75 protein-coding genes and 1 other RNA gene (1 of these 76 only partly in view) are annotated in these 101,408 nt (G+C 59.2%); 48 read left to right on the forward strand and 28 right to left on the reverse strand.

Annotated elements, in window-relative coordinates; genetic code table 11:
• Positions 1–503, reverse strand: the 5' portion of a protein-coding gene (locus LHF31_RS08115; protein WP_298008678.1) for a FumA C-terminus/TtdB family hydratase beta subunit. It extends 127 nt beyond the left edge of the window; only the first 503 of its 630 coding nucleotides appear in the window; its start codon is at positions 501–503; its stop codon lies off the left edge, out of view.
• A gap of 14 nt (positions 504–517) precedes the next feature.
• A complete protein-coding gene (locus LHF31_RS08120; protein WP_298008675.1) occupies positions 518–1,399 on the reverse strand; it encodes a fumarate hydratase in 882 nt (293 codons plus the stop codon).
• A gap of 282 nt (positions 1,400–1,681) precedes the next feature.
• Here LHF31_RS08120 and LHF31_RS08125 point away from each other — a divergent pair, with 282 nt between their 5' ends.
• Both LHF31_RS08125 and LHF31_RS08130 read left to right on the forward strand, forming a co-directional pair.
• Positions 1,682–4,177 carry an ATP-binding protein gene (locus LHF31_RS08125; RefSeq protein ID WP_298008672.1) on the forward strand — a complete coding sequence of 832 codons (2,496 nt, stop codon included), beginning with the start codon at positions 1,682–1,684 and terminating at the stop codon, positions 4,175–4,177.
• Between the two features lies 1 nt (position 4,178).
• Entirely contained in the window at positions 4,179–5,738 is a 1,560-nt protein-coding gene (locus LHF31_RS08130; RefSeq protein WP_298008670.1) for a hypothetical protein, read from the forward strand.
• On the opposite strand, the gene LHF31_RS08135 is transcribed toward LHF31_RS08130, so the two are convergent.
• Complete coding sequence (locus tag LHF31_RS08135; RefSeq protein ID WP_298008668.1) at positions 5,729–6,148, reverse strand: MGMT family protein; 420 nt, start codon at positions 6,146–6,148, stop codon at positions 5,729–5,731. The genes LHF31_RS08130 and LHF31_RS08135 overlap by 10 nt on opposite strands.
• 330 nt (positions 6,149–6,478) lie before the next feature.
• On the opposite strand from LHF31_RS08135, the gene LHF31_RS08140 reads away from it, so the two are divergent.
• The 9 genes from LHF31_RS08140 (at position 6,479) to LHF31_RS08180 (ending at position 15,872) form a co-directional block, all read left to right on the forward strand.
• On the forward strand, positions 6,479–8,206 hold the full coding sequence (locus tag LHF31_RS08140) for an ABC transporter substrate-binding protein (protein ID WP_303774080.1): 1,728 nt from the start codon (positions 6,479–6,481) through the stop codon (positions 8,204–8,206).
• Positions 8,207–8,311: 105 nt separating this feature from the next.
• Positions 8,312–9,388: an ABC transporter permease gene (locus LHF31_RS08145; protein WP_298010791.1), complete on the forward strand. Its 1,077-nt coding sequence runs from the start codon at positions 8,312–8,314 to the stop codon at positions 9,386–9,388.
• A 12-nt stretch (positions 9,389–9,400) separates the two neighbouring features.
• Positions 9,401–10,327, forward strand: coding sequence for an ABC transporter permease (locus LHF31_RS08150; protein WP_298010788.1), 927 nt, complete (start codon positions 9,401–9,403; stop codon positions 10,325–10,327).
• Positions 10,328–10,609: 282 nt separating this feature from the next.
• Positions 10,610–11,812 carry a peptidylprolyl isomerase gene (locus LHF31_RS08155; RefSeq protein ID WP_298010785.1) on the forward strand — a complete coding sequence of 401 codons (1,203 nt, stop codon included), beginning with the start codon at positions 10,610–10,612 and terminating at the stop codon, positions 11,810–11,812.
• A 7-nt stretch (positions 11,813–11,819) separates the two neighbouring features.
• Complete coding sequence (locus LHF31_RS08160; RefSeq protein ID WP_298010781.1) at positions 11,820–13,067, forward strand: PrsW family glutamic-type intramembrane protease; 1,248 nt, start codon at positions 11,820–11,822, stop codon at positions 13,065–13,067.
• 6 nt (positions 13,068–13,073) lie between these two features.
• Positions 13,074–13,742 (forward strand): DedA family protein, encoded by a 669-nt coding sequence (locus tag LHF31_RS08165; protein WP_298010778.1) that lies wholly within the window; start codon positions 13,074–13,076, stop codon positions 13,740–13,742.
• A gap of 37 nt (positions 13,743–13,779) precedes the next feature.
• Positions 13,780–14,505 carry a 1-acyl-sn-glycerol-3-phosphate acyltransferase gene (locus LHF31_RS08170; protein ID WP_298010775.1) on the forward strand — a complete coding sequence of 242 codons (726 nt, stop codon included), beginning with the start codon at positions 13,780–13,782 and terminating at the stop codon, positions 14,503–14,505.
• Between the two features lie 167 nt (positions 14,506–14,672).
• A complete protein-coding gene (locus LHF31_RS08175; RefSeq protein ID WP_298010772.1) occupies positions 14,673–15,380 on the forward strand; it encodes a Mut7-C RNAse domain-containing protein in 708 nt (235 codons plus the stop codon).
• A 27-nt stretch (positions 15,381–15,407) separates the two neighbouring features.
• Positions 15,408–15,872, forward strand: a complete 465-nt coding sequence (locus LHF31_RS08180) for a GyrI-like domain-containing protein (RefSeq protein WP_298010769.1) — start codon at positions 15,408–15,410, stop codon at positions 15,870–15,872.
• Positions 15,873–15,945: 73 nt separating this feature from the next.
• On the opposite strand, the gene LHF31_RS08185 is transcribed toward LHF31_RS08180, so the two are convergent.
• From LHF31_RS08185 to LHF31_RS08205, 5 genes are all read right to left on the reverse strand, one after another.
• Positions 15,946–19,935, reverse strand: a complete 3,990-nt coding sequence (locus LHF31_RS08185) for a pre-peptidase C-terminal domain-containing protein (RefSeq protein WP_298010766.1) — start codon at positions 19,933–19,935, stop codon at positions 15,946–15,948.
• 67 nt (positions 19,936–20,002) lie between these two features.
• Positions 20,003–21,001 (reverse strand): DNA polymerase III subunit delta, encoded by a 999-nt coding sequence (gene holA / locus LHF31_RS08190; protein ID WP_298010763.1) that lies wholly within the window; start codon positions 20,999–21,001, stop codon positions 20,003–20,005.
• A gap of 3 nt (positions 21,002–21,004) precedes the next feature.
• Positions 21,005–21,508, reverse strand: a complete 504-nt coding sequence (locus tag LHF31_RS08195; RefSeq protein ID WP_298010760.1) for a DUF6391 domain-containing protein — start codon at positions 21,506–21,508, stop codon at positions 21,005–21,007.
• Positions 21,509–21,537: 29 nt separating this feature from the next.
• Positions 21,538–22,152: a hypothetical protein gene (locus tag LHF31_RS08200; RefSeq protein ID WP_298010757.1), complete on the reverse strand. Its 615-nt coding sequence runs from the start codon at positions 22,150–22,152 to the stop codon at positions 21,538–21,540.
• 6 nt (positions 22,153–22,158) lie between these two features.
• Entirely contained in the window at positions 22,159–23,337 is a 1,179-nt protein-coding gene (locus LHF31_RS08205; RefSeq protein ID WP_298010755.1) for a DNA double-strand break repair nuclease NurA, read from the reverse strand.
• A gap of 110 nt (positions 23,338–23,447) precedes the next feature.
• Here LHF31_RS08205 and LHF31_RS08210 point away from each other — a divergent pair, with 110 nt between their 5' ends.
• Entirely contained in the window at positions 23,448–24,167 is a 720-nt protein-coding gene (locus tag LHF31_RS08210; protein WP_298010753.1) for an SIMPL domain-containing protein, read from the forward strand.
• Between the two features lie 66 nt (positions 24,168–24,233).
• Here LHF31_RS08210 and surE read toward each other — a convergent pair whose 3' ends face one another.
• Positions 24,234–25,031: a 5'/3'-nucleotidase SurE gene (gene surE / locus LHF31_RS08215; RefSeq protein ID WP_298010750.1), complete on the reverse strand. Its 798-nt coding sequence runs from the start codon at positions 25,029–25,031 to the stop codon at positions 24,234–24,236.
• Between the two features lie 222 nt (positions 25,032–25,253).
• Between surE and LHF31_RS08220 the strand changes: the two genes are divergently transcribed.
• Together LHF31_RS08220 and LHF31_RS08225 are read left to right on the forward strand one after the other, a co-directional pair.
• A complete protein-coding gene (locus tag LHF31_RS08220; protein ID WP_303774087.1) occupies positions 25,254–26,528 on the forward strand; it encodes a glucose-1-phosphate adenylyltransferase in 1,275 nt (424 codons plus the stop codon).
• A 25-nt stretch (positions 26,529–26,553) separates the two neighbouring features.
• Positions 26,554–26,988 (forward strand): dUTP diphosphatase, encoded by a 435-nt coding sequence (locus LHF31_RS08225; protein ID WP_303774089.1) that lies wholly within the window; start codon positions 26,554–26,556, stop codon positions 26,986–26,988.
• A 17-nt stretch (positions 26,989–27,005) separates the two neighbouring features.
• On the opposite strand, the gene LHF31_RS08230 is transcribed toward LHF31_RS08225, so the two are convergent.
• Positions 27,006–28,292: a hypothetical protein gene (locus LHF31_RS08230; protein WP_298010688.1), complete on the reverse strand. Its 1,287-nt coding sequence runs from the start codon at positions 28,290–28,292 to the stop codon at positions 27,006–27,008.
• Positions 28,293–28,576: 284 nt separating this feature from the next.
• On the opposite strand from LHF31_RS08230, the gene LHF31_RS08235 reads away from it, so the two are divergent.
• From LHF31_RS08235 to LHF31_RS08280, 10 genes are all read left to right on the forward strand, one after another.
• Positions 28,577–33,712 carry an alpha amylase N-terminal ig-like domain-containing protein gene (locus LHF31_RS08235; RefSeq protein WP_298010687.1) on the forward strand — a complete coding sequence of 1,712 codons (5,136 nt, stop codon included), beginning with the start codon at positions 28,577–28,579 and terminating at the stop codon, positions 33,710–33,712.
• 148 nt (positions 33,713–33,860) lie between these two features.
• The gene (gene trxA, locus LHF31_RS08240) at positions 33,861–34,697 is read left to right on the forward strand and encodes a thioredoxin (protein WP_298010686.1); all 837 of its coding nucleotides are present in this window, start codon (positions 33,861–33,863) and stop codon (positions 34,695–34,697) included.
• A 153-nt stretch (positions 34,698–34,850) separates the two neighbouring features.
• On the forward strand, positions 34,851–35,399 hold the full coding sequence (locus LHF31_RS08245; protein ID WP_298010685.1) for an RNA polymerase sigma factor: 549 nt from the start codon (positions 34,851–34,853) through the stop codon (positions 35,397–35,399).
• Positions 35,396–36,418: a DUF5667 domain-containing protein gene (locus LHF31_RS08250; RefSeq protein WP_298010683.1), complete on the forward strand. Its 1,023-nt coding sequence runs from the start codon at positions 35,396–35,398 to the stop codon at positions 36,416–36,418. The genes LHF31_RS08245 and LHF31_RS08250 overlap by 4 nt, the downstream gene beginning before the upstream one ends.
• A gap of 154 nt (positions 36,419–36,572) precedes the next feature.
• Positions 36,573–38,792, forward strand: a complete 2,220-nt coding sequence (locus LHF31_RS08255; RefSeq protein ID WP_303774093.1) for an SH3 domain-containing protein — start codon at positions 36,573–36,575, stop codon at positions 38,790–38,792.
• 45 nt (positions 38,793–38,837) lie between these two features.
• Positions 38,838–39,214, forward strand: an RNA gene (gene rnpB, locus LHF31_RS08260) — RNase P RNA component class A.
• 277 nt (positions 39,215–39,491) lie between these two features.
• Positions 39,492–40,328, forward strand: a complete 837-nt coding sequence (locus LHF31_RS08265; RefSeq protein WP_298009558.1) for a site-specific DNA-methyltransferase — start codon at positions 39,492–39,494, stop codon at positions 40,326–40,328.
• A 2-nt stretch (positions 40,329–40,330) separates the two neighbouring features.
• Positions 40,331–41,389, forward strand: coding sequence for a hypothetical protein (locus tag LHF31_RS08270; protein ID WP_298009555.1), 1,059 nt, complete (start codon positions 40,331–40,333; stop codon positions 41,387–41,389).
• 3 nt (positions 41,390–41,392) lie between these two features.
• Positions 41,393–41,809: an arsenate reductase ArsC gene (locus LHF31_RS08275; RefSeq protein WP_298009552.1), complete on the forward strand. Its 417-nt coding sequence runs from the start codon at positions 41,393–41,395 to the stop codon at positions 41,807–41,809.
• Positions 41,810–41,910: 101 nt separating this feature from the next.
• Positions 41,911–42,669, forward strand: coding sequence for a class I SAM-dependent methyltransferase (locus LHF31_RS08280; protein ID WP_303774097.1), 759 nt, complete (start codon positions 41,911–41,913; stop codon positions 42,667–42,669).
• Positions 42,670–42,709: 40 nt separating this feature from the next.
• Here LHF31_RS08280 and LHF31_RS08285 read toward each other — a convergent pair whose 3' ends face one another.
• Positions 42,710–43,576, reverse strand: coding sequence for a bifunctional 2-polyprenyl-6-hydroxyphenol methylase/3-demethylubiquinol 3-O-methyltransferase UbiG (locus tag LHF31_RS08285; protein WP_298005812.1), 867 nt, complete (start codon positions 43,574–43,576; stop codon positions 42,710–42,712).
• An 89-nt stretch (positions 43,577–43,665) separates the two neighbouring features.
• On the opposite strand from LHF31_RS08285, the gene LHF31_RS08290 reads away from it, so the two are divergent.
• From LHF31_RS08290 to LHF31_RS08315, 6 genes are all read left to right on the forward strand, one after another.
• The gene (locus tag LHF31_RS08290) at positions 43,666–44,286 is read left to right on the forward strand and encodes an NfeD family protein (RefSeq protein WP_298005810.1); all 621 of its coding nucleotides are present in this window, start codon (positions 43,666–43,668) and stop codon (positions 44,284–44,286) included.
• 4 nt (positions 44,287–44,290) lie between these two features.
• Positions 44,291–45,196 carry an SPFH domain-containing protein gene (locus LHF31_RS08295; RefSeq protein WP_303774100.1) on the forward strand — a complete coding sequence of 302 codons (906 nt, stop codon included), beginning with the start codon at positions 44,291–44,293 and terminating at the stop codon, positions 45,194–45,196.
• A gap of 45 nt (positions 45,197–45,241) precedes the next feature.
• On the forward strand, positions 45,242–45,673 hold the full coding sequence (locus LHF31_RS08300; protein WP_298005804.1) for a GNAT family N-acetyltransferase: 432 nt from the start codon (positions 45,242–45,244) through the stop codon (positions 45,671–45,673).
• Positions 45,674–45,809: 136 nt separating this feature from the next.
• Positions 45,810–46,037 carry an SWIM zinc finger family protein gene (locus LHF31_RS08305; RefSeq protein ID WP_298005800.1) on the forward strand — a complete coding sequence of 76 codons (228 nt, stop codon included), beginning with the start codon at positions 45,810–45,812 and terminating at the stop codon, positions 46,035–46,037.
• Positions 46,038–46,186: 149 nt separating this feature from the next.
• Positions 46,187–46,657: a cytochrome c nitrite reductase small subunit gene (nrfH, locus tag LHF31_RS08310; RefSeq protein WP_298005797.1), complete on the forward strand. Its 471-nt coding sequence runs from the start codon at positions 46,187–46,189 to the stop codon at positions 46,655–46,657.
• Between the two features lie 21 nt (positions 46,658–46,678).
• Positions 46,679–47,968 (forward strand): ammonia-forming cytochrome c nitrite reductase subunit c552, encoded by a 1,290-nt coding sequence (locus LHF31_RS08315; protein ID WP_298005795.1) that lies wholly within the window; start codon positions 46,679–46,681, stop codon positions 47,966–47,968.
• 68 nt (positions 47,969–48,036) lie between these two features.
• On the opposite strand, the gene LHF31_RS08320 is transcribed toward LHF31_RS08315, so the two are convergent.
• Positions 48,037–48,495, reverse strand: a complete 459-nt coding sequence (locus tag LHF31_RS08320; RefSeq protein WP_303774105.1) for a rhodanese-like domain-containing protein — start codon at positions 48,493–48,495, stop codon at positions 48,037–48,039.
• A 94-nt stretch (positions 48,496–48,589) separates the two neighbouring features.
• On the opposite strand from LHF31_RS08320, the gene LHF31_RS08325 reads away from it, so the two are divergent.
• Together LHF31_RS08325 and LHF31_RS08330 are read left to right on the forward strand one after the other, a co-directional pair.
• Positions 48,590–49,297: a hypothetical protein gene (locus LHF31_RS08325; protein WP_298007849.1), complete on the forward strand. Its 708-nt coding sequence runs from the start codon at positions 48,590–48,592 to the stop codon at positions 49,295–49,297.
• A 107-nt stretch (positions 49,298–49,404) separates the two neighbouring features.
• A complete protein-coding gene (locus LHF31_RS08330; RefSeq protein ID WP_298007851.1) occupies positions 49,405–54,372 on the forward strand; it encodes an MG2 domain-containing protein in 4,968 nt (1,655 codons plus the stop codon).
• A gap of 3 nt (positions 54,373–54,375) precedes the next feature.
• Here LHF31_RS08330 and LHF31_RS08335 read toward each other — a convergent pair whose 3' ends face one another.
• Positions 54,376–57,774 (reverse strand): glycoside hydrolase family 2 TIM barrel-domain containing protein, encoded by a 3,399-nt coding sequence (locus tag LHF31_RS08335; RefSeq protein WP_298007853.1) that lies wholly within the window; start codon positions 57,772–57,774, stop codon positions 54,376–54,378.
• Between the two features lie 233 nt (positions 57,775–58,007).
• On the opposite strand from LHF31_RS08335, the gene LHF31_RS08340 reads away from it, so the two are divergent.
• From LHF31_RS08340 to LHF31_RS08350, 3 genes are all read left to right on the forward strand, one after another.
• Complete coding sequence (locus LHF31_RS08340; RefSeq protein WP_298007856.1) at positions 58,008–58,622, forward strand: glycerol-3-phosphate acyltransferase; 615 nt, start codon at positions 58,008–58,010, stop codon at positions 58,620–58,622.
• Entirely contained in the window at positions 58,619–59,791 is a 1,173-nt protein-coding gene (locus LHF31_RS08345) for a glycosyltransferase (RefSeq protein ID WP_298007858.1), read from the forward strand. The genes LHF31_RS08340 and LHF31_RS08345 overlap by 4 nt, the downstream gene beginning before the upstream one ends.
• 184 nt (positions 59,792–59,975) lie before the next feature.
• Complete coding sequence (locus tag LHF31_RS08350; protein WP_303774108.1) at positions 59,976–63,146, forward strand: two-component regulator propeller domain-containing protein; 3,171 nt, start codon at positions 59,976–59,978, stop codon at positions 63,144–63,146.
• Between the two features lie 6 nt (positions 63,147–63,152).
• Here the strand turns inward: LHF31_RS08350 and LHF31_RS08355 are convergent, their stop codons facing one another.
• The 3 genes from LHF31_RS08355 to LHF31_RS08365 all read right to left on the reverse strand — a co-directional run bounded on the left by LHF31_RS08355 (position 63,153) and on the right by LHF31_RS08365 (position 66,632).
• The gene (locus LHF31_RS08355) at positions 63,153–63,998 is read right to left on the reverse strand and encodes an energy-coupling factor transporter transmembrane protein EcfT (RefSeq protein ID WP_298007861.1); all 846 of its coding nucleotides are present in this window, start codon (positions 63,996–63,998) and stop codon (positions 63,153–63,155) included.
• Positions 63,995–65,725 carry an ABC transporter ATP-binding protein gene (locus LHF31_RS08360; RefSeq protein WP_298007863.1) on the reverse strand — a complete coding sequence of 577 codons (1,731 nt, stop codon included), beginning with the start codon at positions 65,723–65,725 and terminating at the stop codon, positions 63,995–63,997. Before LHF31_RS08360 ends, LHF31_RS08355 begins: the two co-directional genes overlap by 4 nt.
• A 124-nt stretch (positions 65,726–65,849) precedes the next feature.
• On the reverse strand, positions 65,850–66,632 hold the full coding sequence (locus tag LHF31_RS08365; RefSeq protein WP_298007865.1) for a hypothetical protein: 783 nt from the start codon (positions 66,630–66,632) through the stop codon (positions 65,850–65,852).
• Positions 66,633–66,832: 200 nt separating this feature from the next.
• On the opposite strand from LHF31_RS08365, the gene LHF31_RS08370 reads away from it, so the two are divergent.
• Positions 66,833–68,179 (forward strand): alpha-glucosidase, encoded by a 1,347-nt coding sequence (locus tag LHF31_RS08370; RefSeq protein WP_303774111.1) that lies wholly within the window; start codon positions 66,833–66,835, stop codon positions 68,177–68,179.
• A 63-nt stretch (positions 68,180–68,242) separates the two neighbouring features.
• On the opposite strand, the gene LHF31_RS08375 is transcribed toward LHF31_RS08370, so the two are convergent.
• The 6 genes from LHF31_RS08375 to LHF31_RS08400 form a co-directional block, all read right to left on the reverse strand.
• Positions 68,243–69,496: a radical SAM protein gene (locus LHF31_RS08375; RefSeq protein WP_298009307.1), complete on the reverse strand. Its 1,254-nt coding sequence runs from the start codon at positions 69,494–69,496 to the stop codon at positions 68,243–68,245.
• 228 nt (positions 69,497–69,724) lie between these two features.
• Complete coding sequence (locus tag LHF31_RS08380) at positions 69,725–70,801, reverse strand: L,D-transpeptidase (protein WP_303774114.1); 1,077 nt, start codon at positions 70,799–70,801, stop codon at positions 69,725–69,727.
• Positions 70,802–70,804: 3 nt separating this feature from the next.
• A complete protein-coding gene (locus LHF31_RS08385; protein ID WP_298004496.1) occupies positions 70,805–71,869 on the reverse strand; it encodes a L,D-transpeptidase in 1,065 nt (354 codons plus the stop codon).
• A gap of 1 nt (position 71,870) precedes the next feature.
• Entirely contained in the window at positions 71,871–72,668 is a 798-nt protein-coding gene (locus LHF31_RS08390) for an N-acetylmuramoyl-L-alanine amidase (protein ID WP_298004499.1), read from the reverse strand.
• A gap of 100 nt (positions 72,669–72,768) precedes the next feature.
• Positions 72,769–74,406 (reverse strand): cyclic nucleotide-binding domain-containing protein, encoded by a 1,638-nt coding sequence (locus LHF31_RS08395; protein WP_298004502.1) that lies wholly within the window; start codon positions 74,404–74,406, stop codon positions 72,769–72,771.
• Positions 74,407–74,494: 88 nt separating this feature from the next.
• Positions 74,495–75,484 carry an MBL fold metallo-hydrolase gene (locus LHF31_RS08400; RefSeq protein WP_298004505.1) on the reverse strand — a complete coding sequence of 330 codons (990 nt, stop codon included), beginning with the start codon at positions 75,482–75,484 and terminating at the stop codon, positions 74,495–74,497.
• A gap of 198 nt (positions 75,485–75,682) precedes the next feature.
• On the opposite strand from LHF31_RS08400, the gene LHF31_RS08405 reads away from it, so the two are divergent.
• Both LHF31_RS08405 and rsmG read left to right on the forward strand, forming a co-directional pair.
• Positions 75,683–76,801, forward strand: a complete 1,119-nt coding sequence (locus LHF31_RS08405; protein ID WP_298004509.1) for a glycosyltransferase family 87 protein — start codon at positions 75,683–75,685, stop codon at positions 76,799–76,801.
• Positions 76,802–76,897: 96 nt separating this feature from the next.
• Positions 76,898–77,626 carry a 16S rRNA (guanine(527)-N(7))-methyltransferase RsmG gene (gene rsmG, locus LHF31_RS08410; protein WP_298004514.1) on the forward strand — a complete coding sequence of 243 codons (729 nt, stop codon included), beginning with the start codon at positions 76,898–76,900 and terminating at the stop codon, positions 77,624–77,626.
• A gap of 65 nt (positions 77,627–77,691) precedes the next feature.
• On the opposite strand, the gene LHF31_RS08415 is transcribed toward rsmG, so the two are convergent.
• Entirely contained in the window at positions 77,692–79,053 is a 1,362-nt protein-coding gene (locus LHF31_RS08415; RefSeq protein ID WP_303774117.1) for a hypothetical protein, read from the reverse strand.
• 133 nt (positions 79,054–79,186) lie between these two features.
• The gene (locus tag LHF31_RS08420) at positions 79,187–80,032 is read right to left on the reverse strand and encodes a maleylpyruvate isomerase family mycothiol-dependent enzyme (protein WP_298003738.1); all 846 of its coding nucleotides are present in this window, start codon (positions 80,030–80,032) and stop codon (positions 79,187–79,189) included.
• Between the two features lie 178 nt (positions 80,033–80,210).
• Between LHF31_RS08420 and LHF31_RS08425 the strand changes: the two genes are divergently transcribed.
• A complete protein-coding gene (locus LHF31_RS08425; RefSeq protein ID WP_298003735.1) occupies positions 80,211–80,594 on the forward strand; it encodes a response regulator in 384 nt (127 codons plus the stop codon).
• Between the two features lie 79 nt (positions 80,595–80,673).
• Here the strand turns inward: LHF31_RS08425 and LHF31_RS08430 are convergent, their stop codons facing one another.
• Positions 80,674–83,100 carry an endonuclease MutS2 gene (locus tag LHF31_RS08430; protein ID WP_303774119.1) on the reverse strand — a complete coding sequence of 809 codons (2,427 nt, stop codon included), beginning with the start codon at positions 83,098–83,100 and terminating at the stop codon, positions 80,674–80,676.
• A gap of 658 nt (positions 83,101–83,758) precedes the next feature.
• Between LHF31_RS08430 and LHF31_RS08435 the strand changes: the two genes are divergently transcribed.
• The 9 genes from LHF31_RS08435 to LHF31_RS08475 all read left to right on the forward strand — a co-directional run bounded on the left by LHF31_RS08435 (position 83,759) and on the right by LHF31_RS08475 (position 98,811).
• Entirely contained in the window at positions 83,759–85,792 is a 2,034-nt protein-coding gene (locus tag LHF31_RS08435) for a hypothetical protein (RefSeq protein WP_298005560.1), read from the forward strand.
• Positions 85,789–87,138, forward strand: a complete 1,350-nt coding sequence (locus LHF31_RS08440; RefSeq protein ID WP_298005563.1) for a hypothetical protein — start codon at positions 85,789–85,791, stop codon at positions 87,136–87,138. Before LHF31_RS08435 ends, LHF31_RS08440 begins: the two co-directional genes overlap by 4 nt.
• 155 nt (positions 87,139–87,293) lie before the next feature.
• Positions 87,294–88,532 carry a hypothetical protein gene (locus LHF31_RS08445; protein ID WP_298005567.1) on the forward strand — a complete coding sequence of 413 codons (1,239 nt, stop codon included), beginning with the start codon at positions 87,294–87,296 and terminating at the stop codon, positions 88,530–88,532.
• A complete protein-coding gene (locus tag LHF31_RS08450) occupies positions 88,529–89,752 on the forward strand; it encodes a hypothetical protein (protein WP_298005570.1) in 1,224 nt (407 codons plus the stop codon). Before LHF31_RS08445 ends, LHF31_RS08450 begins: the two co-directional genes overlap by 4 nt.
• A 35-nt stretch (positions 89,753–89,787) precedes the next feature.
• Positions 89,788–92,838, forward strand: coding sequence for a tetratricopeptide repeat protein (locus LHF31_RS08455; protein WP_303774120.1), 3,051 nt, complete (start codon positions 89,788–89,790; stop codon positions 92,836–92,838).
• A 296-nt stretch (positions 92,839–93,134) separates the two neighbouring features.
• Entirely contained in the window at positions 93,135–94,007 is an 873-nt protein-coding gene (focA, locus tag LHF31_RS08460) for a formate transporter FocA (protein WP_298005576.1), read from the forward strand.
• Positions 94,008–94,035: 28 nt separating this feature from the next.
• Entirely contained in the window at positions 94,036–96,816 is a 2,781-nt protein-coding gene (gene fdhF, locus LHF31_RS08465) for a formate dehydrogenase subunit alpha (protein ID WP_303774121.1), read from the forward strand.
• A 66-nt stretch (positions 96,817–96,882) separates the two neighbouring features.
• Positions 96,883–97,521 carry a molybdenum cofactor guanylyltransferase gene (locus LHF31_RS08470; RefSeq protein ID WP_303774122.1) on the forward strand — a complete coding sequence of 213 codons (639 nt, stop codon included), beginning with the start codon at positions 96,883–96,885 and terminating at the stop codon, positions 97,519–97,521.
• A gap of 153 nt (positions 97,522–97,674) precedes the next feature.
• Entirely contained in the window at positions 97,675–98,811 is a 1,137-nt protein-coding gene (locus LHF31_RS08475) for a DUF1786 domain-containing protein (RefSeq protein ID WP_298006709.1), read from the forward strand.
• Positions 98,812–98,922: 111 nt separating this feature from the next.
• On the opposite strand, the gene lysS is transcribed toward LHF31_RS08475, so the two are convergent.
• The 3 genes from lysS to LHF31_RS08490 all read right to left on the reverse strand — a co-directional run.
• A complete protein-coding gene (lysS, locus tag LHF31_RS08480) occupies positions 98,923–100,458 on the reverse strand; it encodes a lysine--tRNA ligase (RefSeq protein WP_298006706.1) in 1,536 nt (511 codons plus the stop codon).
• A gap of 105 nt (positions 100,459–100,563) precedes the next feature.
• Positions 100,564–101,031 carry a transcription elongation factor GreA gene (greA, locus tag LHF31_RS08485; protein WP_303774123.1) on the reverse strand — a complete coding sequence of 156 codons (468 nt, stop codon included), beginning with the start codon at positions 101,029–101,031 and terminating at the stop codon, positions 100,564–100,566.
• Positions 101,032–101,223: 192 nt separating this feature from the next.
• The coding region (locus LHF31_RS08490; protein ID WP_303774124.1) for a hypothetical protein at positions 101,224–101,408 on the reverse strand (185 nt) is incomplete at its 5' end.

The raw sequence follows: 101,408 nt of genomic DNA on the forward strand, positions 1-101,408 counted from the left end.
CAGAAGGCTTCGGGGGCGCCGAATTCCAGTTTGTACACGCCCAGCACGCGCTTCACCGTCTGCGCCAGCCACGAGGCGGCGCCGCCCACTGCGTGCAGGTACAACCCCGGCACTTCCTGGCAGGCTTGCAGGGTTTTGGCACCCATTCCGCCCTTGCCGATGACGCCCTTGACGTTGAAATGGCGCATGATGTCGCCCTGATAGGGTTCCTCGCGGATGCTGGTGGTTGGACCCGCCGCCACGAAGCGGTACTCGCCGGTTTCCGTCTGGCTCACCACCGGACCACAGTGGTAAATCACCCCGCCGTTGAGCAGTTTCTTGAGGGCTTCGTACACTTCCAGATCATCGCCCTGCGGTTCGCGTTTATGGGTGATGAAGGTGTCCATCAGCCATTTGTGAGCCGCATCGCGGGCAGTGACCATGACCCCCGAAAGGGTGATAGGGTCGCCGACTTCCAGCGAGCGCACCACGTCATCTGAGATGGGAATCTGCACTTTGCGCATGGCAACCTCCATTCTTATTCGTACGTCACCTGACCGTCTTTCCAGATCATTCTGCGGCGGCGGTACGCCCAGCACATGTACGAGATGGTGACGAAATAACTGGCGGGCAGGCGGTGCAAACCGGTGATCTTCGTCCCCAGCACGGTGGTATTGCCGCCAAACCCCATGGGACCGATGCCCAGCTGGTTGGCTTCTTCGGTGATGCGTTCTTCCATCTCCGCCAGTTGCGGATCGGGGTTGGGTTCGTCCATCTTTCGGAAGAGCACCTCTTTTGAAGCATAGTAGGCAGAGCCGCGGTCACCGCCGATGGCAACCCCGAGGATGCCCGGCGAACAGCCCTGTCCCTGGGCTTTCTGAACGGCATCCAGCACCGCCCGGCGCACACCTTCCAGATCGCGCCCGGCAGGCACGCCGCCGCCCACGCGGGCAGGCAGGGAGTACTGCGCGCCGACGTTCTCACACCCGCCGCCTTTGAGCATCAGGTCCACGGTGAGGGTATCGCCGTCCACCTCTTCAAAGTGAATGGTGGGGAAGTGGTCATCGCCGAGGTTGTTGCCAGTGTTTTTGTCGGTCAGCGAATCCACCGAATTGGGACGCAGGTAAGACCGGCGGGTGGCTTCTGCCACCGCTTCCTGAATCACCTGGCGCAGTTTGCGGGTGGACCAGCCTTCGGGGTGGTACACGTAAAAGATGGGCGTGCCGGTATCCTGACAGATGGGGGTGGAGCGCCTGCGGGAGAGTTCCACGTTTTTCAGGATGGTTTCCAGTGCGCCGTATGCCGCCGAGCCGGGTTCCTCGCGCTCCAGCGCCTGCCGGAGCGATTTTTCCACATCGGGGGGCAGGTTGGTTGCCGCCAGCCGAATCAACTCAATTAAAGGTTCTTTCAGATGTTCCATCTTCCGCCTCCGGGGAAAATACAACCGTGTACCTTTATTTTACACTTATTTTATTAGATTTCTCCGGATTTTTCACCCTATTGCAGAAACTTGCGGGGATTTTCTCAGAGGTGAACCAGAACCCTTACCCCGGCATCTCCCCTTTGTCCTCTACTGCAAGGGCTGGGGATGAGGAAATCATCGGGGGGTATGCGCGCCGCGGGGCAGTTGCGCCAAAAGCCGATTTGATTTATCATTTTTTCAAACCTTTGTGGTATTCTGGCTGGCAGGAGAGGAACCCGCATGAAACCTTCCCCTTTTTTCCTTGGGCGTACGCTTGCCGCTGAAGGGGGTGAACCCCAACCCGTCACCTACGATCCCGATGACCTGACCACTCACGGCGTGATTGTCGGGATGACCGGTTCCGGCAAGACCGGTTTGATGATCGGCATTCTGGAAGAAGCCGCCCTGCACGGCATTCCTGCCATCGTCATTGACCCCAAGGGCGACCTGACCAACCTGCTCCTGCACTTCCCCGATCTGCGCCCGGAAGACTTTGAGCCGTGGATTGACCCGGAAACCGCCCGCCGGCAGAATCAGAGCGTTGCCGAACTGGCGGCGGCGACGGCGGCAAAGTGGCGCGAGGGCTTGAGCGGCTGGGGGCTGGGGCGCGATCACCTGCTGGCACTTCAGCAAGCCGTGGATTACGTGGTGTACTCCCCCGGTTCCACCGTCGCCGAACCGGTCAATCTGCTCTCGTCGTTTGCGCCCCCCGCCGGGCTGACCTTTGAGGAACACGGCGAGGTTCTGCGCGAGCGCATTGCCGCCACCGTTACCGCCCTGCTGGGGCTGGTGGGTTTGAAAGACCTCGACCCCCTGCGTTCGCGGGAGCACATTCTGCTCTCCAATCTGATCGAATCGGCGTGGAGCAAAGGCGTTGCCCTGGATTTGAGCGAATTGATTATGCAGGTGCAGACGCCGCCTTTCGAGCGCCTGGGCGCTTTTCCGGTGGACCGCTTTTTCCCGGAGAAGGACCGTTTCGATCTGGCGGTGCTGTTAAACAACTTCCTTGCCGCGCCCTCTTTCCAGGCATGGACGCGCGGACAGTCCATTGATCCGCAGTCCTTCCTGTACACCCCCGAGGGACGCCCGCGCATGAGCATTTTCTATCTGGCGCACCTCAGCGAAGCCGAGCGCATGTTCTTTGTCACCCTCCTGCTGGCAAATGTGGAGTCGTGGATGCGCTCCCAGCGCGGCAGCAGTGGACTGCGCGCCCTGCTGGCGTTCGATGAAATCTTCGGCTACCTGCCGCCCATTGCCAATCCGCCCTCGCGCCCGGTGCTGTTGCGCCTGCTTAAACAGGCGCGCGCCTTCGGGCTGGGGCTGTTGCTGGCAACCCAGAATCCGGTGGATGTGGACTACAAGGGGCTTTCGAACGCCGGTACGTGGTTCATCGGGCGCCTGCAAACCGAGCAGGACAGGGAACGCCTGCTGGACGGCTTGCAAGCCATCGAGGGCGGGGTGGACCGCGCCGGGTATGCCCGCCTGATTTCGGCGCTGAAGCCGCGCACGTTCCTGCTTCACAATGTGCATCACCGCGGCGGGGCGCAGATTTTCTCCACCCGCTGGTGTCTTAACTACCTTGCCGGTCCGCTCACCCGCGCGCAGTTAAGCGGGTTGAAGGCGCTGGGTTCTGCGCCGGAAGGCGCCGCGGTGAACGTCACCACCACCGCGCCTGCCGCTGTCCCTGCGGCAGGCTCCGCGCCGGTTGCCGCGGCAGGGGCGCCTTCAGCGGGCGCCTTCAGTACGCTGACCCGTACTCCGCCGCCTCCGCCGGCAGGCGTGCCGGTGGTATTCCTGCCCACCGAACTCACCCTGAGCCAGGCGCTGGCACAGCGCGGCGGCGCTTTCAGCGGTCCTGCCCGTCCCGAAGGGTTGTTCTACCGCCCCGCTCTGCTTTTCCAGGCAGAGGTGCGCTACCTCAACCGCCGGTACAGCGTGGATACCGTCCAGCAGGTAGCCTGTCTGGTGCAGGATGCCGCCAACGGGCGCATTGACTGGGAAGCCTGCCTGCGTACGCCTTTTGACCCGCGGAAACTGGATCCTCAACCCCTGCCCGATGCGCGCTTTGAGCCGCTACCCGCGGCGTTTGCCAACCCCCGCACCCTTGCGGCGGCGCAAAAGGATTTTCTGGACTGGCTCTACCGGCGCAGCAGTCTGCGCCTGTTGGCGAATGAAACCCTGAAACTGTACGGCGATGCCGACGATACCATGGCGACCTTTCGCTCCAAATGCGACGAAGCCGCAAGGCGGGCGCTGAAAGAGGAAACCCAGAAAATTGAGAGCACCTTCCGCAGCAAACTGGAAAATCTGGCGCGGCGGGTGGAGCGTCAGCAGACCATTGTCAAAAAGTACGAAGATGAGGTGGGCAGACGACGCATAGAAGAACTGGGAAGCGGCGCCGAACTGGTGCTGGGATTGTTTGGCGGGCGCAAGCGCAGTATCTCCAGCGCGCTTTCCAAAGGGCGCATGACCGCCAAAGCCAAAGCCGAACTGGAAGCCGCCGAGAAAGCCCTGGACACCCTGCAGGATGAGTACGAAGACCTGCAAAAGCAGAAAGAAGAAGCCCTGCGCGAGGCGCAGGAACGCTGGGCGAAAGCCGCCGCCGAAATCACCGAAATCACCCTGACTCCCCAGCGCAAGGACATCTTCCTCGACATTGCCGCTCTGGCATGGATTCCGGTGTATCTGGTTCAGGCGCAGGGAATGACGCTGGAAGCCCTCGCCATATCGCGTTGAGATGAACGCCCGCCTGTCAATCCGTCTGGCGCTGACCGTTTTCTTCCTGTTTGCCCTGCCCGCGCTGGCGTGCAACCTGCCCACCGCGCCGCAGGAGACTTCCGCTCCGGCCGCGGATTTACCTCCTCCTGCGGAGGGCGCACAGCCGCCAGATGCCCCTGTCAGCACCCCTCTGCCGGCGCAGGCTTTCCGCGGACTGCGGATCCCGCAGCATTTCACCCCGCCGCTTCCGCTGGATACCTACTCAGGCAACGGCGAGAACTTCCCGTACTTCACCCAGCCCGGCGATACCCTGGATGTCATCCGGCGGCGGTTTCGTCTGGATTCCACCACGTCTCTCCTCACCCCACAACCCCTGGAAGCGGAGGCGCTCCTGCCCGCAGGGCTGGAGATACAGGTGCCGGTGTTCTTCTCTCAGACGCTGAGCGGGACGGCGCTCTTCCCCGACAGCGAGGTGGTGTACGGTCCGCCTTCGGCAGATTTTGATGTGGAAGCGTGGGTGGCGCAGACTCAGGGGTTCCTCAGCCGCTACAGCGAGACGGTGGAGGGCGAGACGCTCACCGGTGGGCAAATTGTGCGGCGGGTGGCGCTGGAGACGTCCATTAACCCGCGCCTGCTGCTGGCGGTGCTGGAATGGCGCTCCGGCTGGGTGCTGGGCGAGCCTGCCGCGGTCAACACGGATCATCCGCTGGGATTCGATGCCCCTTCGCACGTGGGGCTGTACCGCGAATGGCTGCTCTCCACCCGCTTTCTGACTATGGGCTACTACGGCTGGCGGAGCGGCACGCTGGACCACATCGAGTTTGCCGATGGTACTGCCTACCTGCCCAGCCCGTTCCTCAATGCCGGTTCGGTGGCGGTGCAGAATCTGGGGGCAAAGTTCACCCGCGATGGATCGCGCTGGTCCGAGAGCCTTTACGGCGCAGAGGGCTTGCTGGCAGTGTACACGCGCCTGTTTGGCAGTCCCTGGGAAAATGCCCTGCCTTACGAGCCGCATCTGCCCGCCCGCGAGGCGCTGAACGAACCGCTCTGGGAACTGCCTTTTCCGGAAGGCGAAGCCTGGAGTTTTACGGGCGGTCCGCATGTTGCCTGGGGACTGGGCAGTCCGCGCGGAGCGGTGGATTTTGCGCCAGTGGAACAACCCAAAGGGTGTTCCACGTCCAGTCACTGGGCGACTGCCAGCGCCGCGGGGGTGGTGGCGCGCTCGGAGCGCGGCGCGCTGGTGCTGGATACCGACGGGGACGGTCGCGAGCAAACCGGCTGGACACTGCTCTACCTGCATCTTGCCGATGAGGGGCGCTTACCGGTGGGAACCCGCGTGCAGGTCAACGACTGGCTGGGGCATCCTTCCTGCGAGGGCGGCGCAGCCACCGGCAGGCATGTGCACATTGTGCGCCGTTACAACGGGGAATGGATTGGCATTTTGCCGGTCTTCCCCTTTGTGTTGAGCGGGTGGGAGGTTCAGGCGGGCGAGTTGGCTTATCAGGGCAGGCTGGTGCGGGGCGATGCGCAGGTCACCGCCAGACCCGATGGCTCGGCAGAGGCGCGCATTCAGCGCTGATCGGGCGCGCGCAGGAAGCCGTGTTCTTCCAGCCAGGCTGGATCGGGACCTTCCCACAGGTGCAGTGACATCTTCACCCTGCCTCTGGCGTCAAAGGCAACCCCCTCGGCTTCGAGGCGGCGGCGCTGTTCCTCGCGGCTCTTGCCCACGATGATGAGGCGTCCATCCGCGGCGGGGACGCGGTGCCACGGCACGTCATCGGGGCAGACGGCTATGGCCTGTCCTGCCCAGCGGGCGCGGTGCACGCGGTACAGGTCAGGCGAGACCTCCGGCGGGCAGGGGATGTAAGCGGCAATTTTGCCGTAGGGGAACACCTTTCCCGGGGGAATCTGGCGGGTAATTTCCCACACGGCGGTGTAGAAGGCGGTTTCTGCCGTGCGCGGAAGCGCGGCATGGGTGGATGGAGCCATGGGTAACCCTCCTGAAGCGGACCTTCATCTGACGATGAAGAATGATACCAGCATACCGGCTTCCGGGGGATGGGACAGGCACATGAAAGTTTTTTCATGCTGGCAGGGGGCGGTTTAGCCGTTTTCGACTTTGAGAATGCCATGGGGATTTTTTTCTTTTGGAAGAATTGACAAATCATGGGGATTGTTTATAATGACCTTTATCCCCACAGGATTTCCAATCCATGGACCATTTGAGGAGGTGGTTGCCCGTTCATTCCTGTGTTGTTTTTCCCGATGCCCTTTCGGGATAACAAAATCCAAATCCAACCTTTGCCAAAGGAGGAGATTGTGTTCAAGCGTTCATTGTTTACCTTTGTGGCTTTGCTGGTCGTTTTGAGTCTGGCGCTGGCGGCATGCCAACCCAAACCCACCGAAGCGCCCACTCAGCCCCCTGCACAGCAGGAACCGACCAAAGTTCCGGAACAGCCTACCGCTACACAGGCGCCGGAACAGCCTACCGCCCCCGCTTTTGAGGGTATGAAAGTCGAAGCCCCCAACTGCGATTACGGTGGCGAACTCAAGTCCATCGAAGCCGTGGATGCGCAGACGGTGAAGTTCACCCTGTGCTATCCGGATCCAGCGTTCCCCTCCAAGGTGGCGTTCAATGTGTTTGCCATCGTGGATAGCGACTATCTGGCTCAGGTGGGGGGCGACTCGATTAAGATGTCCGACGCGCCGGTCGGCACGGGTCCCTTCAAACTCAAATCCTGGGTGCGCGGGGACAGCATCACCTTCGAAGCCAACCCCGAGTACTGGGGCGAGAAACCCAAATACCAGACCCTGATCTTCCGCTGGTCTGAGCAGTCGGCTCAGCGCCTGCTGGAACTGCAATCCGGTCAGGTGGATGGGATTGACAACCCCGCGCCGGAAGATTTCGCCACCATCGAAGCCGATTCGAACCTGCAACTGATTCCGCGCGACCCGTTGAACATCTTCTACATTGGCTTCAACGTGGATCTGGCGCCGTTCAACAATGAAAAGGTGCGCCAGGCGTTCGCCATGGCAATCGACCGCAAGAAGATCGTGGACAACTACTACCCCGAAGGTTCTGAGGTTGCCACGGTGTTTGTCCCGCCCGCCCTCAAACCCGGCTGGAGCGATGCCAACCCGTGGTACGAGTACAACCCCGACATGGCGAAACAACTGCTCACCGAGGCGGGCTTTGACTTCAATCAGGAAGTCAAACTCTCCTTCCGCAATGTGGTGCGCGGTTACCTGCCCACCCCGGATAAGGTGGCTCAGGAAATTCAGGCTCAACTGGCGGAGATTGGCGTCAAGGTGAAACTGAACCAGATGGAATCGGCGGCGTTCATTGACTCTACCGCCGCAGGCAACGAAGCCTTCTACCTGCTGGGCTGGGGCGCCGACTATCCGGATGCCACCAACTTCTATGACTATCACTTCGCCAACGAAAACAACAAGCAGTTTGGCACGCTCTTCCCCGACATCGTCGAGCCCATCCGCAAAGCCGCGCAGATTGCTGACCCGGCAGAGCGCCAGAAACTGTACGATGAGGTTAACGCCAAACTGAAAGAGCACGTCCCGATGATCCCGGTGGCGCACGGCTCTTCAGCGGTTGCCTTCACCGCTTCGGTCAAGAATGCCATGACCGGTCCATTGAGCAACGAACCCTTCTTCATCATGGACCCCGGCAAGGACACGCTGGTGTGGATGCAGAACGGCGAACCGGCGGCAATTTACTGCCCGGATGAAACCGACGGCGAAGCCCTGCGCGCCTGCCAGCAGATTTTCGAGACCCTCCTGCTCTTCAAACCCGGCACGGCTGAGGTGGGTCCCGGTCTGGCGGAGTCCTACACCGTCAACAGTGATGCTACCGAGTACGTCTTCACCCTGCGCAAGGGCGTGAAGTTCCACAACGGCGCCGATCTGGACGCCAATGATGTGGTGGCTTCCTTCAAGGCGCAGTGGGATGCCAAAGACCCCAATCACAAGGGTCGCACGGGTACCTTCGAGTACTTTGGAGCCTTCTTCGGCGCGTTCCTCAACGCCGAGTAGCGCCCGGCAACTACCGCATGACTGACTAATCATGGGCGGGGCGAGTCTGAAGACCGGGTTCTGGTTCGACAGGCTCGCCCCTGCCTCTTAAAGATAGAAGAGCCTATGTTACAGTTCATCACGCGTCGTCTCATTTTGCTCGTTCCAGTGCTGATTGGCGTCCTGCTGGTCACCTTTATCATCGTGCGCGCCATTCCGGGCGATCCCTGTAAGGTGATGCTGGGGGAGCGCGCCACGGAGGAAAAGTGCGCCGAGTTTCGTGAGCGCTACGGCTTGAACGATAACCTGCTGGTGCAGTTTGGGCGCTTCCTGGTCAACATGGGCAAGGGAGACCTGGGCGTGTCCATCCGTTTTGGGCAGCCCGTCGTTAGCCTGATTGCCGCCCGCCTGCCCATGACCATCGAACTGACGATTGGTGCCATGCTCTTCTCCACCATTGTGGGGGTGTTTCTGGGCATTATCTCGGCGCTCAAACGCAACACCATCGTGGATACCCTCACCATGGTCATTGCCAATGTGGGCGTATCCATGCCGGTGTTCTGGCTGGGGCTGGTGCTGGCGTATGTCTTTGCGCTGTTGCTCAAAGATACCCCCTTCTTCCTGCCTCCCTCGGCGCGCCTGACCTCCGGGCTGGCGCTGACCCAACTGGCGGATTACTGGGGTTTGAAAGACATGAGCGGCTTCCAGAAGTTTGTGGTGGATTTTCTCACCCACTCCCTGCTGGTGAACGCTCTGGCGACCGGCAACTGGAAACTGCTGGGCGACGGCTTGCGCCATCTCATCCTGCCGTCAGTGGCGGTTGGAACGATTCCCATGGCAATCATCGCCCGCATGACCCGCTCCAGCCTGCTGGAAGTGCTGGGGCAGGATTACATCCGTACGGCGCGCGCCAAGGGCTTGCCCTACAACAAGGTGATTACCCGACATGCCCTCTCCAATGCCATGATCCCCATCGTCACCATCATCGGGCTGGAGACGGGCGCCCTGCTTTCGGGGGCGGTGCTGACCGAGACGGTTTTCAACCTGCCGGGGGTGGGCACGGCGCTGGTGGGCGCCATTCTGGCGCGCGATTACCCCGTGGTGCAGGGGTTTACCCTGGTGGTTGCCATGGTGTTTATCCTGGTCAACCTGCTGGTGGATATTTCCTATGCCTACCTTGACCCGCGCATCCGCCTGGAGTAAAAGGGAGAAGCCATGAGCGCAGTATCGCTGAACCATACCCCTAAAGCCGTCGAACGCTGGTCTCCCACCCGCGAGGCGTGGCGGCGTTTGCGCCGTCACCGCTCGGCGCAAATTGGCATGATCATCCTGGGGCTGATGGTGCTGGTGGCAATTTTTGCCCCGCTGATTGCCCCTTACGACCCCGTCAAACAGATGCAGAACGTCAAGCGCCGCGAGCCGCCCTGCATTCATTTACTGGGGTGTCCCGCCGAGAAACCGGAGCATCTCTTCGGCATTGACGGCAATTTCCGCGATCTGTTCTCGCGGGTCGTGTTTGGCTCGCGGCTGTCCCTGCAAATCGGTTTTGCCACCATTGGCTTTGCCATTCTGGTGGGTGGTTTGCTGGGGGCTGTCTCGGCATATGCAGGCGGCTGGGTGGATAACCTCATCATGCGCACCATGGATGTGCTGATGGCGTTTCCCAGTCTCCTGCTGGCGATTGCCATTGTGGCGGTGCTGGGCACCGGTCTGATCAACGCCCTGCTTGCCATTGGCATTGTGTCCATTCCGCGCTATGCCCGGTTGGTGCGGGCAACCGTTCTGCAGGTGCGTGAGATGGAGTACGTGCAGGCTTCGCGCGCGCTGGGCGCAGGTGGACTGCACATCCTCTTCCTGCGCATTTTGCCCAACGCCATTACCCCGCTCATTGTGCAGGGCACGCTGGGCATTGCCGGGGCGATCATTGATGCGGCGGCGCTGTCGTTCCTCGGGCTGGGCGCTGAGCCGCCCACCCCCGAATGGGGCTTGATGCTGGGCGAGGAGCGCAACAGTGTGTTCAATGCCCCCCATCTGGTGTTCTTCCCGGGGTTAGCCATCATGCTCACGGTGCTCTCGTTTAACCTGCTGGGCGACGGTTTGCGCGATGCGCTCGATCCGCGCCTGCGGGGGAATGTTTCCTGAAGCCATATCCCTCAGGGGGGAGTGAAGCAACGGCAAGAAGACTTAAAAAAAGCCCCCTGAACCCTTGCCCCCGACATTGTCCCGTCGGGGGCTTTTTTGTGTGGGAATGCCCGGATGAAGTTTGAAGAGCGGTCAGGGGAGCATGGCGGGTGCGGGGGTGGAAATTAGAATCTCTTAACATAACCTTGCAAAATACCCATTTTGGCGAATCTCCGTTAAAATCCACACACAGGGAATGTTTTCTTGTGAACCGCCCTGTGATTGCTTTTAAAGGAGTTTGATATGTTGCGTAAACTTTTGCCCTTGCTGGCGGTGATGGCTCTCCTGCTTGGCGCATGCCAGCCGCAAACTGCAGGCAGTAAAGCCCCCATCAGCGGCACGCCCATGGCAGATTGTCAGGTTTCCCCCATCCTGCCCACCCCCAACCCCACCCTGCAGGCGCTGATTCCCGCTCCCGGCAAGGACGATCATATCCTCGGTAAAGAGACCGCGCTGGTCACCATCATCGAGTACAGCGATTATCAGTGCCCATACTGCGCGCTTCTGGCGCCGGTTCTGCATCAACTGGTGGATAAGTACCCCGACGATGTGCGCGTGGTCTTCCGGTACTTCCCGTTGACTTCGCACCCCAATTCGTGGACGGCAGCGCAAGCCGCCGAAGCCGCCGGAAAACAGGGAAAGTTCGTGGAAATGCACGAATTGATTTTTGCCCGGCAGGATCAACTGGCGGGTTATGCTCCCGAAAACGCCCTGGATTACTTCGTCACCCTTGCGGAGGAGTTGAAATTAAACGTGGAGCAGTTCAAGAAGGACTATGCCAGCGAGGAAGTCAGAGCGCGCATTCAGAAAAATCTGGATGAAGCCATGAATTCCGGTTTGCCCGGCACCCCCTTCCTCTTCCTGAACGGCCTGCCCTACCAGGACCGCATGGATCTGGAGACGCTTTCCAGTCTGGTGGAACTGTTTAAATTACAGGCGCGCCAGTACACCTCCTGCCCGCCGATGATTATAGATCCCGCCAAACAGTACACGGCAACCCTGGAGACGGAAAAGGGCAAAATCGTCATCAAACTGTATGCCGATAAAGCCCCGCTGGCGGTGAACAATTTCGTCTTCCTGGCGCGCGAAGGCTTCTTCAACGGCGTCACCTTCCACCGCGTCCTGCCGGGCTTTGTGGCTCAGGCGGGCGATCCCAGCGGAAGCGGTTATGGTGGTCCGGGATACGTCTTCAAGAATGAGAACGCCGACGCCAAGTTTGACCGCAAGGGTCTGGTGGCGATGGCGAACTCTGGCGCCGATACCAACGGCAGTCAGTTCTTCATCACCCTGGATGCGCAGGAGAGCCTCAACGGCAATTACACCATCTTCGGCGAGGTCATCGAGGGCATGGACGTGGTGGAAAGCCTCACCCCGCGCGATCCTGCCAGTGATGCAACTCTTCAACCCGGCACCCGAATTCTCAAGGTGACCATTTCGGAGAAATAGGTTTTGCATGGATTCTCAGCCAGCCTTCCCTACCCGTGCATTGTTCCAGTTTCTGTTGAGCCTGCTGGGGCTTATCTCGGCGTGGCTCATGGCGCTGGTGATGCTGGTGATGGGAGGGCTGTCGTACGTCTCCGGTAGCGCCCTCTTCCACACCACAGCAGAGCCTCTGCTGGCAATGGGCTGGGTGTTCGGTCTGCTGGGAGGGGTGGCAATTCCTTCTCTGTGGACTTCGGGAATGCGCCTGTTCGGCAGAGAACCCGAGCCGGTGCGCCTGAATCTGGTGTCGGCGTCGCTTGCCCTCTTGCTGGTACCGCTCGTCATTGTCATGGGGGCGGGCATCCTGCAGGCAGATGGCGCTCTGCGCCTGTTCATGCCCTTCCTGCAAATTGCGGTGGTGGTCATCCCTGCGCTGTGGCTGGTGGCGTACCTCACCCGTCCCGTCCAGCCGGTGCGCGCCGGGCGATTCTGGGGCGCCATGAATGTGGGGGTGTTCTTCAGCACCCCGCTCATCCTGCTGGTAGAGGGTTTGCTGCTCGTCTTCATTGGACTGGCAGTGATGGCTTTCCTCTCTACCCGTCCCGAGATGCTGCAGGCGCTGGAAGACCTCTCTTCGCGCCTGCTTAACGCGGGGGGCGATCCGGAGGTAATTTTGCGCATTTACCGCCCCATTCTGCGCCATCCCATGGTGCTGTTTGGCACGGCGGCAATTTTCACCGTGATTGTCCCGCTCATTGAAGAAGCCCTCAAGCCGCTGGCGGTGTGGCTGCTGGCAGGCGACCGTCTGACCCCCGTCGAGGGGTTCTGGCTGGGCGGGGTGTGCGGTGCGGGTTTTGCGCTGGTGGAGTCGCTTTTTTCGGTTCTCGGGGCAGATGCCACCTCGTGGATTGCCCTGGCGGTTGGACGAATCGGCACAACCACCCTGCATATCACCACCGCTGCGCTGATGGGCGGTGCGCTGGCGCAGGCGTGGCACTCGCGGCGCTATGAACGCCTGGGCTGGACGTATCTGCTGGTGGTGGCGCTGCACGGTCTGTGGAATCTGCTGGCGCTGACCAGCGGGCTTGCCCGCGTGCTGGATCCCGTCCAGCCGCTCAAAGAGGTGCTTGCTCTGGCAGATCGTCTCTCTCCGGTGGCTTTGCTGGTTCTGGCGCTGGCATTGTTCTGGATCCTCGCCATTGAACGCACGGCGGTGAACCGTGCGGCGGTATCGTCCGCGCTGGTGCCGGAAAATTCTTTTGAACGCAAGGAAAGTTAAGACTTTATGGATGTTTTGCTGGAACTCTTTCGCTGGTTTGTGGACTTTGTCCTGCACATGGACCGTCATTTACCCCAGATCGTCAACGATATTGGCATCTGGGTGTATGCGGTGCTGTTTCTGGTCATTTTTGTGGAAACCGGTCTGGTGGTGACGCCCTTCCTGCCCGGCGATTCTCTGCTCTTTGCGGCAGGGGCAGTTTCGGCAACCACCAGCTTACATCCGCTGATGCTGTGGGCATTGCTGGCACTCGCCGCCGTGCTGGGTGATACGGCAAATTACTGGATCGGGCATTTTGTCGGTCCAAAGGTGTTCACACAGGAATCGCGCTGGTTCAAGCGGGAGTATCTGGACCGCACCCATGCCTTCTATGAAAAGCATGGCGGGAAGACCATCTTCCTGGCGCGCTTCATCCCCATCATCCGCACCTTTGCGCCTTTTGTGGCGGGGATCGGCCGCATGCGCTACGGCTACTTCATCAGTTATAACGTGATAGGCGGAATTGTGTGGACGGGGTTGTTCATCGGCGCGGGCTATTTCTTTGGAAACCTGCCCATCGTCAAAGAGAACTTCTCTCTGGTGATTCTTGCGATCATCCTCATTTCGCTCGTCCCTGCAGTGGTGGAATATGTGAAAGAAAAAGCGCGTCCCCGTCCCGCAGTGGTGAAGGAATAAAGCGCATCTTTTCTTCAGGTTGGGAGTTATAAAAAGTATGGAACATTCAATTTCCCAGACCAAAACCAGCCGCAAACCGTGGATGGATCGTCAAAAACTGCAGGTCATTTTCGATAAACTCATTCATGCGCTCACCCGCCCGGAGTTTCACGGGGTGGAAAACGTGCCTCAGGAGGGCGGTGTCATCCTTGCCACCAATCATATGAGCCGCATGGATACCCTGCTGCTGTTCATCAACCCGGCGCGTAAGGACGTGACCGCGCTGGTGGCAGACAAGTATCAGAAGTACCCCCTCTTTGCGTGGATTTTGCGCACCGGCGGCATCATCTGGCTGGACCGCGAAAACGCCGACTTCGGCGCCCTGCGCGCCGCAGTGGAGGTACTGAAGAAGGGCATTGCCCTGGGCATTGCCCCGGAAGGCACGCGCAGTCGCACCGGTCAATTACTGGAAGGCAAGCCCGGCACGGCGCTGGTAGCGCTGCGGGCGGGCGTGCCCATTGTCCCCACCGCCATTGCCGGCACCGAAAACGTCTTCCCGCGTATCTTCACCCTGCAGCGCCCGCGCATCTCGGTGACGTTTGGCAAGCCGTTTGTCCTGCCGCCGCTGGATCGCGACCACCGCGACGAACAGATGAAGCGCTACACCGATGAGATCATGTGCCGTATTGCCGCGCTGTTGCCGGAGAAGTACCACGGCTTTTACCGCGGGCATCCGCGCATCCGCGAGATTCAAGAGGGTATTCATCTGGATTTGCAGGGGTAGAGTCTCCCTTTGCCGCTTTGCAGGAAGCCGTGAAGTGCACGGCTTCCTGTTTTTTGTTTTCCGTCCGGCGTAAAATTTAACATCTGTTCTAAACACTTGACAAAACCTGCCCCCGAAGGCACAATAAAGACAGGAACTCCTTCCCTGACGTACTTCGGAGAGCGGGCATGCCCGGTGCCTGGTTTGCTTTTCATCCAGATTTGTGGGCGCTACTGCCTCACGCGCGGCGCCGCGAGGTCTTCTGGCTGACCTTTCAGGGACACCAGTCGCTCAAGCACCTGATCGAGTCGCTGGGCGTACCCCATACCGAAATTGGCGAAGTGCGCCGCAACGGTCAGGTGGTGGAGATGAACCGCGCGCCTGCCGAAGGCGACCGCATCGAGGTTTTGCCGGCACAGCCGCAGTCCCTGCCCATCCCGCCGCGCTTTGTGCTGGACAATCATCTGGGCAGGCTGGCGGCATACCTGCGCATGCTGGGCTACGACAGCCTGTACCGCAACGATTTTGATGATGAGGAACTGGCGCAGATTGCCATTCAGCAGGAACGCGTCCTGCTGACCCGCGACCGCCGCCTGTTAATGCGCAAAGGCATCCGCTTTGGGCACTGGGTGCGCAGTCAGAATCCGCGGGAGCAGGTTACCGAAGTCGTCCGGCGCTTTTGTCTGAACCACCGTCAGGACGCCTTTCAGCGCTGTTTGCGCTGTAATACCCTCCTGGAAGCGGTAAGCAAGGAGAGCGTGCTGGATCAACTGGAGCCGCTCACCCGTCTGTATTTCGATGAGTTTCACCGCTGTCCGTCCTGCGGTCAGGTGTACTGGAAAGGCTCGCACTACGAGCGCATGCTCGACCTGATTCAGCACCTTCCCGACCTCTGACCGTCCATTTTTTTAAGGGAGCCTCTCATGAATCCGAAAATTGTTGAACGTCCCGCCTTTACCGTGCTGGGATACCGTTATCAGGGCAAAAACGAGAATCAGGAAATTGCTGCCATGTGGGAGCAGTTTCTACCGCGGATGGGGGAGATCCGCACCACCAATCCTCTGGAATCGTTTGGCGTGTGCCGCATGCTGCCCGGCTTACCTCCAGGCGAGTTCGAGTACATTGCCGGGCTGGAGGTAGATGTCGATCATCCCGTACCGGAGGGCATGGTCAAGGTGAACCTGCCGGCGGCGCGCTATGCCATTTTCGAGCACCGCGGGTCGCTGGAAACCCTGCACGAAACCTTTCGGAAAATTGCCCATGAATATCTGCCGCACAGTGGTCTGACCAGGATTACGCCGGAGGTAGATATTGAAGTGTACGATGACCGCGTTTTTCGCGGCTTTTCCCCCGATTCCATCCTGTATATCTACGTAGCGGTGCAATAAATGCACTTGAGCCGCGGCGGTCTCCAGAAGAGGCTCGCCGTGGCTCCTGTTTTAACGGGGAATTTCAGGGCGTCTAGCGGTTGATCAGCGGGAGGAAGAGGGACTTGCCGTTCCCTGCCCACAGACGGTAGCGCACATCCTCGCCCCACAGGCGGGCATCCAGGGCGCGGATTTCCAGTTCGTAGCGTCCGCTGGCGGGGGCTTTCCAGCGCAGGGCAGTGGATTGACCCAGCCCGCCCGCCGATTGCTCGATCAGCGGGGTGGAACTGCCCGCCGCGTACAGGCGCACCTGCACGGCGGCGCCGCCGCCCTGCGAGAGCACGAGCAGGGTCAGGTCTTCGCCCGCGCTGGCATCAAAGGCAATCCAGTCCACATCGTTCTGGCACAGGCGGTGATCGGTGGGCGTGGCATTGAGCAGGCGCACGGGGATGCCGCTTCCGCGGGTGCCGTCCACCGCGTCAAACGCATCGGGCGTGCAGGCGCCGTTGAAAGTGACCGTGGCTTCTGCGCGGTTGGGGTACTCCTCAACATTGCCTGCCCGATCCACCGCGCGCATCTGGAACTCGAACTTGCCCGGCGACATGAGGAACCAGCCGCCGCGCGCCCCGGCAGGGAAGGTGACGGGGTAATTCTGCCATGCTCCGCCCGGGGTGCGGTACTGGAACTCAAAGCGTTCGATGTCGTTCTCGTAGTCCTGTGCCTGCCAGGTCAGGTACACGGCAGTGCTGTTGACCGCGTCGTTGCGGGCATCCAGCGCGCTGGAGGGGGCGGTCTTGTCGGGTTGCAGGTCGGTGATGAGCAATCCGTTGCTCCCGCCGCTGGCGTTGGTTGCCAGGATGTAGAAGGCGCTCCCGCTGGTATCTTCGGTGGGGTTGAAGATTGCCCACCAGCCATCGGCGGGGGTGGTATCGCTGGCGAACTTGACCCAGTTGCGGTTCTGCCAGTCGGCGGGGTGCCAGTAGAAGTCCACCCGGGTAATGCCCCCGCCCATGGGGTCGTCCTGCACCGCCGCTTCGACGATGAAGGGGATGATGGGCAGTTTCTTCGGGTCGGTGGGCTGGGTGAGCGTCAGCGAGAGCGGACGCACGGCGCCATTCTGCACGGCGCTCAAACTCAGGTCGTACAGGTGACTGGCGTCGCCCGCGCCGGGGTGATTCCACGCCCGCACGCGAATGAAGTAGGTACCGGTGCGCGGCAGGCTGGTGACGATGAGCGAGTCGGTGTTCTCCTGAACCTTTTCATCGTCGTTTTCGTCTACCACGTCCACGCCGCTGGAATCCAGCAGGGAGACAAAGGTATCCAGCACACTGCCGGGTTTGTCGTGGAGGGCATTCAGGTCAATGCGCACGGTGGCGCCCGCCGAACCGCTGAATGAGTAGAAATCCACATCCCCGCCGGGGCAGATGGTCAGGTCGGTCAGGGTCTGTCCGATGGCAATGGGCTGAGCGGTGGAGGGGCTGTTGTTATTGTCGGCGCAGTTGGGCGGCTCCACACCCGTGATGCTGACATCGTCCACTGCCCAGCCGTAGCCGCCGTTGTTCAGCGCGTCTACGGTGTCGAAGTGGAAGCGCAGGCGCACGGTTTTGCCTTTGTAGGCGTCCAGCGAGATGGCGGGGCTGTCCAGCCAGAGGATGTGCTGAGAGTCGTCGCTGAATCGATACAGGTCGGTAAAGGGTCCGCCGTCCACCGAAATCTGCACCATTCGCTGATCGTAGTAACCACTCCCGAAGGTCTGGATGGAGTACGTCCAGCCCTCCACATCGCTGAAGGATTTGAAGCGCAGGTACATGGTCTGACTGGCGGGCAGGGAGATGGGCGGGGAGGTCAAATCTCCGGCGCGGTAGGTGGAGTCGTTGAAGGAGGTGCCGTTGGTGAACGCCCAGGCTTTCGTTGAAGGCTTGCCGGTGCGCTCCACCTGACGCACGCTCCACAGACCCGTTGCCGTCCAGCCAGAGGTGTCGCCCTCGAAGTCAAAGGTCACCGGCGCAGTGACGGGCGCCGGATTGGGCAGGCTTGCCGCGTCTACGGTGAAGGTCAGGTCGGTGTTGTTGGTGGTGCCCTGTCCCTGTGCGGTAACTGTCCACTGATACGTGCCCGGCGGCAGATTGCCTACCGACCAGGTATGGGTGTTTGCGGCGGGCATGGATTTGACCACCGTTGTTCCCTGCATCAGGCGGGCGGTAAAGGTGGACGCGCCTTCCCCGCCCGTCCATGCCAGCACCAGCGAGTCGGTGCTTTTGGGGTTGGCGGGGTTGGGTGCGGCGGTGGAGTTGCCGTCGGGGTCTATCAGGTTGCCGGGGAAGGTCAGGAAGGGCTCATCCACCTGACTGGTGCAGGGCTGTACGACAATGGAAGAGACCGTTTTCGCGCCGATGCGGTTATCGGCGAGGTTGGCGTCAGAGGCGTTGAAGGTCTCGCTCCGCCCGAAGGGGTTGGCATTGTCAGGATCGTAGAGGGTGGCGCAGGTGCCGCTGGCAACCTGAATGGACTGAATGGCGTTGTTCAGCGTGCCCAGCGCGCTGGCGTTGTGCTGTCCCGCGCCCAGTTTCAGGCAGGCGCCGCCGAACTGTGCGTCGGCGTACACGCCAATCTGTCCGCTGGAGGGGGTACAGGCGGGAGCAGGCGGTGGGGTGGAGGAAGAGGAGCAGGAAGCGTTCTTGAAGATCTGCCGCAAGCCGGTAAAGCGGTCTGCCCAGTTACCTTCTACATCGAAGATACGCACTGCCAGCGCAAAAGGACCATCGGGGATGCCCGCGCTGCACAGATCAAAATCTCCGGCGAAAACGCCGTTGCCCACACTGGCGTTGCCCAGCGTGCGCCAGATGCCGTCGTAGTTAATCAGCACCTGCACGCGGGCAATGCCCAGATTGTCGCGCGCCGTGCCGCTGACCGAAAGGGTGCGCGTGGTGAGGGTTGCCCAGGGGAAGGGTGTATCCAGCGAGCCGGTGGGCGGATTGGCGCCCACGTTGCTGGAGGTGAGGTAGTCGTCATCGCCGCCGCCCTTCTTGCCGTCGGCGCCCATGGAGCATTCTGTGCCGTAAGAGGGGTATTTGATGGTCTCGGCGCAGGTGCGCGGCTCGCCGCCGTTAAACGGCACATCGCTGAAGAGAATGCGCACCGAAGCGCCCCACGAATAGGCGCTGTTGGTGGGCGAGGTGTACACGTGGAAATGCAGGTGATGATCGGTGCTGTAACCGGTATCGTCCACGTTGCCGATGTAGGTGCCCTGCGGTACATACGTGCCAATGGTCAGATTATCGGGGATGGAGTTGTAGGCAAGGTGATAATAAAGTTGATACGTGGTGGGAACGGTGGAATCGTCCTGCAGAACCAGGTAGTTGGTGCATGAGGTACTGCCGTTGGGGCAGGACTCTTTGTAGGCTTTCACCACCCCCCCTTTGGATGCCAGCAGGGGGAACATGCGGTTGGAAGAGTCGGGATTCCAGAAGTCGTAAGCGTAACGGCAGTAGGTTTCGGAGCAGGAGTTGTAATCCAGAAAATGACCGATACTGCCGGTAATTTTGATGTTCAGCGCCTTAGACCAGGGCAGTTTGTAGCCGGTGAAGGTCTGCGCGGCGGCTTTTTCCATGGCTTCCTGCTGTTCAAGGTAGAACTGCTCCACCCCGGGGTCGCGCAGTTCATCGGGCAGGCTGGTCAGTTCACGGGCAAAATCGCGGGCGGTCTGCAGGGTCACCTGCCAGGCGTCGGACTGCGCCAGCAAGCCCCGCTCATTGCGGGCAATTGCCAGCCCCGGTTCGGTACCGATGAGTTCGCCCGTGTCGGGGTCGCGGAAAGCCAGCCATACCAGCGCGGTGCGCCCGTCGTTGGAGTAGAAAATCTCGTTGACCTCGGTTTCGTAGATCATCATTCCCAGGGCGCTGGGGCGCTTTGCCTGCACCTCGCGGGCAACGGCGGTGCGCAGGGCTTCCTCAACGGCAGGCGGGGGCGGGGTCTGGGCTTGCGCCACCCCGGCGCGGAATCGCTCTGCCGATTGCAGAATCATCCACAGGAAGGCGGCGGCAATCGCCAGCGTCAGAGCAGATAATCCAAATAAACGTCTCATGCCATCTCCTTAACTCTTCACAGACAATTCCCTCGGTAAGGCGTGCGGTGGAGGTGGGGAGAGGGCTTCAGCGGGACAGCGCAACGATAAAGGTATCCAGTGCGGTGGGAAGGTCGGCGTTTCCGGTTTTGACGGCGGTATCCATCTCAAAAAGGGTGCGGTAAATGGCTTCCAGTTGCGTGATGGAGAAGCGCCGTGCCTGCTGAAGGCTTTTTTCTGCCACGTAAGGGGAGGCGCTGATGCCCGCCTGCACGAATTCTGCCGCACCTTTGCCCTCGTCGAGCAGTTCGCGCGCCAGCAGGAGCAGGCGGAACTGACGCACAATCATCCCAAACAGGCTGAATTCATCCTCTTCCTCCAGCAAACGATGGAGCAAGTTCTGTGCCAGACGGGCGTTGCCTTCGGCGAGCGCGTCCATCATGGCAAAGAGACTGGCTTCGCCGCCCTGCGCGGTCAGTTCGGCGACGTCTTCGATCTCCACAGGGCGTTGAAAATTGACATAGGTGAGCAGTTTTTCAATTTCCTGCCGCGCCGTCTGGGTGTCGTTGCCCACATGACGGGTGAGTTCGGCGGCGGCTTCGGCGGTGAATTGACCGCCCAGCGCGCGGGCTTCTTTTTGAATCCAGGCGGGCATGGCAGAAAGTTCGGGCAGAGCGCAGAGGTGGTAATAGGCGCGCTTGCCCGCTTTCTGCATCCAGGTGCGGAACCAGTGTTTTTGGGGAAAGTGCACCCAGTTGCGCCGCTCAATGACGTCCTCGATGACCAGCACCAGCGCGGTGGTCTCGGGCAGGGCATCCAGCCGCTGACAGAAGCGCTCCCGCGCGGCTTCGGCGGTCAGGCGGGTAAAGGGGTGGGTGAGGATGACCAGCCGCCGCTCTGCCAGAAAGGGCATCGCGCCCGCGGCGTTGAAGATGTCGTCCTCGCTGGCGGTGCGTCCATCCAGACGGGTGAGGTTCAGGTCGGCAATACCGGGGTCGCCCATTTTTTCCAGCATGGCATGGATGAATGCCTGCATGGCGTAGGAATCATTGCCGTGAAGGACATACACAACGGGCTTTTCGCTCATCGCTCATCCCCGGGTCAGCACACGGTGGACAATCAGGTTGTTCTGTGCCTGGCGGGTAATGGCAAGGACACGCATACCGACGGGCGGCGCAGTGGTGATGCGCTGTTGAATCAGGGATCCCAGCGGGTACACCAGAATCAACGCCAGCGTGACCAGCGGGACGATGATGCTCCAGCGTTCCAGCCGCGAGCGCCAGTCGCGTCCCATGTTCAGCGAAGCGAGCCAGCCCACCGTTCCAGCGGCAAAGCCTGCCACGGCAAAGTTAGTGCCGCAGTTGGGGTGAATGGCAAGGCGGTACTCTCCCGCGTTCAGGCGCGCCAGGGCTTGCTCGACGGCTTCGTACACCTCATCGGTGGAGAGGTTGCCCACAATCCAGAAGCCGCGGGTGTCGGAGTAGCCCGCCACCATCAGACGGGGGTTGCGTTCAGCCAGTACCTGTAAGGTGGCGTGTTCCAGAGCATGGTTGCGGCGCATTCGCGCCACGGGAGTCCAGTCTAAAATGGACATGCGTCCTCCATCTTCAAAGGGTTTCTGCGTTATGGGGCGGTCTGCGCCACATCTGCCAGAGCGTTCAGCACGTTCATCAGGGCGGCGTAGTCGTCTCGCAGGAGGATGATGATCTCCTGCTGGGCGCGCTGAATCCAGTGGGGGTCGCCGCCTGCCGCGTGCGCGCGGCTTGCCTGAAGCAGGTGAGCGGCAAACAGTTCGGGGATGGGCGCCTGCTGGGCGCGCAGGATGTGGCGAAAGTAGCCCAGCCGTCCCGCGCTGGTGAAGCGCACCACCTCGGCGGGGGTGCAGAGATGAATCACCTCCAGACTGAGGGGGATGCGCGGCGGCAGAAGGTGGGAAATGTGCCCGTGATCTTCATAGCCCACGTGGAGCAGGTTGAACTCGATGGGCACGGTGCGGTTCTCGCGGTTGTCGCGCACCACCTCCTCGCGGATGTTGCCCGTGGCGGCTAACTGACGCACGGTGTTATCCTGTTCGATGTGAATGTTGTACACCAGCCCGTACACCTGATAATGATCATCCACGGGCAGGCGTACCAGACTGCCAAAGGCAGGCACATTTTCCTGCGTCACCCGGCAGCCCACCAGACTTTCCAGAGTGGATGCGCCTAACAGTCTGCCAAAACCGGTATTCATGGTCATGCTCTCTTACCTCCGGCTGATGTTGTCTTTATGGCTCTGTTTATGAGAAACCTGCCCGGGTTCGGCGCCGCGGCGGCGGATTTCCATGGCAAGCATGTTCTCCAGCACCTGCCGTTCGTCGTAGTGTACCACGGCAATCTCGTGAGCGCGGTGCAGGGCATATGGATAGGGGTGCGCGCTCAACTGGCGGCACTGATCCAGCAAAATGCTCTGCACCAGCGCCACCCGGTCGGCATGCTTTGCCACGAAACGGGGAATTTCCACCCGCACAATGTAAGGATTTTCCTGCTTGCCCACGTTCAGGTAGAAGAAACACAGCGCCAGGTCTTCATCGTCCATGCTGAAACGCTTCGCCGACAGGGAGTGGATGCCAAACAGCGCCGAACGTGCGCCCGGTGCAAGGATGCGGGAGAACAAATCCACATCGCGCACCCCCCACAGAGGGCGTTTCTTTCCGGCGTCTCTGAGGCTTTGCGCCTCGCGCAGGATGACCAGTTCCAGCAAACTGACGACGTAATCGCTGCGCGGGCGGTCCACGTAGCCCGCGGTGATGATGCCTTCTTTTTTCATCTGCGAAAGCACGCTCAGATAATCCTCGAACGCCTTCTGCAGGGTGTCATCCTGCTGGGGCTGGCGGTACAGTTCCAGCGGACCATCGGTGAGGGTGATGAGAGGGCATTCCTTCTGGCGGAATTCCAGCGCCTGTGTCAGCAGAAGACCGCGCTCGCGCAGGTCGCGCTGCAGGGCGAGCATTTCCTCGCCCAGAGGGACGTGATTGGGGTAGAGTTCGTCGAAGAGCAACATCTCGCTCTTCACCCGCTCCAGCGGACTGGCGCCCGTTTGAAAGGCAAACAGCCCCGTATTGATGACGCCAAACTCCACCGCGCGGTGAGGGTCGGGGGCGATTTGCGAACCGTCGGCGGCAAGCAGTATCCAGTGCTCCGGAGCGGGTTGTTCATCAAAGGAACCGTTCAGTGCTTCATCAGAGGGTTCGGCACAGCGCAGGTTGGACGCCAGATGGCTGACCTGATTGAGTAACTCGCGCAGGTCGTTCTGCTTTTGGGAATATTCCTCAAGCAGGTTCAGGGCTTTCTCCAGCAGGTCCTGCTTCTCCTGTGTGCGGCTTTCCAGTTGGGTCAGTTTCTGCTGAATTTGTTCGCGAATTTGCTGAAAATTGACGGGCATACCGGTTTAACCTGTTGTTTCGATTATACTGTTTTTTGGGAACTTTTCTGCGCTCCCTGCGTCTTATTTCACAGAACGAAAAAAACGAATTTCACTTCAAGGAGTTGGTTATGAACCTCAAACGGATCTCTGTATTTTTCCTCCTGCTGGTCATGGTGGCACTGGTTGCCTGCCAGGCTGCGCCGGTGGCGGCAGGCGGCGGTCAGCCGCAGGTGCGCACGCTGAGCGTGAACGGCAATGGCAAGGTGTATCTCACCCCCGATGTCGCCTACATTAACATTGGCGTCCAGAGCCAGTCGGAGAGCGTGAGCGATGCGCTCAACGAGAACAGCCGCAAAGCCCAGGCCATTGCGGATGCGCTCAAAGAACTGGGCGTGGAGGAGAAGGACATCCAGACCTCGGCGTTTAACATCTACCCGCAACAGCAGTACGATCCCGACGGCAAGATGATCGGCATCCTCTACATTGTGGATAACACCGTTAACGTGACCGTGCGCGATTTAACCGTGCTGGGCAAACTGCTGGACGCCGCGGTGCGCGCGGGCGCCAATAACATTTACGGCATCACCTTCGACGTGGTGGACAAGACCAAAGCCATCACCGAGGCGCGACAACTGGCGGCGGCAGACGCCCGCCGACAGGCTGAAGAACTGGCGAAAGCGGCTGGCGTGAAACTGTCGGCAGTGCAGAACATTTCCTCTTACGTGAGTTCCGGACCGGCGCCGCTGTACGACGCTAAAGGTGGAGCGATGGCGATGGGGCAGGTGCCCATTGCCGCCGGACAGATGGTCATCAGCGTGGATGTGAACATCACCTACGAAATCCAGTAACATTCTTGCGTAAGTTTCCCCTCTTTCATCCCCTCCCACTGTCCCGGGAGGGGATGAAGGCTTGTTTTAACGCAGTACATCTTCCAGATCTTCCAGGTCGGTGCGCGAGGTCAGATCCACACTCAGCGGGGTGACAGAGACGACACGGTCGAACACCACTGCGCGGATGTCATCGTCGGGGGCGGTGTCTTCCAGACGCACGCGGGGCGAGGCGGAGACAAAGCCCTTCTGATCCCACCCGCCCTGACGGATGAGATAGGGAATATAGTAGCGGTGGCGCGACTGGCGAGTGACGCGCCAGGGGGTTTGCGGGGTGGCGCCCAGGGGCACATCCACTTTGAGCACGTCCACATCCACCGGCAGGGTGCGGGAGAGCAGTTTTTGCGCAAACAGGGCGGTGAAGTGCGCCGCGGTGGAGAAGTCCACCTGCGTGTAGGCGTAATACTCCTCGCCCTCGATGGCTTGTGAGACCGCCAGCGAGGGGATGCCCATGGCGCCGCCTTCCAGCGCCGCGCCCACCGTTCCGGAGATGGTCACGCCTGTGCCGATGTTTTCGCCGTAATTGATGCCCGAAACCACCAGTGCAGGCGCGCGCGGCAGAATTTCCAGCACGGCATGCAGGACACACTGTGCGGGGGTACCGCCCAGTGCGTAGGCGCGCACCGCTCCACCGTTCAACGGGAGAGTCACGGCTTCGATTTTGCCATCGCTGTTGGGCGGTAGACTGCGCCCCATGCTGGTCTGCTGTTCGCGCGGTGCAACCACAATCACCTCGCCCAGCGGGAGCAGGGCGCGGGCGGCGGCGTGCAGTCCCGGTGAGTGAATGCCGTCATCGTTGGTGAGTAAAATGAGAGGCTTATCCATACCCCTTCCTTCTGAAACATGTGCTTCTGACTGGATGGTATCACAGGTGCCCGGTGCGCGGCAAGAATGCCCCGTCAGTCTGCGGCTTTCTTTAAGAGGAAAAATCATCCCTCACAACATCACAAAGATTGCTCTCTACGGGAAGAACCGCTTTTCTCAACTGACTGTATAATGAAGGTAACCGGTTTGTTTGCCCTGTTTATTCCCTACAAGGAGGTTGCTATGCCCTCGCTGGATCAGGTTTTAGCGGTCATTCTGGGCGGTGGACGCGGGAGCCGTCTGTACCCGCTGACCAAGTTGCGCTCCAAACCCGCCGTTCCCATGGCAGGCAAATACCGCCTGATTGATATTCCCATCAGCAACTGCATCAACTCACATATTTACCGCATTGCCGTGTTGACGCAGTTTAACTCGCACTCTCTGCACCGCCACATCACCCAGACCTATCATTTTGACGTCTTCCACACCGGCTGGGTGCAGATCTGGGCGGCGGAGCAGACCATGGAGCACACCGACTGGTATCAGGGCACGGCAGATGCAGTGCGCAAGCAACTCTTCCAGATTCGCGCCACCCGCGCCGAGTATGTGCTGATTCTGGCAGGCGATCATCTCTACCGCATGGACTACGACAAAATGGCAGCCTTCCACTGGGATCACAACGCCGATATCACCGTGGCAGTGCAGCCGGTGCGTTCGGAGGACGCCCCGCGCTTTGGCATCCTGAAACGAGACGCCGATGGGCGCATCCTTGATTTTGCCGAAAAACCCAAAGATCCCCAGCGCCTTGCCAATCTTGTCAGCCGGGATGACCCCACCCGTCCCTATCTGGGTTCGATGGGTATTTACTTCTTCAAGACCAACATCCTGGCGGGCTTGCTGGAGAGCCACGACTTTGACGATTTTGGCTCGGAGGTCATCCCCTACGCGCTCCAGCACTATCAGGTGTATGGGTACGACTTCAGCGGCTACTGGGAGGATATCGGAACGATTCGCTCGTTCTACGAGACCAATCTGGCGCTGGCAAGCCCCAACCCGCCCTTTAAACTGCACGATCCGGATCGCCCCATTTACAGCCGTCCGCGGTTCTTACCCGGCACGATTGCCGAAGACTGTGTGCTGGAAAACGTCCTGCTGGCGGAAGGGTGTTGTTTGAAGCGCGCCGAAATTCGCCACTCGGTGATTGGTTTGCGCAGTCAGGTGCGCTCCGGTACGGTGATTCGCGACAGCATCCTGATGGGCGCCGACTACTACGACCGTGGCTGTGCGGAAAACGGCGCCGATGCCGGTATCCCCCCCGCCCTGGGCATTGGCAGAGATTGCTACATTCAGGGCGCCATCATTGACAAAAACGCGCGCATTGGCTCGAATGTGGTCATCAAATCCTTCCCGCGCGATACCAACCGTGACATGGGACTTTACGTGATCAACGACGGTATTGTGGTCATTCCCAAAGATGCGGTCATCCCCAGCGGCACGGTGATCGCTCCGGAGGCTTGACCGGACGAGGAAAGGAGACCCATCTATGCAAACCCTGCGTGTTGCCCGGGTGCGTTCTCATGCCAGACTGCCCAACCGCAAACACCCCGAGGATGCCGGTCTCGACCTGTACGCCGCAGAAACGGTGATCGTGCCGCCACACAGCCCCGGAATTGTGCCCACCGGCATTGCGGTGGAGATTCCCGGGGGGTATGTGGGCTTGCTCAAACCCAAGGGGCGGAACGATCATCTGCTGGGCGCCGGGGTGATTGATGCGGGCTATCAGGGGGAGATTCTGGCAAAAATTGTCAATCCGTTTCCCCATTCGCTGGTCATCAATGCGGGCGAAGCCATTGGACAACTGCTCATCCTGCCCATCCTCACCCCTGCTGTGGAGGAAGTGACCCCCGAAGAACTGCGCCAGAAACCCAGCGAGCGCGGCAGTAGCGGTGGCATTGTGGATCAATACCTGCTCCGGTAACCGGCAGGTTGAAGGAATCAGCGGGGGGCGGAGAGCATCTTCTGCAGGTCCTCGAACGAGCGCACCTGAGCAATCTGACGCAGGAACGCCGCCAGCGAGGGGGACTGTTCGCGCAGTTTACGCACCGCCGGACCGACCGGATCCTGTCCGGCGGCTCCCGTGCCGCCGGGTTCGTCGTTGTACGCCCCGTAAAAGGCAAAATACGCCTGATTGAGTTTGCGGATGGCGTAGCCGTGTTCCCAGAAGAACTGACGGCGCGCTTCCATGTAGGCTTCGGCTTCTTCAATCTTCCCCTCTGCCAGCAGTTCATCCACCTTCAGGCGGGTGATGCGCATCTCGCGGTTGAAGTTGAAGGCTTGCGGCTCGGGGGCTTCGCCGTCTCTGGGGGGAGCGGGCGGCGGGGGTGGCGGCGGCAGACGCTCCGGATAAAACCGTTCAATGACCCGCCTGCCGATTTCCTTTCCGGCAAGGCTGGCGGTGGTCTCGTTGATGGTGCGCATTTCCGGCGAAGCGTCGTACCGCATGCCCAGCGGGCGCAGAGTGAGGTAATTGTGCGTCCACTCGTGTGCCACCACCTCCACCAGCCAGTTCAGGTCGGTGGTGCTCATCACCATGGTGGGGTACACGCCCACCCCACCAATGCCCACCACCAGCGTGGAGCGGTTCAACCCCTGCGCCACTGCGTCTTCAATTGCCACGCGCTGTTCCAGCGTCAACCCGGGTAGCAGGGAGATGTTGGCTTCCTGCAGGATGCGGTCGCGCGGGGAGACGATCAGGGCGTAAGGCAGAGGGGTGACGTGATACAGCACCGGCGGGATGGGCTGTCCCAGCGTGCTGATGCCCATTTCCGTCAGCACTGCGCTGACCTGCGATTGAATCACCGCTTCCGCCAGCGGTGCCAGCCGCGCTTCTTCGGCGCGGGCTTCGAGCAACTGGCGGTTGAGGTCGGCGCTGGCGCTTTGCGGGTCTTTGACCTGCGGGTCGGCGTAGATAAGGGCAATCTCACTGCTCAGACGCTGAATCCTGCCCACCAGGTCAAGGTAGTCAAAGACTACCTGACGCTGTTCGAGGATGTTCAGGTAGCGGGGCGCGCTGAACCCTGCCATCTGTCCCTTGAGCAACAGGGCGTCCAGCATCCAGTCCTCATAATTGAATTCCTGCCAGCGGGTATAGGCGCGCACCTGCTCGATGAAGGTCAGGGGCTGGTAATCGGCGCGGCTGAGGATCACGGCTACCGCCATCAACGCCAGGGTGTTGAGAAAAGCCCGCCATGCCACTCTCAGTGCGCCTTCGACGACTGTCATGAGAACCAATTATAACGGCAATCAGAGGAGACCGTTTGATCGGAAAGAAGTTTGGACAGGGGTGCCGTGTGTCCCTCCTGCGTGTCGAGAGGGGTTTCGCCGTGGGGGTGAAGCCGTGCTTTCCAAAGCCTGGCAGGGCGCGCCGTGTCTGCGCGAAAGGCGAGAAAAACCTGTTATCGTTCAAATGCAAAACTGAATTCTGATATACGTCAATTAATTTGACAAATAAGCGCGTTTTTCCTACAATAAGAAAGGCATTTCCCCAAACAAAACAGGAGTGGATTATGCGTGCTTCTCTCTTTCGGACGGTGTTGAGTGTGTTCATTCTGCTCAACCTGTTGTTTGTTCCGGCTGTCTCTCAGCCGGTCTCAGCCGCCCCGCTGGCTGCTCCGGCGGTCTCGTGGTGTGCGGCAGGGACGTTCAACGGCTGGAATGACACCAGCCAGCCGCTCTACGACGACGGTACTCACGGCGACCTGCTCCCCGGCGACGGGGTGTACTCGGTTGCCCTGACCCTGGCGGCAGGAGACTATGAGTGGAAAGCCGTCGAGTGCGGTAACTGGGGGAATTCCTTCCCTACCGGAGAGAATTCCTGGTTTACCTCCGACGGCACCCGTTCTGTGGTGCTGACCTTTGATACCAACAACCACGCCGGCGATGCCGGCTGGCAGTTGATGCCCGCCCAGAACATCCTGAACGCGCTGGGCGGCACCCTGCCGACGTCCTTCACCGTGGTGGGCAACTTCCAGGGCTGGAACAATGCCAACCCCGCCACGCAGATGACACCCGTCGGGCATGGGCTGTTTGCCTTGCAGTACACCTTCACCATGGATGGCACCACCGAAGTCAAAATCACCGAGACGGGCGGATGGAGCCGCCAGTTCACCGTCAACGGGCGCCAGAAGGATGGCGCCACAAAGGTGATTAACTACACTGCCGGGCAGACCTACATCTTCCTGCTGGATACCAGCACCGGGCGCTGGGGGGCTTTCCTCAACGCAACCGGCAGTGGGAACTGGTGTGTGGCAGGTGATTTCAACGGCTGGGACAATTCCTCCACCCCACTGTACGATGACGGCACCCACGGCGACCTGCTGGGTGGCGACGGCATCTTCTCGCGTACGCTCACTATCGCCACTGCCGGGCGTTACGAGTGGAAAGCGGTTTCCTGTGGAAACTGGGGAATCTCCTACCCGGCACAGAACGCGTGGCTGGTTACCGCCTCGGATAACGCCGATGTCCTGATCACCTTCGACACCAACGACCACGCCAGCGATGTGGGCGCCAAACTTCTACCCGCTCAGCATATTGTCCACGTGTACGGCGATGTCCTCCCCGCGACCTTCAATGCGGTGGGATCGTTCCAGGGATGGAACAACAACGACCCTGCCTACACTCTGACTTCTCTGGATTACTGGGCGTATGGGGTCTTCCCGCTTCCCAAAGGCTCCTACATTGGCAAAATCACCACCACGGCTTCGTGGGATGCCTTTGGAGCCGATGGACGCTCCAAAGATGCCGCCAATGTGGCTTTTCAGGTGTATGCCAACAATGACCCGGTGCGATTCTTGCTGAACACCGCCAACGGACGCATGCTCATCTTTGCTCCTGTGCCTCAGCAAGCCTCGCACGATAACGACATCTGGTGGAACGACCTGTACCACAACAGCCGCGATACCTTCTACCGCACGCCGGGCGGTCCAGTGCCCACCGGTACCCCCGTCACCCTGCGCTTCCGTGCGGCAAAGAACGACCTGACCGGTGTGCAGGTGCGCGTGTACAACGACCGCACCAACACCCAGACCCTGCTCAACATGACCCGCATCACCGCGGATGACCGCTACGAGTACTGGGAAGTCATCCTGCCCGCCAGCAGTGTGCCTACCGTGTACTGGTACCGCTTCATCGCCATGGACGGCACCGCCCGGGCATACTACGAGGATGACGCCACCCGCGACGGCGGCGCCGGGCAGACCTTTGCCACCAGCCCCGATAACTCGTGGCAGGTGAGCGTGTACGATCCCGCCTTCCAGACCCCCGACTGGGCGAAGAACGCCATCATCTACCAGATCTTCCCCGACCGCTTCCGCGACGGCAATTCGGCAAATAACAAACCCGCGGGGACGTTCTTCTACAATGAAACCGGCGGGACAGTCTTCCGCTCGCTCGACCCCGAAGGCGACTGGAATACGCCGGTGTGCGATCCACGCGCCGCAGGAGCCTGCCAGGGCACGTACTCCAAGAACTTCTACGGCGGCGATCTGCAGGGGTTAATCGATCAACTGGATTACCTGGAGGATCTGGGCGTCACTGCTATTTACCTCAACCCCATTTTTGAGTCGCCCTCCAACCACGGCTACGACACCACCGACTTCAGCAAGATCAACCCCTTCCTTGGCGACCTGACCACCTTCCAGATGCTGGTCACAGAAGCCCACAGTCGGGGAATCTACATCATCCTGGATGGGGTGTTCAACCACACCTCCTCCGACAGCATTTACTTTGACCGCTACGGGCGCTATTCGCAGGTGGGCGCCTGCGAAAGCCCGTCCTCGCCTTACCGCGACTGGTACTTCTTCACCGATGTCACCCCCGGTACGGGTGTGTGCGCCGGTTCGGATGGCACTCCCAACGCCGCCACCTACCGCTCATGGTGGGGCTACGACAGTTTGCCCATCCTCAACTCCGCCAATCCAGAAGTGCGCGCCTTTATCTGGGATGCGCTGACCACCGATCCCATTGCCAAGTACTGGATGCAGTGGGCAGATGGCTGGCGTCTGGACGTGGCGGGCGATATTGATCAGGGGACGATCAACAGCCCCGATAACGACTACTGGGAAGGCTTCCGCAATGCCGTTCATGCCGTGAACCCCGATGCCTACATCGTCGGCGAGGAGTGGGGGAACGCCACCTCGTGGATTCTGGGCGGCGAGTGGGACGCGGTGATGAATTATCAGTTCAGCACGGCGGTGCTGGGCTTCTGGCGCGATGAGCCGTTCATCGATAACGACCACAACTCCGCTTCCTCGGCGGGCATCATCCAGCCGCTGACGCCCTCACAACTGGATGCGCGCCTAAAGAACCTTGCCGAGCGTTACCCGCCCGAGGCGCTCTACGCCATGATGAACCTGCTGGGCAGTCACGACACCAACCGTGCCCTGTTCATGCTGGATCACAACACCGACCAGAATGATCCTGCCCTGTATCAGAATCCCAACTACGACTGGAGCGACGCCATTGCCCGCCTCAAAGGTGTGACCCTCCTGCAGATGACCCTGCCCGGCGCGCCCACCATCTACTACGGCGATGAAATCGGGCTGGTGGGACCGGTGGCGCACGACGGCTCTACCTGGCAGGACGACCCCTACAACCGCCAGCCTTACCCGTGGCTGGATGAGACCGGTACGCCGTTCTACACGCATCTGCAGTCCCCCACGGCGCGCCAGGACCTCTTCAACCATTACGCCACCCTGATTGACGCGCGCAAAGCCTATGACGCGCTGACAGTGGGCGATTTCCGCACCCTGCTGACCGATGACGCCAGCGGCGTGTACGCCTTCGGGCGCAAGTCGGCTTCCTCTGCCGCGGTGGTGGTGCTTAACCGCAGTACCAGCCCGCGCAGTGTGAGCCTGGATCTGAGCGGCTATCTGCCTGCCGGAAAGCAGTTCACCGAAATCTTCACCAGCGCCAGTTACACCGTTTCCGCCAGTGGCACCCTGACGCTGAGTGATGTTCCCGCCCGTGGCGGTCTGGTGCTGGTGGCAACTCTCTCCGAAACTGCCCCTGCCGCGGTGAGCGATCTGCACGTCACCGCTGAAGGCGACGGCACCGTCTCGCTGGCATGGAGCGCAGTGAGCGGCGCGGGACGCTATGACATCTACCGCAGTCTGGTTTCGGGCGGCGGCTATCAGAAGGTGGGCGAAACCACTTCCACCACCTACACCGATACCGGTCTGGCCAACGCCACCCGCTACTACTACGTGGTGGTGGCGGTGAACACTACCACCCTCCTGCAAAGCGGCTACTCGAACGAAGCGATGGGCTTGCCGCGCCTGACCATTGGTTGGGCGAACCTGCAGTGGCCCCCCTCCATTACCCACACCATTGGCACGACCCCCACGGAATACATCTACGGGCAGGTGTATATTGACGGTGTGACCAGCCTGCCCGGGCCAACCCCCGGTTTGCTGGCGCAGGTGGGCTATGGTCCCGACGGCTCTGACCCTGCTACCAGCACTGCCTGGACGTGGGGGGACGCCGAGTTCAACGGCAATGCTGGCAACAACGATGAGTTCCGCGGGCGCCTCCTGCCTGAGGCGGTGGGTACGTTCGATTACGCCTACCGCTACTCCACCGATGGCGGCATCACCTGGGTGTACGCTGACCTGGACGGCATCAACAACGGTTACGATCCCGCTCAGGCGGGCGCGCTGACCGTCAACCCCTCCAGCGACACCGAAGCCCCCACCGCACCGGTGCTGAGCATTGTCCACTGGACGCCAACCAGCATTCATCTCTCATGGACGGCTTCCACCGATAACGTGGCGGTGTACGCCTACGATATCTACCGCAGTCTCACCAGCGGCGGCGCCGGCGAGAAGATTGCCCGCGTACTGGCGCCCGCTACCACCTACGTGGATACCTCGGTGGTGGCAGGCACGACCTACTACTACACCGTCAAGGCGCTGGATACCTCCTTCAACGCTTCCGAATTGTCGAACGAGGTTGGGCAGAAAGCCGAAGCCCGCATGGTGGAAGTGACCTTCAACGTCACGGTACCTTCCTTCACCGTGGGCACGGTGTACTTCACCCGCGTCATCAACCCCGACGGCACGGTGGGCGACTGGAACCCCGCCGCCGTCCCGATGACGCAGGTGGATGCCACCCACTGGAGGCTGGTGGCAAACCTGCTCGACGGGCAAACCGTGGAGTTCAAGTTCACCCGCGGCTCGTGGGATACGGTCATCAAGGGCGCCAACGGCAACGAGGAATTGAGCAACCTCTCGCTGACGGTGATCCACGATCAGACCACCGGAAAGCAGACCTTCGATTACACCGTGCTGAACTGGCGCGATCCGCTGATCACCGCGTTTACTCCGGCGAATGCTTCGACGCATGCCACCGCCCCCGCCATCACCTGGACGTGGAGCCAGGCAATCAACCCTGCCGACCTGAAGGGCATGCTGGAGCGCAAGGTGGGCGCTAACTGGGTGCCGGTTTCCGGCACGGTGTCCTACGATAGCGGCACGATGACCTGCACCTTCACCCCCGCTCAGCCACTTCCGTACAACACGCAGTACCGCGTGACCGTCAGCGGGCAGGTGGATGCCGGCAACGATGTCCAGCAGGTCACCTACCAGTGGCAGTTCACCATCCAGCCTTTCGTGCTGTACTTCCCGCAAATCTACCGCGCGCCATAAGCGCCCGGTACGGTAAATCGAAAACCTCCCGTTTCTCCCTGAAGCGGGAGGTTTTTTTATGAAAGATTAACGGGATTCCGATATAATTCTAATAGCGGTCGGGTATGCTCAACGACAAGGCAGGCAGAAGCCAGAAAAGGAGTGAGAGATGATGACCTCCAACTTTATCGTTGATGTGAATGAAGCCGATTTTGAATTTGAGGTGATTGCTTATTCCCAGAACACGCCCGTTCTGGTGGATTTTTGGGCGTCGTGGTGCCAGCCGTGCCGCCATCTCACCCCCATTCTGGAGGGGCTGGCAAACGAGATGCAGGGCGCTTTCCGCCTCGCCCGTGTCAATGTGGATGAAAATCCCAATCTGGCGTTACGGTACGGCGTGCGCAGTATCCCGACCGTGAAAGCCTTTGTGCAGGGTCAGGTGGTTGCCGAATTTGTCGGGCTTCAGCCCGAAGCGCGCATCCGCGAGTTCATCCAGAACCTCATGCCGCCATCTCCGGCGGCGCTGGCGCTGGAAAAAGCCTACAGCCTGCTGGCGGAACAGCAGTGGGATGAGGCGGAATCCCTCTTCCGCGATCTGGAAGATCAGGAAGGACTGCGTCCGGCGGTGCAACTGGGCTTGCTGAAGAGCGTGCTGGCACAGGGACGCGGCGGCGAAGCCGCCCTGATTCTGCGTGACTTCCCGCCCAGCCGGGAATTTTCTTCCGCTGAGAAGATGCGTCCGCTGGTGGAAGCGCTGGTGAAGTACGAACGCAACGAACTGCCCAACGAGACCGACCTGGATGCCACCTTCATCAACGCCATCCGTCTGGCGCGGCGGGGCAATCTGGAAGCCGCCATGGATGGCTTGCTGGATATCCTGCGGCAGGACAAGCGCTACCGCAACGATCTCGCCCGGCAGGTGATGCTGGGCATTCTGGAACTGTACGACCCCAACGACCCAACCGCGCGGCAGTACCGCAACGAACTGGGTATGGTGCTGTTCTAACGGGTGAAGAATCCTGTCAGCCGCCGGAGGAAAACTCCGGCGGTTTTGTCTGCCGGCTGCCCGAAGGAGTATGCACTGGACGGGTTCACCGGGTGCGAGCATTTCCCCCCCGTATCTGTGAGGCATAGTATAACGTCTTAAAGAATGAATGACATGGATGAATCCATCCTGCTGGAGAAAGCCCGCGCCTTTGATCTGGATGCGCTGGCGGAGGTGTATGACCGCTACAGCCCGCCAATCTACCGCTACGCCCTGCGCCTGCTGGGCGATGAGGTCCTGGCGGAGGAGTGCGTTGCCGATACCTTCCACCGTTTCCTGCTGGCGCTGCGCAACGGTGGCGGTCCAGAAAATCACCTGCAGGCGTATCTGTACCGCGTGGCGCACAACTGGATCACCGACACGTTCCGGCGCAACCCTGCCCGCTGGCTGGAGGAGAGCGATGGGGAAAGCCTTTCGGATCCTGCCATGGTTGAATCCATTGAGGCGCAGGTGCATCAACGGCTGGAACAGAACCGCGTGCGCCGCGCTTTAAGGGCGCTCACCCCGGATCAACGTCAGGTGGTGGTGCTGAAGTTCCTCGAAGGATGGGAAAACGAATCCATTGCCCGTGCCATTGGAAAGCCTGTTGGCGCGGTGAAATCTCTCCAGCATCGCGCGCTGGCTTCGCTGCGGCGGTTTCTGGACATGGAGGGTAAGGAATGAAGGACAAAGGTTCTCCTGAAGAAGCGGATGTTCTGCGGACGCTGGAAACGCTCAAAACGGTGCCGGAGCGTAGCGCTTCCTCGCACGCCCGGGGCAGGGAAAAATTCCTCGCCGAGGCGCGCTCCCTGATTGCGGAGGGCATACCCGTATCTCGACCGCCTGTTTCCCGTCTTACTGTATGGAACAGGTTATTCAGTCGAAAGGAGGTTTTTCACATGTCCCCGCTGGTCACACTGGCTTTGATTTTTTCCCTGTTGTTTGGAGGTACGGGCATTACCGCCGCGGCGGCGCAGAGCAGTCTGCCCGATGAACCCCTCTACCCGGTCAAACTGCTCACCGAGCAGGTGCGCACCGAACTGACCACCCGTGAGCAGGCGCAACTGGCGCTGATGCTCGATCTCGCCAATCGGCGCGCCGAGGAAGCCAGCCGCCTGATGGAGATGGGCAAAGCCCCATCTGAGGCGTTGCTGGCGCGCTGGCAAGCCCATCTGGAACAGGCCATGCGCCTTGCCCTGCAATCGGGCGATGAGGAAGCCCGCCAGGCGCTGGTGAGGGTGCAGGAAACCCTGCGCCAGCAGATGGAGTGGGCATCGTCACAACCCTCTCCGGCACGTCTGCAGGAGATGCTCCGTCAGCAACAGCACCTTGTAGAGGAGGGCATTGTTGAACCGGAGCAACTGCGCCAGCGCTTCCGCCAGGGTTTGCCTGTGCAAACCTCAGAGCCGGGCGGAAGCCGCAATCCGTGGACGGAAGGCACGCCCACCCCCGGTAGCGGCTACGGCCCCGGACCCGGCACGGGCGATTGCTCCGGGTGCACTCCCGCCGGAGGCAGCAGTCAAAACCCCTGGACGGATGAGACACCCACGCCCGGCAGTGGCTACGGTCCCGGACCCGGAACGGGCGATTGTCCGCAGTGCACTCCCTCCGGAGGCGGCAGTCAAAACCCCTGGACAGAAGGCACACCCACGCCCGGCAGTGGCTACGGTCCCGGTTCGGGGGGTGGCAGTCGCAAGCCGTAAAGTCTTCGGGTAGTGAAACCGGAAATGTACCATGGCAGAAACCATGGTACATTTTTTTGTGATCAGCGTTACATTCCTCTTTCCAAAACGAACCCCGAAACATTGAAATAAATGATTGAAAATATCCTATAATGAAGACGTGCTGGAGGTGGATATGACTGTGCTGGAAACCCGTTTCGACCCGCAGGTGCATGGCTTTCTGTTCTTTGAAGAGGCGTTTGAGGAGGGGCTGGAACTCTCCCTGCCTTACGAGGGTAAATTAAGCCTCGGAAAACTGGTGCGCGGACTGGCGGCAGGGATGACCTTTGCCGCGCTGGACCGCTTTCACGCCGATGGCTTTTTCCCGCTGGATCGGGCGAGCGAGGCGGTGCGGGTGTGGCTTCAACACCGTCAGGCAGATGCCCTCCCCCCTCAAACTGTGCTGGACCTGCTTCAGTTGCGCCTGATGGAAGCGCCTGCCCGCCGTGCGGCGCTGTGGCGGCGCGCCACCGGCATGGTGCGGCGGAGCATTGCCCGCGGGGAACCGCTTGCTCTTGCCCTGGTGGGCGTTGAAACCTGCGATTTTGGGGTGTTGAGAGCCTGCGAAAGCCTTGCCGAAAAAGAACTGCGCTGGTGGATCTATCTGCCCACCCTTCCGGGCCAGGAGATCCCTGTCCAGGTGCGCCTCACCCCCGATGGACTGGAATTCATCTCCAGCGAACACCGCTGGGAGGGCTTTCTGATGCTGCCGTACCATCCTCAACCGGTGCCGGCTTTCCTGCACTCCCGCGGAATGACCGGAGCGTCGGCTGAGCCTGTCGAAGCCGAACCTCTGCCCTCTGATACGCTCCGCGGACAACCGCTCGATATGGATCGAGGGATGGAGATGGCGGCAATGGCGATGGCTGAGCCCGTCGAAGCCGAAGCGGTGGGAGCCGCTCCGGCGGAAGGCGCGCCTGCCGAGGTGCAGATTCGCCTGCGCTGGCCCGTGGACAGCCGCCGCATCAACCAGTACTTTGGCGAAAACCCCGCCACCTACAAACCCTTTGGCTTGCCCGGGCATGAGGGGCTGGACCTGTATGCGCCGGATGGTGCCAACATCTATGCCGCTGCCGATGGGATGGTGGAAATGGCGGGGCATCCTTCAGGACATCCCTACGGCTTGCAGATTCGCCTGCGCCACGAGGTCAGCGGAAAGGTCTTCCGCACCATTTACGCGCATCTCTCCAAAGTTCTGGTACGCCAGAACGACGCCGTCAAAGCCGGAGATTTGATTGCCCTGGCGGATAATACCGGCAATTCGTTTGGTTCGCACCTGCACCTGACGTTGAAAATCGAAGGCGCAAAGACGCCCGGCTATCCTGCTGAAATCGTAGATCCCCTGCCGTACCTGGAGCAGGTGCCGCCGCCTCCTTCTGCGCCTGTCGAGCCGCTCCCACCCGAAAGCGGCATCGAGGTGTTCACCACAGCCCCGCTCAACCTGCGCGAAGCCCCTCACACCACTGCCGGTATCCGTGCGGGCATCCCCGCGGGCGAGCGGCTGATGACGCTGGGCGACCCCGTTCAGATTCAGGATCGCATTGGCAGAGAGGGACAGTGGCTTCAGGTACGCACGGCCGGGGGAACAGCCGGATGGGTGGCAGCGTGGTTCGTCCAGCGCGTGGATCAGACTTTACCGCCCTCGGATGTGGTGGTCTATCCGGTGGGGGCGGTTAACCTGCGTGCTGGTCCCGGTACGGGGTTCGATGTGCTTGCCGCGCTTCAACCCACCGATGCGCTCACCGTGCTGGGCAACAGCGATCTGGTGCGGGCGAAGATCGGCAGGCAGGGCGAGTGGCTTCAGGTGCAAACCGCTCAGGGGATGCGCGGTTTTGTGGCGGCATGGCTGGTGCACCTGACCGGGCAGTCGCCTGCCCCCTGCGGGGTGGTGGTGTATCCGGTGGGGGCGCTCAATGTGCGCGCCCGTCCGGCGCTGGATGCCAATGTGCTGGTGGTTGCCTCTCCCGGCGACGCGCTGGAAGTGCTGGGCGACCGTGTCGAAGCGCAGGCAAAAGTGGGTAAACAGGGTGAATGGCTGAATGTGCGCACGCCCCAGAAGTTTGTGGGTTATGTGGCGGCGTGGCTGGTGGCGGCGCAGAAACCCGCTTCTCCGGCTACCCCCGCAGAGACGCTTCTGCTCAAAGCCAGCGTGGACCTGAATTTGCGCGCGCAACCCACCCTCAACGCTCCGCGGGTGGGCGGAATCCGCACCGGTGAGACCTTCCGGGTGCTGGAAACCGACCTCACAGCGGCAGGCGCAAAGGTGGGCAAGACCGGTGAATGGATTTACGGCGAGAATCCGCAGGGGGTGCGGGGTTGGGCGGCGGCGTGGTTCCTCATCCCACGGGAACTGTAACCGGCTGGCAAAAGCGCCGGTATTTATGGTATATTCGAAGTGACTCAGGTCGGTCGGGCGATCGCGGCTGTCGGTAACCGGCAGTCGAGGAAAGTCCGCACTCCACAGGGCACGGCGCCGGGTAACGCCCGGGGGACCGTAAGGTTCCGGATAGGGCCACAGAAACATACCGCCCGCCGCTGGAGGCGGGTAAGGGTGAAAAGGTGGTGTAAGAGACCACCGGCGCGGCAGTAATGTCGCGGCCAGGCAACCCCCGCCGGGAGCAAGGCCAAGCAGAGACCGCCTCTCTTCGGAGAGTAAGGGCTGCCCGTCCAAGGGTCTCGGGTGGGCTGCATGAGCGGACGGGTGACCGTCCGCCTAGAGAGATGATCGCCGCCCTCTTTTTGGGGGTACAGAATGCGGCTTACAGACCGGCCTGAGGACTGTTTTGCGCATGCGGCGCTTTTCCCCCACTGGTATGCAGATGTGCAGAATTAAACCCTGACCTGTTTTCCACTCTTTCACCAACGGGCACATATCCATTTCCGGGCAATCTGGCAAACGAATCGCTCGAAAGATAAACCATTTTTCTGTGTCAGCCCTGATATCCGGGGGGATGCTCGATTCGGTTCAGTTGAAGAATGATTGTTATAATCAGGCTACAGGAAAAAAGATGAGGGGCATTTTTGCGTAAACTCCCTTCTGGATGGAGTGAATTGGATGAGCACAAAACACACATTAATCATTGGTAGTTCCACTGCCATGCCCGAGATTGCAGACGAATCGGTTCATTTAGTGGTGACTTCTCCACCTTATTTCAATGCTCCTTTTGACTACAAGGGACTGTATAGCACGTACCAGCACTATCTGGAGATGTTGCGGAGCGTGGCGCAGGAGGCATACCGGGTTCTGGCAAATGGTCGGATTTTTGTTCTGAACATTGATGATATGCTGGTGGACGGTGAGAAGTTTCCCATTGTTGCCGATGCCACCCGGATTTTTCTGGATGCGGGATTTCGTTACCGCGACCGCATCATCTGGAAAAAACCCGAAGGATATCTGCGCATCAGCCGAAGAAGCGGTGTTCTGCTCCAGAATCCGTACCCCATGTATTTTTATCCCGATAATCTGCTGGAAAGCATCATCATCTTCCAGAAAGGGCGTTTTGATTACAAATCTATTCCTCCAGAGATAAGGGAAGCCTCAAAAATCAACGTCAAAGAATTTCAAGAAAACAAATGGTACATGACACTCTGGGAGATGGTGAATGTGCTCCCCAATTCACCATTAGAGAAGGATATTGCGGCATTCCCGGAGGAATTACCATATCGTTGTATCCAGTTATTTTCCTATGTAGGCGAAACAGTGCTGGACCCGTTTTGTGGGAGTGGCACGACCATGAAAGTTGCCCGCCAGTTAGGACGCAACAGCATTGGGATTGAAATCAATGAATCTTTAATTCCTACCATTACCGCAAAGGTGGGCTTTGGCAACCAGCATTCATTATTCAATGGCGAAGACACTTTTGAATGCCTGATTCGTCAGGAGGAATCATAGTCATGCACATTCAGGCTGTAATTAAGGGCATTCAGTATGATCCGTTTTCAGGGAAGACATTAAACGAATACGGCATTGAAGATTTAGAGGAGGCTTTCCAAACGGACGCCTCCTTTCTTCTACGGTTTTCCGACCGCACTCAACTGGCCGTCAGTTACTGGGTATCTCCCAAGCGGACCCGTTCTTATCCATTTGCGCGGGTGTATGATACCTATGGCTTTCAGGGAAAGAAAATTACCGTGATTCCTGTGTACAAAGATGAAGGTTTTGACGGTGATCGGGATTTCCTGCAGTGGGATACTGTTTCGCTGATGAGTTTGCTGGGAGTGTATGTGATTCTGGGCTTCTACGTTCACGCAGAAAAAAGCCCCGATTATGCCCATAAAATTACCCATCAGCGATTTGACATGGATTTCATTCGGGAACAATTGAAAAATGTGCTGGCTTATCGTTCGGATGCCCTTCACTGGAATCTGGCTCAAACCGAGAATCTGGCGGACATTGGGCGACGGGCTTGCGAAGCGTATCGAAGCATCAGCGAGAAAACCGGCGTGCGCATGCACTCCTTTGAGTCTGTTGAGAGACGTATTTCCGTATTCCTGTCTGGAAGGGACTCCTTTATTTCCTTCTCTCGCCGGTTGGCTCAGAAGGCGCAGGATAGGGAATCCCGCACCAGTCAACCCAAAGAAAATCTCCAGGGAAAGAAAGCCAAAATCACCATTCGCAATTATCTGGGTGGAGCGTACTACTTCACCTGTGACGAAGTAGAAGTTCTGGATAATCGCCTTTTGCTCATTGAAGGGAAGCATAGCCGGGATGGGCATTTACCCTCACTGTCAGATATCAAAGATGGCTTGCTGAAGATGATTCTGTACACCAATTTGGAAGAAGTGTATCTGGAAGGATTACAGTACGTTCCCCAACCGGTTTTGAAGTTGACCACCGGACAACCTCTCCGGCATACGCCTCAAACTGCTCAAACCCTTAATGATTTGTTAAGAGAGGCCCAGGCGAACGGTTTTTGGGTTATGCTCAATGAAACCCTTTTAACGGAGAGATGAAGGATGAAAAAGCGTGTTCTGGTGTTGTGTACGGGCAATTCCTGCCGCTCGCAGATGGCGGAGGCACTGATTAACCACCATCTGGGTGATCGCTGGGAGGCTTTCAGCGCAGGCACTCAGCCCGCCGGCTATGTGCACCCGCTGGCGCTGAAAGCCCTTGCCGGGGTGGGGATTCATCACGAGGGCGTGTCCAAATCGGTGGATCAGTTCTACGGGCAGGACTTCGATGTGGTCATCACCGTGTGCGACGATGCCGCCGAAAACTGCCCCGTCTGGCTGGGCAGGGGCAGGCGGGTTCACATCGGTTTTCCCGACCCCGCTAAGGTGGAAGGCAGTGACGAAGAAAAGTGGCAGGCTTTTGTGCAGACCCGCGACGCCATCCGCGAGCGGGTATGCGGCTACCTTGCCGGGCTGGAGTGACGCGTTCCGCAGGCGCAGTTTCCTCAGGCTCCCCTTATGGGGAGCCTTTTTGGGGTAAAATTTGCTCCAGAATCAAACTGGAGAGAGGATTGCCCAACCCGATGAACGCAAGCCATTCCCCCAAAGCCGCCCTGCGCGGAGAACCCTCTTACGTCTGGCGCGCCGGGCAGGAACGCCGCCTGAAAATGATGCTCGCCGCCGCAGGCGAGCGCATTTCCGGGAGGGTGCTGGTGGATGGCTGTGGGGTGGGCATGTACCTTGCCCGCTTTGTCCCGCTGGCACAGCAAGCCGTGGGGCTGGATATTGAGCACGAACGCACGGTGGAGGCGCATCAATCTGCGCCGCAGGTGGTGTGCGGGGCAGGCGAAGCCCTGCCTTTCCCTGCCAACCATTTCGATTTTCTGTTAAGCCACGAGGTGCTGGAGCACGTTCAGGACGACGCGCAAGCCATCCGGGAGATGGTGCGGGTGCTTAAACCCGGCGGACGTATTGCCCTCTTCTGCCCCAACCGCGGCTATCCTTTTGAGACGCACGGCATTTACTGGCGGGGGCGCTATCATTTCGGCAACATTCCGCTGGTGAACTACCTGCCGCGGCGCTGGCGCGACCGCCTTGCCCCACATGTGCGGGTGTACACCGCAGGCGATTTACAGCGTCTCTTTGCGGGTTTACCCGTGCGGGTGGTTCAGCGCAGCATCCTTTTTGGTGCCTATGACAACATCATTGCCCGCCTGCCCGCACTGGGAAAAGTCCTGCGGGCGGTCCTGCAGGCGCTGGAAACCACCCCCCTGCGCGTGCTGGGGCTTTCCCACTTCTGGGTGATTGAGAAAATCGCCGAAGGTTCGGAAATCGCCCGGTAAACCTGCTACAGACAGCCGGCAGGTTCGGCAGAGGTGCGGTTTAAGCCCTGCGCGCCACCACAATGCTGTTGCCGCTGGTTTGCGGGTCGAAGGGCGTCCCCCCTGCTTCCATGCTTCCGCAGGTCTGCACGCTGTCAAAACCGGACTGTAGCACTGCCTCCACCAGTTCTGCCATGCGCAGCGGACGGAGCAGGGTGGCGGTGACCCTCTGCTTCCAGCCCGTTTTTTCACGCGTCAGGGTGACCATGTTGAAGCGAATCAGTCCATCGGGCAGGAAGTCGTAAAAGCGCAGGTACAGCCATTCGTTTCTGCCCCTGCGGGCGGATTGGGGTTCCATCCAGCGTTCGCCGCGCGCCAGGACAGCATCGAAGTTGCGGTTTTGCAGGATGAGTGTTCCACCCGGACGCAGGCAGGCAGCAAAATCCTCCAGCGCGCGGGTGAGATCTTGCGGGGTGAGCAGGTGCGGAAGGGAATTTCCCAGACAAATCACCCCATCGAAAGGCAGGTGAGGGGCAAAGGCGCGTGCCAGTTCGCCGAACCCCGCCGTTTCAAAGGGCAGTGCCAGGTCGGCGGCTTGCGCGTTTCGGCGGGCAAGGGCAATCATCTCCGCACTGAGATCCGCTCCGGCGGTTGCATACCCGTTGCGGGCAAGCGCAATGGCATGCCAGCCGGTGCCGCAGGCGGCATCCAGCACCCTGCCGCGGGGCAGATGCCGGAGCAGAAAGGGCAGTTCCACCTTGAGGCGCTGTTCCCAGTTGACAAAGCGGTCGTAATCTTCGCTCAGGGTATCGTACATGTCGCTCATGGGCTGATTGTACTCTGCCGGATGGCATGAAACTTTGTGCTGGCGCAAGGTGAAAGGCATGGATATGCCCTTTTCCTGAACTGCCGCGTTCGCCGCGCGCATTGCCCCCTCAAACCTTTTACGAAACGGTAATTTGATGCATTCTTGAGATGTGCAGACCGGTTAATCCTGTATAATGAAATCAGGAGGGCATGATGACCTTCGAATTTCTCTTAGATCCCAACATTGGCTTTGTTTTGTTGATTGGCGGGGTTGTGCTGGCGATACTGGCGCTGTTCATGCCGGGCACGGGCTTGCTGGAACTGGGTGCCCTGTTTGCCCTGGTTCTCGCCGGTTATACCCTCATCAACCTGCCCTTGAACACCTGGGCAATTGTCCTGTTCGTAATCGGGATCATCTTCTTTGTGCTTGCGCTCATCTGGCGCGGCTCGCGGCGCGGGTTAATCACCCTGCTGATTTCCCTGACCCTGCTGGTGGTTGGCTCGATTTTTGCCTTCCGCAGTCCTCAGGGAGGGAGCGCCGTCAACCCCGTCCTTGCCGTGCTGGTCACCGGCGGCTCGGCAGGGTTGCTGTGGTTCATGGCGCGTAAGAGCATTGACGCCGCCATTCAACGTCCCACGCACGATTATGACCGCCTGGTTGGCATGGTTGGTGAAGCCCGCACCGATATTCGCGGGCAGGGAGCCGTGTATGTGGGTGGCGAGGAGTGGACTGCCACCTGTTCGGTGTACGTTCCCGCCGGAACGCCCGTGCGCGTTCTGCGTCGGAATGGACTTGTTCTGGAAGTAGAACCCATTAAGAAGGAGGAATAAATTTATGGATGCGGCGCAACTTTCGGTGTTATGCCTGATTGGCGGCATTGGTTTTATCATCCTGATTTTCCTGTGGAATGCCATCAAGGTCGTTCCCGAGTATCAGCGTCTGGTGGTTTTCCGACTGGGACGCTGTATTGGCGACCGCGGTCCGGGGCTGGTCCTGCTCATCCCCATCATTGACCGCGCCGTGCGGGTAGATTTGCGTGAACAGGTGCGCGAGATCCCCCAGCAAACCGCCATTACCAAAGACAATGCTCCCATTTCGATTGATTTCCTGTGGTACTACAAGGTGCTCTCCCCGACCGATTCGGTCCTGCAGGTGGGCAACTTTGAGGTAGCCGCTCAGGGTATGGCGACCACCACCCTGCGCTCGGTCATCGGCGGCATTCTGCTCGATGATGTGCTCTCCGAGCGCGAGACCATCAACAACATTCTGCGCACCCGCCTGGACGAGGTGACCGGACGCTGGGGCGTCAAAGTGACCAACGTGGAAATCCGCGAGATCATCCCGCCGCGCGAGGTGCAGGAAGCCATGAACCGGCAGATGTCCGCCGAGCGCATCCGCCGTGCGGTGGTGACCGAATCGACCGGTACGCGCGAAGCCGCCATCAACGTGGCGGACGGCGAACGCCAGAGCGCCATTCTGCGCGCTGAGGGCGAAAAGCAGAGCGCCATTCTGCGCGCTGAGGGCGAAAAGCAAGCCCAGTTACTGCGCGCCGAAGGGTACGCGGCGGCGCTGGAGCGCATTTTCTCGGTGGCGCAGACCATTGACCAGAAAACCCTCACCCTGCAGTATTTTGAGACGCTCAAATCCATGGCGCAGAGTCCTTCGACCAAGTACATCTTCCCCATGGAGTTCACCAGCCTGCTGAGTTCGTTTGTATCCGGCCAGGAGAAGAAAGACTGATCTGTTCGTAAGGGGCGCCATACGGAAACGCTGACCTATCAAATCGTGGATGCAGGGATTGGGGATTTAAATGCCCTGCGCCGGTTGGAGAATGAGGTCTTCCGGCAGGATGCCTGGCCTTTGGTGGATTTGATTGCCATGCTGACCATGCCGGGGCTAGTGCGCCTCAAAGCGGTTGTGCAAAACGAGATGATTGGCTTTGTGGGTGGCGATGTCCGTCCTGCGGATCACGTGGGGTGGGTCGCCACCCTTGGCGTTCTGCCGGCTTACCGCGGCATGGGGGTAGGCAGGGCGCTCTTACACGCCTGCGAGGATCGTCTGTTCCTCAGGGTGCCGGTGGTGCGCCTGAGTGTGCGCCGTTCTAACAGGGTTGCCATTGCCCTGTACGAGTCCGAGGGGTATGAAGTGGTGGACGTCTGGCGCGGCTACTATTTCGACCGGGAGGACGCGCTGGTTTTCGAGAAAAAATTGGATTGACTTTCCCTGCGACTCGATATATACTGGATTCAAGATGCGAGGTTTGAGCGAAATCAAAAGGGGAAATTAAGGCACGCGATGCTTTCGCGTGCCTTTTTGTATTCGGAACGAATTTTTAACCTCAAGGAGTGACCCGATGGACTATGGAATGATTGGCAAGATTGAAAAAGCCAAGCGCTATGCGCAACAGCGGGAACGCTTTCACTTTAAGAGTTTTACTGTGACCATGGATGGGGAAAATAACAGCCATACCATCGAATACGCCAATGGCGAGTGGAAATGCGATTGTGACTTCTTCCAGACCCGCGGACGGTGCAGTCACACCATGGCGCTGGAGATGATCCTCGAGAACATGATTTCCTGACCGACAATCGAATAAAGAGAATGACAGAACAGGGCGCGGAAATGGCGCCCTGTTTTTTGCGCTTAATCAAAGTTAAACCGGATGAATGTGGGATAATTTGGTTAAAATGTGATTAATTCTTTCATCTCATTCTTAATCTCAGGAGGTGTATGAGGCTTCCCATTATTGTTGGCGTGATTTGCCTGATTGCCGTTCTTGGGGTGGGCATGTGGGTGAGCAACTTCACCGTGTACCTCGGCGACGACCCTACCACCTGCAACAACTGCCATGTGATGGACGATGCGTACGAGGGCTGGTACCATGCCGGGCATAAAGCCTGGGCAACCTGCAATGACTGCCACACCCCCCACGCGCTCATCCCCAAATATCTGGTCAAGGCGCGCTCCGGTTTCAATCATGTGACCGCCTTTACTCTGGGGCACGTTCCTTCTCCCCTGCGTGCCAAACCGTCCACCGATCGCATTATCCAGGAGAACTGCATCCGCTGTCATGAAGACACGGTGGAAACCATCATGGCAGGTCCCATGCAGGAAGATCGGTACTGCTTTGAGTGCCACCGTTCCGTTGCCCACGGACCGCGCGGCATTTCCATTCTTCCCTATCAGGATAAAACCCGCTAAACAACCATCCAAGGAGAGTGTATGAAGAAATTTACCGGAACCACCCTCATTCTCACCGGCATCATCGTGGTGCTGAGCGCCCTGCTGATTGGCGTGTTGATTTTCCTGCGCAATCAACCTGCGCCTCAACGTGGGGTCATGCCGGTGGTCAAAATTGCCGCCATGGAACCCGATAGTTCCATCTGGGGGCAGAACTTCCCCAATCAGTACTCCACCTTCATGATGACCGAAACCAACAACACCCGTACCCCTTACGGCGGCTCCGAGCCGTACGAAAAACTGGAGAAAGACCCCATGCTCAAGATTCTCTTTGCGGGAAATCCTTTTTCCAAAGGGTACGGGGAAGACCGCGGGCATGCCAACTCACTGACCGATGTGGAGAACACCCCGCGCCTTTCGGATAAGACCCCCGGCACCTGCTATTCCTGCAAGAGCGCCGACAGCCCCAGACTGTGGAGCGAGATGGGCATGGCGGAGTACGACAGGACCCCCTTCAAGCAACTGGGGGAGAAGATTAATCATCCTGTCGGGTGCGCCAACTGCCATGACGCCGAGACCATGCGCCTGATCGTTACCAACCCCGCGCTGGAAGAAGCCCTGAAGGAACAGGGCAAGGACTGGCGCACCTTCTCGCGCCAGGAGATGCGCTCGCTGGTGTGCGCCAACTGCCACGTGGAGTACTACTTCACCAAAGAGGGCAGTTACCTCACCTTCCCGTGGGACAAAGGCACCACCGTGGAAGCCATGGAAGCCTATTACGATGAAATTGGCTTTTCCGACTGGAAACATGCCGAATCGGGCGCCAGCATGATCAAGATGCAGCACCCCGAATACGAAATGTACACCGCCAACAGCACCCACTACAAAGCCGGGGTTGCCTGCGCCGACTGCCACATGCCCTACATGCGTGACGGCGCGGCAAAGTTCTCCAGCCACAACGTCAAAAGCCCATTGCTTGACCCGGCGCGTTCCTGCGGCACCTGCCATACCGATGTTAACTACGTGGTGGAGCGGGTGAGCATCATCCAGAAGAGCGTTTACGACACCATGCAGAATACCGAAAAGGCGCTGGTGGCGGCAATCAATGCCATCAAGACGGCGTCTGAAAATCCCAATGCCGACCAGAGCAAACTGGAAGAAGCCCGCAAACTGCACCGCGCCGCGCAACTGCGCTGGGATTACGTGGCGGCGGAGAACAGCATGGGCTTCCACAACCCCACCGAAGCCCTGCGCATCCTTGCCGCGGCAACCGACCTGGCGCGTCAGGCGGAACTGACTGCCCTGCAAGCCGTACAGGTTGCCAGCAAGTAGGTCCCCTTTTACAGGAATCAAAAACGCTCCCGTCAAGCCGACGGGAGCGTTTGCTGTTGTGAAACCGTTTATGGACCGGTCACGGTGGGCAGGCCCGCCGCCGACCAGGCTTTGATGCCGCCGCTCATGCTGGTGACGGCGGTAAACCCGGCCTGCTTGAGAATATCGCGCCCTTCCTGACTGCGGTTGCCCGAACGGCAGTACACCACAATTTTCTGATCGCGGGGCAGTTCGTTCACCCGACTTGCCAGTTCTCCCAGCGGGATGAGCGTTGCGCCGGGGATGTGGTACTCATTCCATTCTTCCGGCTCACGCACATCCAGCACAAAAGCGCCTTCCTCGCGCAGTTGGGCGGCTTCCTGAACGCTGATCTCGGCGGGCAGGGTTGCCTGACGGTCGGGCTGAGCCAGCGTGGCGATGGCGATGGCGCCAAACCCCACCACCACCCCAAGGATCAACCATGCCCACCAGGGAAACCCCTGCCGCGGGACGGATTTTTTCGTCTGTACCGGTTTTTTTCGTGTCATTTTTCCCTCACACTCACCTTCGAGGCTGATACAATCATTGTATCTGTTGTTGAGATGCAAAGCAAAGGAAAAGGTTACACAACGGGAGGTCTGCATGGCATCCATGGGTGTGATCACGGCGCTGTTGCTGACTGCCACACTGGTATGTGTGGTGCTGGTGGCAGGTCTCAGCCGTGTGCGTGTGCTGGTGTGGGCGGTGCTGGGGGCGGTGGTACCGCTTTTGCCGATGGCGTACCTGCTCAACCGCTTCATCCGTGCACCTTTCTTTGATTATCTGGGCACGCAGGCAAACCTGCCGCCGTTTCTGGGCGCCGACCTGCCGTGGTGGTTTCTGGGGTTGTGGTGGCTCTTTCCGCCCTTGCTGGAGGAGTGGGTTAAGGCGCTGGTGTTGCTCTTCCCCCCTGCCCGCCAGTTGCTTCAGGAGAAGCGTTCCGCCTTTCTGGCGGGAGTTCTGGCGGGGCTGGCGTTTGCGCTGGGCGAGACTGCCTATGTCCACTGGGCGACCCCCGACCCTTCGGTGGTCATCCTTGCCGGGTATGCCGCTGAGCGGGTTGCCTTCACCCTGCTTCATGCCGCGCTGACCGCGCGGGTGGCAGTGGGGCTGGCGCAGGGCGGCGGGCAAGCCCTGCGCGTCTTTCTGGGCGCTGCCGGACTGCATGCGCTGGCGGTGCTGGGCATTGTCCTCATGCAAATCGGCTGGCTGGAACCGCTGGCAGCGCTGATTGCGCTGTGGGTGGGCGCGCTGATTGCCGCAGGCTGGAGTGCCTGGCTGGCGAGGCGGTTGTTCCGCGAGACCGTGTGAGGTCATCCCGCCGACCGGGTCAATGGCTCAAAAAACGTGCCCGTTGAGGGGAAACCATTTTCACCCCGCCAACGTCTTATGGATGATTCTGGTAGAGGAGGAGAGCCATGTCCCGAAAAAACCTGGTCTGGTGGGTCTTAACCGCTCTGATGGTGATCGGAGCGGTGGTGCTGGTCGAGCGGGTGGTGTACTATGCCAATCTGCCGGGGCGCCTGCCTCAGCAGGAAATTGTGGTCGTCGGGCAGAATCGTTTCATTCCCGGTACGCAGGCAGCCCTGCACCTGCAGGTGCGGGATACCGTCAGGGGTAACCCCATTCCCGATGCCGAGGTGAGCCTTGCCCTGCGTCCGCGCGGCGGCGGCAAAGCCCTGACACTCTTCAACGGCAGAAGCGATGCCAGCGGCGTGGTGGAAGCCACTTTCAATGTGCCGCTGGTGGATTCCCCCGAGCAAACTCTGCTGATTACCTCCAGAAGCCCTCAGGGCAGGGATCAACTGGAGCAGTCGGTGACTGTGGAGCGCGAATACCGCATCCTGCTCAGCACCGATAAGCCCCTTTACCAGCCCGGGCAGGTGATTTATCTGCGGGCGCTCGTGCTGGATGCCTTTGATCTGCGCCCGGCAGTGGCGCGCGAAATGACCCTGACCATTGCCGATGGCAAGGGCAACAAGGTCTTCCGCAAGACCCTGACCACCTCATCCTACGGCGCGGCATGGACGGAGTTTCAACTGGCAAATGAGGTCAACACCGGCGAGTACAAAATTACCGCTCAGATGGGCAACACCATCAGCGAGAAGACCGTGCGTGTGGAGCGCTACGTCCTGCCAAAGTTCAAAGTGGAGATGCAGACGGAGCGGGCGTACTACCAGCCCGGTCAGCGGGTCAGCGGGACGTTGACGGCGCGGTATTTCTTTGGAAAACCCGTCTCCGGCGGCGAGGTGCGCCTGGAAGGCTACACTTTCGACGTTCAGCGCAACACCGTCTTCACCCTGGAGGGCGTCACCGATGACCAGGGACAGTACGCCTTTGAGTTTGACCTGCCCGCTTACCTGACCGGAAGCGAGTTCGAGGGCGGCATGGCGCGCTTCTACCTGCAGGTTACCGTCACCGATGGAGCGCGTCACGCCGAGACTGCCAGCCTCTCCCTGCCGGTTAGCGCCAGCGGGCTGGTGGTGGACATGGTTCCCGAGGGCGGTTTTGTGCGCGCCGGTCTGGAAAACATCTTTTACCTGTTTACCCGCTATCCCGACGGCACCCCTGCTCAGGCGACCGTGCAGGTGACCTTTACCGACAGCAACACCACCTTCACCGTCCAGACCGATGCCTACGGGCTGGGCGAGGTGCGCGTCATTCCCCCGCATCCGTATGTGTACGTGACCCTGCAGGCGCAGGATACCCGCGGCGCGACCGCTTACCGCGAGGTGGGCTTTGAGGGCGAGTGGAGCGGTGAGAGCATCCTCCTGCGCCCGGACAAGCCCGTCTATCGGGTGGGCGAGACCATGAATTTGAGCGTCTTCAGCACGCAGGCGCAGGGCACGGTCTATCTGGATATTGTGCGCGGCGGGCAGACCATCAGCACGCGCAGTGTGCAGATTGAGAGCGGGCGCGCCGGGGTGGCGGTGGATCTCTCCGCCGATATGTACGGCACGCTGGAAGTGCATGCTTACAGGATTCAGCCCTCCGGAGCCATCACCCGCGATACCCGTCTGGTGGTGGTGGATCCCGCCAGTGACCTGAACCTTGCCATCCAGCCCGGGAAGGATACCTACCGACCCGGCGAGGATGCGCAACTGGATGTTCAGGTAAGCGGTGCCGATGGCGCAGGGGTTGCCGCGGCGCTGGGCATTGCCGTGGTGGACGAATCGGTGTTTGCACTTGCCGAGCAAGACCCCGGCTTTGCCCGCCTGTACTTCCTGCTAGAGTCCGAAATCCTCACCCCGCGCTACGACCTGCACGGCTACACCCTGCCCGACCTGGCGTACAGCCAGCGGTTTGAGCAGGTTTCGCCGACCCTGCGCCAGGACGTGGAGCGGGCGGCGCGGGCTTCACTGGCTGAGGCGGTGCGCGTGGGCGGCAAGAGCGCCTTCACTCTGGTGGCATCCTCGCGCCAGCAGAATCTCAACCGCGCGGCGCAATTGCAGGCAGCCTTCTTTAACCGATTGAGCAGGGTGATCTTCCCCGTCTTCCTGCTCGCCGCCGCGGGGGTGGTCTTTGGCGTGACCTGTGCGCTGGCGCAGGAGAAACGCTTCTGGCGCAGTCTCTTTACCGCGGCGGGCATTCTGCTGGGTCTGTTCCTGCTGATCATGGTCATCCCCTGGGGAGGGGCTTTCTGGAGCCCTTCGCCCGGCGAGTCGCTGATGCGCTTTCTGGAGTTCCTCTTCTCCGATCTGGAAATGGGGCTTCTCCTCATCCTGTTGCTGGGCGGGGTGGGGATCTTGGGAATGGCAGGCGTTGCCATCCGCCACCGCAACTGGACGCTGGGTGGTACAATCCTGCTCACCGCGCTGACCATTCTGTCCTTCCTGGGATCCCTCATCGCGGTGCGTTTCAGCAATCGCATTCCCTCCGATGCCTGGCTCATTGCCGCGCTGATTGCCTTCCTGTTGATGATCTTCAGCCAGTGGGTGCGCGTGGCAGGCTTCCTCTGGGAGCGCGCCTTTGTGCCGGCTCTGTTTGGGCTGGCGCTGGCGCTTTCTCTCACCGTTGGGTGGGTGCCTCTGGGCGTGCTCCTGGCAGGTGGTGCGGCGATGGCGCCGGCGCCCGCGGCGGAAGATTTTGCCGGTCCCATGCGCCGGGAGGCGCTGGGGGCTGTGCCGATGCTGGCGCCCCAGGCTACGGCGGTTCCTTCCATGGTGGTGGAGGAAAAAGCCGCTGGCGGGGAAAGTGCTCAGACCGCTCAGCAAGCCCCGCGTCTGCGCCAGTACTTCCCCGAAACCATGCTGTGGATTCCCGATGCGGTTACCGACTCCAGCGGATTCCTGCGCCTCAACTTCCCCGTCGCCGACAGCATCACCACGTGGCGGATCACCGCGCTGGCATCCAGCGCCGATGGCAGGCTGGGCAGTGTGGATGCCCCCCTGCGTGTCTTCCAGGATTTCTTCATTGACCTCGATCTGCCGCTGGCACTGACGGTGGGCGATGAGATTGCCGTGCCGGTGGGTGTGTACAACTATCTGCCCGAACCGCAAACCGTGCGTCTGGTGCTGGAACCAGCTGGGTGGTTTGACCTGCTGGATGAGCCGGAAAAAAGCATGACCATTGGCGCCAACGAGGTCAGCGTGGCGTACTTCCGCATCCGCGCCAGAGATTTTGGCTATCAACCCTTCAAAGTGACGGCTTACGGCTCACGTCTCTCCGATGCCATCCTCAAATCGGTGCAGGTTTATCCCGATGGCAAACCCATCCGCCTGAGCGCGTCCGATCGTCTCGAGGCGGACAAGCCCATCCGGCAGACTTTCTTCTTCCCGCCCGAAGCCATCGCCGGCACGCAGAAGGTGCTGGTCAAGGTTTATCCGGGTGTGTTCAGTCAGGTGGTGGAAGGGCTGGATAGTCTCCTGCGCATGCCGTTTGGGTGCTTTGAGCAGACTTCTTCCATTACCTACCCCAACGTGCTGGCGCTGGATTACCTGCGCACCTCCGGGCAAACCGCTCCCGAAGTGGAATTGAAAGCCGAGGAATACATCAATCTGGGCTATCAGCGCCTGACCACGTTTGAGGTGGCGGGTGGCGGCTTCTCGCTGTTTGGCAACCCGCCTGCTGATCGCATGCTGACTGCCTACGGCTTGCAGGAATTTGCCGACATGGCGCGCGTTCATCCGGTGGATGATGCCCTGGTGCGCCGCGCCGCTGAGTGGCTGATGAGCCAGCAGTCCGGCGATGGCTCGTGGGAGAACGACCGCGGTCTGGTGCATGAAAACACCTGGCAGTCGTTGGGCAATGACCGCCTGCCGGTGACCGGTTACGTGGTGTGGAGTTTGATTGACGCCGGATTTGAGCGCGAAACCGCCGTTCAGAAAGGGCTGGCGTACCTGCGCGATCACCTCGGCGAGGCGAAAGACCCCTACGTGCTGGGCCTGGTTGCCAATGCGCTGGTCTCCGCCGACCGCACGCAGGGTGAGGGCACCGGCACTGCTACCCGCGCCGCGCTGGATGCGCTGGCGGCGCAGGCGCAACGCTCCGGTGGGCAGGTCTTCTGGCAGAGTCAGGTTGCCACGTTTACCGGCGCAGAAGGGCAGACCGGCAGTATTGAGACTACGGCGCTGGTGGCGCTGGCAATGCTGCGCGCGCAGGAATACCCCGACCTGACCAGCGGCGCGCTGGCATATCTGATTGCGCAAAAGGATTCCTTTGGCACCTGGCACAGCACGCAAGCCACCGTGCTCTCGCTCAAAGCCCTGCTGGAAGCCATGCGCACGGGCGGCGATCGGGTGGATGCACGCGTCACCATCACCCTCAACGGCGGGCAGGTACGCACCCTGCAGGTGACGCAGGACAACTTCGACGTGGTGCAGATGGTGACGTTTGAGGATGTGCCCCTTGGGCGCGAAAATGCAGTGGACATCCGCGTGGAAGGGCAGGGCAACCTGATGGCGCAGGTGGTGGGCAGTTACTATCTGCCGTGGAGCGCGATGAGCCGCTACCCTGATCTCTTCCCGGTGGGTGAAGGGCTGGATTTACAGGTGAGTTACGACCGCACCGAGTTAAGCGTGGATGACACCGTCACCGTGCAGGTTTCTGCCACCCTCCAGCCTGCCGGCGCACGTGCCGAAGCGGTGATGCTCGACCTGGGCATTCCCCCCGGCTTCAGCGTGATGACCGAAGACCTGGACGCGCTGGTGACGCGCTACGGCGATGTACTGCCTTCCGAGACGCGCCTGGAACGCTATGAACTCACCGGTCGGCAGGTGCTGGTGTACCTTACCGGCATGAAGGGCGGCGAACCCTTCACCTTCAGTTACCGCCTGCGGGCGCGCTTCCCCCTGCGGGCGCAGGCGCCCTCAGCGCTGGCATATGATTACTACAACCCGCAACAACAGGGCGAACTGCCGCCGCAGTTGCTGGTGGTCAACCCGTAATCCTTACAACCGCTGACGGCTCAATTCCCACGGCGAGTCGCCGGGGTGCAGGGGACGCAGGCGCAGGCGGAAGTAGTGGGCTTCCGCCTTCACCTGATCGCGCTCCAGCCTGCCGGGACCGCACGAGGCGCTTCCCAGACCGGAGTGGAACGGATCCAGATGCAGAATGACTTCGGGCACGCGGGTTAATTCGTGCGGGTGGCGAGCGCGGGTCAAATCGTCCACAGTGAAGTGGTGAGCGCTGAAGAAGAAAGGTGCTTCGGCGCAGGCGCCCAGCCCTTTCCCGTCCTCATTGCGCAGGCACACCCAGCGCACCTCACTGCGGGTGCCGTTTTCCTGCGGAACCACGTAGGGGACAAACAGATCATCCACGCTCATCTCGTACACCCCTACGCGGGCGCTTTCCTGACGGTCGCTGTAGGCTTCGTGCGCACCGCGCCCGTACCACTGCACCCGTTCCAGACCGGGCTGAAGTGCCATTTCGATGCCCAGGCGCGGCAGGAAGGGCAGTCCGCTCACCGCCGGCGCAAAGTCCACCTCGATGAGCAGGTCGCCGCTGGTGTAGAAGGTGTAGGTGGTGGTCAGGTCAAAGGCGGCGCGCGGCAGGTACACATCGCTCACCCCGCGGGAGAGCAGTTCCTGCACGTCGTAAGGCAGGCTCTGTCCGCGCTCCAGCAGGAAGGCGCGGGCGGTTTCCAGCAGGTCAGCGATGCGCCCGTGTTGTGCCATCACCTGTACCAGTGCCTGGGTGCGGGCGGGCTTATCTGGCGCTTTCGGCACTTCCTTTTCCATTCCCACGCGGGCAATCAGGGCATCCAGCGCCGCCTCGTCGAAGTACACGTTTAAGCCGTTCTGGAACAGGCGCAGGCGCTGTTCGGCGGTTTCAAAGGGCGGCAGGTTGACGTGATCCGGCACCGCCAGGCGCGAGTGCACCACCATGCGGGCGCTGTACGGGCTGAGGATGCGGAAAAGCACCTGCGAGACGGTTTCCTCCAGTTGATCGTACCCCGAGGCGCGCCAGCGCAGGGCGGCGCGTTCCTCGCCCCAGGTGTTCAGGTCGTTTTCGGTGGGTGCCCGCCAGATCTGCACCCGCGGGCTTTGCGCCAGCAGTTCGCGCCCCTCAATTTGCAGAGAGACCAGTCTGCCTGCGGCGCGGTCGAGGCGCGCCGTTGCCGCGCCGCCGTTGAGGGTCACCAGCGCTCCATTTTCTTGGACGGTCAGCGCGGGCATTTTCTCCAGCGGCACCGGGATGGCGGCTTTGCGCGGAATGGGCAGGGCAATCTGCTCCCATGCCACTTCGTGACCGGCAGGTGCCCAGGGTTCGTCTTCCTTCAGGCGGAAGGATACCTCCAGCCAGACCTCATGCTCGCTTTCATCGGGCAGGGCGTCCAGCGGCAGGGTGATCTCGCGGCGTTCGCCGGCAGGCACGGCAGGGGCGGGCATTTCTCCGCGCTGCCAGACCTCACCCTGACTGATTACCTGCCAGTGCAGGGTCAGGTGGCTCAGGTCGCGGAAGGCGTAGCGGTTGCGCAGGCGCAGGCGTCCCTGCAGGGCGTCCACGGCTTCCACCCGCACCGGCTCATAGACCTTTTTGACTTCCCAGTAGGCGGGGTGCGGGGTGCGGTCGGGGAAGACAATGCCGTTACAGCAGAAGGAAAAGTCCGAGGGGGCGTCGCCAAAATCGCCGCCGTAGGCATACCAGCGCCGTCCGTCGGGGGTGGTGCGCTCCAGTCCCTGATCCACCCAGTCCCACACAAAAGCACCGCACAGGCGCGGGTAGGTCTCGATGATGTCCCAGTAGTCCTTCAGGTTGCCGGGGCTGTTGCCCATGGCGTGGGCGTACTCGCACAGCACAAAGGGACGGGTTTCGCCGGGGGCAGTGGCGTACTCCACCAGTTGATCGAGGCGCGGATACATGGCGCTGAGGATATCCAGGTAAGGTTCATTGCGCGCCGATTCGTAATGCACCGGTCGGGTGGGATCGTGGGTGTGAATCCACTCTGCCAGCGCGGCATGATTTTCGCCGTAGCCCGATTCGTTGCCCAGCGACCAGATGATCACCGAGGGGTGGTTGCGGTCGCGAATCACCATGCGGCTTCCCCGTTCGAGGAAAGCGGTGCGCCAGGCGGGGTCTCTGGCAAAGCGATCCCACAGACCGTGCGATTCGATATTGGCTTCGTCAATCAGGTACAGACCGTATTGATCGCACAGGTCGTACCAGCGCGGGTCGTTGGGGTAGTGGCTGGTGCGCACCGCGTTGATGTTGGCTTGCTTCATTAAGAGGATGTCCTGAATCATCGATTCCACGGTGATGGCATGTCCGCTTTGCGGCAGGTGCTCGTGGCGGTTGACACCGCGCAGGATGATGGGACTGCCGTTGACGAAGATTTTACCGTCCATCACCTCCACTGTGCGGAAGCCCACCGGATGGCGCAGGACTTCCAGCAGGTTGCCCTGTCCATCGCGCAGGGTGAGGATGAGGGTGTAGAGGTTGGGCGTCTCCGCCGTCCACAGGGCGGGTTCGGGCACATCGTCGGAGAGTACGAAGGTTTCTTCGGCATCGCCGAGCAGGTCAAAGGTGGCGGAGCGCACCCACCCGTGCGCGAGGTTTCCGCTGGAGTCGTACAGGCTGGCTTCCAGCGTCAGTCCCTGGAAGGAATGCGAAGTGTAGTTTTTAAGGAAAAGGGTCACTTCCAGACGGGCGTTGCGGTAAGCGCCGTCCAGCGGGGTGTGGATGACGAAATCGCGAATGTGCGCCGGGGGGAGCGCCATCAGGTACACATCGCGGAAGATGCCGGAGAGGAACCACATGTCCTGATCTTCCAGGTAACTGCCATCCGACCAGCGGAAGACGCGCACCGCCAGGGTGTTCTCGCCCTCTTTGAGATAGGGGGTGATGTTGAACTCGGCGGGCAGGCGGCTGTCTTTGCTGAAACCAATTTTCCTGCCGTTGAGGTAGACATAGAATGCCGAATCCACCCCTTCGAAAACCAGGAAAATCTGGCGCTCGCGCCATGTTTCCGGTACGGAAAAGGTCAGGCGGTAGGAGCCGGTCTCGTTGGTATCGTGGGGTACCTGCGGACAGCGGCTGGTGTCGAAGGCGTAATTTGCCGCCAGGTAGCGAGGGATGCCGTATCCCAGCACCTGCCAGTTGGAAGGCACGGGAATCGTATCCCAGCCAGAATCGTCAAAGGCGGGGTCTTCAAAACCGGGTGGGGCTTGTTCAGGGGTAGGGGAAAAGAGGAACTTCCACGAACCGTTTAGCAAGAGGAAGTAAGGACTGCGTTCGCGATCATTGCGCAGTGCGTCCGATACGTCGGAAAATGGCAGAAAAGCGGCGTGCATGGGTTCGCGATGGATGCCCTGCACGGCGGGGTTCTCCCAGTCGTTCAAAGGTGCCATGAATGCCTCCTGTTTCGTGCATCACGGGTAATTGTACATGAGGAAGGCAGGAAGGGGGAGTGCCCTGGTGACAAAAGTCCTATCTCTTTGGGAAAAAAGGTGTTATTAAATATAAAAAATTCGGGAGCAGAGCGTAAAGTGGAAGAAAGGTGCCGCGCGGACGGGCGCCGGGATCTGCTCCCGGGAAACTGGCACTGCATGGATGCAGTCATTCTTTTGTGGGAGGTGCAAGGATGAACCCGTGGAATATTCTGTCTTTCATGGCGCTGGGGTTCACCATGGGGAGTATCCCCTTTGCCTATATTCTGGCAAGGGTCTTTACCGGTAGAGATGTGCGCGCCATTGGTGATGGCAACCCCGGCGCGGCAAACGCCTGGAAAGCAGGCGGATGGCGCATCGGCTTGCTGGCGGTTTTCTTTGACCTGTGCAAGGGCTTTCTGCCGCTCTTTCTGGCACAGCGCGCCGGTTTGAGCGAGTGGGCGCTGGTTCCGGTGGCGCTCTCACCCATTCTGGGGCACGCCTTACAGCCGTTCCTGCAGTTCCGCGGGGGCAAGGCGCTGGCGGTCAGCGGGGGGGTGTGGCTGGCGTGGATTGGTCCGCGCGTCTTCCCCATTTACGCTTCGCTCACCCTGCCGGTGCTGGCGCTTCAGGAAGAGCACGCCTGGGCGGCGTTTTCGGGTACGCTGGCACTGCTGGCGTATGCCCTCTGGCTGGGCACCTCGCCCGCGCTGATCGTCTTTGCCGCTCTGAACATGGTGCTCATCGGCTGGACGCACCGTCGTGAACTGGCGCATGCCCCCCGCCCGAGGGCATGGGTGGGACATTTGCTCTCCCGGAGGGAGGTATGAACGGCGTACCCCTGTTGCCTTTCTTTGAACATTCCCCTCAGATGGTGCTTTTTTTCCTGACGCTGGGGGTGATCATTGCGCTGTCGAACTTCTTTCTGGTGCGCCGCCTGAGCGATTATCCCGCCCCGAAGCGGTTTCCGCGCGTCTCGGTGCTGGTTCCAGCGCGAAACGAAGAGAACAACATTGAAGCCTGTGTGCGATCCCTGCTGAAACAGGATTACCCCGATTACGAGGTGCTGGTGCTGGACGATCATTCCACCGACCGCACCGGCGCCATTCTGGAGCGGCTGGCGGGTGAATTTTCCCATCTGCGCGTGCTGAAGGGTGCGCCCCTTCCGCCGGGCTGGTTTGGCAAGCACTGGGCATGTCATCAACTGGCGCAGGCGGCGCAGGGCGAACTGCTGCTCTTCACCGACGCCGATACCCGCCATGCCCCTGCCATGCTCCGCCATGCGGTGTCTGCCCAGATGGCGGAAGACGCCGACCTGCTCACCGCATTTCCCTATGAGGAAACCCTCACCTGGGGGGAGAAACTCATCATCCCGGTGATGGGGTTTGGCATCTTTTCGTTTTTGCCGGTGGCGCTGGCACAAAAACTGGGCTGGCGCGGGCTTTCGGTAACTATCGGACAGTTCATGCTCTTCCGCCGCTCGGCGTTTGAAGCCATCGGCGGGTTTGCCGCCGTGCGCGATCATGCTGTGGATGATGTGGCTTTAGGACGGCGGATTCTGGAGCAGGGCTTCCGCTGGCGCCTGCTGGATGCCACGGATGAGGTGCATTGCCGCATGTACCACAATTTCCGTGAGGCGGTGGACGGCTTTACCAAAAACGTCTTCGCTTTCTTCGATTACCATGTCCTTCTGTACGTGCTGGCGTGGATGTGGGTGACGGTCTGTTTCCTCGAGCCGCCGCTGGCTCTGCTGGGGTCTGCACTCCACCTTCCTCTGACCGATTTTCCCCCTGCGCTGGCGCAGGTGGCGGTGGTGGAAACGCTCTTCCTGTGGGTGATTGCCGCCATGCGCTTCCGCTTTCCGCCGGTGGTCATCCTCTTCTACCCGGTGAGCATTGCGCTCTTCGTGGGGATTGCCGTGCGTTCTTTTGTCTTCACCCTGCGGGGGCAGGCGGTGTGGAAAGGGCGCACCCTTTCCCGTCCTGCCCTGCGATGGTGAAAAAACTTGAAGGAAAGGCTGACTGGCAAAGGGTCGCCGGGCACGCGCGAAAGACGCCAGCGCGTGCCCTTTTTTCTGGACAGATTAAAAAAATAACAATTTCATCACTAAATCAAGAAAACATATAGAGATTATGGTAAGATTGGCATGTTTGTTCCCTCTCGTACCTGTGTAAGGGAGTTGCATGAAAATTCGGTTGTTCTTATTATGTTTGTTGTCGATTCTGCTTTTACCGGTTCTCCCTGCCCACGCCATCGCTTCCCCCGAATCTTTACCGCCCCGCTTTCAACGAATCAGTGTGGATGAAGGATTGTCCAACGCCGCCGCCATGTGCATCCTGCAGGATCGCGATGGCTTCCTGTGGGTTTGCACGCAGAACGGCTTGAATCTGTACGATGGTTACCGCTTCACCGTTTTCCGCCCCGACCCGAAAAATCCCTACAGTCTGCAGTCCAGCATTGTGCTGGCGGGTGTGGAGACACCCGACGGCATGCTGTGGTTCGGTACCGATGGCGCCGGGCTGGCGCGCTACGACAAAGCCCTGCGGCGCTTCATCCATTACCGCCACGATCCCGGCAATCCGCGCAGTCTGCCCAGCGATTCGGTCTGGTCGCTCTTTGTCGATTCGCAGGGCACGCTGTGGGTGGGTTCCCGCGGCGGCTTGAGCCGCTGGGATGGCGAAGATCAGGGATTCACCAACTTCCTGCCCACCCCGGCAGATTCCCGCCCGCTGAGCAAGTGGGTTCTGCGCATTGGCGAGGACTCGCGCGGCGCTCTGTGGGTGGGTACGCGCTACGGTTTAAACCGCTTTGACCGTCAGTCTCAAACCTTTTCCGTGTTTCTGCCCGACGCGCAAAAACCGGGCACCATCTCCAGCGAACAGGTCTGGGCAATTTATGAGGACAGCCGGGGTACGCTGTGGCTGGGCACCCGCTTTGGTGGTCTGGTGCGCTTCGACCCCGTCACTGAGACGTTCACCGCCTACCGCCGCGACCCCGCCAATCCCGCCAGTTTGAGCGACGATACCGTGTGGGACATCCTTGAAACGCCCGACGGCATGCTCTGGCTGGGCACCGAGAAGGGCGGGGTTAACCGCTTTGACCCGATTACCGGTACGTTTGAAGCCTTTCGCACATCCATAAATAACCCGGAGAGTTTAAGCAGTGATGATATCTACCGCCTCTTTCTGGATCGCTCGGGGGTGCTGTGGGCAGGCAGCCGCAACGGCGGTTTAAACAAACTCTCACCTGCCCGTCAGCGCTTCACGCTGCTGAAAGCCCAGCCGGGCGACCCTCATGGACTGAGCACCAGCAATCTCTTCGCGCTGTGGACGGGCGGCGACGGCATTCTCTGGGTGGGGACACAGGGCGGTGGGTTAAATAAGGTCAATCGCCGTACCGGCGAGGTGACCGTGTACCGCAACGACCCCCTCAACCCCGGCAGTCTGGGCGGCGATACCATCACGGCTTTTTATGCTGCCGACCCCGACACGCTGTGGATTGCCACCAGCGGCGGCGGCTTGAGCCGCATGGAAATCCCTTCGGAGACCTTTACCACCTACCTGCGCAACCCCGACGATCCCGCCAGTCTGCCCAGCAACTTCTTAACCTCGATGGTCCCCGCCGGGCAGGGGAAGTTCTGGCTGGGCACGCTGGGGTTTGGTCTGGTGCTGTTTGACCCCGCTACCGGACGGGCGCAGACTTACCGTCATCAAGCCGATCAGCCCGCCTCGCTGATTGACGACACCGTCAACGTGCTTTTGTCCGATGGCAATCGCGGGCTGTGGGTGGGCACGCACCGCGGCGGACTGGATTATCTGGATTTTCAGAGCGGCGAGTTCCGGCATGCCCTGCACGACCCTGCCAACCCCTTCAGTTTGAGCGACAACACCGTGTTTTCGCTGTACCGCGACCGGCAGGGCACGCTGTGGGTGGGCACGTTGAGCGGCTTGAACCGCTACGATCCTGCTCTGCCCGGCTTTCGCGCCTATCACCTTGCCGATGGACTGCCCAATGAGACGGTTTACGGCATTCTGGAAGATGAATCGGGCTATCTCTGGCTCAGCACGGCGCGCGGGCTGGCACGGCTGGACCCTGTCAGCGGGGAAGTGCTCACCTACACCCTTGAGGATGGGTTGCAGAGCAATCAGTTCAACCAGTACAGCGCTTTCCGTGCTCCTGATGGCGAACTGCTGTTTGGCGGTCCGGGCGGCTTGAACGCTTTTTACCCTGAACAACTGACGCGCAACGAAACGCCCCCTGCCATTGTCTTCAGCGGTTTTTCGCTCTTTAACCAGCCCTTGCCGGTGGGCGGCGAAGTCCTCCCGCAGGACATCAACACCCTCACCGAGATTTCACTGCGCTACGACCAGAACGTCTTTTCCATCGAGTTTGCCGCGCTGGATTACCAGAACCCTGCCCAGAACCGCTACCAGTACAAACTGGAAGGCTTCGACCGCGACTGGCTTCCCGCCGGAGAGCATCGTTCTGCTACCTACACCAATCTCAACCCGGGGACGTACACCTTCCTGGTGCGCGCTTCCAATAACGACGGCGTGTGGAGTGAGAAACCGCGCGCCGTTCATATCGTTATCCGTCCGCCGTGGTGGCAAACGCAGGCGTTTTACCTTCTGATGCTGGCGGCGCTGGGGGGACTGGTGGTGGGGATTATCCGCTGGCGCACTGCGGAGATGCGCCGCCGCACGCGTGAACTGGAACACGCTGTAGAAGATCGCACCCGCGAGTTGAGCGGAACCAACCAGAAACTGGAAGAGGAAATCAGGGAACGCATCAACGTTCAGCGCGAACTGGAGTACCTGGTGAGTACCGACCCGCTGACGGGCGTGTATAACCGGCGCTTCTTCTTTACCTCGCTGGATGAGGAATTCGCTCAGGTCTCACCGCCTGAGCGCCGCCGCTATGCCGTTATCCTGCTGGATGTGGATCACTTTAAGAATATCAACGATCAGCACGGGCATCTGGTTGGCGATCAGGTGCTGGTAACGGTAGCCGACATGTTACGTAAGTATGTGCGCACGAGTGACATCGTCGCCCGGTATGGAGGAGAGGAGTTCGTCATCTACATGCCCGAAACCACTGCGGGTGAGGCGCGCTCGGTTGCCGAGCGCATTCGGCGGATGATTGAGGAACAAACCCGCTACCTGCATGGCTTTGCCGTCACCGTCAGCGTGGGGGTTGCGGTGAAAGCCCTCAATGAGGAGGTGCGCTTCGATGAGGTGCTTCGGCGCGCCGATGCCGCTCTGTACGCCGCCAAGCACCGTGGGCGCAACTGCGTGGTGCTGGATGGGGAAAAGAAAGGGGAGGGGGAGACAGAGTCGTCCCAGGCAGGGGGATAGATTTTCTTAACCCCTGAAACTGCCAAATCCTGTAAGCAGGCGCAGGGCAACTGCCAGCGCCATCCCGCCCAGTGCCAGCGCCATCACCGCCCGGTCGGCGGCGGAGAGGCGCGACTCGTGCAGGAAGGTGCGTTGAGGGCTGCCCGAAAACGCCCGCGACTGCAGGACCACCTCTAACTGCTGGGAGCGCACCAGCGCCCCCAGAATGAGCGGTACGGCGATGCGCGCGTACACCTGCACCCGTTCCCACGGACGCAGGCGCTCCACTGCCAGCCCGCGCAGGCGCTGGGCTTCGATGATGGTCTGGGCTTCGGCGAAGAGCAGAGGGAAGAAGCGCAGGGTTGCCGAGAAGATGAATGCCAGTGTGTAAGGCACACGCGCCCGCACCATCCCCACCACCACCTGATCCACATCGCTGGTGAAGATGACCAGCGGCACAATCATCACCACACTGAGGGTCTTCAGCACGGTATTTAACCCGTAGAGCAAACCCTCGCGAGTCAGCCCGCCGCCCCCGATGAGGCGCCAGTTTTCGGGAAAACGCAGGAGATAGGTCAACTGTTCCCGCCCCAGCAGGGAACGCACCTGCTCGACATTGAAAAAACCATGAGTGAGCAGGAGCAGAATGAACAGCGGGGTCATCAGCAGGAAGATGACGCGCAGATACGCCCACCGCACCCCGCCCAGCAGACAGGCAAGGAACACCGCCAGCGCCAGTCCTGCCTGCGCCAGCGGGTCTTCCCACACGAACGCAGTCACCGTCACCGCCAGCATCAACACCGCTTTGGAACGAAAATCCAGGCGGTGGAAGAGGGTGCGCTTACCGGTGCTCTGGAAGAGAATGACGCTCATTCCGTTGCCTCCGCAAGCCAGCACTGCGCCACTTCCTGCGGGGTGAGCAGTGGCAGGGGGACCTGCCAGCGCGCTTCCAGCGCCTGCGCCAGTTTGACCGCCTGCGGCTGGGTCAGCGCGGTACGCTCCAGTGCGGCAAGGTTGTGGTAGGCTTCCCGCAGGGGGGCATCTAGCAGGAGATGTCCTTTGTTCATCAGGAGCGCCCGCTCGGCGTAACCCGGCATCAGGTACAGGTGATGGGTGATCACCAGGATGGTTTTGCCCATGCGGTGCAGGTCGCGGGTGATGTCGAGGATGGCGGTGGCTCCCGCCAGATCCTGTCCGGTGGTGGGTTCGTCAAAGATGAGCACCTCTGGCTGAAGCGCCAGCACCGCGGCGATGACCACACGGGCGCGCTCGCCTTTGGGGAGGGAGAAGGGATGCCGCTGGCGCACATCGTTCAGGCGCAGAGCATCCAGGGCTTCATCGGTGCGGCGGCGCACTTCATCGGCGGGGTAGTGCAGATGACGCAGGGCAAAGGCAATTTCGTCTTCGACTGTGCGGTTGAACAACTGCAAATCGGGGTTCTGTCCCACATAGCCGATGCGCCGGGCGGCGTCGGCGGTGGAGAGGGTGCGGGTGTCCTGCCCGGCAAAGTGCACCTCACCGCGGGTGGGTTGAAGCAGGTTGACAAAGTGGCGCACCAGGGTGCTCTTGCCCGCGCCGTTTTGCCCGGCAATCAGCACATACTCTCCAGCGTGAATGTCGAACGAAACCCCGCACAGGGCGTGCGTCCCGTTGGGGTAGATGTGATGCAGGTCGCGTACGGTGATCAGCGCTTCGGCGGAGGGACGGGTTGCCCCGGACGCAGGAATCGCAGGTAGATGGACAGGGCGCGGCAGGTCTTTCAGCCGGTTCAGCCCTTCGGACAGGCGCACCGGCAGGGATGCGCCGGGAGGGAGCAGATGGCGCACCAGCCAGAAGGTCTTTGCTACCTGTGGCGGACGCACGCCGTATTCCTCCAGCAGGGGCACGTTGCCGTAAATCTCCTCCGGTGTGCCTTCTGCTACGATGGCACCCTTTGCCAGCAGGATGAGACGGTGGGCGCTTTCTGCCAGTTCCTCGGCGGCATGCCCGCTGATGACGATGGTCATGCCCATGGTATGGTTGAGTTCGCGCAGGACGGCAAACACATCCTGCGCTCCCTGCGGGTCGAGTTGTGAGACGGGTTCATCCAGCACCAGCAAATCGGGCTGGACTGCCAGGGCGGCGGCAATGGCAAGGCGCTGTTTCTGTCCGCCGGAGAGTTCCGAGGGATGGCGTTTGGGCAGGTTTTCGAGGCGCACCATCTCCAGCACGCGCGGGATGCGGGCGCGGATTTCCTCCGCCGGGACGTTCAGGTTTTCCAGGGCAAAGGCAATTTCGTTCTCCACCGAGGTGGCGATCAACTGCGTTTCGGGGTCTTCCAGTACCATGCCAACATGGCGCGCCAGTTGATGGATGGGGGTGTCCACGGTGTCCAGCCCGGCAACGCGCAGATGTCCAAAAAATCGCCCACCGTAAAATTGCGGGACAATGCCGTTGAGGGTCAGGCAAAAGGTGGTTTTGCCCGCGCCGGTTGCGCCAATCACCCCCAGCAGTTCGCCTTTGCGCACGGTCAGGTTGATTTCCTGCAGGGCAAAATCTGTGCGGTGAGGGTACTGGTACGAGACCTTCTCGAAGTGTGCCAGCGGGGTATGAATGTCCATGCGGGATGATTGTACCAGAAGAAAAAAAGCGGCGGAAACCTCTCCGCCGCTTGAACCGCCATATCTACCTGCGCTTGCTTTTTATCCTCCCCGCAGACCTGTTGAGGGGAGCGAGAGGCGCCTCCTAGTAGGCGGCGTGGGTGGGCTTGACCAGCCCGATGGCGCGCAGACCGGCAATCACGCCGGTGCCAATCACTGCGCCAATGGCGCCGCGGGTGGCAAACTCCACCGGAATGATGGGGATGAGCGTCATCCACACCTCGGCGGGCCAGTTGAACATCAGGTAGGTAATGGCGCCCGCGCAGACGTGCGCCAGACCGTAGGTCATCCATGTGCCGAGGAACAGCCCTGCCGCCAGTTTCAACAGGCTGGTGGAGGCAATCCAGCGTGCAAAGAGGGAGCGGGTAGGAAGCAGGTAGAGAATCAGCGCGCTCCAGTTGACGAAGGTGGTCATCAGCGCGGTGGAGAGCGCCACGCCGTTCTGCAAGCCGCGTCCCACATACACCACGAAGCCCAGCACGCCCAGAACGAAAGGCAACAGCCACCAGCCGCGGCGTTTTCCGCCTGCCGCCATGGCGCCTGCCGCAAAACTGGTGATCAGCGCGCTCATCACCGAGACATACCACACCCGCGTGGTGTGCGGCGCTACGAATACACCGATCAGCGTGCCGATGCCGGAGGAAACCGCCCCGGCGAGAGGACCCAGAATCCAGCCTACCAGACTGTACACCCCCTGACTCATGGGGAAGGACCCGCCCATCCCCAGCACTGCCGAAAAGGGGATGAACGCCAGCACGGTGACCACCGCCGCCAGCACGATGAGATAGGCTACCGGCGCGCCGTCCACACTGGCGCCTCCCAGAAACTGCACCCGGCGTTCCTCGCCGGAAGGTTGAGAAAGGGACATGAACACCTCCAGGTCAGAAAATTTCCTGACGTACCCCCCGCCGTCAGGCTGCGCCCCAATTGTATCGCAAGTCAGGAGAAGGAGAAAAAACAAAAATCACCCGAACAAAGGAGGAAAATGTGTTAACTTTTTTACCAAAAACAGGTACAATAAGACCATCCCCGTTTTTGAACTTTTGATTTTGATGGAGTGAAGCGCACATGAAGAAAACCATTGTACTCATTGGAGCCGGAAGCGCTCAGTTCGGTTATGGCACCATTGGTGACATTTTACAGAGCAAGGTGCTGGAAGGCAGTCACATCGTCCTGCACGATATCAACCCGACCACGATGGGGGTGGTAGAACGCACCGCCCGTCAGTTTATCGAAGAGCACGGTTTACCGTTCACCATCTCGGCGACCACGAACCGCGCCGAAGCCCTGCAGGGAGCGGATTTCATCATCAGTTCCATTGAGGTGGGCGATCGCTTTGAACTGTGGGAACAGGACTGGCGTATCCCTCAGCAGTATGGCATTCGTCAGGTTTATGGCGAGAACGGCGGTCCCGGCGGGCTGTTCCACTCGCTGCGCATCATCCCGCCCATTCTGGAGATCTGCGCCGACGTGATGCGCATCTGCCCCGATGCCTACATGTTCAATTTCTCCAATCCGATGAGCCGCATCTGCACCACTGTGCACCGGGCGTTCCCCGATTTGAAGTTCATCGGTCTGTGCCATGAGATTGGCTCCCTGCGCCGCTTCCTGCCCGAGATTCTGGGCGTGCCCTATGAGGCGCTGGAAGTGCGCGCGGGTGGTTTGAACCACTTCAGCGTGGTGCTTTCGGCAAAGTACAAAGACACCGGCAAGGATGCTTACCCCGATATCCGCGCCAAAGCCCCTGCCTTCTTTGCCAATATGCCCTCGCTCAGCGCCGAGCACAAGTACTTCAAGGAAACCGGCAAATGGCCCGAGACCAAAGAAGACTTTGCCCACGTGGAAACCGAAGCCTGGCCCGAGCGGCGCGTCTTCCAGGTCATTCTGGAGAAGTTCGGGCTGATGCCCATCACCTCCGACAGCCACTTCGGCGAGTACATTCAGTGGGCATACGACGTCACCGATCACCGCGGCATTCTGGACTTCTACCGCTTCTACAAACAGTACCTCTCGCAGGTTCAGCCCAGTATTGAACTGACCCTCAAAGAGCGGGTGGTGCCGATCATCGAGGGCATCCTCACCGATGCGGGCTATGTGGAAGAAGCCGTCAACATTCCCAACAAAGGCTTGATTGATGACCTGCCCGAGTGGATTGCGGTGGAAGTACCCGCCATCGTGGATAAGAACGGTGTGCACGGTATTCCGCTGGGCAAACTGCCCGCCGGTTTCAAGGGCTTGCTGATGAATCAGGTTGCCGTTCACGACCTGACCGCCGAAGCCGTGATTCACAAGTCCAGGGCGCTGGCGCTGCAGGCGCTGATGGTGGATCCGGTGGTGGATATCTACCAGGGTCTGGAAGAACTGCTCGATACGATGATTGAGTATCAGGAAAAGTGGCTGGGCTACCTGAAATAAGCCGCTAGAGCGCGTGTTTGCCATCCCCCCGATGCAGGTCGGGGGGATGATATTTTTCCCGCTTTACGGACACTGGATGAACCCCTGCGCCCAGAGACAGCCGCCGCAGGCGGGGGCATCGTTGCCGTAGCAGTCTTCCTGATTGCTGTCTGCCATCTCGCAACTGTTGCACACAGTACAGGGGGCAAAGTCGAATACCAGCAAACGCCGGCGCAACTGGCGGTAGGCGGGCGCATTCCAGATTTCCAGCAGGGGCTGTTCGCGTACATTGCCGTAAGAGACCGCCTGTACCCGGCGCGCCCGGTCATCCAGATAACTGTGGTGGGAATGCAACAGCGCCAGACAGGGAGCAACCATGCCATCCCAGCGCACCGAGAGCGAGGGTTTTTCCACAAAAGGGCAGGAATTCATGCCCTGGTTGAGTGGTTGACGGGCGAGTGTGACGGATAAGCCTTGTTGAAGCAGGGGCAAAAGGCTTTTGCTCACCGTGGGGGTGAGATCCATGCGCGGAAGGTCAATTTGAGGCGCATATTCCGAGGCGGAGGCTTCGCTGAAATATAAAGAGTGACGGTAGAGCATTTCCTCGCGCATGGCAGGCGTGTAGGGCAATACGTTGGTCACCATCAGGCGATCTGCACCCAGTTCCATACTCAGGCGGAGCAGGTCGGGAAGGTCGGCAATATTGCGCTTCATGGCGACAAAGACGATGCCCAGACGCGGTAAAGATAAACCCTGCAATTGACGCCGTTCTTTCAGGTAGCGTAAGCCCTCCAGCACCTGTGGAAGCGCCGCGCCGAGACGTACATCGGCGTAGTGTTCAGGGGTAGCCCCATCCAGCGAGACCCATAAGCGCTTCAACCCGGCTTGAATCAGACCGTCAATCAGGGCAGGGCGCAGTAAGGTGCCGTTGGTAATTAACTCCACGCTGGCACCCATCTGAGCCGCCTGCAAAATCATTTCTACAATGTGAGGATGGCTAAGCGGTTCGCCAAATCCACCGAAGAAGACGTCGGGGGTGGGCTGCACATCACGCAATCCTTCCAGAATGTGTTCGAAGGTGTCCATGCTCATCCTGCCCGAGGGCTCGTCCCACACGTTGCGCATGCAGGTCACGCAATCCAGGTTGCACAGGTCGGTGGGTTCAATGTACACCCGCTTCAGTGCGTCTGCGGGATGCGAAAGGCGAAAGCCTGTTTCGTCTTCTTCAAGGCGCACCCTGGCTCCGCCGGTAAAACCGTACCGACGGGCAAACCCAACGGGCAACAGCACGTTGCCGCTGGAATCGGTTTTAATGGTTAAGAGATGGCGCTTTTTCATTCAGGAACGATATTCGCGAACCAGATTGTTCATCAGGGTCAGTCAGATTGTGAAAAATCAATCAGGAAAGTGATCAAATCATTTTCCGATTGTTCTTTCCATTCTGTCTCTGTCCACGAAAGGTCTTGAGATGTTAATCTTCTCCTTTAACTGCTCGGGGCGGTGGTAACCTATTGTACTCCTGACTCGCATTTCTCGAGAGCGATTCTTTCCTCAGCCTCTTAAGGGTTACCCTCTCACCACCACGCTGGTGCCCGTATCCTCCCACCAGGTGACCTGATCGAAGGGTACGGCGGGGTGCGTCCAGCGGTAAATCCAGCGGGCGGCGGCGGGCGAGAGGTTGATGCACCCGTGACTGCGCGGTTTGCCAAAGTCGTTGTGCCAGTAGGTGCCGTGGAAAGAGATGCCGCTTTCGGTCAGGTAGCACACCCACGGCACGCCGGGTAAGTCGTAACTGTTGGGCGCTGCCAGATCGCCGGATGCCATATGGCGTGAAGGGCGTTTGCGGTTGGTGATGTAGCGTCCTGCGGGGGTGGAGTAATCGCCGTCAATGAATTTTCCGCCGGTTGCCGCGCGGGTGATGAGCGCGGGTTCATCGTTTTCGTAGGCAATCACCAGTTGATCTTTCAGCCATACTTCGATGCGTTTGGCTTCGGGGGGTACATCTGCCGAGAGCGGAGCGACTTCTTCAGGCTTCAACAGGTGCAGATGCTCGGCGCGGGCGTAATACACCCGCTTGAACTTGTCATCCCACAGCTGGTACCATACGTTGCCCTCGCTGTCCTTCAGCACCTTCTGCACCCAGTGGACGGTGCTGTAGTACAGGCGGTAGCCCGGACGGTCGGGGCGTTTCAGGTCGCGCAGGGTATCGGTGTAGGGTACGGTCACCTCTGCCAGCCAGCCGGTGGGCGGCACCGTTGCCGCGGGCGGGTTGAGGCGCAACTCTACCGGCTGAAGTTTGCCCGAATGGGCAAACCCCTTGCCCTTCAGGTGGTACCATACCCGGTTGTGGGCGGGCTTTTCATCCCCGATGACCACCTCATCCACCTCAAAGACCAGATCGCGCCAGTACACCTGCTGGAGTTTTGCCGAGAAGGACGGGCGGTCGTACACCTCCACGTGATCGTCCACACAGCGCACGCGCTTTACCGCCGTCCCATCGGGAGGGTGGTTGAGACGTTCCCATCGGGTATAGGGGTCAAGGAAGGGCAGGGCGAACAATCCCAGCGCTCCTCTGCTCAGCCAGCGCAGGAACTCGCGCCGGGAGAGGGGGGCAAGGTCGGAAGCAAAGAGCGTGGCAGACATGCGTCAATCGTGGATGTTGACCAGCGTCCCCACCGATGCCCAGTTGTAGAGCCAGCCGGCGTCTTCGGTGCGCAGGTTGACGCACCCATGGCTCATCGGCGTGCCAAAGTTGTTGTGCCAGTAGGTGCCGTGCAAGCCGTAGCCCTTGTAGAAGTACATCACATAGGGCACATCGGGCAGGTAGTAGCCCGGACCGGACATATCGGCGTAGCGGTACTTGACGTAAATGCGGAACTGTCCCTGCACGGTGGGATAGCGCCAGGTGCCGGTGGAGACAATGAAGGAGTTCACCAGGCGGTCGTCCTCGTAGGCGTACAGTTTCTGCTCGGAGAGGTCCACGTCAATCCAGCGTCCTTCCGCTTCAATGGGCGGGGCGGGCTCATCCCGGCGGGGTTCGGGGGTATCGGTCGGTTCCGGCGTGTCGGTAGGATCGGGGGTGTGGGTCGGGGTAGGCGTGGGGGTCTCGGTGGGGGTGGGCGTCGGTGTGGCGGTTGGGGTGGCAGTGGGGGTGTTTGTGGGGGTGAGCGAGGGTTTGATCAGCGCCATGACGGGGCGTTCTGCGGCCGAGGCCCGCCTCCACATATCCCAGCCATTGGTAAACCCCAGGGTGATGACCGCCACAATCACCAGAAAGAGGGCAAATGCCATGCCCTGCACCATCCTCAGCCAGTTCGGTGGGAGGGTAAAGGGGCGTTCCGTCACTGCCCCGGCAGAGGGCAGAATCATCGGGCGGGTTTCTTCCAGATCCAGCGCCGGAAGGGTCAAACCGGGATGCACTGCCAGGGAATAAGTGGCGGGCTGGGCGCGCAGACGGCGGACTGCCCAGTGCATTGCCTGGCGCGCCTGCTGACTGGCGGGGTTGATTTCCAGCGCGCGGCGGATGTACGCCACACTGCCCTGCGGAGATGCCACTGCCGCCAGCGCCAGCCAGGATTGTTCGTCTTCCGGGGCGAGGCGTACCGCCTGCTGTGCCCAGCGGCGCGCCTGCGCGCGGTCTCGCCTCCGCAGGGCGCGGATGGCTTGCTGGACGGCTTCGTGGGCGGCGCGCTCATCCCCGCTGGCGATCATCTCACGGCGCCTCCCCTCCGCCGGGGTTAATGGTTTCATTCCGCAGGTAGCAGAGGATGCCGCGTACCACGCCTTCTGCCACCCGATCGGTCTGATTGACCAGGATATCGCGATCCAGATTCATGAAACCGGTCTCGATGATGGCGGCAGGGGTATTGCCGTTAATTTCGCTGAAGGCGTGGTAATCGGTCATATCGTCAGTGACGCTGCCCGGGTGGTAAGGCAGGTTAACGACGCGCTGATACCGGTCAATCAGGCAGGCGGTCAGCCGTTCGGTCTTTTCGGTCTGCCGGTTGGCTTGCGCCGCCGCCACCTTGAAGCCGGTTGCCTTGTCGTTGATGTACTCACACGAATCGTTGTGGATGGACAACAGCACCAGCCCCTGATAGCCGTTCAGGCGGGTATCGAACTCCTGAAAGAGATCCACCTGAAAACCTTCCTGCATCAGGCGCTGTTTGACCAGCGTGGCAATCTTCAGGTTGATGCTTTCCTCGGTCAGCCCGTCGGGACAGACGGCGCCGGGGTCGTGCCCCCAGTGACCGGCGACAATGCCGATGGGCGGGCGCGGTGAGGGGGTGGGGGTGGGCAGAGTTTGCTGGACACTGCGGGCGGCTTCCAGCAGGCGGTTGATGCGGCTCATGCGCTGAGCGGCAAACAGATTGGAAGCATTCCAGAAGGTAAACACGGTGGCGACCAGCAAAGCCACGCTGAGCACGGTTTGCAGATTGCGCCAGGTGCTCACCTCGGGGCTTTCACGGCGTGGACGGGTGGAACGGGGAGATGAAGATTGGGTGGTCATATCTGTACATCATGGTACCGAAAAAGACAAAAAGAGGCAAGTTTTTTCCTGCCCTTTTCGGCAATTCAGGACGGTGCAAGAACCTTGCCGGTTTTCGGGATCAGGGTTCGTCCTTCAAACGATGGTACACCGCCAGCACTTCCAGAATCCGCTCGCGGTCTTGCGCCGCGGATTGCTGGCGTTCGCGCTGCAGGCGCAGGGCAATGCGGTGGAAGATTTCCCGCTGAATCTCGGCGGGGTTGTACACATCGTCAAATGTGAGCGTAGTATCGCCGACACGGATGTAGACGGTGCCAAAGTTGAGCAACAGCCCGAAAATGCCCAGCCGTTTGTACTCCACCCCGAGGATGTTTCGGATGGGCGCCGCCCGCCGTTCTTCGCTCCCCAGCGGTTTACGGTTGATATCCACCACCTGCTCGTTGGTGATGAGGTATTTATCATTGTGCCAGTCCAGATAGTTGTACAGCCACCATCCCAGTGCCGCCAGCATGAGGATGAAAAGCAAACCCAGCACGCCCGCCAGGGGGAAGTTTGCCAGTTTGCCCTGAAGCGCGTTGATAATAAGAACAATGCCGGCGATAAGCAGAGCCAGAAAGAGCACGCCGGGGATGAATGTGCGCCGGAAAAGGATGAACCAGTGGGTGCGGTACTGAATCATGTCGCCCTGTTCGTAGCGCAGGTGGAACAGATCTGCCAGGAAGGCTTGCAGGCGCGAGGGCTTTGCCGCCGGTTCGGGCGGTTTGGAAGCCGGCGGCGCGGGCGGCTGTGGATGAATCACCCGGCGGCGGATGGTCTCTTCGAGGGCTTTCATCTCCATCTGGCGCAAACTGGATTGCGCCCGTTTGACCTGTTCCTGCACGATCCACTCGACGAACTGCGGCATGCGCACCGCGTTGAAGACAATCGAGCCAAAAAAGGTGCGGATGCGCACATCTCCGTAGCCAAAGATGCGCCCCCAGAAGGTCGTATCCATCTCGGTGGACTGCACCTGATCGTTGGGCGACTCGGTGCGGCTTTCATACAGGAGGATGATGCGTTCCTGGAACACCACCCGCTTGCTGGTGATGATGTAGTAATCGTTTGCCCAGTCGGCGATGAGCCATACCAGAATGCCGGCAAAGATCAGCGCGCTGATAGCGAACAGGATGATCCAGAGCATCTGGGGTAAGGTCAATGCCGTCAACCCCAGCCCGGCAACCACAGGCAATCCCAGCAACGCCAACGGCAGAAGCCTCAGCCACAGGAAGATGGGGTGCTTGCGGCTGATGTAATACACCATTTCCTCGGGGTTCACCCAGGGCAGGGTGGTGCGAAGCATGAGATTGTACGAATCCAGCATCAACTGCAGGCGGGGGATGAGCATCGGGAGGGCATCCACCACGTCGGGGATGTGCCGTCCCGGCAGGCGCAGCAGGGTGACCTCGCTCAATGCCTGCACGGTCACGCGGTGGATTTCACGCGCTACGAACAGATCGTACCCAAAGGCATCGCCCTCGTCCAGAAAGCCCAGATTTTCCTCGGTGCGCGTCTGGCGCGAGGCATGGAGCATTTGCAGGCGTCCTCTGTACACCCAGTAAAAGGCGTTGGCATCGCCCCCCTGTTCAAAGATGATCTCCTCAGGATGAAAGTGGGCTTCCTCAATGCGCTCTGCCAGAAAGAGCAGTTTTTCGGTTTCAATGCCGCGAAACAGCACCAGTTTGGAGAGGAAATCGGCAATCTCTTTGGGCTCCAGCGCCATACATTTAGTATAAATCAAAATGTCGGCAGACCGGGTATTCCTTTTCCTTGAAGCCCGAAAGGGATGCTCTGTTTAAGACCTTTTTGGGTTACCCTTTGCGCGGCAGGCTGACCGGCACCGGTTGTTGCCGGGGTGGGAGCGGCTCATCTTCTTCGTAAAGCGTCAGAGTCATGCCTTCCTGCGCCACCACCGTTCCCGGCAGGATGCGCTCCACCTGTTCCTGGATGAAATCGAGCTGGTCATCGCTGTACTCGGGCGCATGATGGAAAAGCACCAGACGCCCTGCCTGCGCAGCCTGGGCTGCCTGCACTGCAATGCTGATGGTGGAGTGCCCGAAGCCCTGCGTGTTGGGTAAGCCCGGAACCAGCCCCAGATAATGTTCATCGGTGTACTGAGCATCGTGAATCAGCACATCCGCGCCGCGGGCAAAATTCGCCAGCCGGCGGTCGCCGTTGACGTAGCCCTCCGTGTCGGTGGCGTACACCAGCGCGTGGTTGCGCCAGTCAATACGGTAGTGCAGGACTCCCTGCGGGTGGGCATACGAGCGCAGGATGCGAATCAGCACCAGATTCGGGTCGGCGGCGGGGATGGTATCGCTGGCGCTGAAGAGCGCCACACCGCCCACCGACTCGCCGATGAGAATGACATCCGTTTCCCGCACAGTGGCAAAGCCCAGCCAGGCATTCAGTTCTGCCAGACGGATGGGGAAGTAGGGCGGATTCATGACCGTATCCAGCGTCACCTTGGGACTGGAAGCCAGAAAGTCGGGACCGAAGATGTGCAGGCGGGTGGTGGGTAGAAATGCCGGAGCAAAGAAGGGGAATCCCTGCGTGTGGTCGTGGTGCAGATGCGAAAAGAGCAGAACGGCTTCCACCGGTTTGCCGCTGGTGCGCGCGCGGCGCATCAGGTCGCGTCCCAGAGGGATGATGCCCGTCCCGGCGTCCAGAATGATGGTGTAGCCGTTGACCTGTACCTCTACGCAGGGGGTGTTGCCCCCGTAGCGCACGGTTGTTTCTCCCGGCATCGGGTAACTGCCGCGCACACCCCAGAACCGAATGGAAAAAGATCGCTCCGACATCTCTCACCTCCCTCAAAGGCAGTTGAATCGTACTCCGGTTTGCTGGGGGTAAAAAGGAAAAAGTTCTCAGATACGCAGAAATTACCAGCAAATTGCCGCGGGTTTTCCTGAAATCCACCAACCTGACGAAAACCTCCAAAGGGGCAAATGCCGGTATAATCCTTTCAACACCCCATGTTTCTGGAGGCGGCTGTCCGCATGCCTTTGAGCGCTTCTCCCCGTCTGTACCGCATCCTCGTCCTGCCGGTGATTGTAATCCTGTGGCTGGCGACGGCGTTTTTTGCCTATCGCACGTGGGTGCATGGCGCCGATCACCGCGATTTCTATCCCAGGTGGGCAGGGGTGCGCCGCGTGCTGGCGGGCGAAGGGGACCTGTATTCGGCGGAGGCTACCCGTGCAATGCAAATCCAGTTGTACGGTGCGCCTATTCCCGCCGGGCGCGATCAGCAGGGCTTTGCTTATCCCGCCCAACTGGTTGTGCTTCTTCTTCCCTTTGGGCTGATCCCGGATGTGGAAATTGCCACGGCTCTCTGGCAGGGGGCTTCGCTGATTCTGCTGGGGGCGGCTTTCTGGGCTGTGCGGCGTTCGGTCTCCCATCGCCTGCCGCTCTGGATTCTTCTGGCGATGGTGGTGTGGAACTATCCTCTGCTGATGCTCTTTCAGGGGCAAATTACCGCCTTCATTTGCGCCATCCTTGCCGGGGCAGCGGCGCTCTTTACCCGCCGCCGTGATGCCCGGGCAGGGGTTCTGCTGGCGCTGGGGGTGGTTAAGCCGGAATTGATTGCGTTTCCTGCGCTGGCGTTTTTGTTTCCTGTCCTGCGGGAAAAACGCTGGCGTTTCCTGTGGGGGTTGCTGGGAACCAGCCTGCTCCTTTTCCTGGTCAGCGTGGGGCTGACAGGGTGGTGGGTGCCGGACTGGTTGAACAGCGTGAGAGAGTATGCCGGTTATGCCCGTGTGGTGTGGGCGCCGGTTGAGTTGTGGCAGGTGCATCCGCTGGTGGCGCTGGGATTGCTGGCGGGGCTCGCGTGGATGGTATGGCGCAGTCGTTCCACCCTGTGGGGCTTGCTGGGAACGAGCATCCCGGCGGGTATGCTCATCTTTCCGCAGACCCTTTTATGGGGTTTGACTGTGCTCACCATCCCGCTTTTGCTGGCATATCGCCGCGCCGGGCGCTTTGCCGTGTGGCTCATCTGGGTTTTGGGCTGGGTGGCGTTGTTCATTGAGCCGGTGCCAGAGTGGTGGAAGGTGCAGGCGGTGGGTATGCCCCTGCTGACCCTGGGGGCGCTCTGGCTGGCGGGCGTGCCGGAAAAACCATAACGCTGTGGAAACTTGCGCTTCCGCGGACTGCCTTCGGATTTTTGCGCTCCCGGGCATGGGAATGCGCCCCTGTTAGGGTATAATGTGCCTGTTCTTATGGAAGAACTTGTGCGCTATGCGGACTCTCTGTTTGATATTTCTCTATCTGCGCGGCAGATAGAAGCCCTGCGCGTCTATGAGCAGGAATTGCTGGAATGGAACGAGCGCATGAACCTCACCGCCATCCGGGATGTGCCGGGTATCCGCATCAAACATTTTCTGGATTCTTTTTCCTGTGTGCTGGCATGGCGTGACAATCCCCCCGCCAGTTTGATTGATATTGGCACCGGGGCAGGTTTTCCGGGCATTCCGCTGAAGATCCTGTACCCCTCCATGCGCCTGACCCTGGTGGACTCGGTGGGCAAGAAGGTGGATTTTTGCCGCCATGTGGTGCAGAAACTGGGACTGGAAAAGGTGGAAGCCCTGCAAGCCCGCGCTGAGGAATTGGGGCAAAACCCCCGCTACCGGGAAAAGTACGATTGCGCCGTTGCCCGTGCGGTGGCTCAGATGAACATTCTGGCGGAGTATCTTTTGCCGCTGGTGCGGGTGGGGGGCATCATGCTGGCGCAAAAGGGTGATAGTGGACCTTCTGAAACGCATTCCGCCGAAGGGGCAATTCACCTGCTGGGTGGGAATGTGCGCAAATTAATCCCTGTGGAGTTGCCCGGTGTGGTCGAAGACCGTTTTCTGGTGGTGGTGGATAAAGTGGGGGCCACCCCGCCAGGGTATCCACGGCGGGTAGGCGTGCCGGCAAAAAGCCCTCTGGAAGTCAAAAAAGTGGTTTGAGCGTTTACGCGCTTCCTGACAAAAAAACACCTCCCGCATGACATCGTGCGGGAGGTGACTGTTTTTCAGGGCGCTGGCGTTGGCGTCGGCGTGGCGGTGGGCAACGGCGCCGGGGGAGACGCCTCGGCGGGCATGTAAATGATTTCCTCTACATACAGTTTGGCGCTCCGGCAGGAAGGCGGCAGGTTCGCCGAGACCAGATCCCAGGTCAACTGCATGTTGGCTTTGGCGGTGGTCTCAATGGCGCTGGTCAGGCATCCCGGACCGGCATGATAATTGACGAGGGTGAACTGCCACAGGTCCACATAACTGGATGTGCGGTTGGCTTTCTTGCCGGTGACGTTGTAGATGATCTGCCCGACCTGATTACAGTTGGCGATGAGATTTTCGGCAAAAACCCGCACGCTGAACTCTGACTGGTAGGGATCAATGCCGCCGGGGCAGAGCGGACAGGAAGCGTCCACCATGCGCATCAGCGCGCCGCGGAGCAGTTCCTGTTCTTCAAAGGTCAGGTTGGTGTAGCCTTTGCGGCAGACTTCCGGCAAAAGCACCTGCGGGCAGAACTGCTCGTAGAAGAAGGGATTCCACAGCAAAAGGGTATCTGCACCAGCGGGGGTCAGTTGTCCCAGGCCGGCTTCCTGAATGAGGAAGTAAATGCCGGGCCAGAACTGGCTTTCGCGGCTGAAGATGTTCTTCATTAACTGCGCCGGAACGCCGGTTTCCTGCGCCACGTTGAGAATGACCTCGTTGAAGCGGTTTTGCCACTGCACCACCGCGGCATAAGCCACCGAAAGCCCGCAGTTGTTGGCAACCCACTCGTTTTCGGTGGAAAGCCCACCGTTGGCGCATCCGCTGGCATCCACGGCTTTATTTTTGATGAGCATGGCGGCGAGGAAGTACAGCGAGATCTTCGAGTACAGGTGCTCCGGACGCGAAGGGGTGGTCAACCAGTTGGGTAAACTGGCGTAATCGGGAACGATTTCCCAAACGGCGGCACAGCCTCCTCCATCCCCGCGGGTCTGGTAGGTTTGCATGAACTTATAGATGAAAGCAGTGGAAGGGTCTTGCGCGCGACGGGCAATGACCTCTTGCAGGATGGCGGCATTGCGCAAAAGCACGGCAGTGGCATCATCGGGAGGTGCCGCCTGCGGCTGAAGATTCTGACTCTGCGGCGCGGTTTGAGCATCCGACTGTGGGTTTGCCGCGGGGGCAAGATTCTGTACCTCTCCCTGTGGAGCAACAGCAGAGACGTTTTCTGACACAGGGGTGGGCGCCAGCACGGTGATGTGTACGCGCGGCGTTGCCAGGGCAGGTTCGAGCGGCTCTGCCTGAACAGCCTGCGGCTGATGAGTACCCAACGCCAGCAGACTGCTCCCCATCAGTGTCAGGATGAGCATGATCAGGGCTGACTTCCGAATAGACAGCATCTACCCCCCTCTGGATAGAGTATGGATGGGATGTGTCTCTAGTTTAGCATAAACCGAACGTTATGCCAACTTGCAGAATATCACAGATTCATGACATTTTTGTAAAAACGCAGAAAACAAGGCTCTTCCCGCCTTACCCGTAGAGGGTGGCGCACATCATCAGCAACTGCAGTGCCAGGGATTGATCCCCCTGAAGGGTGGCGCAGGCGCGACAGGTCTGCGGGCTGACGTTGCGCGTCATCAGGCGCCATGCCATGTCCTGATCGATTTTCACCACTGCCTGTGGGGCATCGGGTGCGCCGGTGTACAGTCGCCAGCCGCTTGGGCGCCGCACCAGCGACCACTCTCCGCCTGCCTCTCCGGTGATGCGCAGGGTGAGGGCTGTGTTTTGCGGCAGACGCACAATTTGATAGACATCCGGAAGGGCGCGCACCAGTGTGTCGAACACCGGATACAGCCAGCGGCGTTCCACCAGCAGAGGTGCTCCCAGCGCTTCACGGATGTGCTGCTGGTGCGTCCAGCGTTCCACGTAAATGCGCGCCACATCCAGCCACACGGGGATGCTTTTGGCGCCGCTCCACGGCATGGAAAGCACCGCTACCCCGTCGGGCGGCAGGGATCTGTAAAACGTGTACATCTGTTTTTCCACCAGTTCCAGCATATCCACCAGCAGAGCCGGGCTGATGCGCCGTGCCGCCACCACCCATTCGGCGTTCAGACGGTTGATGTGCGCCGCCAGTTCGGCGGCGTTGGTGATGGGCGCATCGGGAAGCCGCGGCGCCATGCGGTCGCGCTTGATGGATAGATCGCGCAGGGCGGTATCCAGCAGATGGGCGGTTACATCCCGCACAGCCCAGCCGGTGCATACCGTTTGCTCCAGCCATTGCGGACGTTTGATGCTCCGCAGCAGGGCAAGCAGTTCGGCGCTCAGCGGGGGGAAGAGTTCGACCAGATAAACAGGCTCAACCGGGGTCAGCATATCTGCGCATCCACCTCGCAGGGATAAAATAAGCATATCACAACTTTTGACCTGTAATCATTTTCCCGGAGAGTTGCCTGACAGAGAACGGGCATTTTTTCAACGTTGAGAAAGGCATGATTGCCCTCTTCCAATCGTTTGACGCCCGTCTCATTTTCAGGTATAGTTATTTGCAGGTATGTCCCAGCCAAACCGAATTCTCGTCATCGAAGACAATCCCGATAATCTGGAACTGGTGCGCTTCCTGCTGGAGCAGGCAGGTTTTCAGGTTATCAGCGCTGTGGATGGTCTGGAAGGGCTGGAAAAAGCGCGCACCCAGCGCCCCGATTTGATTTTGCTGGATATGAGTCTGCCCGAACTGGATGGCTGGCACCTGGCAAAGCAGTTGAAGGATGCTGAACAGACTGCCAGCATTCCCATTATCGCGCTCACTGCCCACACCCTGCCCGGCGACCGCCGCCGCGCGCTGGAAGCCGGTTGCGATGGCTTTATCTCCAAGCCCCTCAACGTGGCGCGCTTTGCCAGTCAGATCGAAGAATACCTGAACAGAAAGACGCAATAACGCGGTGCGGCTCCATTAAACTACGACGCTCCGTGAACAGTTTTTTCACGGAGCGCTTTTTCTCCCCGGAGTGGGAATTTCAATCGACTTTGAGACGGGCAATGGTTACGCCCTCGCCGCCCTCGCGTTCCTCGCCGGGGCTGTGGCTCTTCACATGGGGCGAGGCATCCAGCGCCTGACGGATGACCTGGCGCAGTTTACCGGTGCCTTTGCCGTGGATGATGCGCACGAAAGGCAAACCTGCCAGCACTGCCGATTCAAGGTAGCGCTCCAGCGCATCCAGCGCATCTTCCGCAACCTGACCGCGCAGATCAATCTCCATGCCCGGTGAGGGGTAATAAACACTCACCTCGGCGGGGGTGGCGGCTTTCAGGGTGGTGCGTCCCTTTGTGGTGCGTCTGGCAGGAGGCTCCGTTTCGGCGCTCTCCTTCTGACCCGGCTTTTGCAGGTCGCTGAGGCGGGCGCGTACGCGCAGGTTGCCTACCTGCACTTCGGCGTCTTCCTCGCCCAGTGCGGTGATGACGCCCTGCATGCCCAGCGAGCGCACGCGCACCTTATCTCCGGCGTGGAAAGGATGCTGTGGGGTGGATGCAGTTTCCCCCAGCGGTGCGGCAGAGATCAGCGCGGTGCGGGCGTTTTCCACCAGGGCTTCGCTTTTTTCGCGCAGGGGTTGGAGTGCTTCCAGAGGCTGGCGGGCGCGCATTAATTGACGGCGCACCTCTTCAACTTCACGCCGCAGAGATTCGGCTTCCTGTTCGGCTTCCTCGCGGACTTTTTCCAGCAGGCGCTGGCGTTCTTCCTCAATTTTTTCCAGCCGCTCTGCCAGTTCGGCGCGCAGACGCTCCACCTCGCGCTGTTCTTTCTCGGCGCGTTCGCGGGCGCGGCGGGCAGCATCGCGCTGGCGGTGAATTTCATTGAGCAGATTCTCGGCGCGCAGTTCTTCCGGGTTGATTTCGGCGCGGGCTTTCTCGATGATGACGGGATCCAGACCCAGCCGTGAGGCGATTGCCAGCGCATTGGAGCGCCCCGGCAGTCCCAGCGTCAGATGATAGGTGGGACGCAGAGTATTCAGGTCGAACTCCATGCTGGCATTGATCACTCCCGGCGTGTTGTGGGCAAAGATTTTCAGTTCGGGGTAGTGGGTGGCAATCAGGCAGGGGATGCGCTTTTCCACCATGTAGGCAAGGATGGCGCGTGCCAGGGCGGCTCCTTCCTGCGGATCGGTGCCGGCGCCCAGTTCATCGAACAGCACCAGCGTGCGCGTACTGGCACGCCGCAAAATCCGGCTGATATTTTTGATGTGCCCGCTGAAGGTGGAAAGCGATTGCTCGATGGACTGCTCATCGCCGATATCGGCAAAGATGTTGTCGAACACGCTCAACGCCGACCCGGAACGGGCGGGAATGTGTAAACCCGATTGCGCCATCAACGCCAGCAAGCCTACCGTCTTCAGGGTGACGGTCTTGCCGCCGGTGTTGGGTCCGGTGATGATCACGCAGAAGGTGTCTTCGTCGAGGTCCACGTCGATGGGCACCACCGTTTGCGGATCCAGCAGGGGGTGGCGTGCCTGATAGAGCCGGATGGTGCTGCCGGGGTGATCGGGACGGGCGGGATGGCGGTACTGAACCAGCACCGGTTCACTGGCGCGCAGGTCTTCGGCGTATCGGGCACAGGCAAGGGCAAAATCGAAGCGCGCCAGCGCCTCGGTCAGCGCCGAGAGCGCTTCAAAGTGCGCTCCCACCTGATCGGAGAGTTCTGCCAGAATGCGTCGTTCTTCGTCGCGCACGCGCAGTTGCAGTTCGTGCCATTCGTTGTTCAAATCCACTACCGCCAGCGGTTCTACAAAGAGGGTTGCGCCGGATGAGGATTGGTCGTGAATGATGGAGCGCACCTGACCCTTGAACTCGGCGCGCAGGGGGATGACGTAGCGCCCGTTGCGCTGGGTGATCAGGTTGTCCTGAAGCATGGGGGCAATTCTGGGATCGTTGACCATGTGCTCCAGGCGGGTCATCAGACGGTCAAAGGCGACTTTAACCTCGCGGCGCAGGCGGGCGAGCGTCTCCGAGGCGCTGTCGAGGATTTCGCCGCGGTCGGAGATCACCCGTGAGATGGCTTCAATCAAGCCGGGCGGCGGGGTGAGCGGCGCGGTTATCTCCACCAGCAGGGGGAAGGTGCTTTCCTTGCGTTCCAGACTGCGGGCGATGTTGCGCGCCGAGATGAGCGTGTCCTTGATGGCGAGAAATTCGGCGGGTTCGAGCACCCCATGACGGGCGGCGCGCTCCACCAGCGGACGGATATCGGAGACGCCGCCAACGCTGATCTCGCTGTTCAGGCTGAGCAACAGACGCGCCTCGCTGGTGATTTTTTGCAGACGTCGGGCTTCTTCCAGGCGGGAGGTGGGGCGCAGGTTGCGCGCCATCTGTGCCGAGGCACTGAAGGTGGCATATCCCGCCAGCCGCTCCAGAATTTTGGGGTACTCTAAAGTGTGCAGAGTTTTCTCGTCCATACCGCGAAGAAGTGTACCATATTCCGCGCAGGTTGGAGGGAACAAAAAGACGGAGAGCCGTTCTCCTGCAGGGGGTGCGCAAAGGGTAGAAACGGCTCTCCGTCATAAACTATCTGTTTTATTGTGATAGATTAGCATTTCTTAGATGCCTCTCCCCTCCTTTCTAGAGGATTCCGATACGATGTGTTCAAAACAACCTCTGGTTTATTCGATATAACCACCTCCTTTCCTCAGGTATGATTGGGTTGATTGGGTATTTCTCTCTGGTTATCACCTCCTTTCTGCAATTATCTTACCCGGTAAGTTTTGCTTCTGCTCTCTCAGCAATGTCAGGGGATTCTTTTGGAAATCTCACCTTAATCTCACAAAATTGATTGTTGACCCTGTGCGTAAATCATCTATACTTTAAAAAGCGGGGTATGGTATGGAAAAGATACTGGACCGTATAAAGAATGCATTGCCTCTGGAAAATTTACTCAAATATCTTCAAATCTTCATTTTCTTTTTTTTGTTAATTGTTTTATGTTTTCGAATCGTGTATGACCTTAAAGCGCTTCATCCTACACTCCAGCAAGAGAAAATTTTTACCCCTCCTGTTTTTTCCACTTTAAACATCACAATCCCGCAATTGTTGCCTTTTCCGCTCTGGAAGATGGCGATGGTTTTTCAACTGGTTCCAGATGCTCCTCTTCCTCCGGGCGAGACGATTTCTTTGCAACTTTCTCTGTCATCAGATTCCATTATTTTTCAGGATAAAGAAGGCAATGTCCTGCCGGAAACCCTGACCCTGACGGCTGGAGGAACCTCTCCCCAGAGTAAAGTAGTGGTTTATCCCAGTCTTCTAGCGGGGACTACTCCGGCTGCCCGGCACAGGGTGATCGTAAAGGTCAGGCAGATGAACCGCTGGGGCGAAAAAACTTTTACCGTTGAACTTCCCGCCCCCAATGATGGCTTATGGCGGTTGATTCTTGAGCGGATTTTGGAACTGTCTATTATCGGGCTGATTCTTCAGCAGTTAGGGGTTTTTATCGATCGGGTAGAAAAGGAAAACCGGGAAGGAGAAGCCAAAGCCCGCCAGTTTCTGGACGAAAGTTCTCCCGAGAAAGTGGGTATTCTGGAAGCCATCCACCGCTGGTCGTTAAAACAAAAAGAATGGAAGGACAGAAGCCGGAAAAAATTGCTGGAGGAAAAACGCCAGCAATGGGCAAATCACCCGAATCATCAAAAACGCTATCTGCAATCCCTTGGGAGATTGTCGGATTCGGACGCGGTTCACTCTCTGGACGAAAGTGTGACGTTCTTTAAGGGGGCGAAATGGTTTGGTGAGAACAAATTAGAAATAAATTTATCGGCTTGCCTGAAAGCCTTAAAAGAAATTCTTGAGGAAAGAGTCTCTGAATCAGACTGGAAGGGAAAAGCCGGGCAGGTTTTGGAGGTCTGGGATCACTTTGATCTCCCTTCCCGGGATGTGATTCTGAAAGCGCTCAAACGGCTTGAGCCTCAAATGCTTCAAATGCTTAAACAGGAGCCTTCAGCGCTGGAAGAGCACCTCTTTAAGACGCCAAATCGCCGCCGGCTTATTCTATTCCTATCCGAAGAGATGCAGGGAAAATTAAAAGCCTATATCCCAGAGATCAAGACGACTCTTGAGGCGATTCCTGAGCCAGAAGACCCCCCAGCGATTAAAGAGTTTTTGAGCCAGCAGTATGGAATTCGCCGCAATCCCTTTGGGGTCGTTTACACCCTGGTAGACCCTCTGGTCTGGAAGACGGCTCTGTTATTACCTCCCAGTGCTGAAGAATGGCTTTTTTCCGGTTCTCCCTGCATATTTCTTCTTCAGGATTTCGAGGATGGCGAGGCTGTCGTGCAGTACACTGCGTATCAACGAATGAACGGGAAAAAGCCCGATGAGTTTGTCCTGTGTGCGCAGTTAAAACCGTCTCGGGACCTTTCCCTCTCGCCGCTTCAACAGGTTACCAGTTCAGTGGCAGAGATCTGGATGGATCTGCTAACGGCAAGTCCATGGACTGCGCTCGATCTACCGCCAGCCCGGCGCGCCCTGCTCGGCAGACTGCTGGTCTGGCGCATGGGAGATGCCTCGGCGCTTCGCCTGCACCTGACGTACAGGCAAGGGGAAGGTCAAAATAAGGATGCCATAGAGGTTTTCTTGGATGAAATCGAAAAGCAAATTGAAAATGGCTGGGAAAATCCTCCTGCGAGGGAATTGTTGATAGAGGGGTGCGCTCTGCGTCCCGTTCAGGTGAAATCTACCTGGTTGCTCCTGCAGGATACTACCTTTCCTGAACAGGATCCCTTGCTTACCCGGTGGTGGCAGGTCTTTTCCAGCCTTGTACCGGAGTTGCTTGCCAGGAATATCGTTCCTAAGGTCTTCACTTGTTTTAATGATTTAACCATAAATGGATTCGACAAAATGGCTTTGCAATGGAGTGAGGATGAACTGGAGAGACATTTGCAAAATCGTTTTGCTGCGGTGGGTGGGCAAGATTTCAGCCAGTTATTCAGTCCATATGAATCTCAGGAGGCAAGTGAAGCGTTTTTCAAAGCCTGTAAGGGTTCTTATGCCCGCATGCTCAGGCTGGGACAGGCGTTGATTCAACACCATGTCCGTCAATTCCCGACACAGAAGGAGATTTCCCTTGACGAATTGCGTGAGGTGATTGCCAACCCATGACCACGCAAATTTCTCTGGAAGACCTCTTTACCCTCTTGCGCGCTGAACAGGAAGGCGAGTGGCTGGAGCGATTCTTTGTGCCGCCCGAGGGAATCGAACGGGTTCGGGGAATGCAGTCGGTTCTTCTGGTGGGTGCAGACGGTTCTGGAAAAAGTGCGCTCATGGAGGTTTTGATCCGGCAGTCCTTGCCCAGCCCGGCAGGTCCTCTCATTGTGCGGTGGCGTCCCATGCCGATTTCCAATCCTGACCCTCTTCTATCCATCCGGCAGTTCCGCGAAGAAGTGTTCCGGGAACTGGGCGTCGCCACGCTGGAGTGGGCGGGTCGTTTTCCCCAGCGGGTGCAACGAACACCTCAGTGGGCACAGCATGTCTGGATTGTCTGTGTGGAGGCATTTGTCCCGTCCATAGAGCAGGAACGACTGATGGACAGGTATCCTGCTCTGCGGGAAGTATTTACCCGTGTGCGCACGACTCAGGAAAGCGTTCGATCAGCATTTGCCCCCGACTGCTCCGTGGAGACCCTGCGCTCCTGGGTTCAGGCGATGCGCGAGATGGGATGTCTGGGTGTCTGGGTGGTTGTGGAAGGACTGGAGATGTGGGAAAGCCCGGAAAGCGACGTCTTAAAGGAGCAGTTAAGGCATGTATTGAGTTCGATGGTGTGGTTTGAACAACTTGATTTTGCCATCAAAATTCTCATTCCTGCGCGCTTGTCTGCGTCGCTCCTTTCTACAGTGAAACTCCAGAACAGACGGATACAACCGGTGGCGCTTACCTGGTCAGTCAATGCCCTGAAGGAAATTGTGGAGCGCCGTTTACGCTTTCTTACCGGGAAACAGGATTCCACTCTGGAAACGCTGATACAGGATGGACTGTTGCTGGAATGGTTGAAACGGTATGGCGGAATGGTTCCGCGCGGCTGGCTTGATCTGGCTTATCCCTTTGTCAAAGCCTATCTGGAGAAAAAAGCCCCTCTCTGTATCTCTGAGGCGGAAGATATTTTTCGCACACATCCACCCCGCCTGCAACTGGATGTGGAGCGCAAACAGGTCATTCTGGGGTATTCTATCTGGGAAGTTTCGCCGCAGTCTTATGATCTCCTGGAATTTCTCTACCATCAGCCGGATTTTTCCTGCACTAAGGAAGAATTGTATTACAAAGCCCTCCGCCGCCTGCCGAACATTCCCCAAAAAGATATGGAGGGATGGGAAGCGCCTTCCACATGGTGGGGGGTCATGGATACCGCCCTGTGGCGTCTGCGCAAGGATCTCGAATGGGATCCCAGAAACCCTCTCTATGTGCTCAGCGAACGCCGTAAGGGAGTTGTACGCTTAAACGGGGTTTGGTGAGATATATGTGAGATAGATATGAGAGAGTTGCTAGACTTCCCTGAGACAGACATAAGGTATAAAAAGGGTAGAGAAGGCATAATCCTAATATCTTTCCACGTCTTGGAGAGAAATTTGTAAGATAACAGAAAGGAAATGGTTAGAAAAAATGTTCTATGAAAAAACCGTGGGTGGAGGACTGGGGTTTTGCGTTTGATCCCTTCGAGCATCTGGAAGCCTCGCAGGACGCCAATCTACACCGTTACCTGGTTGGGCACCGCGACTGGTCTGCCGTGTTCGACAGGCAGCCCCATCTGGTCTTTTCCCCGCCAGGGGGTGGCAAAACTGCGCTCCGCCTCTATCTTTACCGCACTTGCTGGACGGGTGGGCAGGGGCAGCGTCCCTTTGCCCTGCATTATTCCCTCCCGGATTGCTGGGAGAACAGCGCGCTTTCTTTTTTGAGCACCCTTTCCGCCCCGGAACTGCTCCACCGTCACCTGGCGCAGATCGTGCGTGCAGGAGCCAGATCTCTGTTCTTTGGGCTCGCTTACTTTCCCCTGCTCTTCCTGAACCGTTGTTCCCCTTCCTGGCGCGCTTTGCTGGCGGCGTTCATTATCCGCGCCGCCCCGGAAACCCGCTGGTATCTTGAAGTGATTCGGGAGACCAGAAACCCCAATACAGCCGCTGTGCAGGCAGGCAATGCCTACATGCTCAATCATCAGCCGGATTTTGCCCTTCTGGAAGTTTTTCTGAGAGAATGGGAAAAAGCCCTGCCGAAGTCAGACAGCCTTGCTCCTCTGGATTCTCCGCTCGAAGCCCTGAAACAGGAACTTTTTTTGATTCAGGAGGTGCTGGGTTTTCCCGGAGTATTCCTCCTGCTGGACGGTATTGACGGCATGCTGGAATATACCGAAGCGCATGCTTTGAAGATCCTCTCTCCTCTGATTGAGCAGGCGGATATCTGGGCTGAACGGGGAATTTTCTTGAAAGCCTTCCTGCCGAAAGAACTTTTGGACATGCGGGACGCGGCTCTTCAGGAGGTCTCCCGCCGCTATCCCCCTGTTTTCATTTCCTGGCAACCCAACGACCTGGTGGAATTAATTCGGGCGCGAATTCGGGTTGCCACAGGAGGAACCTTTGACTCTTTTGCCTCGGTCTCGGCTCCTCCGTTGTGCTATGAAGACGTCGAACACACGCTGATCTCGCACCTTCCTCAAGCCCGCCTGTTGCCGCGGGAAGCATTGACTCTGGTGCGGGAATTACTGGACTGTTATACCCGAAGAATGCTGCAGGAGTTTCACCCTCTCAAGCGCCTTGAACCGGAGGACCTTGACCTGGCAGTCAGGTGCTATCGGGAAGGCGAATGCTTATCAATCAACCCGGCAGTCCAATCGGGGCGTGGAGGATGGAAATGATGAACTATCAACCAGAGAATTTTGCAGACCGCATAGAGCAAATTGCCCTTGTGGAGAACATGCTCACCTCATTCGGGAGAGGGGGAAGTCGGGTGATTCTGGTAGAGGGGGAGCGCGGGCTGGGAAAAACCTGGCTGGCGCTGCACATGCACCGTACCATTTTATCTCAAAAAGAGCGGGTGAAATCCCTGCTGATTCTGATGATGTCGCCCCCGGAGATCACCACCGCTCCTGGAGAGTATCACCTTCCTTCTCTGGCAAGCCAGAAGTCGGAGAGCCGGGAGATTCAACAACAAATTCAAGATCTTCTTGAGTGGATGGCGAACGAACTTAAGGTGAGTTTGCCTCCCAATCCGGTATTGGATGAAATCTGCGATCGGATTATTCAGAAAATCAAATCAGATGAGTTTACCCGTTACTGGCTTTTGCTGGATTCGGTGTACGAGAGCCCGTGGGAGTTTGTGGAAGCCTTTGAGACGGTTTTCCTGATGCGCTTCCTGGCGTTGCCCAATGCCTTTTTATGGGCGAGCGGGCGTGGGAAGCCTTATCCGTGGAAAACCCCTGAAGCCACGCGTGCGCAAATCTGCCCTCTTGAGCCATTTAACGAGGACGGTCTTAAAGAACAGTTGCAAAAGATGGGATTTACGGGGACTGAACTGGAGGAGCGCCTTGAGTGGGTAAAGGAACTTGGCGCTGGAATTCCGTTGCTCACCCACACGTTGGTTCAAGAAACAGAAAAAAATCAGGCTCTGGAAAAAGCCGTGCAGGTTTTGCTGGAATTTCTTCCGGGGGAAAAACGCCAGGAGATAAGATCTTACCTTGAACCTTTGAGTGTGCTGGATGGTTTTCGCGAGGAGGAGATGGCGTATCTGTTGAAAGGGGATGAGGATTCTGTCTCCCTTCCCCTCCCGAAAGTGCGGACAATTCGTGATGCATTGCTGCAGGTTTTCCTGATCCGCTGGGAAAATAGCAGGTTTGTTCTGGACCGCCCCCTTCAGAAAGTGTTACAGGAGTACCTGAGGGTGTGCAAGCCAGAACAATGGGAAATGTGGAACCGGAGGATGATCAAGTATTTTGAAGAACAGATGTCTTCCCCAGCATTCAGAAAATATGAGAATTTCCTGAAAAAGAAGATTGAATATCACCGCCATCTTCTGGGTGGCAATGAAAACACCCCGATTGCAACGGCGACCTCTGTTCCAGGGCAGGGTATTCTCTAATTCGGTAAACGGTGGGCAGGACACAGGGAGGAAAGATGAGTCAGGAGAGCGTTCAACAAATGACCGGGGCGGTAACTATTCCCGAGTTGATTGGAAGGAAAGCGGTTCTGGAGGCGGTCTTCCAGGCTGTTCGCGATCCCCAGCCTGTCTTGCATGTGTTATATCTCTCCGGTGAGGGGGGGCTGGGAAAAACCCGTTTGCTTCAGTATGTTCTGGAAGAGGTTCGTACTGCGGAACAGGTGTATGTTCCGGAAACGTTGCTGGACCTGTATCATGTGGAATTGCACACCCTCGAGGGCTTCATGAGGGAAGTGGTGCGGCTCCTCCCTGAGGAGGTCAAGCCTGCATTCAAGGAGTACGAAAAAGCCTATCAAAGGTTCAATGAGTTACGAGTGTACCAGGAGGGCAGTCTCGTCGAACAGCAAGACCGGGTTCGGGAAGCCTTTCAAAAGGGCATGCAGGAACTGTGTGCAAAACGCCGTGTGGTGCTGATGCTGGATACCGTCGAGCGGGCGGTGTATCAGGCAGGGGAGGAGGGTGAACCCCGCCTTGCCGATACGATTCGCTGGCTGAAAGAATGGGCGGGACAATGGAACAACCTGACCCTCATCTTTGCCGGGCGCAAGCGCGCCGAGGCGGTATGGACTCTCTTTCAAAGCACCTATGCCCTGCCGCAGGAGAATGCCATTCCTATCAGTCCTTTATCTCTGAACGAAAGGCGTGAATATCTTAAAGCGCTTGAACAGCACCTTCGAAAACAGGGGAATGATTTTGTGGCAGATCGGCTTGCTCATTTGCCGGAAGAGGTGCTGGAGCGCGTGTGTCGGCTTTCGGAAGGGCGCCCCATTTTACTGTCTCTGCTGGCGGATTACTTTTCTGTTGCCGGGCGCGGGCAACTGCCTCCTGCGCTGGAATCCTCTGCGGATTCAAACCGAGAGGCACTGGAGGCGCAACTGGTGAGCCGTTTTATGGAGAGCGGTGATTTAGGCGAAACCATCACTGCCATCGGGCGCGCTCCTCGCGGCGTGGATGCGCCCCTGCTGGCTAAACTGCTGGATATACCGGAAAACGAAGCCAGGATACGCTTGCAGGACGTTCGCCCGTTTGCCTTTATCAAAGCGCGCGCCGATGAGACCTATTTTCTGCACGATGAGATGTACGCGCTGATAAAGCGGCAGGTATATGAGACTCCGGAGGATGCCCCTAAAGCCAGTAATGCTTTTGAGGTGATCAAGAAGGATCTGGAAAATCGTTTGAGGAATGTTGCCGGGAAGATGGATGAACTGTATGCGCCAGTGCTTAAAGGGTCCTCGGAGACGTTGAGGTTTAACGAGATAGCGGAAGCCTACAACGCCCGCCGCAAGTGGCTGGGGTTCAAACTGTTTTATTTTCTGTACTACGATTTTGAGCGTGGCTTGCGTCATTTCTTCCGTTTCTCGCAGGAAGCCCGGCGCGCCCAGGATGTCTGGATGGACCTGCAACTGGAATCTGAACTGTGGGACTATCTGAGTACGTACTCACCCCATGCCAGCGATGAACGGCTGGGAGGAGCCTTCTCGAAGAAACTGCTTGAAACGCTTTTGAGGGTCAAGGAACTTCAACATGCCTCTATTGCTCGTGAGGATCAACGAGTGGAGGAACTGCGGGAGGAACTGGAAGCCCGTGCCCGCAAAGAGGACTGGGAAACCCGTATGCCCGTCGCTCTGCTGGCGCTGTACACCTTCCTGGGCGACATTTATGCCGGCAGGGGCACGTTGAGAGATTCTCAGAAAGCGGAAGGTTACCTGCACAAGGCTTTGAACCTGTTCCCTGACGAAGTTGAAACGTACCTGAACCAGGGGGTAGATGAAGCGGCTAAACGGCTGACGCACTTCACCCTTGTAGAAGTATGGTATCTCAAAGCCATTTTGGCGCGGGCTTTGTTTTCCAGAGCCTACCTGGAGCGGATGAGGGGAAACCTTAAGGAGAGCGTCCCATATTATCAAAAAGCCATGACGCTTCTGCGTCAAGTCAACCTGCAGGTGGATCTGGCAGCGGTGTTAAACGATTTGGGGTACACGCAAGCCATGCTGGGCAACTGGGAGACCGCCTATCGTCTGATTCAGGATGGTTTGAAACTGCACCAGGGTTTGAGTGCTTATGCCTCGCTGTGCTTTGATTTGAATGCCCTCTCTCGAGCCAAAATCATGGAAGGATATTCGCTGGCAGAAGCCGTTCAACTGGCATCCCGTGCCCTGGCGCTTTCGCGCGCCCTGGGGTTCAAACGTGGGGTGGCGATGTCTTGCCGCAACCTTGCCGAAGCCAGACGCCGCTCTGCGCGCAGTGAACTGCTCTCCACAGCGGAGAAAGAGGATCTTTTACGGCAGGCGCGTGAGCATGCTTACGAAGCCCGCGATGTGTTCCAGCAAAATAATGAAACCGTCCGGTTAATCGAAGCCTGGATGGAAATTGGCTGCACCACCCGGGATTGGGTCAAACTGCGGGTACACCATCCAGCCCCAACCGTTTCGGTGGAACGACTGGTTTTTGAAAGCAGAAAAGCGTTTGAGGAAGCCATCCGGCTGGCACAGTCGGAAAACTTGTTTCATAAAGAACTGGACGCGCGAGTGAATCTGGCATGGTTGGAGTATTATCGCCTGAACGACACGGACCCCGTTTCGGACGAGTTAAGAAAAAGAATTGAAGAGGTGGATCAACGAATCCCGAAGCCTGAATCTGAAGCGCTAAACCCGGAAATCTGGGTATGGGCAGGGAAACTCGCTGTGCTTAAAGGGGTTGTGAAATTCCACCAGTTGAATCAGATCAGCAGCCAGAAGCGGAAAGAATTTTCCGCGGGCAGGGAGAATGAAAACATCCAGTCCCTTCTGGAGGAGATAGGAGAAAACTTTGCTGAAGGGCTGGAATATAGCAGGACATTCTCAGAAAATTCTCAGGGAATCCGCAATGCCACGCAGGATATTTATGAACGGTTGAAGCATCTCAACACTGCTGAGATGAGCGTGCTGTGCCGAAAGGTAAAGCAGTTATATCCGCAGGGGAGTGCGCTGGAGCGATTCCTGCGTGAAGTCATGCTCTTGGTAGAGTAAGATTTGCCCTGAAAATCCGCTTCTCATTTGCCATCCTGTTTCGATAGAGACGAAAGAGGATGGCTTTTTGATGGAAAGTGCCGCCTTACCAGAAAAACATGACTTCCCGTTTTTCTTTCAGGTTTTATTCTCATCCCAAATTCCCCTTTTTATGGATTTCCTCTGTCACACTTTTTCTGACCCTTTTATGACAAGTGCCCGTTTTTTCCATGTTTTTTTGGGGTACACTTGTATGGGTATAACATTTCCTAACATTACCTGTTTTATCCAAATCCTGGCGGAGGAAACATCTTTTTATGCTGAATCATGGTGAAGTCAGTCTGGATGCCTTACTGCCTCCCGAAATGGCAAAGAAAGCCGAAGCCATTGGCGTCAAAAAAGCCAGCCTGGATTTGCTCTCCATGTTTGCTCTGGCGGTGCTGGCGGGCGCGTTTATTGCCATGGGCGCCATCTTTTCCACCACGGTGACGGCTGGATCCACGCTACCTTACGGTGTTACCCGTTTACTGGCGGGCATCGCCTTTTCGCTGGGACTTACCCTGGTGGTTGTCGGCGGCGCGGAACTCTTCACCGGCAATGTGCTCATCCTTATGGCGTTTGCCAACGGAAAGGTTTCGTTTGGCGCGTTACTGCGCAACTGGCTGGTGGTGTACATGGGCAACTTCGTCGGTTCGCTGGCAACGGCATTGCTGGTCTTCCTGAGCAAGCAGTACACGTTTGGCGGCGGCGTGGTCGGGTTGACGGCGCTGAATATCGCCAACAGCAAAGCGGCGCTGGAATTTGTGCCTGCGGTGATGCTGGGGATTTTGTGCAATGCGCTGGTCTGTCTGGCGGTGTGGCTGACGTACAGCGCTCGCACCACCACCGATAAAATCCTTGCCATTTTCTCGCCCATCACGGCTTTTGTTGCCGCGGGGTTTGAACACAGCATTGCCAACATGTACTTCATCCCCCTGGGACTGTTCATCAAAGACTGGGCGCCGGCTTCCTTCTGGGGGTTGAAGGCGCTGGAAGAAGCCGGAAAGACTGCCGCCAGTTTCTCCGCGCTTACCTGGGGAAATTTCTTCCTCAACAATCTTATCCCGGTGACCATCGGCAACATTATCGGCGGCGGGGTGCTGGTTGGCCTGGTATACTGGTTTGTGTATCTGCGCGGACACAGAGGCTGACAGGTTTATTCATTCAGGAGGTGAAACGATGGTGACCCTGACCATTGATGGGAAAACCATTCGGGTGCCCGAAGGCACCACTGTGCTGGAAGCCGCCGAACAACTGGGGGTGACCATTCCCACGTTGTGTTATCACAAAGATTTGAGCCTGCATGGAGGCTGCCGTCTGTGTGTGGTAGAGGTGAAAGGCGCGCGCACTCCGCTGGCATCCTGCACCCTGACCGTCAGTGAAGGCATGGAGGTCAAGACCCAATCGCCCGAACTGGAAAAGAACCGCCGCATGGTGCTGGAACTTTTACTTTCCAATTACCACGATGCCGGTTATGCCGCCAGCGATGGGCGCTTTAATGAACTGGAACACTGGGCAAGCGCACACGGGCTGGATGTAAAGCAACTGCAAGCCAGATCCCCGCGTTTTGAAATCAACAGCGATCCCAGCCCGGCGATCTGGGTGGACTTAAATAAATGCATCCTCTGCACCCGCTGTATCCGCGCCTGCGCTGAGGTGCAGGGGCGCTTCGTGTGGAGTCTGGCTGAGCGGGGTTTTGAGACGCACATTGTTGCCGGTTTGGGCGAGCCGTTGCTGGAAGCGCGCTGTGAATCCTGCGGCGCCTGCGTGGCGTACTGCCCCACCGGTGCGCTGGATAACAAGCCCTCGGTGGGTCTGGGCAAAGCCGAAAAACGGGTAACCACCACCTGTGCGTATTGCGGCGTGGGCTGTCAGTTTGACCTGCATGTGAAGGACGGCAAAATCATCCGCGTGACCTCTAACCCCGATGCGCCCGTGAATGGCATGCGCCTGTGCGTTAAAGGGCGGTACGGGTATCAGTTTGTGCATCATCCCCAGCGGCTCACCCGTCCGATGGTGCGCCAGTACCTGCTGGAGGGTAAACCCCGTCCGCAGGGTGGCGACCGCGGCGCTTGGGTGGAGGTGGACTGGGATACCGCTCTGAATCTGGTGGCGCAAAAACTGGACGATGCCCGCCTGCAATCTGGCGCCGACAGCATCGGCATTCTGACTTCGGCAAAATGCACCAACGAAGAAAACTACCTGATGAACAAACTGGCGCGTCAGGTCATCGGCACCAACAACATTGATCACTGCGCCCGCCTGTGCCACTCCAGCACGGTTTCCGGTCTGGCGCTGGCGTATGGCTCCGGCGCCATGAGCAACACCATGAAGGATGTCGCTGAGCAATCTCAAGCCCTGTTTGTCATCGGCTCGAACACCACCGAACAGCACCCTGTTTTCGGCACCATGCTTCGTCAGGCGGTGCTGCGCCGCGGGGTTAAACTCATCGTGGCGGATCCGCGCAGGATTGACCTGTGCGATTTTGCCACCCTGCACCTGCAACAGCGTCCCGGCACCGATATTGCCCTGCTCAACGGGTTGATGTACATCATTCTCGAAAAAGGCTGGGCAGATGAAGCCTTCATCGCCGAACGTACCGAGAACTTCGACGCCTTCCGCGAAAACCTCAGGGATTATCCGCCGGAGAAGGTTGCCGAAATGACCGGCGTGCCGGTGGAGCAACTTTACGCGGCGGCGGAAATCATGGGCACGCACAAGCCCATGGCGGTCATCTGGGCGATGGGCATCACCCAGCACATTGTCGGCGTGCAGAATGTGCTCTCGCTGGCGAACCTGCAAATGCTGCTCGGCAACATGGGCATCCCCGGCGGCGGCGTCAACCCTCTGCGCGGACAGAACAACGTGCAGGGCGCCTGCGATATGGGCGGCTTGCCGGATGTGTATCCCGGCTATCAAAAAGTCACCCTCGACGAAGCCCGTCAGCGGTTCGAGCAAGCCTGGGGCGCCAGCCTCTCGCCCACGCTGGGGATGGCGGTCACCGAGATGATTCCTGCCGCGGGTGAGGGCAAGATTAAAGCCATGCTCATCATGGGCGAGAATCCGGTGATGACCGATCCCGACTCCAATCATGTGCGCCACTGCCTGGAACAACTGGACTTTATGGCGCTGATAGAAATCTTCCCCTCGGAAACCTCCGTTTATGCCGACGTGCTTTTACCTGCGGTGACGTTTGCAGAGAAGGACGGCACCTTCACCAATACCGAGCGGCGCATCCAGTGCGTGCGCAAAGCCATTGAACCGGTGGGCGAATCCCGCCCCGACTGGATGATCCTGATGGATCTGGCAGAGCGCATCCTGCAGCGTGGTAACCGTCAGGTGGATTTCAGCGCGCCTTACGCTGGCTGGAACTACGCCTCCCCCGCTCAGATCATGGACGAAATCGCCGCGCTCACGCCCATTTACGCCGGTGTGGATTACGAACGCCTGGAGCGCGGCGACTCCCTGCAATGGCCCGTGCGCGGCAAGGATCATCCCGGTACGCCCATCCTGCACGTGGGGCAGTTTACCCGCGGTAAGGGCAAATTCCATCCCACCGTGCACGTTCCGCCCGCCGATCAGCCTGACGATCAGTTCCCCATGATTATGACCACCGGGCGCGTGCTGTACCACTGGCACGGAGGCGAAATGACCCGCCGCGCCGAAACTCTCATGGCACTTTACGACCGCCCGCTGGTGGAAATCAGCCCGGAAGATGCCGAAGCGCTGGGCGTCAACGGCAACCGCCGTCTGCGCATCACCTCGCGGCGCGGGAGCATCGAAGCCGAAGCCTGGGTCACCGACCGCGTGCCGCCGGGCTTACTGCATGCCAACTTCCACTTCCCCGAGTCGCCCACCAACGAACTGACCATTGCCGCGCTTGACCCCATCTCCAAGATTCCCGACTTCAAGGTGACGGCGGTGCGGGTGGAACTGGTGAAAGAACCCGAAGCGGTTTAACCGTATCCTTGACGGGTATAATGAGGGGTGCCAGCACGGCAGCCCCTTTCTCTTACGTGAGGGATGGTGAAGGACTCTTTAACGCTGGTGATTCAGGCGGGCGGCGAATCTCGCCGTATGGGACAGGATAAAGCCCTTTTGCCCTTTCTGGGCGAACCTTTAATCCTGCGCGTTCTGCGGCGTCTTCAGCCCATCGCCGATGAGGTGATTGTGGTTGCCCGTCACCCCGAGAACCTGGCGTTGCCGGGGGTGAGAGTGGTTTCTGACCTTTTACCGGGCATTGGCGCGCTGGGCGGGTTGTACACGGCTCTGGTGGTGGCGCGCTTTCCTCTGGTGGGGGTGGTTGCCTGTGATATGCCCTTTGTGAGTGCGGGGCTGCTGAATGAAGCCCGCAGTCGTCTGGTGCAAACCGGCGTGGATGCCGTCATCCCGCGCACAGCCCAGGGTTGGGAACCCCTCCATGCCGTATATCGGCGGGAGACCTGCCTGCTTCCGGTGGAGCGCGCCATCCAGCGCGGCGAGAGGCGTCTGATTGCCTGGCACGGAGAAGCCCGCGTCCTGGCTCTTTCCGGGGAAGACATTCTCCCCTTTGATCCCCATCTGCGCGCCTTCCTCAACATCAATACTTCGGAAGACCTGCGCCTGGCTGAGGCGCTGGCACGGGAAGAGGAACCAGACAGCGCTGAAACGCTTTCTGAGGGTTGAGCCACATGACCCTCCCCCTGCCTTTTCCCTCCCGGAGAGGGCGCCCTGATGGCTCTCTTCCAGAGAATTGAGGTTAATCCTGTAGATGTTTAGACAAATACCCCAGAGAGATGTGGATTACCCCGGGTAATCGTGTTAAAATTTAGATATCCTATGAAAATTCTGGCAGTAGATGTTGGCACTGGGACGCAGGATATCCTGCTCTTTGACTCCCATCTCGATGTGGAGAACGCTCTGCAACTGGTTCTGCCCTCGGCGACGATGATTCTGCGGCGGCGCATTCAACGGGCAACCCGGAGGCGCTCCGCCATTGTGCTGTACGGGCAAATCATGGGCGGCGGACCGTGCGCCTGGGCGGTGGAAGATCACCTCAAAGCCGGGCTGACCGTCTATGCCACCCCCTCGGCGGCGCAAACCCTCAACGATGACCTGCAAGCCGTGGAGGAAATGGGGGTGAACCTCATCACCGAGAGCGAGGTGTACCGCCTGCCCGAGGGCGTCGAGCGGATTGAGATGATGGACTTTGATTTCGGGCTACTGCGCCGCACCCTGCTTTCTTATGAAGTTTCTCTGGACGATCTGGCGGCAGTAGCCGTGGCGGTGTTTGATCACGGGGCGGCGCCCCGCGGCGTTTCCGACCGGCAGTTCCGCTTTGACTATCTCGATCGGCGCATCCGTGCGGAGAACCGCCTGAGCGCCTTTGCCTTTCCCGCTCAAGCCATCCCGCCGGAGATGACCCGCCTGCAAGCCGTTGCCGCGCAAGCCCAGATTGCCGGTGTGCCCGTGGTGGTCATGGATACCGCCCCTGCCGCCGTGCTGGGAGCGCTGTTTGATCCACAGGTGCGCCGCTGGGAGCGTACTCTGGTGGTCAATGTGGGCAATTTTCACACGCTGGCGTTCCGCTTTGGCGAGGGACGGCGCATTGAAGGGGTCTTCGAGCACCACACCGGTTTCCTCACCCCTGAAAAACTGGACGCTTACCTGAGCGCGCTGGCGCAGGGTACAATCACTCACGCTGAAGTGTTCATTGATAATGGACACGGGGCGCTGGTGTATCATCCCAACTCCACCGGAGAGATGCCGCCGGTTACCGTGACCGGTCCGCGCCGCAATTTGATGAGTGCTTCTGCGCTCCGTCCTCACTTTGCCACTCCCTTTGGCGATATGATGATGAGCGGGTGCTACGGTTTGCTGGCGGCGGTTGCCGATCATCTGCCCCACCTGCGCGAAGAGATTCTGGAGCGCCTGAACGCCGCTCCCTCCAGCGCCGCGCCGTGGGACGCTCCCTGAACAAGGACTGGTCATAAACCCTGCGTCGTTTGTCTGTTTAAACCCAAAACCCCACCGGGAGAGTATTCATCCCGATGGGGTTCTTTTTTTATAAAGAAGGCTGGCTGTGTCTTACCCTTCGCTCTTCTCGCCGGGGCGGTCTTCCTCGCGCAGGTGCGGGAAGAGGATGACCTCCCGGATGGTGTGGCGGTCGGCTAACAGCATTGCCAGCCGGTCAATGCCCATGCCAAACCCGCCGCAGGGAGGCATGCCGTAAGACATGGCGCGCAGGTAATCCTCGTCCATGGGGTGGCGCTCTTCATCGTCGGCGTTGTAATCGCGTCCCATCTCCAGGAAACGCTGTTCCTGATCGAGCGGGTCGTTCAACTCGGTGAAGGCGTTGCACAGTTCCATCCCGCCGATGTAGCCCTCAAAGCGCTCGGTGATGAGTGGATTGCCGGGCATGGATTTCGCCAGCGGCGAGATGTCGCGCGGGTAATTGTAAAGGAAGGTGGGCTGAATCAGCGTCGGCTCGAGGTAATCGCCCAGCAGGGTATCAATGAGTTTGCCGCGCGAGTAGCCGGGCTTGGGCTGCATGCCTTTCGCGCGCATGGCTTCTGCCAGGCTCTCGGCGGTGGGGTGCTGGTCAATGTCAATGCCGGTGGTCTCCAGAATGCCCTGACGCAGTTCCAGACGCCGCCACGGTGGGGTGAGGTCAATGGTGTTGCCGTCGAAGGTGATGGTGGTCGTTCCCAGCACCTGCTGAGCCACATAGGCGATCATCTGCTCGGTGATTTCCATCACCTGCAGGTAGTCGGCATACGCCATGTAAAACTCCAGCTGGGTGAACTCGGGATTGTGCTTGTAAGAAACGCCCTCGTTGCGGAAATCGCGCCCGATTTCGTACACGCGGTCGAGCATGCCCACCAGCAGACGTTTCAGGTAAAGTTCAAAGGAAATGCGCAGGTAGAGGTTCTGTTTGAGTTGATTGTGGTAGGTGACGAACGGTCGCGCCGCCGCGCCGCCGTAGATGGGTTGAAGGATGGGCGTCTCTACCTCGAGGAAGCCCATGTTATCGAGATACTCGCGCAGGGCTTTGATGGCGCGGGCGCGGATGCGGAAGACTTCGCGCACCTCCGGGTTCACCGCCAGGTCGGCGTAGCGCTGGCGATAGCGCGTTTCGGGGTCGGTGAGCGCGGCATGGCGCACCACTTTGCCGTCTACGATTTCATCCTTGGCGGCAGGCAGGGGGGTGATGGCTTTGGAGAGCATCTTGAAGGCGTGCACGTGCAGGGTGATCTCGCCCGAGCGGGTGCGGAACATGACCCCCGAAGCCTGGATGAAATCACCCAGGTCAAAATCATCGCGGAAGCGTTCCATCTCGGCTTCGCCCAGTTCGTTAACGCGGAAGAACAACTGCAGGCGTCCCCAGCCGTCCTCGATGTGGGCAAAGGTCACCTTACCCATGGCGCGGATGGCGCGCAGACGCCCACCCACCGATACCTGCACGGGGTCGGCACTTCCGGCCGACTCAGCCTGTTCGTACAGTTGAATGGCCTGTACGGTGGTATGGGTGACCTCCGCACGGGTGGGATAAGGCTCAATCCCGCGGGCGCGCATGCGCTCAATTTTTTCCACACGAATGCGTTCCAGTTCCGAAAAATTCATGAAAAAATCTCCCTCACTCCGTTCCAGTTTTCGTCATCGGTCAACAAAAACCCCGCCCTGGCAAGACAACCTGTCGGGCGGGGCGCATTTGCCTGCCCGTTAAGCCTACTCCACCTTCAAAATGGTCACACGGAAACTGCCCTGCGGGGCGTCCACCTGAACGCTGTCGCCGGCTTTCCGGTTCAGCAGGGCTTTGCCCAGCGGCGATTCATTCGAGAGGCGCCCAAGCGCGGGGTTGGCTTCTGCTGCGCCCACGATGGTATATACCTCAGGCTCCATGCCTTCTTCCTGAATGGTCACCCGGGAACCAACCTGAACGATATGGCTATGTCCACCGCTTTCTTCGATGATCTTTGCCGACGCCAGCAGATACTCCAGTTCTTTGATGCGCCCTTCCACAAAGGCTTGCTCGTTCTTTGCCGCCTCGTATTCGGCATTTTCGATGAGTTCGCCGCCTTCCATGGCTTCATGCAGGCGTTGAGCGATTTCCTCGCGTTTCTTGGTGCGCAGGTACTCAAGTTCTTCTTGCAGTTTGGCGTATCCTTCACGGGTCAGGAAAGGAGTAGTAGGCATAGGGTTTCCTTCTCGATTTTAAGAAATATTGGACCTTCTCTCTTGCTTAAATGATAAAAAACACTCCGGATGGAGCATTTTGCCTTATCACCGCTAAAACAATCCCTCTTTCTCAGAGTTGCATTTATCTTAACATATTTTCCATCAGAGTGCAAGAATCTTTCCTAAAAGCCGAAGACGGTGTTGAAGAAGTCATATACGGCGCACTTCTGCCTGAAAAAAATATCCTCTTTTCCCCCATCCATTGTAGTTATCTTCCTCTTCATTTTTTAACACCCAGGGTTTGGATACTTGTAATTTTCCAGTATCGTTTTTAAAATTATTTCCAACCGGGGGGAATGCCGGAATGCCTGATCTGCCGCCTGGTCTGGAGAAAC

It is taken from the genome of Anaerolinea thermophila, assembly GCF_020723905.1.
GTDB classification, from domain to species: Bacteria; Chloroflexota; Anaerolineae; order Anaerolineales; family Anaerolineaceae; genus Anaerolinea; species Anaerolinea thermophila_A.

Coding starts and splice junctions, on each gene's coding strand:
- LHF31_RS08120 (WP_298008675.1), bottom strand. CDS start 1,399: ATGGAACATCTGAAAGAACCTTTAATTGAGTTGATTCGGCTGGCGGCA.
- LHF31_RS08175 (WP_298010772.1), top strand. CDS start 14,673: ATGCCCGGTGCCTGGTTTGCTTTTCATCCAGATTTGTGGGCGCTACTG.
- surE (WP_298010750.1), bottom strand. CDS start 25,031: ATGGATAAGCCTCTCATTTTACTCACCAACGATGACGGCATTCACTCA.
- LHF31_RS08290 (WP_298005810.1), top strand. CDS start 43,666: ATGATGACCTTCGAATTTCTCTTAGATCCCAACATTGGCTTTGTTTTG.
- LHF31_RS08265 (WP_298009558.1), top strand. CDS start 39,492: ATGAGCACAAAACACACATTAATCATTGGTAGTTCCACTGCCATGCCC.
- LHF31_RS08455 (WP_303774120.1), top strand. CDS start 89,788: ATGAGTCAGGAGAGCGTTCAACAAATGACCGGGGCGGTAACTATTCCC.
- LHF31_RS08180 (WP_298010769.1), top strand. CDS start 15,408: ATGAATCCGAAAATTGTTGAACGTCCCGCCTTTACCGTGCTGGGATAC.
- LHF31_RS08340 (WP_298007856.1), top strand. CDS start 58,008: ATGAACCCGTGGAATATTCTGTCTTTCATGGCGCTGGGGTTCACCATG.
- LHF31_RS08255 (WP_303774093.1), top strand. CDS start 36,573: ATGACTGTGCTGGAAACCCGTTTCGACCCGCAGGTGCATGGCTTTCTG.
- LHF31_RS08320 (WP_303774105.1), bottom strand. CDS start 48,495: ATGACACGAAAAAAACCGGTACAGACGAAAAAATCCGTCCCGCGGCAG.
- LHF31_RS08350 (WP_303774108.1), top strand. CDS start 59,976: ATGAAAATTCGGTTGTTCTTATTATGTTTGTTGTCGATTCTGCTTTTA.
- LHF31_RS08430 (WP_303774119.1), bottom strand. CDS start 83,100: ATGGACGAGAAAACTCTGCACACTTTAGAGTACCCCAAAATTCTGGAG.
- LHF31_RS08195 (WP_298010760.1), bottom strand. CDS start 21,508: ATGTCCATTTTAGACTGGACTCCCGTGGCGCGAATGCGCCGCAACCAT.
- greA (WP_303774123.1), bottom strand. CDS start 101,031: ATGCCTACTACTCCTTTCCTGACCCGTGAAGGATACGCCAAACTGCAA.
- LHF31_RS08155 (WP_298010785.1), top strand. CDS start 10,610: ATGTTGCGTAAACTTTTGCCCTTGCTGGCGGTGATGGCTCTCCTGCTT.
- holA (WP_298010763.1), bottom strand. CDS start 21,001: ATGAGCGAAAAGCCCGTTGTGTATGTCCTTCACGGCAATGATTCCTAC.
- LHF31_RS08440 (WP_298005563.1), top strand. CDS start 85,789: ATGACCACGCAAATTTCTCTGGAAGACCTCTTTACCCTCTTGCGCGCT.
- LHF31_RS08400 (WP_298004505.1), bottom strand. CDS start 75,484: ATGTCGGAGCGATCTTTTTCCATTCGGTTCTGGGGTGTGCGCGGCAGT.
- LHF31_RS08385 (WP_298004496.1), bottom strand. CDS start 71,869: ATGATCGCCAGCGGGGATGAGCGCGCCGCCCACGAAGCCGTCCAGCAA.
- LHF31_RS08365 (WP_298007865.1), bottom strand. CDS start 66,632: ATGTCCCTTTCTCAACCTTCCGGCGAGGAACGCCGGGTGCAGTTTCTG.
- LHF31_RS08235 (WP_298010687.1), top strand. CDS start 28,577: ATGCGTGCTTCTCTCTTTCGGACGGTGTTGAGTGTGTTCATTCTGCTC.
- LHF31_RS08405 (WP_298004509.1), top strand. CDS start 75,683: ATGCCTTTGAGCGCTTCTCCCCGTCTGTACCGCATCCTCGTCCTGCCG.
- LHF31_RS08475 (WP_298006709.1), top strand. CDS start 97,675: ATGAAAATTCTGGCAGTAGATGTTGGCACTGGGACGCAGGATATCCTG.
- rsmG (WP_298004514.1), top strand. CDS start 76,898: ATGGAAGAACTTGTGCGCTATGCGGACTCTCTGTTTGATATTTCTCTA.
- LHF31_RS08360 (WP_298007863.1), bottom strand. CDS start 65,725: ATGGACATTCATACCCCGCTGGCACACTTCGAGAAGGTCTCGTACCAG.
- LHF31_RS08220 (WP_303774087.1), top strand. CDS start 25,254: ATGCCCTCGCTGGATCAGGTTTTAGCGGTCATTCTGGGCGGTGGACGC.
- LHF31_RS08250 (WP_298010683.1), top strand. CDS start 35,396: ATGAAGGACAAAGGTTCTCCTGAAGAAGCGGATGTTCTGCGGACGCTG.
- LHF31_RS08305 (WP_298005800.1), top strand. CDS start 45,810: ATGGACTATGGAATGATTGGCAAGATTGAAAAAGCCAAGCGCTATGCG.
- LHF31_RS08415 (WP_303774117.1), bottom strand. CDS start 79,053: ATGCTGTCTATTCGGAAGTCAGCCCTGATCATGCTCATCCTGACACTG.
- LHF31_RS08130 (WP_298008670.1), top strand. CDS start 4,179: ATGAACGCCCGCCTGTCAATCCGTCTGGCGCTGACCGTTTTCTTCCTG.
- LHF31_RS08165 (WP_298010778.1), top strand. CDS start 13,074: ATGGATGTTTTGCTGGAACTCTTTCGCTGGTTTGTGGACTTTGTCCTG.
- LHF31_RS08435 (WP_298005560.1), top strand. CDS start 83,759: ATGGTTTTTCAACTGGTTCCAGATGCTCCTCTTCCTCCGGGCGAGACG.
- LHF31_RS08335 (WP_298007853.1), bottom strand. CDS start 57,774: ATGGCACCTTTGAACGACTGGGAGAACCCCGCCGTGCAGGGCATCCAT.
- LHF31_RS08420 (WP_298003738.1), bottom strand. CDS start 80,032: ATGCTGACCCCGGTTGAGCCTGTTTATCTGGTCGAACTCTTCCCCCCG.
- LHF31_RS08355 (WP_298007861.1), bottom strand. CDS start 63,998: ATGAGCGTCATTCTCTTCCAGAGCACCGGTAAGCGCACCCTCTTCCAC.
- LHF31_RS08425 (WP_298003735.1), top strand. CDS start 80,211: ATGTCCCAGCCAAACCGAATTCTCGTCATCGAAGACAATCCCGATAAT.
- LHF31_RS08315 (WP_298005795.1), top strand. CDS start 46,679: ATGAAGAAATTTACCGGAACCACCCTCATTCTCACCGGCATCATCGTG.
- LHF31_RS08125 (WP_298008672.1), top strand. CDS start 1,682: ATGAAACCTTCCCCTTTTTTCCTTGGGCGTACGCTTGCCGCTGAAGGG.
- LHF31_RS08205 (WP_298010755.1), bottom strand. CDS start 23,337: ATGCCCGTCAATTTTCAGCAAATTCGCGAACAAATTCAGCAGAAACTG.
- LHF31_RS08225 (WP_303774089.1), top strand. CDS start 26,554: ATGCAAACCCTGCGTGTTGCCCGGGTGCGTTCTCATGCCAGACTGCCC.
- lysS (WP_298006706.1), bottom strand. CDS start 100,458: ATGAATTTTTCGGAACTGGAACGCATTCGTGTGGAAAAAATTGAGCGC.
- LHF31_RS08210 (WP_298010753.1), top strand. CDS start 23,448: ATGAACCTCAAACGGATCTCTGTATTTTTCCTCCTGCTGGTCATGGTG.
- LHF31_RS08150 (WP_298010788.1), top strand. CDS start 9,401: ATGAGCGCAGTATCGCTGAACCATACCCCTAAAGCCGTCGAACGCTGG.
- LHF31_RS08345 (WP_298007858.1), top strand. CDS start 58,619: ATGAACGGCGTACCCCTGTTGCCTTTCTTTGAACATTCCCCTCAGATG.
- LHF31_RS08445 (WP_298005567.1), top strand. CDS start 87,294: ATGAAAAAACCGTGGGTGGAGGACTGGGGTTTTGCGTTTGATCCCTTC.
- LHF31_RS08380 (WP_303774114.1), bottom strand. CDS start 70,801: ATGTCTGCCACGCTCTTTGCTTCCGACCTTGCCCCCCTCTCCCGGCGC.
- trxA (WP_298010686.1), top strand. CDS start 33,861: ATGATGACCTCCAACTTTATCGTTGATGTGAATGAAGCCGATTTTGAA.
- LHF31_RS08270 (WP_298009555.1), top strand. CDS start 40,331: ATGCACATTCAGGCTGTAATTAAGGGCATTCAGTATGATCCGTTTTCA.
- LHF31_RS08450 (WP_298005570.1), top strand. CDS start 88,529: ATGATGAACTATCAACCAGAGAATTTTGCAGACCGCATAGAGCAAATT.
- LHF31_RS08185 (WP_298010766.1), bottom strand. CDS start 19,935: ATGAGACGTTTATTTGGATTATCTGCTCTGACGCTGGCGATTGCCGCC.
- LHF31_RS08200 (WP_298010757.1), bottom strand. CDS start 22,152: ATGACCATGAATACCGGTTTTGGCAGACTGTTAGGCGCATCCACTCTG.
- LHF31_RS08160 (WP_298010781.1), top strand. CDS start 11,820: ATGGATTCTCAGCCAGCCTTCCCTACCCGTGCATTGTTCCAGTTTCTG.
- LHF31_RS08275 (WP_298009552.1), top strand. CDS start 41,393: ATGAAAAAGCGTGTTCTGGTGTTGTGTACGGGCAATTCCTGCCGCTCG.
- LHF31_RS08390 (WP_298004499.1), bottom strand. CDS start 72,668: ATGACCACCCAATCTTCATCTCCCCGTTCCACCCGTCCACGCCGTGAA.
- LHF31_RS08170 (WP_298010775.1), top strand. CDS start 13,780: ATGGAACATTCAATTTCCCAGACCAAAACCAGCCGCAAACCGTGGATG.
- LHF31_RS08330 (WP_298007851.1), top strand. CDS start 49,405: ATGTCCCGAAAAAACCTGGTCTGGTGGGTCTTAACCGCTCTGATGGTG.
- LHF31_RS08395 (WP_298004502.1), bottom strand. CDS start 74,406: ATGGCGCTGGAGCCCAAAGAGATTGCCGATTTCCTCTCCAAACTGGTG.
- LHF31_RS08375 (WP_298009307.1), bottom strand. CDS start 69,496: ATGAAAAAGCGCCATCTCTTAACCATTAAAACCGATTCCAGCGGCAAC.
- LHF31_RS08230 (WP_298010688.1), bottom strand. CDS start 28,292: ATGACAGTCGTCGAAGGCGCACTGAGAGTGGCATGGCGGGCTTTTCTC.
- focA (WP_298005576.1), top strand. CDS start 93,135: ATGCTGAATCATGGTGAAGTCAGTCTGGATGCCTTACTGCCTCCCGAA.
- LHF31_RS08145 (WP_298010791.1), top strand. CDS start 8,312: ATGTTACAGTTCATCACGCGTCGTCTCATTTTGCTCGTTCCAGTGCTG.
- LHF31_RS08285 (WP_298005812.1), bottom strand. CDS start 43,576: ATGCGCGCGGCGAACGCGGCAGTTCAGGAAAAGGGCATATCCATGCCT.
- LHF31_RS08325 (WP_298007849.1), top strand. CDS start 48,590: ATGGCATCCATGGGTGTGATCACGGCGCTGTTGCTGACTGCCACACTG.
- fdhF (WP_303774121.1), top strand. CDS start 94,036: ATGGTGACCCTGACCATTGATGGGAAAACCATTCGGGTGCCCGAAGGC.
- LHF31_RS08280 (WP_303774097.1), top strand. CDS start 41,911: ATGAACGCAAGCCATTCCCCCAAAGCCGCCCTGCGCGGAGAACCCTCT.
- LHF31_RS08370 (WP_303774111.1), top strand. CDS start 66,833: ATGAAGAAAACCATTGTACTCATTGGAGCCGGAAGCGCTCAGTTCGGT.
- LHF31_RS08135 (WP_298008668.1), bottom strand. CDS start 6,148: ATGGCTCCATCCACCCATGCCGCGCTTCCGCGCACGGCAGAAACCGCC.
- LHF31_RS08245 (WP_298010685.1), top strand. CDS start 34,851: ATGGATGAATCCATCCTGCTGGAGAAAGCCCGCGCCTTTGATCTGGAT.
- nrfH (WP_298005797.1), top strand. CDS start 46,187: ATGAGGCTTCCCATTATTGTTGGCGTGATTTGCCTGATTGCCGTTCTT.
- LHF31_RS08295 (WP_303774100.1), top strand. CDS start 44,291: ATGGATGCGGCGCAACTTTCGGTGTTATGCCTGATTGGCGGCATTGGT.